This is a genomic window from Cupriavidus sp. USMAHM13 (assembly GCF_001854285.1).
Classification (GTDB): domain Bacteria; phylum Pseudomonadota; class Gammaproteobacteria; order Burkholderiales; family Burkholderiaceae; genus Cupriavidus; species Cupriavidus malaysiensis.
Genome location: NZ_CP017751.1, coordinates 791,398 through 902,138 on the forward strand (window position 1 = coordinate 791,398; position 110,741 = coordinate 902,138).

Here is a 110,741-nt window from a genome sequence, read left to right on the forward strand (position 1 = left end):
CTGCCCGAGCCGGTCTTCTTCCAGGAAGATGGCACGCTGGTCGTATGGCATGCGCGCGACCGCGCCGAGATGTCGCTGTTCACCAGCCGCGTGCGCGCGGTGGCGCCACCGGAACTGGTAGCCGAGCGCATGCGTGCGCTCGACGCGCGCGGCGTGGCCGAACTGGAGCCCGCGCTGGCGGGCCGCTTCCAGCAGGGCCTGCTGCTGGCCGGCGAGGGGCAGCTCGATAATCGCGGTGCCTTGCGCTCACTGCTTCACTGCGCGGTGGCCGAAGGCGTGCATTGCGTGTGGGAGGCTGGCGAAGTGGAGGCCGGAGACCTGCCCGGCCTGGGCATCCGCGCCGATGTGGTGCTCGATTGCCGTGGACTGGGAGCGCGCCGCGACTGGCCGGCCCAGGCCGCCGGTGGCATGCCGGGCCTGCGCGGCCTGCGCGGCGAGGTGGTGCGCGTGCATGCGCCCGAGGTCAAGCTGCACCGCCCGGTGCGCCTGCTGCACCCGCGCTATCCGATCTACATCGCGCCCAAGCCCAACGACCTCTATGTGATCGGCGCCACCGAGCTGGAAAGCGAGGATGATTCGCCGATGAGCGTGCGCTCCGCGCTGGAACTGCTGTCGGCGGCCTACTCGCTCGATCCGGCCTTCGGCGAGGCGCGCGTGCTGGAACTCAATGTGCAGCGGCGTCCCACGCGGCCAGACCACCTGCCGGCCATCCGTGTCGACCAGCAGGCGCGCGTGGTGCGCCTCAACGGCCTGTACCGGCATGGTTTCCTGATCGCCCCGGCGGTGACCGAGGCGGCTTGCGCCGTAGTGCGCGCGCTGCTGGGCGGGGATCCCGCCGCGCACGCCGTGCCGGCGGCGCTGCGCTGGCCCGGCATGATCGAGACCGATGCTTCCAGGCCGCTGGCCACGCTGCACTGACGCCGAATGGAAACCATGGAAATCCTGCTCAACGGCCGTCCCTTCGCCCTCGAAGCGCCGGCCACGCTGGCGGACGCGGCGACGCGCGCCGGCATCGCGCCGCCCTTCGCGGCGGCGCTGAACGGCAACTTCGTGCCGCGTGCCGCCCATGCGGCCACCGCGCTCGCCGCCGGCGACCGCGTCGATCTCGTGCAACCCGTGACGGGAGGCTGAACCGATGACATTGCAAGCAAGCCCCGCCGCGCGCGATCCCTTCGTGCTGTACGGCGAGACCTTCGACTCGCGCCTGCTGCTGGGCACCGCGCGCTATCCCTCGCCGGCCACGCTGCAGGCCGCAGTCGAGGCCTCCCATCCCGCCATGCTGACGGTGGCGCTGCGCCGCCAGGGCGCCGTCGGCGACGGCGAGGGCGGCCATGCCTTCTGGCAGATGCTCAAGTCGCTGGCGGTGCCGGTGCTGCCCAATACCGCCGGCTGCCTGGCGCCGCAGGAAGCGATCACCACCGCCATGATGGCGCGCGAGGTGTTCGAGACCGATTGGATCAAGCTCGAGCTGGTCGGCGACGACTACACGCTGCAGCCCGACACGCTGAACCTGCCGGCGGTGGCCGAGACCTTGATCAAGGAAGGCTTCAAGGTGCTGCCCTATTGCACCGAAGACCTGGTACTGTGCCGCCGCCTGCTCGACGTCGGCTGCCAGGCGCTGATGCCCTGGGCCGCACCCATCGGCACCGGCAAAGGCGCGGTCAACCCGCATGCGATGCGCGTGCTGCGCGAGCGCCTGCCCGATACGCCGCTGATCGTCGATGCCGGCCTGGGCCTGCCTTCGCATGCGGCCCAGGTGCTCGAATGGGGCTATGACGGCGTGCTGCTGAATACGGCGGTCGCGCAGGCGGCCTATCCGGTGGAGATGGCGCGCGCGTTCGCCCTGGCGGTGGCCGCGGGCCGCACTGCCTACCTGGCCGGTCCGATGCCGGAGCGCGAGATCGCGCAGGCCAGCACGCCGGTGGTCGGCATGCCGTTCTGGCATGCCACCGGCACGGGGGGCGCGGCATGAGCGCGCACGGCGTGCAGGCGGCGTGCGACGCCGCATTGCGCCAGCAGCTGCTGGCGCGCCACGGCGCCACCTTCGGCGCCGCCGACCAGGCCTGGCGCGCCTGGCGCCTGCAGGATGCGCCCGCGCTGCTGCAGGACCATGACGTGCTGCTGGCCGATGGCGAGGCCGAGCCGCCGGTGATCGCCCGCGTGGCGGCAGCCGGCGCGGTGCTGATCTGCAGCGAGCGCGAGGGCGGACAGTGGATCGACACCGTGCATTCGCCGATGGGCACCTGGGTGCTGGGCGCTGGCGCGGATAGTGACGCGCCGCATGGCCCCGGCTTCGTCGCCGTGCTGCTGGCCTGCCTGCAGATGCATTTCCCCGCCCATGACGCGCTTTGCCTGGCGCGAGCCTGGCGTACCGGCACGCTGGACTGGCCGGATGCCTTCGCGCGCTTCCCGCAGGTGCGCCATCCCGCGCTGGCCGCGCCCGACCAGTTGCCGCCCGCCTTCCCGCCGTGCCCCGCCCTGGGGCTGTACGCGGTGGTGCCCGACGCCGACTGGATCGAGCGCCTGGTCGCCCTGGCGGTGCCGACCGTGCAGCTGCGCTTCAAGTCGGACGACGCCCAGGCGGTGCAGCGCGAAGTCGAGCGCGCCGCGCTGGCCGCGCGCGGCTCCGCCTCGCGGCTGTTCATCAACGACCACTGGCGCATCGCCGTCGCCTGGCACGCCGCGCACGGCAACGACAGCGCGCGCAGCGGAATCTACGGCATCCACCTCGGCCAGGAAGACCTCGACGAGGCCGACCTCTACGCCCTGCGCGCCAGCGGCCTGCACTTGGGGGTGTCCACCCACGGCTACGCCGAGATGCTGCGCGTAGCGACGCTGCGGCCGAGCTACCTGGCGCTGGGCGCGATCTTCCCCACCACCACCAAGGTCATGCCCACCGCGCCGCAGGGCCTGGGCCGTTTCCAGGCCTATGTGCGCCTGATGCAGCCGGTGGTGCCCTCGCTGGTCGGCATCGGCGGTGTGGATGCCGCGCGCCTGCCGCAGGTGCTGGCGACGGGCGTGGGCAGCGCGGCCGTGGTGCGCGCGATCACCGAGGCGGCCGATGTGCCGGCCGCGGTGGCAAACCTGAAGGGGATGTTCCCGGCGGGGTAGGGCGGGGACTGGCGCTGGCCGGCATGGCTGGCATCGCGGGGGGGGCGGGCCATACCGTTGGCTTTGATTCTGTGCTTGCGTGTTGGGCCACACCGCTGGCTTCGTTTGGGCGTGGCGCCTTGTTAGCCCACCCCTCTCCCCGGCCCTCTCCCCGTGAGGGGAGAGGGGGAACACCTGTTGGTTCTGTCGAGCGGCGCGGGTGCGCGTGTTGGCTCTCCCGATCGGCTTGGGCGCATCCGGATGGCTTCGCCCGGCGCGACGAGATTCGCTTCGCGCCGGTTCGCTCCCCTCTCCCGCTTGCGGGAGAGGGGCCGGGGGTGAGGGCAGGCGCCGGCAGGCCGTGGCGGCCTGGCTCACGCCATCGGTTTCGACCCGGCCTCATCCTGGCCTCATCCCGGCCTCATCCCTGTCTTCCCATGCCCTACCAGGTCCGCCTCGCCGCCATCGACGACCTCGCCGCCTTGCCGTCCATCGAGCGTGCCGCCGCTGCGCTGTTTCCTGCCGATGACCTGCCGCCCGCGCTGCGCGCGCAGACCTTGCCCGCGCAGGACCTGTGCGATGCCCAGCGGCAGGGCCGCTTGTGGGTGGCGCAGGCCGGCGACGGCACGGTGGCCGGTTTCGCGCTGGCGAGCCGGTCCGGCGCGCAGGCCTTCCTCGACGAGATGGACGTCCATCCGGCGCACGCCCGCCGCGGCATCGGCCGCGCGCTGGTGGCGGCGGTGGTGCAGTGGGCGCGCGCGCAGGGGCTGGTGTCGCTTGGGCTGACCACGTTCTCGCACCTGCCCTGGAACGCGCCGTTCTATGCGAGGCTGGGCTTCGTCGCGCTGGCACCGGCGGCGCTGTGCCCGCACTTGTCGGCGGCGCTCGCGGGCGAGGCCGCACTCGGTCTGCGCCGGCGCGTGGCGATGCGGCTGCCGCTGGACGCGGTCGCGGACTGACGGGGCGGGCCGCGGCGCCGCGCGGCAGCCGCTTCAGGCGCGCTCGCCGCGCGCCAGGATCTGGTACAGGTGGGAGCGCGGGATGCCGAGTGCGTGGGCGGCCTGCTTCTTGTTGCCGCCATGCCGCGTGATGGCCTGCAGCACGGCTTCGTGGGCCAGCGCGCGCAGCGGCGCGTCGGCCTGCGGCGTGGGCGGGGCGTCCACGGGCGCCGGTGCGTCCAGGGCGGTGGCGTCTAGGGCGGTGGCGACCAGGGCGGTGGCGGGCAGGTCGGTGACGGGCGCCAGGCCGGCCGGCGGTGTTTCGGCCAGTACGGCGGCCAGGCTTCCCTCGCCGCGCGCGAAATCCGCCACGCGCAGCCGGTGGCCGTCGCAGAACACCAGCGCCTCCTCGATCTTCTGGCGCAGCTGGCGCAAGTTGCCGGGCCAGCGCCGCGTCGCCAGGTGGCGCGCCACGTCGGGCGCGATTTCCGGCACCGGCATCTGGTTGCGCTCGCATCAGGCACGCACGAAGTGCTGCAGCAGGGCGGGGATGTCCTCCAGCCGCTGGCCCAGCGCAGGCACGCGCAGCACGACGCCGCTCAGCCTCCCCAATTCCACCAAGAGAGGCCTGATGTCCCGAGTGTCCCAGTTCGAAGCCGCCGTCAGCGGCCATGTTTCCTCCATCGCCATCGCCGCAGGCGCTACCATTGCGGCCGGCGACGTCCTGATGGTCATCGAGTCCATGAAGATGGAAATCCCGCTCGAGGCCGAGTCCGGGGGCGTCGTCAAGGCCACCCTGGTGCAGCCCGGCGACGCCGTCGCCGAGGGCCAGCCGGTGGTGGAGATCGAGTAAGGCGCCAGGCGCGCTGCGACGCCGTCCCGCGCGGGACGGCGCGCCCGTGTCCCAGGCAAGCCAAGCCAGCCATGCAGATGAGTTCCTACACCCTCCCCGAGATCGTGCCGGCAGCGCCGGGCACCTCCGACAAGCCCTACTTCGGCATCGACGTTCCGCTGATGCGCTATTTCGGCCTGCAGCCGGTCCGCATGGAGGAGGGCCTGTGCCATACGCGCCTGCCGGCGCATCCAGCGCTGGTGAACAGCCGTGGCGACGTGCATGGCGGCACGCTGATGGCCACGCTCGACTTCACGCTCAGCGGTGCCGCGCGCTCCCACGCGCCGCTGGAGACCGGTGTCATCACCATCGACATGTCCACCCATTTCCTTGCGGCGGCGCGTGGTGAGCTGACGCTGGAGGCACGCTGCATCCGCCGCGGCGCGCGCATCGCTTTCTGTGAGGGCGAGGTGAAGGACGCCGCCGGCAATGTGGTGTGCGTGGCGCGGGCAGCGTTCAAGCTGGTGCCGCTGTCCAGCGGCGGGGATTGAACGGGGGCAGGCTTGGTTCTCGTGCCCGCGTGCTCGATCACACCGTTGGTTCCGGTGTTGGGCTCGTGTGCTGGATCACACCGAGGGCTTCGCTGGATGTGGCGCCTTGCTAGACCACCCCTCACCCCCGCTTCCCCCCATGCGGGGAGAGGGAGCCAAGACCGTGTGCTTGGCGATTGGTGTTGGCGCATCTCGTCGGCTTCGTCCAGCGCGATGGCATTCGCGCCGCGCCGGTTGGCCCCCCTCTCCCACTTGCGGGAGAGGGGCCGGGGGTGGGGGCTGGCGCCGGCCACCCGTGGCGGGTCGCATAGCCAGCACAGGCCTCGCCGATCCTGTCTGCGGGCGAGGCCGGCAGATCCCTCTTCCCCGCCGCTTCAGCCGGCCTTGACGTACCGTCGGTACACCTGCTCGAAACGCACCCGCTCCGTGATGCCGTAGTCTCCCGGCGCGTACTGCATCAGCCAGTCGCCGGCCTTGCCCGTCAGCACGTCGCCGCCGGCGCTGCGCGCGATGGCGAAGGGGGCGTTCATGGCCTTGGCCAGCACCGGGATCGGTTGGTTGCGGTAGGCGCCGTCCTCGCCGTGCGCCAGCGGCGGCACGGCCTCATAGCGGGCGTCGAAGCGTTCGCGCGAGACGCACCAGCGGTCGCCGCCGGCACTGGCGACGATGGCGTCGCCCGGGCGGTAGCGGTTGGGGCCTTCGCGGCTGATCAGTTCTCCGGGCGCGGTGGCGAAGGCCACCGTCACCACTTCGTGCTTGACGTAGTGCGCGGCCTCGGGGTCATGGCGCAGGTCGATGTCGGTCAGGGTCTGCATGCGATGTTCCGTGCAAAAAAGATAGGGCTCAGCCGAGCGTGCGCGGGGCGAAGCCGTGGTTGAGCGGGCCGTTGCCGGCGCCGAGCCGCAGCCCGGCGCCGGCGGCGATGGCCTGGGCGACGAAGTCCAGGCCGCCGGCCACGGCGTCTTCCAGTACCTGGCCGCGCGCGAGCTGCGCCGTCACCGCGGCAGCCAGCGTGCAGCCGGTGCCGTGCAGGTTGCGGGTGGCGATGCGCGGGTGGGTGAAGACGCGCACACGGCCGTCGGCATGCATCAGCAGGTCGTCCAGTCCTTGGTTCTCGGCGCCGTCCTCGAGGTGACCGCCCTTGAGCAGCACGGCGCGGCAGCCCATCGCCAGCAGTTCGCGCGCGGCGGCTTCCATCTCGGCGCGATGCGCGATGCGCCGGCCCAGCAGGTGGGAGGCTTCGGGCAGGTTCGGGGTGACCAGCATGGCGCGCGGGAACAGCTCGCGCACCATGGCCTCGGCGGTGGCGTCGTCGGACAGCGTGGCGCCCGAGGTGGCGATCATCACCGGGTCCACCACCAGCTTGCCGATACCGTGCCGGTCCACCGCCGCGGCCACGGCCTCCACGATGCCCGCGCTGCCCAGCATGCCTGTCTTGGCCGCATCGACGCCGATATCTCCAGCCACCGCATCGATCTGCGCGGCCACCATGGCCGGCGGGATGGCATGCACGCCGCTTACGCCGAGCGTGTTCTGCGCGGTGATCGCGGTGATCGCGCTCATGCCGTAGCAGCCGAGCGCGGCGAAGGTCTTGAGGTCGGCCTGGATGCCGGCGCCGCCGCCGGAGTCGGAGCCGGCGATGGTCAGGGCGCGGGGTGGCGAGAGGGGGCGAGGTGGCGTCGGATTCATGTCGGGCGTGCGTGCGGCGGCAGGCAAGGGCTGGCGGATGCCAGCAAAGAAATCGGATCCCGGCGGTGCGCACGGCCGCCGGGCACGCTACAATAGCGCCACTCCGAGGAGCGTTGCAACGGATCCGCCTCCTTTCCCCGGTGCCGGCCTGATACTTCCCTTTCAGGCCCGCCGCCAGGATTGGGCGCTTCCGCCAGGCTCGGACTGTCTTCAACGGCGCTCGCTGATCCGTGGTCTGCACGGAGGCGAGTCGACCCATGCGCACGCGCTGCATTCCGCGCCGTGCCGCCTTTCCCGCACTCGTCACCGTCGCCACTCTTCACCGGAGTGATACATGAACGCTGTGACCGAACTCAAGCAAGATTACGTGGTGGCCGACCTTGGCCTGGCCGGCTGGGGCCGCAAGGAAATCGCCATCGCCGAGACCGAAATGCCGGGCCTGATGGCCATCCGCGATGAATTCGCCGCCAGCCAGCCGCTCAAGGGCGCGCGCATCGCCGGTTCGCTGCACATGACCATCCAGACCGCGGTGCTGATCGAGACGCTGAAGGCACTCGGCGCCGATGTGCGCTGGGCTTCCTGCAACATCTTCTCGACCCAGGACCACGCCGCCGCCGCGATCGCCGCGGGCGGCACGCCGGTGTTCGCCTTCAAGGGCGAGTCGCTGAAAGAGTACTGGGACTTCACCCACCGCATCTTCGACTGGGCCGACGGCGGCACCCCGAACATGATCCTGGACGACGGCGGCGATGCCACGCTGCTGCTGCACCTGGGCGCGCGCGCCGAGCAGGACGCTTCGCTGATCGCCAAGCCGGGCAGCGAGGAAGAGACCTTCCTGTTCGCCGCGATCAAGGAAAAGCTGGCCCAGGACCCGTCGTGGTACAGCCGCAACCTGGCCGCCATCCGCGGCGTGACCGAGGAAACCACCACCGGTGTGCACCGCCTGTACCAGATGGCGCAGAAGGGTGAACTGCGCTTCCCGGCCATCAACGTCAACGACTCGGTGACCAAGAGCAAGTTCGACAACCTGTATGGCTGCCGCGAATCGCTGGTGGACGGCATCAAGCGCGCCACCGACGTGATGATCGCCGGCAAGGTCGCGGTGGTGGCCGGCTACGGCGACGTGGGCAAGGGCAGCGCACAGGCGCTGCGCGCGCTCTCGGCCCAGGTCTGGGTGACCGAGATCGACCCGATCTGCGCGCTGCAGGCGGCGATGGAAGGCTATCGCGTGGTGACCATGGACTACGCGGCCGAGCATGGCGATATCTTCGTCACCTGCACCGGCAACTACCACGTGATCACGCATGAGCACATGGCCAAGATGAAGGACCAGGCCATCGTCTGCAATATCGGCCACTTCGACAACGAGATCGACATCGCCTCGATCGAGAAGTACCAGTGGGACGAGATCAAGCCCCAGGTCGACCACGTGGTGTTCCCCGCGGTCGGTGACAAGCCGAGCAAGAAGCTGATCATCCTGGCCAAGGGCCGCCTGGTGAACCTGGGCTGCGCCACCGGCCACCCGTCCTACGTGATGAGCAGCTCCTTCGCCAACCAGACCATCGCCCAGATCGAACTGTGGCTGGAGCGCGACAGCGGCAAGTACCCGGTCGGTGTCTACACGCTGCCCAAGCACCTGGACGAGAAGGTGGCGCGCCTGCAGCTGAAGAAGCTGAACGCGCAGCTGACCGAGCTGACCGAGCAGCAGGCGGCCTACATCGGCGTCAAGAAGGAAGGCCCGTACAAGGCCGACCACTACCGCTACTGATCGACTGATCCGCCACGGATCCGCCATGGATCCGTGCCAGCCGCACGCCCCGCTGCCGCGCCTGCGGCAGCGGGCGGGGGAGCGGGCAGGTGCTGCCGCGCGGCGGATGCGTCCGCCCTGCAGCGCCCGCCGTCTCCCCGATGCCCTCTCCGCTGCCGCGCCCGGCCGCGGAGGGACTGGGAAACCCGAATCAAGGAGCCGCCATGAGATTGCTTGTCGTCTGGGTCATCAACGCCGTCGCGCTGTTCGTCCTGCCCTACCTGGTGCCGTCGATCTATATCCGCAGCTTCGGCTCGGCGATGCTGGCGGCGCTGGTGCTGGGCCTGGTCAATGCGCTGATCCGGCCGGTGCTGGTGATCCTGACGCTGCCGGTCACGCTGCTGACGCTGGGACTGTTCATCTTCGTCATCAACGCGCTGCTGTTCCTGTTCGTCGGCCGGCTGCTGTCGGGCTTCGTGGTCGAGGGCTTCGGCTCGGCGCTGCTCGGCTCGATCCTCTACAGCGTGATCTCCTGGCTGCTCGCCAGCCTGCTGCTGGGCGAACGCCGCGGCTACTGAAGCCACGCGCCCCGGTCCGGAACCTATCCGCGCGCCGCGCCAAAGGCGGCGCGCCACCATCATGCAAGACCGCTACTACAGCTTCGAATTCTTCCCGCCCAAGACGGCGGAAGGGCTGGAGAAACTGCGCAATACGCGCGCGCAGCTCGCGCCGCTCCAGCCCAAGTACATCTCCGTGACCTTCGGTGCCGGCGGCACCACGCAGCAGGGCACGCTCGATACCGTGCTGGAGATCCAGCGCGAGGGCACCGAGGCCGCGCCCCACCTGTCGTGCGTGGGCTCGTCGCGCGAGAGCATCCGCGCCATCCTGGAGGCCTACCGTGCCGGCGGCATCCGCCATATCGTCGCCCTGCGCGGCGACATGCCCTCGGGCATGGGCGAGATCGGCGAATTCCGCTATGCCAACGAGCTGGTGGAGTTCATCCGCGCCGAGACCGGCGACTGGTTCCACATCGAGGTGGCGGCCTACCCGGAATATCATCCGCAGGCGAAGTCGCCGCGCCACGACCTGGACAACTTCGTGCGCAAGGTCAAGGCTGGCGCCGATTCGGCCATCACCCAGTACTTCTACAACGCGGACGCCTATTTCCGCTTCGTCGACGACGCGCGTGCGCAGGGCGTGGAGGTGCCGATCGTGCCGGGCATCATGCCGATCACCAACTACTCGCAGCTGATGCGCTTCTCGGAGATGTGCGGTGCCGAAGTGCCGCGCTGGGTGGCCAAGCGCCTCGAGAGCTTCGGCGACGACCGCGAGTCGATCCGTGCCTTCGGCCTCGACGTGGTCACCGCGCTGTGCGAGCGCCTGCTCGCCGCCGGCGTGCCGGGCCTGCACTTCTACACCCTCAACGCGGCCGGCGCCACCAAGGCGATCTGGCAGCGCCTGAAGCTCTGAACGCGAAGCCGCCGCCATGGCCGCCGGCAAGGGCATGCGCCGACCGGACCCGTTCGTCGAGCACCTGCTCGACCTGATGGCGCCGCTGGCGGCGCGCGTCGGCCCGCTCAGCGCGCGCCGCATGTTCGGCGGGCACGGGCTGTTCTACGATGGCCTGATGTTCGCGCTGGTGGCCGGCGGGCGTTGCTACCTGAAGGCCGACGACGAGACCGCGCCGCGCTTCGCCGCGGCCGGCAGCGAACCCTTCCGCTACCAGACCGCCGCGCGCGAGGTCGCGCTGCGCCACTACCTGAGCCTGCCGCCGGCCTGCCTCGATTCGGCCGCCGAGATGACGCCGTGGGCGCGCATGGCGGTGGAGGCGGCGCTGCGCATGGAGAATGCCAAACGGCGCTGAGCGGCGCTGAGCGGCGCCCGGCGGGATTCGGCCCGCGTGCTCCGGCTCAGTCCAGCAGGTCGGCGTACTCGCCCTGCGCGTAGCCCTGGGCCTTGTTCCACGGCACGGTCCTGGGCAGTGCCAGCGCGCTCACGCGCGTGACCTTCTTCTGCGTGCCGCTGGCATTGCGCGTCTGCACCAGGCGCGGGTACTGGCCGGCCACGTCCCACTGCACCGTCACCTGTTCGTCGCCGCGCCGGGCGCGGTATTCCTGCACGCCGTCGCGCACCGGACCGCTGGCCTTCATGGTCTTCAGCGCGGCCGGATCGAGCAGGTGGCTGGCGGTGGCCCAGGAGCCGTCGAAGCCGATATTGCCGTATTCGGCGCTGCCCACGGCCAAGGTCTTGCGCTGGTGGTCGTTGACCAGGCGCACCAGCAGCTTGCCGTCCGGCTTGCGCTCGATCCAGCGCGCCGCGGCGGACACGTCCATATGCTTGTGGCCCTTGTCGCCCTTGGCATGCTCGGCCTCGTCGTGCGCGCCGTGCGGCAGCTCGCGCTCGATCCACACCGTGTCGGCGGTGCGGTAGACGCGCTCGCTGAAGGAGACGTCGCGCTGTACGCCGTCGCTGCCCAGCGAGGACAGTTCGTGCTGCACGCGCAGCGCGAGCGGCTTGGATTGGTCGGCGGGCGCCGCCACGGCGCCGGCGGCGGCCAGCGCCAGCGTCGCGTGCGGGGCCAGGCGGGCCAGGGAGCGGATCGCTTGCTTCATCATCATCAATTCCGTGCAACTGGGGTGAGGCAGTGAAAAGGCGCGCGCCGGCTGGGCCGGCGCGCGCAAGCCCGGCCGGGCACGAGCCGCCCGGCCGGCATCGAGGACGGGATCAGAGGCCCAGGGCTGACTTGACCACGCCGAACACCTTGGTGTTGTCCAGCGTGCCCTTCAGCGGGGCGCTGCCCGGGCCGGAGGAGAACAGCATCACGTCGCCGCCGCCGTGCGTTTCCGAGCCGGGCGAGCCCATGTTCACGCCGACTTCCTGCAGGTAGTCGTTGGCGGTGGTGTCCACCAGCGCGGGATTGTCTCGCGTGGGCTTGCGCGGCGTGCCGCCGTTGCCGAATACCAGGGTGGTGTAGGGCATACCGTCCGCTGCCAGCGCGGTCTGCTTGGTCTTGATGTCGGTGACCGTGCCCAGGATCGGGTTGCCGCGGTGCGAGTAGCCGTTGATGGTCATGGTGTGGTCGTGGTCGGCGGTGACCACGACCAGCGTGTTCGACAGGTCCACCATGGACAGCGCGCGCTTGATGGCGTCGTCGAAGGCGATGGTGTCTTCCAGCGCGCGCTTGGCATTGGTGCCGTGCAGCGCGTGGTCGATGCGGCCGCCCTCGACCATCAGGAAGTAGCCGTTGCCGTTCTTCGACAGCGTCTCGATCGCCTTGGCGGTCATGTCGGCCAGGCTGGGCTGGGTCGCGCCTTCGCCCTTGCCGGCCACGCGGTCGATCTCGTACTCGAGGTGGCTGTTCGAGCTGAACAGGCCGACCAGCTTGCCGCCGCTGGCCTGCATCATCTCGTTGCGGGTCGACAGCACGGTGTAACCCTTGGCCTGCAGTTCGGTCAGCAGGTTGCGCCCGTCGGCGCGGCCGCGCTTGTTGGTGGTGGCGTCGTACGGCGTCCAGTGGTTGCGGCCGCCGCCCATCAGCACGTCGACGCCGTCGAGCAGCGCCGCGTTGAAGCCGGCGCCGCCCGGCACCGCCTGTGCGGCGATGTCATATTGCGCGTCGCGGTGGCAGATGTGCGAGTAGGTCGCCGCCGGGGTGGCATGCGTCAGCTCGGTGGTGGTGATGGCGCCGACCGCCTTGCCGCGCGCCTTGGCCAGTTCCAGCAGCGTGGGCACCGACTTGCCGTTGGAGGGCAGGCAGTTGTTGATGGTCTTGTTGTTGTTGGCATCAAGGCCGGGTGCCACCGCCTTGGTATCGGACGACATCGACAGCACTTCGTTGTTCATCTTGACGCCGGTCATGTAGGCCGCCATCGAGGGCGCGCTGTCGGTGGTCTGCGCGTCGTTCGAGAACGTCTTGATGCGCGCGGTGCGCTTGAGCGACTCCATGTTGAGCCTGCCGGTCTCGCCGTACTTGTAGATGCGCGAGGCGGTGACGGTGGTCGGGCCCATGCCGTCGCCCAGGAAGAAGATGACGTTCTTGGCCTCGCCGGCCGCTTGCGCGGGCAGGCTCAGGCAGGCGCCGGCGGCAGCCGCCAGCAGGCTGGTACGGATCGTGGTGTTCATGGTGTTATTCCGTGTGCAATGGTGGCGGGTTGGCTTAGAGTCCGATCGTTTTCTTGATCAGGCCGAACACATCGGTGTTGTCCATCACACCGGAGAAGCTGGCCGCGCCATTGCCCATGGCGCCGATGAAGACATCGGTGCCGCCGTGGGTCTCGCCGCCCGTCGCCATCGGGATCACGGCCTCCTGGTGGTAGGCCTTGTCGAACACAGCGGCGTCGGTCAGCGCGGTGCGCGTCGCCGGGCGGTTCTCGCCGTTGCCGAAGCCGATGATGGAGAAGGGATTGCCGCTGCTGTCGGGGTTCGCGATGCCGGTGACGTAGTTCTTCACCAGGCCGAGCACGCCCGGGTTGCTGTCGGTGGTCGGGCCGGTGCGCTTGGCGTAGCCGTTCAGGACCAGGGTGTGGTCATGGTCGGCGGTGACCACGATCAGGGTGTTCTTCAGGCCCGGGTCGATCACGTTGAGCTTGTCGATGGCCGCCTTGATCGCGTTGTCGAAGGCGACGGTGTCCTGCAGCGCCTTGCGCGCGGTGGTCTCGTGCAGCGCATGGTCGATGCGGCCGCCTTCCACCATCAGGAAGAAGCCCTTCTTCTTGGCGGCCAGCACGTCGATGGCCTTGCCGGTCATCTCGGCCAGGCTCGGCTCGGCAGCCGGGTCGCGGTCCAGGTCGTAAGCCATGTGGCTCGAGTTGAACAGGCCCACCACCTTGGCGGCGCTGCTGCCGATCTTGTCGAAGTCCGACTTGTTGGCCGCATAGGTGTAGCCGGCGGCCTTGAACTCGGCGACGAGGTCACGATTGTCGGTGCGGGCACCACCCGCGGCCTTGTTCTGGAAGTGCTTGCGGCCGCCGCCGAAGACTACGTCGACGCCGTCGCCCAGCGCGCCGTTGAAGCCCGCGCCCTTCGGCACCAGCTGGGCGGCGATGGTGTTCTCGCCGTCGCGGTGGCAGATGTGGGCGTAGGTGGCCGCCGGCGTAGCGTGCGTGATACGGGTGGTGGTGACCACGCCGGTGCCGTAGCCGGCTGCCTTCATTTGTTCAAGAAGAGTCGGTACGCTCTTGCCGTTGCCGCTCGACGGGCAGGTGCTGTCGGCGCCGGACAGGTAGTCCTTGCCGTTGGCGTCGAAGGCGCTCGTCTCCGGCGTCATCGAGATGACTTCGTTGTTCATCTTGACGCCGGTCATGTAGGCCGCCATCGACGGCGCGCTGTCGGTGACCTGGGCGTTGTTGGAGTAGGTCCGCACGAAGCCGCTCTCGGGCAGCGTGTCCATGGTCAGGTCACCGTCCTCGCCCACCTTGTAGATGCGCGCGGCGGTCATGGTGGTCATGCCCATGCCGTCGCCGAGGAAGAAGACGACGTTCTTGGTCGGTGGCGTGCTGGCCTGGGGCTTCTCGGTCGACCCCTGCGTGGTCGGGTTGTTGTTGTCGTCGCCGCCGCACGATGCGAGCGCGACCGACATCACTGCCGCCGCGATGACGGAAATCCTTCTCATGGTTGTGTTCTCCCTGTTTGAGACAGACCGGGAGGGTGCCGGAGAAATATGGCAGCGTCGTGAACGGATGTCTGGTCGATGCAGACATTGTGTTGCGGCGGTGCCATACTGCGCGAACGGCCGTGACGAGACGGAAAGCACGATGGCGTACGCCACCTTCCGCTTCTACGAAGAACTGAACGACTTCCTGCCGCCGGACCAGCGCGGCCGGGAGATCGGCTGCGCCTGCGCGCGCGCCGCCACCGTCAAGCACATGATCGAGGCGCTGGGCGTGCCCCATACCGAGGTCGAGCTGGTGCTGGTGAACGGTGTGTCGTCCGACTTTTCGCGCCGGCTGGCCGACGGCGACCGCGTGTCGGTCTATCCGACCTTCGAACGCCTCGATATCACGCCGCTGCTGCGCGTGCGTGAGCGCCCGCTGCGGGTGCTGCGCTTCGTCGCCGATGCCCACCTCGGCGGGCTGGCCCACCTGCTGCGCATGACCGGCTTCGACACGCTGTACGACAACCACTTCGAGGACCGCGAGATCGCCCGCCTGGCCGCCAGCGAGAACCGCGTGGTGCTGACGCGCGACCGCGAACTGCTCAAGCGCCGCGGCATCGACCATGGCTGCTACGTGCGCACACTCAAGCCGGCACAGCAGGTGCGCGAGATCTTCGCGCGGCTCGACCTCGCGCGCAGCGCGCGCCCCTTCGCGCTATGCCTGGACTGCAACGTGCCGCTGGCGCCGCTGCCGCGCGCCGAGGCGGACGGGCGCGTGCCGTCGGCGGTGCTGGCGCGCCATGAGCGCTTCGTGACCTGTCCGCATTGCCGGCGCGTCTTCTGGGAGGGCTCGCACTGGCGCCACATGCGGGCGCTGGTCGACGAACTGCTGGCGGGCGCGGGCGACGGCGAGGCCGCCTTGAACGTCCCGAACGCCTAGAACGCCCCGCTCTCGCTGACGATCCAGTCCATCGGCAGGTCGTGCGCCTGTGGTGGCAGCACCACGCGGCAGGCATCGAAGCCGATGCCGATGGCGAGCGGCCGTGGCGCGGCCGCCGCCAGCGTGCGGTCGTAGAAGCCGCCGCCATAGCCGAGGCGGAACTTTCCGTCGCTGAAGCCGACACACGGTATCAGCAGCGCGTCGGGCGTCGCCGGCGCGCTGCCGTCGGGCACGGGGATGCCGTAGCGCCCGCTGCGCATCGGCGTGGCGGGTTCCCACAGGTGGAAGTCGAGCGGCGCGCCCGGCGCGCTGACCACCGGCAGCGCGGCCTCGCGGCCGGGAGCCTCCGCCAGCCAGCGCGCCAGCAGCGCGCGCGCGTCGAACTCGTGCTGGATGGGCCAGTAGAAGCCGAGGCAGCGCACCGGCAGGCGCGCCAGCAGGGCCGCCAGGGCGGCCTCGATGCGCGCATCGGCTTGCGCACGCTGCGGCAGGGTCTCGCGCAGCGCCAGCAGGCGGCGGCGCAGGGCGGCGCGGTCGGTGCCGGAGGGTGCGGAGGATTCGGCCGGCGCGGCGGAAATCGCGTCGTGTTGCGCGGGCATGGCGTGGGATAATGTCTGCAATCTACCGAACATGGGCGCGACGGCCGCAAGTGCTATGTGCCGTCGCGCCGTCAACCACATCAACAAGGATGTCAAGAATGCTCAAGGGAGTATATCTGCAGCGTGCCGGACGGGTCGCCTGCGTGGCGCTGTCTTGCATGCTGCTTGCCGGCTCGGCATTCGCCCAGAAGCGGCCGCAGCCCCAGGCGGCGGTCATCCCCGGCAATCCGGACGATGCCTTCACCGCGCTGCGCGAGGCCGCGCGCAAGAATGACGCCGACCGCGCCAATGCCTTGTCGGCCACCCTGGTCGACTACCCCATTCCCTCCTACGTCGAGTATTTCCGCATCAAGCCGCAGCTGTTCGATGCCAGCGGCCTGGCGCGCGTGGACGCGCCCGACGACCAGGTGCGGGCCTTTCTGCAGCGCTACCAGGGCGATGCCATCGCCGACCGCATGCGCAACGACTGGCTGCTGGTGCTGGGCAAGCGCCACGACTGGAACGGTTTCGATGCCGAGTACCCGAAGTTCGTGCTGAAGGACGACACCCAGGTCGAGTGCTACGCGCTGCTCTCGCGCGTGCTCAAGGGCCAGGACGTGTCGGCCCAGGCACGCAGCACGCTGACCGACCCGCGCTACTACGGCGAGGGTTGCGTCGACCTGATCGGCACCCTGGCCCAGGGCCGGCAGATGTCGGCCGCGGACGTGGCCTACCAGGCGCGCCTGGCGCTCGAGCAGAACTACGTGACCCTGGCCGGCAAGATCGCCGCCACGCTGCCCGCGCCGGGTGCCGATGGCGATACGCTGGCCATGGTGGTCAAGATGGCGCGCAACGATCCGCGCCAGGCGGCGGCCTATCTCGCCGCCAGCGGCGCGGGACTGTCGCCCGAGCAGCTGGGCGCGGCCTGGGGCGTGGTCGGCCAGTTCGCCGCCAAGAAGCTGATGCCCGAGGCGGTCGACTACTACCGCCGCCAGCTGTCGCTGGGCGGCAACCAGTGGCTGTCGGACGATACCCAGGAATGGCGCGTGCGCGCTGCGCTGCGCCAGGGCGACTGGAGCATGGTGCGCCAGGCGATCGAGCAGATGCGCCCCGAACTGCGCGCCAAGGACCCGGCCTGGACCTATTGGTACGGCCGCGCGCTGAAGGCGGCCGGGCGCAACGATGAAGCGCAGCAGCAGTTCCAGTCGATCGCCGGGCAATTCAACTTCTACGGCCAGCTGGCCAACGAGGAACTGGGCAACCGCACCGTGGTGCCGCCCCGTGCCACCGTCAGCGACGCCGACGTCGACAGCATGCGGGCCCGGCCCGGCTTCCTGCGCGCGCAGAAGTTCTACGACCTGAACCTGCGCTTCGAAGGCAACCGCGAATGGAACTGGGAGCTGCGCGGCATGACCGACCGCCAGCTGCTGGCCGCCGCCGAGTACGCGCGCCGCATCGAGCTGCTCGACCGTGCCGTCAATACCGCCGACCGCACCCAGGCGGAGCATGACTTCTCGCTGCGTTTCCTGATGCCTTACCGCGACCTGATGCAGCGCGCCACCGATGACGTCGGCCTGGACCTGGCCTGGGCCTATGGCCTGATCCGGCAGGAGTCCCGCTTCATCATGAACGCACGCTCGTCGGCCGGTGCCCACGGCCTGATGCAGGTGATGCCGGCCACGGCGCGCTACGTCGCGCGCAAGATCGGCATGGCGGACTTCTCGCCGTCGATGATGGGCGACCCCAACATCAACATCGTGCTCGGCACCAACTACCTGAACATGGTCTTCACCGACCTGGACAGCTCGTACACGCTGGCCTCGGCCGGCTACAACGCCGGTCCGGGACGGCCCAAGAACTGGCGCTCCAGCCTGCCGCGGGCGGTGGAGGGCGCGATCTTCGCCGAAACCATCCCGTTCAGCGAGACCCGGGGCTATGTCAAGAATGTGCTTTCGAATGCGACGTACTATGCTGCATTGATGAGCGGTCGGCCTCAGTCGCTCAAGGCCAGGCTGGGCACGATCGCGCCGTCGACGGTCACCGCCACCAACCTGCCCTGAGCGGCCGGCGGGCGGCGTGGACCGGCGGGGCGGGGCGACGGCGCCCCCCCGGTTTCTGCGTCATGGAGGGAGCCTGCCATGCAGACCAGCGCTGTACTCGTCATCGGCGGGGCCGGATTCATCGGCACCCATCTCGTCTCGCGGCTGGCGGGTGTCGCCTGCGCCTCCAGCGCGCCGCTCGAGCCCGGCACACTGACTTCCCCGCCGATCGCGCCGGAACGTATCGTGGTCGCCACCCGCGACGTCGAACATGCCCAGCACCTGCTGCTGCTGCCGCGGGTCGAGGTGGTCGAGCTGGGGCTGGACGATGACGCCGCGCTCGACGCGGCGATCGGCGGGCTCGGTGTCGACGGCATCGTCATCAATCTCGCCGGCGTGCTGCATGGAGAGCGCGCCGATCCCTACGGCCCGGCCTTCGCCGCCGCCCACGTCCAGTTGCCCGAACGCATCCTGGCGTCGTGCGGGCGCACCGGCGTCCGCCGCCTGCTGCACACGAGCGCACTCGGCGCCGACAGCGCCGGCCCTTCGATGTACCTGCGCAGCAAGGGCGACGGCGAGCTGGCGGTGCGCGACAGCGATCTCGACTGGACCATCTTCCGGCCCTCGGTGGTGTTCGGCCCCGACGACCACTTCCTCAATATGTTCGCGCAGATGCAGGAAGTCGTGCCGCTGGTGCCGCTGGCCTGCGCGCAGGCCAGGTTCCAGCCCATCTACGTGCAGGACCTGGCCCAGGCCATGGTCAACGCCGTGGCGAGCAAGGCGACCATCCGCCGCATCTTCGAACTGGGCGGGCCGCAGGTCTACACACTGGAGGAACTGGTGCGTTTCGCCGGCCGCGCCTCGGGCCATCCGCGGCCCGTGCTGGCCCTGCCCGATGCCCTCGCGCGGGTGGAAGCCGCGATGCTCGAGCACATGCCGGGCCAGCCGCTGGTCACGCGCGACAACCTCGACTCGATGCGCCTGGACAATGTGCTGAGCGCACCGATGGCGGCGGAGCTGGGCATCCATCCCGCCAGCCTGGAATCGGTGATGACCGAAGTGCTGGCAGGGCGCACGCGCGATGCCGAACTGCAGGGATGGCGGGGCAGCGTGCACCGTTGAGGCGCGGGCCGGGCGCGGCGATGCGGCGCGGCGATGCGGCCGGCGATGTGACCGGCATTCACAGCCCTTGCCAATGCAATTCATTTGGCGCGGCCGGCGTGGCTGGCTAGAATGACAGGTCCACGCCACTTGGCGTCGGCCGTCTCCCCCGCCTGCAAGGAAATCCACGATGAAGCTCGTCATCGGCAACAAGAATTATTCGTCCTGGTCGCTGCGTCCCTGGCTGCTGCTGCGCCAGGCCGGCGTCGACTTCGAGGAGATTCCCGTCTCGCTGTTCGCGCCGGGCTCGGCCGAGCAGATCGCACGCTATTCGCCGGCCGCCAAGGTGCCGGTGCTGATCGACGGCAGCGTGGTGGTGTGGGACTCGCTGGCCATTTCTGAGTACGTGGCCGAGCGCCTGCCCGAGAAGCGGCTGTGGCCGGCCGATCCGGCCGAGCGCGCCCATGCGCGCGCCATCTGCGCCGAGATGCATGCCGGTTTCGCCAACCTGCGCAGCCAGCTGCCGATGAACGCCACCGCGGTGCTGCCCGGGCGCGGCTGGAACGTCGCCGTGCAGCGCGACGTGGAGCGCGTCGCGCGCATCTGGGGCGAGCTGCGCGAGCGCAATGCGGCGCGCGGCCCGTTCCTGTTCGGCGACTTCACCGTGGCCGACGCCTACTATGCGCCGGTGGTGAGCCGCTTCGCCACCTATGGCATCCACCTGCCAGACGCGGCCAAGGCCTACGCCGATTTCATCCTGGCGCTGCCGTCGATGCAGCAATGGATCGCCGGCGCGCGCGCGGAGCGCGAGTTCGTGGTGGCCGACGAGCCCTATCGTCTGGCGCCCGAGCGGGCCGACGCCATCATCATCGGCTGAGCGGCGCGGGAAGGATTGGCGATGCAGGTCTACGCCGTGGGCGGAGCCATCCGCGACAGCCTGCTGGGACGCCCCAGCCAGGACCGCGACTACGTGGTGGTCGGCGCCACGCCGGCCGAGATGGAAACGGCCGGCTACAAGCCGGTCGGCAAGGATTTCCCGGTCTTCCTCCACCCGCGCACGCGCGAGGAGTATGCGCTGGCGCGTACCGAGCGCAAGACCGCGGCCGGCTACAAGGGTTTCGATTTCTACTGCGCGCCCGACGTCACGCTGGAGGAAGACCTGGTCCGGCGCGACCTGACCATCAATGCGATGGCGCGCGAGGTGGGCCCGGACGGCGCGCTCACCGGTCCTGTCATCGACCCGTTCGGCGGCCGGCGCGACCTGGAGGCGCGGCTGTTCCGCCACGTGTCCGAGGCCTTCGTCGAGGATCCCGTGCGCATCCTGCGCGTCGGCCGCTTCGCCGCGCGTTTCGCCGATTTCCAGGTGGCGCCGGAGACCGCGCTGCTGATGCGCGCGATGGTCGACGGCGGCGAGGTGGACGCCCTGGTGGCGGAGCGCGTCTGGCAGGAGCTGGCGCGGGGGCTGATGGAGACGCGTCCCTCGCGCATGTTCGAGGTGCTGCGCGCTTGCGGCGCGCTGGCCCGGCTGCTGCCCGAGCTCGACCGCCTGTGGGGCGTGCCGCAGCGTGCCGACCACCATCCCGAGGTGGACACCGGCGTGCATGTGATGATGGTCATCGACACCGCCGCCGCCATGGGCGCACCGCTGCCGGTGCGTTTCGCGGCACTGGCGCATGACCTGGGCAAGGGCACCACGCCCGAGGATGTGCTGCCGCGCCATCTGGGCCACGAGCAGCGCGGCGTCGAACTGCTGACGGCGGTGTGCCAGCGCCTGCGCGTGCCCAACGACTGCCGCGACCTGGCGCTGCTGGTAGCGCGCGAACATGGCAACATCCATCGCTCGGACACCTTCGGCGCTGCCGCGCTGGTGCGGCTGCTGGAGCGCTGCGATGCGCTGCGCAAGCCGGAGCGCTTCGCCCAGGCACTGCAGGCCTGCGAGGCCGACGTGCGCGGCCGCCTCGGCTTCGAGACGCGCGCCTACCCGCAGGCCGCGCGGCTGTCGGCCGCACGCGAAGCCGCGGCCGGCGTCGATGCCGGGGCCATCGCGCGTGCCTGCGGCAACGACGTGGAGCGCATCCGCGAGCGCGTGCATGAAGCGCGCGTGGCCGCCGTGCAGGCGCGCCTGGAGCCTTAGGGCGCGGTCAGGAAGGGAAGGGCGGGAAGCCGGGTCGGTCGCCGGCCTAGAGCAGCCGGCCGAGCATCAGCGCCAGCAGCGACAGCAGGATGGTGGAGGCGAAGGGCAGCACGTACTCGCGGCCGAACAGGCGGAAGCGCACGTCGCCCGGCAGGCGGCCGATGCCCAGCTTCTGCAGCCACGGCAGCGCCGCCGACAGCACGACCACGCTGAGGAAGATGGTGAAGGTCCAGCGCAGCATGGCTCGTCGCCCCCCTGTCCGTGGCCGTTCAGAGCGCGTGGCTGCGGTCGCCGCGCGCGAAGCCTGCCAGCGGCTGCGCCGCCGGCAGGTCCTGCAGCCCGCGCGTCAGCGCGATCACCTTGAACAGCTCGCCCATCTCGGCCTCGGACAGCAGCTTCTGCACGCCGTTGGCCGCCGGCAGGAAGCGGTTCACGTCGGACGGGTCCAGCGCCATCAGCAACTCGGTGATGCCGGCGTTCATCAGGAAGCGCGCCTGCGAGGCGAAGCCGGCCACTTCCAGTCCGGCATCGACGCCCGCGTGGGCGATGCCGCTGAAATTCACGTGCGCGGTGATGTCCTGCAGGCCGGGATAGAGGAAGGGGTCGGGGTGGGCGTGGTGGCGATAGTGGCACATCAGCGTGCCTTCGGCGCGCTGCGGGTGGTAGTACTCGGCCGCCGGGAAGCCATAGTCGACGAAGAAGGCGGCGCCGCGCGACAGCATGGCGCCGATCGCACGCACGAAGCCCTCGGCCTCGGCGTGGGTCTCGGTCACCACATCGTGCGTGCCGGCCAGCGCCAGCAGTTGCGGGGCCACCTCGTCCGGCGCCAGCATGCGGTCGGAGAAGGCGAAGCCGGGCACGTCGGGGTCGGCGTGACGTGCCACGCCACGCTCGTGCCAGCGCCCGTCCAGGCGCGCGAACAGGCGCACCGGCATCGCATCCAGCACCTCGTTGCCGACCACCACGCCGTCGAAATGCGCCGGCAGGGTGTCCAGCCAGTGCACGCGCGCGGCCAGCTGCGGCGCGCGCTCGGCCAGCGTGGCCTGCTGGCGCGCGCGCAGCTCGCCGGACAGCTCGACGATGTCATAGCGTTCCGGCAGCGCGCCTTCCGCCTCCAGCCCCAGCAGCAGGTCGGCCGCCAGCCGGCCCGTGCCGGCGCCGAATTCCATCAGCGCGGGCAGCCCGCCGGCCAGCAGCGGAGCGAACTGGCGCGCCAGCGTGCGGGCGAAGAAGGGGCTCAGTTCCGGGGCGGTGATGAAGTCACTGCCGTCGCGCGCGTCGCGGCCGAACTTGGCGGTGCCGCCGCTGTAATAGCCCAGGCCGGGCTCGTACAGCGCCATCGACATATAGCGGTCGAAGCCGAGCCAGCCGCCGGCGGCATCGATGGCATCGCCGATGCGCACGGACAGCGCCGCCGACGCGGCCAGCGCATCGTCCGGGGGAAGGGGTAAACTAAGGCCTTTCTGCATATCGCGATTGTAGCAATGCCAGATTCAACTTCCCGTTCCGCCGTGAGCGGCAGCGGCGCCGCCGCCGGCACCACCCTGGGCGTGGCCCTCGTCACCGGCGGCGCCCGCCGGCTCGGGCGCGCGATCGCGCTGGAACTGGCCGCGCGCGGCTGGGACGTCGCGGTGCACTGCCACCGCTCGCGCGAGGAGGCCGAAGAGGTGGCCGGGCTGATCCGCGCCGCCGGCCGCCGCGCCGCCGTGCTGCAGGCCGACCTCGCCGACGAGGCCGCCACCGCCGGCCTGATCGCCGCCTGTACCGCCGCGCTGGGCGTGCCGACCTGCCTGGTCAACAATGCCTCGCTGTTCCAGTATGACGTGGCGACCAGCTTTTCCTACGGCTCGCTCGATACGCATATGCGCACCAACGTGGCCGCGCCGCTGCTGCTGGCGCGCGAGCTGCACAAGGCGCTCGGCAGCAACAAGCGCGGCGTGGTGATCAACCTGCTCGACCAGAAGCTGAACAACCTGAACCCGGACTTCCTGTCCTATACGCTGTCCAAGGCGGCCCTGCAGACGGCCACCATGCAGCTGGCGCAGGCGCTGGCGCCCAAGCTGCGCGTGGTCGGCGTGGCGCCGGGCATCACGCTGGTGTCGGGCGAGCAGAGCGGACCGGGTTTCAAGCGCGCCCACCGCATGACACCGCTCGGCCAGTCGTCCACGCCGGAGGACATCGCCGATGCGGTGGCCTACCTGGCGCAGGCACGTGCCGTCACCGGCACCACCTTGTTCGTCGACGGCGGCCAGCACCTGATGCCGCTGGCCCGCGACGTGATGTTCCTGACCGAATGACCCGCCGGGCGGCCGTCGTGCCGCCCGTCTCTCCTGTTACCCTGGCGTCCGCGCGCGTGCAGCGCCGGCCGCGCTTCCCCCAGCACTCCCCAAGGCTTTCCATCGCATCATGACCATGCCCGCCGCCCTTTCCCATCCCAGCCTGCAGGACTGCCGCCGCCTGTTCCTGCGCAACTACGAGGTCCAGATCAATATCGGCGTGCATGAGTTCGAGAAGAAAGGCGAACAGCGCGTGCTGATCAATATCGACCTCTACGTGCCGCTGGCCCAGAGCACCCCGCAGGACGACAAGCTGCACGAGGTGGTCGACTACGATTTCATGCGCAGCACGGTGTCCGAGCGCATGGCCCAGGGCCATGTGCACCTGCAGGAAACCCTGTGCGACGACGTGGCGCGTGCCATGCTCAAGCATCCCAAAGTGCGCGCCGTGCGGGTGTCGACCGAGAAGCCGGACGTCTATCCGGACTGCGACTCGGTCGGCGTGGAAGTCTTCCATATCAAGAGCGCAGGCGCCTGAAGCGCCATTGCGCTTGCGCAGCCGCGGCCCCGCCGGCGCCATCCGCGCCGGCAGGCTAAAATACGCGGTTCGGCGGCGATCCCTGCTGCCGGGTGCCGTATCGGGCGCTTTTGGCGCCCCGGCCCAGCTCGTCGAGTTCCTACCGCCATGACCACCGCCACCCATTCGAAGAACTTCTACCGCCTGGAGACCTTCCTGCAGTCGCAGACCGGCCGCGCCATCGGCGACTTCAAGATGATCGAGGATGGCGACACGGTGATGGTGTGCCTGTCGGGCGGCAAGGATTCCTACACCCTGTTGTCGGTCCTGATGGCGCTGCAGAAGCGCGCGCCGATCCGCTTCAAGCTGATCGCGATGAACCTGGACCAGAAGCAGCCGGGCTTTCCCGAGCATGTGCTGCCCGAGTACCTGAAGTCGACCGGCGTCGAGTACGTGATCGTCGAAGCCGACACCTATTCCATCGTCAAGGAGAAGGTGCCGGAGGGCAAGACCACCTGCTCGCTGTGCTCGCGCCTGCGCCGCGGCGTGATCTACCGCACGGCCAAGGAACTGGGGGCCAACAAGATCGCGCTGGGCCACCACCGCGACGACATCGTCCAGACCTTCTTCCTGAACATGTTCTTCGGCGGCAAGATGAAGTCCATGCCGCCCAAGCTGGCGACCGACGACGGCCAGCACATCGTGATCCGTCCGCTGGCCTATTGCCCGGAGAAGGATATCGCGGCCTATGCGCGCGCGATGGAATTCCCCATCATCCCTTGCAACCTGTGCGGCTCGCAGGAAAACCTGCAGCGCAAGAAGGTGGCGGAGATGCTGCAGGACTGGGAGCGGCAGAACCCCGGCCGCATCGACAATATCTTCGCGGCGCTGCGCAACGTGGTGCCGTCCCACCTGGCCGATACGGAGCTGTTCGATTTCAATGGCCTGGCCACCGGCCTGGCCAAGGTCGACGAGGCGTCGCTGTTCGGCGACAGCACCTTCAGCCAGCAGCCGCTGGTCTTCACCGGCAACGTCGAGTCCAACCGCATGGAGTTCGTGCGCTTCGAGCGCCCGGCGGCCCCGGCGCCGCAGGCAGCGGAGCCGCCGGCGGCGGAAGCCGGCATGGACCGCGTCGCCGGCTAGCGGCGCACGGTCCCTTTCCTGGCCCCTTTCGCGGCCCCTTTCGCGGTTCCCTCTTCCGCTTCCTTCTCCTTTTCTCCCCCTCGGCCGGGGTCGCTCCGCTTGCCTCGGCCGGCCGCGTTTGCGGCTCAGTTGGCGGCCTGGCGCGGCACCACGCGCGCGCCCTCGCGCTGCAGCGCCTGCGCGTCGTCGATCCATCCCTGCAGGCGTTCCACCGCATGCCGGCGCTGCTCTGGCGTGGCCAGGCCGGCGATGGTGGCCGCCAGCGCCAGGCCGGCATCGTTGTAGGCCTGCCGGCGGCTCTCGCGTTCAGCGTCCGGGGCGGTCTGCCAGTGCTCGCCGTAGCGCTTCAGCCACGCGATCAGCTGGGCGCGCGGCGGATGTTCAGCCTGCGCGCGCCGCACCAGCGCCAGCCATTCCTGCTGCCGTGCCAGGCGCTCGGCGTAGCGCGCCTGCGCGCCGGCCACCAGCGGTGCCATGGCCCCGCGGATGGCCGCTTCCTGCGTGTCCGAGAAGCGCCCGTAGATCAGCTTGGCGTACTCCATCACCTTGTCGAAGCGGGCGTCCTCGCGATCGTCGGCGCTGCCACCGAGGAACTTCTTGCGGTACTTTTCATTGCCCTCGGCGAGCTTGGCCTGCATGCGCGCGATCTGTCGCGTGTCCAGCGACAGCACCAGGTCGGCCACGTCCGGCAGCGCCCGCTCATAGGCTTCGCGCGCCAGCCGCTGGCTGTCCTGCTGCAGCCGCGCGAGGCCGGCCACATCGACGTTCTGCTGCACCTGCGCCTTGGCCTGCGCCAGCAGGCTGACGATCTCGGGCAATTGTTCCTTGCGGTGCCAGGCGAAGAAGCGCGCGATGGCCTCGCGCGTGGGCGCTGCCTGCGCATCGTTGACGTCCACGTAGTGGTCGACCCACCAGTAGGCGAGCCGGTCCCCTTGCTGGTAGCCGAGCTTGAGCGCGCTGCAGCCCGACAGCGCGAACATTGCAAGAAATGTGATTATCGTGAAAATCAGCGATCGATTCCGATGTGCGCGAGTGTAAATTTCAGCAATACCCGAGGGTCTTCCCGAATGCCCCATGCTAAAATCGCCGCGCACCAAACGCATGTATCCGGGATGCCCGCCAGCCCAAGCCTGGCAAGGCTTTCCGGGAGATGAAAAAGATATTCCCTGTCCCTTCTGGCGGGGGGTATTGCGATAAGTGCACAGAACAGAATTCCAATTCGTCTCGGACTCACTCACTTAGGAATCTCCTTGTGAATATCGTCATTCTCGCCGCGGGCAAAGGCAAGCGGATGCACTCCGATCTGCCCAAGGTACTGCACCCGCTGGCCGGCCGGCCCCTGCTGGCCCATGTGATCGATACCGCGCGCTCCCTGTCGCCCTCGCGCCTGGTCGTGGTAGTCGGCCATGGCGCGCAGCAAGTGCGCACGGCGGTGGCGGCGGACGATGTCGCATTTGCCGAGCAGACCGAGCAGCTCGGTACCGGCCACGCCGTGATGCAGGCGCTGCCGCTGCTCGACCCGGCCCAGCCCACCCTGGTGCTGTATGGCGACGTGCCGCTGACCACGCCCGCGGCGCTGGCCGGGCTGGTCGCCGCAGCCGGCGCGGAGCGCTTCGGCATCCTCACGGTGGAGATGTCCGATCCTACCGGATACGGGCGCATCGTGCGCGATGCCGCCGGCAGCATCGTGCGCATCGTCGAGCAGAAGGACGCCAGCGAGGCCGAGCGCGCCATCGGCGAGATCAACACCGGCATCATCGTCTGCCCGACCGGCCATCTGCAGCGCTGGCTGGCCACCCTGGGCAACGACAATGCCCAGGGCGAGTACTACCTGACCGATACGGTCGCGCGCGCGGCCGCCGATGGTGTAGAGATCGTGTCGGCGCAGCCGGCCGCGCTGTGGGAGACGCTGGGCGTCAACAGCAAGGTGCAGCTCGCCGAGCTGGAGCGCATCCACCAGCGTAACCTGGCGCAGCGCCTGCTGGAGGCCGGCGTCACGCTGCTCGACCCGGCCCGCATCGATGTGCGGGGCGAACTGAGTTGCGGACGCGACGTGGTGATCGACGTCGGCTGCGTGTTCGAGGGGCGCGTGCACCTGGGCGACGGTGTGCAGGTGGGCGCGCACTGTGTGATCCGCGACAGCGTGGTCGATGCCGGGGCCAGGCTGCAGCCGTTCTGCCACCTGGAAGGGGCGCATGTCGGCCCGGCCGGGCGCATCGGCCCCTACGCGCGCCTGCGTCCGGGCGCGGAACTGGGCGAGGACGTGCACATCGGCAACTTCGTCGAGGTGAAGAACAGCCGCATCGCCGCCCATAGCAAGGCCAACCACCTGGCCTACGTGGGCGACGCCACGGTGGGTTCGCGCGTCAACATCGGCGCCGGCACCATCACCTGCAACTACGATGGCGTCAACAAGCATCGCACCGTGATCGAGGACGATGTCTTCATCGGTTCCGATACCCAGCTGGTGGCCCCGGTCACGATCCGGCGCGGCGCCACCATCGGTGCCGGCACCACGCTGACCAAGGAGGCGCCCGCCGACAAGCTGACCCTGTCGCGCGCCAAGCAGATGACCCTGGACGCCTGGCAGCGTCCGGTCAAGCTGCCCAAGCCCTAAGGTCCAATACCGAAGCCTGGCGGCGGCGCCCCGGGGGCGCCGCCGCCAGGCATCCTTACCAAGATCGTGCGCCGTGACGTGGCGCACCGCAGGGAGTTTCTGACATGTGTGGCATCGTCGGCGCGATCTCGTCGCGCAACATCGTTCCGGTCCTGATCGAGGGGCTGCGCCGCCTGGAGTACCGCGGCTATGATTCCTGCGGCGTGGCCGTGGTGCGCGAAGGCGCGCTCGAGCGCGCGCGCACCGTGTCGCGGGTGGCCGAGCTGGACGCCCAGACGCAGGCCTCGGGCCTGGCCGGCACCGTTGGCGTGGCGCACACGCGCTGGGCCACGCACGGCAAGCCGGATACGGCCAACGCGCACCCGCACTTCTCCGGCGAGACCATCGCGCTGGTGCACAACGGCATCATCGAGAACTATGAGCCGCTGCGCGAAGAGCTGCGCGCGGTCGGCTACGGCTTCGAGTCGCAGACGGACACCGAAGTGGTGGCCCACCTGATCCACCAGGCCTACAGCTATCCCAGCAGCGCCACGCGCGGCGACCTGTTCGCCTCGGTGCGCGCGGTCACCAAGCGCCTGCACGGCGCCTACGCCATCGCCGTGGTGTCCAAGGACCAGCCCGACCGCGTGGTCGGCGCGCGCGCCGGCTCGCCGCTGGTGGTGGCGCTGGGCGAGCACGAGGCCTTCCTTGCCTCGGACGCGCTGGCGGTGGCCGGTACCGCCAATCGCGCGATCTACCTCGAAGAGGGCGACGTGGTGGAGCTGACGCGCGACAGCGTGAAGATCCACGACGTGCATGACCGCGCCGTGGTGCGCGAGGCGCGCGAGGTGCAGGCGCATGCAGCCGCGGTCGAGCTCGGGCCCTACCGCCACTTCATGCAGAAGGAGATCTTCGAGCAGCCGCGCGCGCTGGGCGATACCCTGGAGGGCATCGACGCCATCGGGCCCGAGCTGTTCGGCGAACGCGCCGCCGAGATCTTCGCGCAGGTCGACAGCGTGCTGATCCTGGCCTGCGGTACCAGCTACTACTCGGGCTGCACCGCCAAGTACTGGCTGGAATCCATCGCCCGCATCCCGACCCAGGTCGAGGTGGCCAGCGAGTACCGCTACCGCGAGACGGTGCCGAATCCGCGCGCCCTGGTGATCGTGATCTCGCAGTCCGGCGAGACGGCCGACACGCTGGCCGCGCTGCGTCACGCCAAGGCGCTCGGCCACGAGCACACGCTGGCGGTCTGCAACGTGGGCACCAGCGCCATGGTGCGCGAGACCGAGCTGCGCTTCCTGACACGCGCGGGCACCGAAATCGGGGTGGCCTCGACCAAGGCCTTCACCACCCAACTGGCCGCGCTGTACATGCTGACGCTGGCGCTGGCCAAGGTGCGTGGCCTGCTGGGCGAGCCGGCCGAGGCCGCCGCGCTGGCCAACCTGCGCCACCTGCCGGTGGCGCTGCACGGCGTGCTGGCGCTGGAGCCGCAGATCATGGCCTGGGCCGAGGAATTCGCGCGCCGCGAGAACGCGCTGTTCCTGGGCCGCGGCCTGCATTACCCGATCGCCCTGGAAGGCGCGCTCAAGCTCAAGGAGATCTCCTACATCCACGCCGAGGCCTACCCGGCCGGCGAACTGAAGCACGGTCCGCTGGCGCTGGTCACGGAGGCGATGCCGGTGGTGACGGTGGCGCCCAATGACGCGCTGCTGGAGAAGCTGAAGTCGAACATCCAGGAGGTGCGCGCACGCGGCGGCCGCCTCTATGTGTTTGCCGACAGCGACACCCATATCCAGTCGAGCGATGGCATCCAGGTGATCCGCATGCCCGAGCACTACGGCGCGCTGTCGCCCATCCTGCACGTGGTGCCGCTGCAGTTGCTGGCCTACCATACCGCCTGCGCGCGCGGCACCGACGTCGACAAGCCGCGCAACCTGGCCAAGTCGGTCACGGTGGAATAAGCGCGGCGGGCGCCGGGAGGCGCCCTGGCAACTTGATCAGTTGTTGCGACACACACGGTGGAGCTGTTGCGACGCTTGCGAAAAGCCTTATCGGTCAGGGGTTTGCAGCGTCGCAACAACCAGTCGGTGTTCCAGTCGGTGTTGCAGCAACTCGAGTTCCGCGTCAGGGACCGCATCAAGGAAGGCTACCCTGCAGTGCGGCCAAGCAGCCTACGTCGCTTCGCTATAAGTTGGCTGGTCCGCCAAGAGCGCAACAGAGTGCCGTCAGGTCGCGAATCGTGACATATCGGGCATATTCGCCGGGCGCAGTTTCCTTCGGATGATCCCGGACCAGCCACGCTGCCTGCAGGCCGGCGTTCAGCGCGCCGAGATAGTCGAGATGGAAGTCGTCCCCCACGTGGAGCAGTTCGGACGCTGGGACGCCAGCTGCTAGCGCGGCCGCGTGGAAGATGCCGGCCTGCGGCTTCGCAATTCCCACCGCGCGTGCGCTGAGCGTTTCGCGAAAGAACGCTCCACCACCGGTCAGCCGGAGGTCCGCATTGCCGTTAGTCAGGGCCACGAGAGGAAAGCGAGCGCTCAGCCACGTCAATGCCGGCCAGACATCCTCGAAGAATTCAACTTTCTGCCGGGCGGAGTAGAAGACACCATATGCCTCCTCAGCCAGGCCCATGTCTTCACCCGCGAGCGCTAAAGCCAGTTCGATGGAACCGATACGCAACGCTCGGTAGTTGCCGGCCAGGTCCGGCCTGGAATGCTCATAGTCGCTGCGCAGCTTCCCGAGCATCCCCCGCGCTGGCAATATGCGCGCGGTTCCGGGCGCATGCTTGACCAGCCATGCGTGAAGAGTCGCCTCGGCTCGCTCGACCGCAGGTTGAAACGGCCACAACGTGTCGTCAAGGTCGAGCGAAATGGCTGCTACGCCTGCGAAGCGCATAGGGGATGCAGAAGTGGCTGCGCTATGCGCAGGTAATCTACCGAGTCCAGGACGATAGACCGATCAAGCCGGCCGGCGTTGAAGGCGATTTCGTCAACGCTCTCAACCAGGGCTGGGTCGACAACCAGCTTGATGGCTGACGAGAACGAGAAAGGAGGAATGGCTCCGATGACGCAGCCTGTTTCTCGCTGTGCGTCGTCGGGGGAGGCAAGCGTGGCCTTCTTGATGCCGGCCGCCAGAGCGACCTTCTTGAAGTCCAGCTTCCTGTCCCCTGGAAGGATGGCGAGAATCCAGGCCTGGCTATCGTCTTTGCTCTGGCAGAGCATCGCCTTCGCGCCTTGGCCGGGCGATGTCCCACGAATCGCCGCAACCAGGTCCGACCGTCCTTCGGCGAGATGCTCGATGACGCGATACCTGGCTTGCTCTCGCTCTAGTAATTCGACCAGCTTTTCGTACATCGTCGACATGTTCTTCGTTTGTCCCCGGAGTCTCGCGGTTGCGTTCCAATGGCTGGCTGCCCTGGGCCCGTTCAGCCTTGACGACGGCGAGCCGACGCTAGCCTGCCACCAGTGAGCAGAAGCGTTCAAGGTCGATATTGCCGCCGCTGATGATGATGCCGACACGCTTGCCCTTGAGGGAGTCCTTCAAGTTCAGTGCCGCAGCCAGTCCAAGGCAGCCGGTGGGCTCGACAATCATCTTCATGCGCGAAGCGTAGAACTTCATGGCGTTCACCAGTTCTGCGTCGGGTGCGGTGAGGATGTCGTCCACGTCCCGCTTGATGATGCCGAACGTATAGTTGCCGAGATGCTGTGTTTGCGCTCCGTCGGCGATGGTCTTTGGCGCATCGATGTGAACGATCTGGCCACTGCGAAACGACTGCTGGCCATCGTTGCCGGCTTCCGGTTCGACGCCATACAGTACGCATTGCGGTGCCAGTGCGCGAGTCGAAAGTGCCGAGCCCGATAGAAGGCCTCCACCGCCCAAGGGTACGAACAGGTAGTCCAGCTTGCCGACATGCTCGAACAGTTCTTTCGCTGCAGTCCCCTGGCCGGCGAGCACGTCCGGGTGGTCATACGGTGGAATCAGCGTAAGCCCCTGTTCCTGGGCCAGGCGACGCCCGATTGCTTCGCGGTCTTCGCTGTAGCGGTCGTAGATGACCACGTTGGCGCCATAGCCTTTCGTCGCGGCAACCTTGGCTGCGGGGGCGTCATGCGGCATCACGATGGTTGCCGGAATGCCCAGAATCCGGGCCGAGAGAGCAATGCCCTGAGCGTGATTGCCCGACGAGAATGCCACGACGCCGCTCTTGCGCTGTTCCGGAGAGAACTTCGACAGGGCGTTGAACGCTCCTCGGAACTTGAAGGCTCCCATTCGCTGGAAGTTCTCGCACTTGAGGAATACCTCGGCCCCGACCATCTGGTCCAGGGTGCGCGAGGTCTGTACCGGGGTGCGATGCGCAACGCCGGCGATGCGGTCCGCGGCGGCCACCACATCGGCATAAGTGGGGAGGTCAAAATCAGTCATGAAATGCTCGGATGTGTGATGTCGCTTACCATGGCCAAGCGACCTGGGTTCCCGTGCCCTTCGCAAGAGCGTGCTCATAGAGGAAGCGCGCGACGGTCAGGTCTTGCAGCGCCAGGCCGGTCATGTCAAAGACAGTGATGTCGCTGGCGGAGCGCTCGAAGGGCGCCGTACCGGCCAGGAGGCCGCCGATTTCCGTACAGGGCAACTCCGGCGCCCACTGACACTCCCCGATGGTGCGGGCCTGCTCTTGGTCGTCGACGAAGATACGGGCACGTTGCAGCACGCCTTGCGGAAGCTCCCGCTTTCCTGCGGTGTCGGTACCCACGCAAGTGAGATGCGTGCCAGGCTGGACAGCTGCTGCGTCGAACAGCGCGCCACCACCGGGTGTGGCGGTAATGACCACGTCGCTATCGGCGACAGCTTCATTGCGGTCATGGGCAACGCTGATGGCGCAATGGTCACGAAATGCCATCTCGAATCGAGGTTCGGGCTCCCCCGAAATGCTCACGTAGCGGACGGTGCATCGCCGGGGCAGCATGCTCAGCGCATACTTGAGCTGCACGGTCGCCTGTACCCCAGTGCCAAAGACGCAGATCCTGGTGCTGTCGGGCCGAGCCAGCTGTTGCAGGCCCAGCGCACCCGCCGCCCCGGTTCGGGCCGTGGTGATCGCATTGCCGTCCATGATGCAGAGCGGCCGGCCGGTGTACGGGTCGAACAATGCGATTGTCGCTTGGTGCGGCTCTCCCCCCTTGGCCCGGTTGTTCGGCCAGAAGCCTGCGGCTTTGAAACCAAGCAAGTCCTGGCTCGCGACATCGCCAGACTTGATTCCAAAAACCCCCCCGGTGTGCAGTGTTTCGCGGACAACAGGGAAGACTCGCCCAGCACGCTGGCTGTGCAGGACAAAGGCTTCACGAACGGCGGCCAGGACTTGGTCCCCTTGAAGGGCGGGCTCGACGAAATCGCGGTCGAGGAGAAGGAGTTGGGCGTCTGCGGGCATTGGATTGGACGAGCGGGTGGGCAACAGGGCGTTGGCATGCCTCAATGCAGGTCCGACCTGGGCGACTTGCCGGCGCCGGGAGTGCTGCGCCTGATGTGTAAATTATGTCTATAGTTGGATAAAACGTCAAATATCAAGGTCATCACGCGCATGTGCGCGCGATGACGCATTCGCATGCGGGTCGCGTGCGCTGCCTTAGCTGGAAACCGCGACCGTATCGGTGTGCTCCCCAACCGATGCCATCGTCAGTTCTTCTTCCTCCGGCGCTCCGGCAACTGAGAGTTCGCCTTCCCACTTCGCCACCACGGCGGTGGCGATGCTGTTGCCCAACACGTTGGTCGCGGTGCGCCCCATATCGAGGATCTGGTCGATACCCATCACCAGCAGCAGGCCCGCCTCCGGCAGACCGAACATCGGCAGAATGGCAGCAACCACGACGAGCGAGCCACGCGGAACCGCTGCCATCCCCTTGCTGCTGATCATCAGGATCAGCAGCATCGTGATCTGGGTACCGATGGGCATATGAACGCCAAACGCCTGGGCGATAAAGACGGCGGCGAAGGCCTGGTAGACCATTGACCCATCGAGGTTGAACGAGTAGCCCAGCGGCAGCACGAAACCAACCAGGCGCTTACGCACGCCAAAGCGCTGGAGCACTTCCGTGAGCTTCGGATAGGCAGCCTCACTACTGGCCGTCGAGAACGCAATCATCATCGGATCGCGAATGCTCTTGAGCAGCTCGTTCATACGGGAGCGCAAGACCGCACGACCAGCGCAGTACAGCGCAGTCCAGAGAGCGAACAGCGCGACGTAGAACCAACCGATCAGCTTTCCATACGTGAAGATGATGCCCGGGCCCTGCACGGTAACCGCGCCTGCAATGGCGGAGAAGATTCCGAAAGGCGCGAAAGCCATCACTGCATTGGTAGCGCGCAGCATGACTTCCATGACGCCATCAATCGTGCGCTTCAGGAATTCTCCGGTCGGGCCAGGCACTTTGCCCAATGCAATGCCGAAGAACAGCGAGAAGATCAGAATCTGCATGATCTGATTTGTCGCCATCGCCTCAGCAATGCTGCTCGGGAACAAATGGATCAAGAAGTCCTTGACGTTCAGCGCGCTCGTCTTGAGGTGGGTCGCCGCGTCAGCCGCTGGCAGCGGCATGTTCAGATGAGCGCCTGGCTGCGCCAGGTTGACGAATACCAGGCCGATGCCAAGAGACATCAGCGACGCGACGATGAACCAAGCGAGCGCCTTCGTGCCGATGCGGCCGATGGATCTGCTTCCATCCATGCTCGAAATGCCGGAGACGAGCGTGGCAAAGACCAAGGGTGCAATGATCATCTTGACCATCTTCAGGAAGATGGTTGTCACCACACCGAAGTGAGAGGCGATGGCCTGGGCGGCTGCCTCGTCGACTGCGTATCGGTTGCAGGCAAAGCCAACGGCTACACCCAGGACCATGCTGAGGAGAATCCAGTGGGCAAGCTTCCACTTCTTCATGATGTCACTTCCTTTTCGATAAGGTCACGCAGCAGGTGCCAGGGCAACGGCCTCGATTGCTACGGCGCAGCCGCAGAGATCGAGGCCGTCTGCGCTATTCGTGCCGCCCGGGCGCATCGAGCCCACCGGGATCCTCGGCTTTTGCCGGGTCCTGGGCTGCTGCGCATCAGCGGCCACTGCGCAGTGGCCGACGGGCAGCGCAAGGAGCGCCGCGCATTGGCCCTGCAGCAACATCGACTGGCGCCTGTTCTCCACTTTCATCCTGTGTCTCCTCATTGGGGTGTCTTCGCATCACACGCCACACGGTCGCGTCCCGCAGTGGGCCCTGCTTGAATCGGACTAATTATCTATTATTAGATTTTTTGTAAAATAAGGGATTGCACGAGGAGACACGAAGGGGGCGAATGCCCTATACAATGCGACTAAACTTAGATAGAGAGTCCAGAATGACCAGAGGACGACTTACCAGCGAACAGCAGGCGATTCTTGAGCAGGTCAAGCAGATCGCAGCGGCACTCGGCGAGACGCTGGCACCATTCACAGAGGTTGTGGTCCACGACCTTCGCTCGCCGAAGCACGCGATTCTCGCCATCCATAACAACCTCTCCGGACGCAATGTGGGCGACCCCGCGACGGAGCTCGGCCTGGCTCGGATTGCCGACGACGACTACCCGCAGGTTCTGGCGAACTATGCGAACCGCTTCAGTGATGGGCGCCAGGCAAAGAGCACCTCGATCGGCATCAAAGACTCGGATGGCCACTACTTTGCCGCTCTTTGCTTGAATGTCGACGTGACGCTGTTCCGCAGCATCTCGACCATGCTGGACCAGTTCTCGGTCTCCAAGGGCAGCGCGGTGAAGGAGTCGTTGGATCCATCCACAGCCGACTCGCTTCGCGAGCGAATCGACCGGTTTGCGGTCGGCTTGGCAACTACGCCGCAGGCGCTCCGTACTGACCAGCGGAAGGCCCTGATGCAAGCGCTCAAGGAAGAGGGATACCTCGATCTGCGGCGGTCGATGGAGACGGTCGCGCAACACCTGGGGGTATCGCGCGCCACCGTCTACAACGACGCCCGATAGCGGCGGATGCGGCGGATGCGGCGGATGCGGCGGATGCGGCGGATGCCGCGCGAGGCGGCGTCCGCTCTACAGACTTGTCCGTCGCCAGAAGCCTTGGCCCGGCGTTGCGTTCCGCGGTCCCGGACCATGGCCATCCGGCCCGCGTCCACGATCCCACGCATTGACGTACAGGGCGCAGCAGCGTCGCCGGGCAGGTTTGGGCCGGGCGGCAACTGATCTGGTTTCACGATTTGGCCTGCATCCGCCAGTTCCCGGCGATGTCGCGACAACAAGGAGCATGTCGCAATAGGCAATTGAGGTTGCCGGCGCCGCCCCGGCGCGGCTTCCCCGACCCCCGCATCCTGCCGGATGCGGGGGTTTGTTTTTTTGCGGGCCGGATCATGGTGGCATCCTGCCGCCCCCCTTGAACCACTGTGCCGATATGTCGACTTTGTAAGTTCTTGTACATGAGAATGTTAACCATTATCATTTGCATTCTTATTTGTGATCAGGAACTGGCATCGTGCCGCAGGACCCGCTCTTCCTTCCCCGCCGTACGCTTCCCCTTGTCGTGGGTGCGCTCTTCAGCGCATGGGGTGTCCCGGGCGCCGCGCTGGCGCAGGAGGGCGAGGCGCTACCCACCATCGTGGTGACCGGCACGCGCTCGGAAAAACCGGTGGACGAGACGCCGGTGCGCACCGAGGTGGTGACCCGGCAGGAAATCGAGCGCACCCATGCGCGCACGCTCAAGGATGCGCTGGAGAACGTGCCCGGCCTGCAATTGCGCGAGATCCATGGCAAGTCGGGCTACGAGGTCAGCCTGCAGGGCATGACCAGCGACCAGGTGCTGGTGCTGATCGACGGTTTGCCGATCACCGCCAGCACCGGCTCCACCGTGGACGTCTCGCAGTACCTGCTGACCGAAGTCGACCGCATCGAGGTGGTCAAGGGCGCCAGCTCCGCCCAGTACGGCAGTTCGGCCATGGGCGGTGTGATCAACGTCATCACCCGGCCGATCGCGCGCGGCTTCTCCGGCGCGGCGTCGGCCGATGCGGGCAGCTACGGCGCGCAGAACGCCAGCGGCACGCCGGGAGCGCTGCACGGCAATGCCCGCGTCGAGGGCGGCGGCGCACGCTGGCGCGCGCGCCTCGCCGCCGATGCCCTCGACAACAAAGGCTTTGCGGTCGACCCGGACGGCTGGACCCGGCACGGCGACGCGGTGCGCCGCCAGCAGTACGCCGGCCGCCTGGAATGGCTGCCGGGCGCGGCGGGCAGCCTGTGGCTCGACGCCAGCGCCTATCGCGAGAACGACGAGCAGCGCTACCGTTACTACGCGCCGCCGCGCTACGTACCGCAGAGCAAGAGCGAGGATATCTCGCGCAAGCGCTTCGCCGCCGGCGCGCAGTGGCGTTTCGGCAACGGCGTGCAGGCGCGCGCGGCCGGCATGACCGAGGGCTACGACAGCACCACGCAGGAATACTCGAACGACTACCGCACCGCGACCCGTGCCTCGTCGCAGCGCACCGATCACCTGTCCCTGCAGTTCGACATGCCGGCATGGCGTTCGCAGCTCTGGCAGTTCGGCGGCGACCTGCACCGCGAGCGCCTGGAACAGACCGCCAACAACATCTCCGAGCTGCGCGGCAAGGCCGAGCGCAGCAGCGCCGAGCTGTACGCGCAGAACGACATCTTCTTCAACGACACCTGGGAGATGGTGGTGGGCCTGCGCGGCCAGCGCGACTCGGACTTTGGCAGCCACTTCGCGCCCAAGGTGGGCGTGCGCGCCAACCTGCTTGACGGCCCGGCCTGGAAGGGCGTGCTGCGCGCCAACTTCGGCCAGGGCTACCGCGTGCCCAACCTGAAGGAGCGCCACTACCTGTTCGACCACAGCTCGCTCGGCTACATCGTGCTCGGCAACCCGGACCTGAAGCCGGAATCGTCCAACAGCTTCCAGTTCGGCGGCGCGCTGAGCTGGCAGGACCGCCTGACCCTCGACGCGAACCTCTTCTACAACCGCGTGACCGATCTGATCCAGACCGACATGAGCCACTTCACGGTCGTCAACGGGATCGCCGTCTACACCTACCGCAACGTGGCGCGGGCCAGGACACAGGGCCTGGAGACCTCGCTGCGCTGGCGCGCTACCAGCCGGCTCGACCTGACCGGGGCCTATACCTTCACCGATGCCGAGGACCTCGATACCGGCACCGAGCTGACCCGCCGCGCGCGCCACATGGCACGCCTCGGCGCCAACTGGCGCTTGCTGGCGGGCACCGAGCTGTCCTTGCGCGGCCGCTACCAGAGCAGCGAGCTGGTCGACTCGGGCTCGGGCGCCCGCTCGCCGGGCTGGACCACCGTCGACGTGGCGCTGAACCAGAAACTCGGCCGCGGCGTCACCGCCTTCGTCGGCGTCAACAACCTGTTCAACCGGCAGCGCGACTTCTCCAACGCCAACGACTTCGGGCCGGTCGCGGGCCGCTTCGTCTATCTCGGCGCGCGCTTCAGCGTCGACGCCGCGAAGTAGGCGCGCCGCGCGGCGCGCAGCCTATCCCAAACCACAACACAGGGGAGCATCAAGTGGAAGGAAAGAAGGGATTCACATCGGCACTCGGCGTGTCCATGCTGGCACTGGTGCTGGCGGCCTGCGGCGGTGGCGGAGATGGTGCCGATGGTGGCGGCAGCGCCATCGGCGGAGCGTCCGGCGGCAGCGGACAGTCGGGTGGCAGCGCCGCCACCAACGGCTTCACCCAGTCGGCCACGTGGACGTTCACGCTGCCTGCCTCGGGCAGCGCGGTCTGCTATGACTTCAACGCCAAGGCCGAGGTCGCCGGCTGCACCGGCAGCGCCTGGGACCTGAAGGTCAAGTCGGCCAACCGCTCGGCCACGCTGTGGACCAACAGCGGCAGCAGCGGCAGCGGCGCCGGCGGTGCTTTCGGCGGTCCGTTCGACCATGGCTGGGCCGAACTGCTGGCCTGGAAGAACGCCACTACCGACCCCGTCAGCGGCACCATCCCGGCCACGCTGTTCTTCAAGGACGCGGCCAGCGGCGTGTTCGCCGGCACCAACGACATCGGCTCGGCGGTCTTCGAGTACGGCGTGGGCGGCAGCAGCGACCACCTGCTGTACCCGAACTACCGCACCATCCTGATCACCGCCGACAGCAGCAAGGCCGACCCGGTCGGCACCGCCGCGGCCCCGGTGTTCGCGCTGCAGGTCACCGGCTACTACGGCGGCGCCGGCGGTACCACCTCGGGCAACCCGTCGTTCCGCTGGGTCGACCGCAGCGCGCCCGCCACGGTGCGCACCGCCACCGTCAACGCCGCCGCCGACTGGGTCTACTACGACCTGTCGGCCGGCGCCGTCACCACCGCCAGCGGCAACTGGCACATCGCCTTCAACCGCTACAACATCAAGCTCAACGGCGGCGAATCCGGCAGCGGCAAGGTGGCCGGCTTCCTCGCCAAGACCCCGGCCGGCTTCTACGACGGCAGCGGCAAGCCGGTGGCGGCCAGGTTCACCGATGCGTCCAACCTCGCCGCCACGCAGTCGGACCTGAGCGCGGCCGACCTGGCGCTGCCCGCCGACCAGACCAAGTGGGTCAAGGACGGCACCGCGTCGCGGCTGAACCCGGCCTACACCGGCACCTATCCGAATCCGATGAACTTCGGCTGGTACACCTACTACCCGAGCGCCACCGCCGCCGCAGCCGCCGGCTTGCCCGCCGTGGCGCACCTGCTCAAGGCCAATCCCGGGAACGCCAGCCTGCTGCGCGGCGGCGAGGGTTCGACCTATGCGCGCTTCCACGTGACCAGGATCGCGTACGCGGACCCGAACGACTACAACAGCGCCCAGACCTGGACCATCGAATTCGACATCCAGCCCTGACGCGGCCTTCCGTTCCTCCCGGCCGCGGCGCCACCGTCGGGGGCGGGACCTTGAGCAGACAGATATGGAAAACCGACACGCACCCGATTCACTCGACTCAATCTACTCAATCGACAGCCTGCGCGCGCGCCACCAGCAGCTGGCCGCGCAGGAACCCAGGCTGCGCATCCGCGAGCGTGCGCTGCGCCTCGGCGTGCCGGAGGCGGCGCTGGTCGCCGCCGGCTGCGGCGTGCACGCGCGCCCGCTGGCCGGCACCGCGCAAGCGCTGTTCCGCGAACTCGGCACGCTCGGTCCGCTCATGGCGCTGTCGCGCAACGACGCGGCGGTGCACGAGCGCCACGGCCGCTACCTCGACATCCAGGCCGACGGACCGGTCGGCCTGGTGCTGGGGCCGGACATCGACCTGCGCCTGTTCTTCAACAGCTGGAAGCACTTCTATGCCGTCAGCGAGAACGGGCGCCACAGCCTGCAGTTCTTCGACCGGGGCGGCGAGGCCGTGCACAAGGTCTACCGCACCGAGCACACCGACGGCGCGGCCTGGGACGCCTACGTGGAGCGCTTTGCCACCGAGGCCGGCCTGCCCGTGGTGGCGGAGCCGCCGGGCGCGCCGGAGCAGGCCGAGGCGCCGGACGACGCCGGCGCGCTGCGCTCACACTGGCTGGGCCTGACCGATACCCATGACTTCTTCGCCATGCTGCGCCACTTCAAGGTGTCGCGCCTGGGCGCCTTGCGCGCGGCCGGGGCCGACCTGGCCCAGCCGGTCGCCGGCGACGCCGTGGAGGCCATGCTGGGCGCGGCGGCCGCCAGCGGCCTGCCCATCATGTGCTTCGTCGCCAATCGCGGCATCGTGCAGATCCATACCGGCCCGGTCAAGCGCCTGCTGCGCACGGGGCCGTGGTTCAACGTGCTCGACGACACCTTCAACCTGCACCTGAATACCGAGGCGGTGGCTTCGAGCTGGGTGGTCAACAAGCCCACCAGCGATGGCTGGGTCACCTCGCTGGAGCTGTACGGCGCCGACGGCGAACTGATCGTGCAGTTCTTCGGCGAGCGCAAGCCCGGCAAGCCGGAACTGCCGGCCTGGCGCAGCCTGATGGCATCGCTGTGCGCGCAGCCGCTGGCGGCGTGACGCGCGCTTCCGGGGGAGATCCGATGAAGATCCTGCAGAGATGGCGCCGGGCGGCGCTGCTTGGGATGCCGGGGCTGCTGTGCGCGGCCGGCCTGGCGCATGCGGCGGCGCCGGCGCGCGTGGTGGGCCTGGGCGGCCCCGTCACCGAGATCGTCTACGCGCTCGATGCCGGCGCCAGCATGGTCGGCGCCGACGCGTCCAGCCTCTACCCGCCGGCGGCGCTCAAGCTGCCCAAGGTGGGCTACTACCGCGCCTTTTCCGTCGAGGGCGTGGCCAGCCTGAAGCCGGACCTGGTGCTGGCTTCCGACCAGAGCGGCCCGCCGCAGGCCCTGGAACAGCTGCAGCGGCTGGGCAGCAAGGTGGTGGTGGTGCCGTCGGCGCCGACGCTCGCCGCGCTCGACCAGCGCATCCTCGGCGTGGCCGCGGCGCTCGGGGTGGAGGCGCGCGGCAGCGCGCTGGTCGGCCGCATCCATGCCGCCCTGCGCGACATCAGGCCGGTGCCGGCGCCGCTGCGGGTGCTGCTGGTCAGCAGCCATACCGGCAAGCTCGAGGCCGCCGGCGACGACACCGCGGCGGCGGCGATGCTGCGGCTGGTGGGCGCCACCAACGTGCTGCCGGCACAGTCGGGCTACAAGCCGTTCTCCGCCGAGGCGGCGGTGGCGCTGCGGCCCGATGTCATCGTGACCACCACCTTGTCGGTCCAGGCCAGCGGCAGCCTCGATGCCTTTCTCGCCCAGCCCGGCCTGAGCGCGACGCCGGCGGCCAAGGCGCGGCGCGTGGTGGTGATGGACGACCTGCTGCTGCTCGGCTTCGGCCCGCGCCTGCCCGAGGCGCTGCGCCAACTGGAGGCGGGGCTGGCCGCCAGGTCCTCACCGCGCTGAAGCCCGCGCTTCGACGTCCATACCTCGCCGGATCGACCCGTGAACGCTCTCCGCCTCTTGCTGCCGCGCCGGCCGTTGCGCCCGTCGCCACGGCGCGTCCTGGCCGTCCTGTGCGCACTGCTGGCCGTGGTCGCCATCTGCGCCGCCGCCAGCGGCGCGCTGGCCATTCCGCGCAGCCAGGTGCTGCCGCTGCTGTTCGACCCGGCCGCCGCGGGTGAAGCGGCCATGTGGCGCAGCGTGCTGCTGGAGGTGCGCCTGCCGCGCATCGTGCTGGCACTGACCGTCGGCGCCGGGCTGGCGCTGTCCGGCGCCGTCATGCAGGCGCTGTTCCGCAATCCGCTCGCCGAGCCGGGACTGATCGGCATTTCGCCGGGCGGTGCGATGGGCGCGGTGGCGGCCATCGTGCTGGGCGCGCAGGGCCTGGCGGGCATCGCCCCGGCCGCCTTCGCCGGCAGCCTGGCCGCCACGGCCCTGGCCTACCGCCTCGGCAGCCGGCGTCCCGGCGTGGCCAACCTGCTGCTGGCGGGGGTCGCCATCAACGCGATCTGTGCCAGCGTGGTGGGCTTCTTCACCTTCCAGGCCAGCGAGGTGCAGCTGCGCAACCTGACCTTCTGGAACCTGGGCAGCCTGGCCGGCGCGAGCTGGGCGCAGCTGGCCTGGCTGGTGCCGCTGGTGGCCGTGCTGTGCGCGCTGCTGATGCGCGACTGGCGCGCCATGAATGCGCTGCTGCTGGGCGAGCGCGAGGCCCAGCACCTGGGCTTCGACCTGGCGCGCCTGCGCCGCCGCCTGATCGTGCTGACGGCGTTGCTGGTCGGGCCGCTGGTGGCGGTGACCGGCACCATCGGCTTCGTCGGGCTGGTGGTGCCGCACCTGGTGCGCCTGCCGCTCGGCGCCGACCACCGCTGGCTGCTGCCCAATACACTGGCGGGCGGCGCCATCGCCCTGACGCTGGCCGACTGGCTGGCGCGCATGGTGGTGATCCCGGCCGAACTGCCGATCGGCATCGTCACCAGCCTGGTGGGCGGTCCCTTCCTGCTGTGGATGCTGGCGCGGAGGACGGCCTGAGATGCTGGTGCTGCGTGAACTCTGCTGCAGCCGCGGCGGCCGCGCCGTGCTGGCCGGCATCGACCTCGACGTGCGTGCGGGCGAGGTGCTGGGCGTGCTCGGCGCCAATGGCGCCGGCAAGACGACCTTGCTGAGCGTGGTGGCGGGCGAACTGCCCGCCGACCGTGGCGTGCTGGCGCTGGATGGCCGCGCCCTGCGGCAATGGCCGGCGGCGGCCCTCGCGCGCCGCCGCGCGGTGGTGCCGCAGTCGTCCAGCCTGGGCTTCGACCTCTCCGTGGCCGAGGTGGTGGCGATGGGCGCCTATCCGTTCCCCGAACTGGATGCCGGTGCGCTGGCGGCGCTGACGGCACGCGCGCTCGGCCTGGCCGATCTCGCCCGCATGGGCGGGCGCCGCTACCCGGACCTGTCCGGCGGCGAACAACAGCGTGTGCACTTCGCCCGCGCGCTGGTGCAGGCGCTGGCCGCGCGGCAACCGGGCGAATACCGCGCGCTGCTGCTCGACGAACCGATCTCCAGCCTCGATCCGCGCCACCAGTTGCAGCTGCTGCAGGCGGTGCGCGCCCTCAGCCGCGCGGAAGGGCTGGCGGTGCTGGTGGTCCTGCACGACGTCAACCTGGCCGCGCAATGGTGCGACCGGCTGTTGTTGCTGGCCGGCGGCCGCGCCGTGGCCGAGGGCAGACCGGCCGAAGTGCTGACGCCGGCGGTATTGGAGACGGTGTACGGCCTGCCGGCGCGGGTCCTGCCGGACCCGCAGAGGGAAGGGGAGGACGGCTTGCTGGTGCGCTTTGCGCTGCCGTCGCCCTGAGTGATGACCTGGCGGTGCCTGGGCGATGACTGGGTGGGCTCGCAGGCCGCCGCTCAGGTCGACGACCGCCGCGGCGCACCCGAAACGCCTTCGCCGGCGTCGGCCGGCAGCGCCGCGAACATCGGCCACGACGCCAGCACGAGCACGGCGATGGCGAGGAAGGCGCAGGCGAAGTCGAAGTGCTCGGCATGCGTGCGGCCGGATAGCAGCATGGTCAGCTGCATCGAGCCGGCGGCAATGGCCACGCCGACCGCCTTGGTCATCTGCTGCGCCGTGCCCTGGAAAGACGTGGCAGCCGACAGCCGCGCCGGCGGCACGTCGGCGAAGGCGAGCGCGCCCATCGAGGCGAAGCTGAGCGAGCGGCTCAGGCCGCCGCACAGCAGCAGCGCGAAGACGGCGGTCTCGGGCCAGGCCGGCGACAGCGTCGTGCAGACCGCCAGCATCAGCGCGAAGGAGATGCTGCCTGCGATCAACACCGTGCGCATCGGCAGCCAGTGCAGCGCGAAGCGCGTCATCGGCCGCATGCAGAACGAACCCAGCGCGCTGGCCAGCGAGATCAGGCCGCTCACCGACGCGCTCAGGCCGAAGCCGACCTGCAAGGTCAGCGGTACCAGGAAGGGCAGGGCGCCGGCACCGGCGCGGAACAGGCTGCCGGCCACGGTGGCGGCATGGAAGGTGGGAATGCGCAGCAGCGAGAAGTCGATGGCCGGATGCGCGGTGCGGCGGCAGTGGCGCACGCTCAGCCAGGACAGCAGCAGGCCGGCGGCGATGCACAGCGGTGGCACGTAGCCGGGCAGCAGGCCGCGGCCGATCATCTCCACGCCGACCATCAGCGTGGTCAGCGCGAGCCCGACCAGCGCCATGCCGGTGAGGTCGGGCGCCGGCGGGCGCTCGCCCTGCGCGGGCGGAATCAGCCAGGCACTCAGCAGCAGGCCGGCCAGCCCGAAGGGGACATTGATCCAGAACACGCTGCGCCAGGACATGGCGTCGGTGAGGAAGCCGCCCAGCGGCGGGCCCAGCACGGGGCCCACCAGCGCGGGCATGGTCAGCCAGGTGGTGGCCGACAGCATCTCTTCACGGCGCACCTGGCGGAACAGGATCAGGCGGCCGACCGGCACCATCATGGCGCCGCCGATGCCCTGCAGCACGCGCGCGGCGATCAGGGCGGGCAGGCCGCTTGCCAGGGCGCACAGCACCGAGGCCAGCGTGAAGGTGGCGATGGCCGCCATGAACACGCGCTTGGCGCCGAAGCGGTCGGCGATCCAGCCGCTGATGGGAATGAATACCGTGAGCGCGATCAGGTAGGAGGTGATCGCGCTGCTCAGGTGGACCGGATTGACGCCGAGGTCGCGCGCCATGCTGGGCAGCGCCGTGGCCACCACGGTGGCGTCGATGTTCTGCATGAACAGCGCGCTGGCGACGACGGCCGCGATGATGCGGAAATTGTGCTTGCCTGGCATGGAGGGGGGAGCGGGAGCGGCTTCCCGGCCGATTATAAGATGGCCGTGCCGCGGCTTGCCGCGCTCCCCGCGGCCGTCCGGGGCGGCCGCGTGCGGGGCTCAGGCGCGGGCTGCCCGGGGCGCCTGCGGCTCGCCCGCCGCGCCCTCCTTGCGCAGGCGTGCGCCCAGTGCCAGCACCGCCGCCAGCAGGCAGGCACCGCCGGCGACGTAGAGCGCCGGGGTATAGGTCAGCAGCAGTGTGCGGCTCAGGCCGGCGCCGTAGGCCGCGGTGGCCGCGCCGATCTGGTGGGCGGCGAAGATCCAGCCGAACACCATCGGCGCGCGCTCTTTGCCGAAGGCCACGCCGGCCAGCTTGACCGTGGGCGGTACGGTGGCGATCCAGTCCAGGCCATAGAACATGGCGAACAGTGACAGCCCGTACAGCGTGAAGGTGGAGTGTGGCAGCCAGAACAGCGACAGGCCGCGCAGGCCGTAGTACCAGAACAGCAGCTTGCGGCTGTCATAGCGGTCCGACAGCCAGCCCGAGCTGATGGTGCCGACGAAGTCGAACGCGCCCATCATGGCCAGCACCGAGGCGGCGGGCACGGCGCTCAGGCCGAAGTCGCCGCACAGCGTGATGAAGTGGGTCTGGATCAGCCCGTTGGTGCTGAGGCCGCAGATGAAGAAGGTGCCGGCCAGCACCCAGAACGTCTGCGTGCCCATGGCCTCGCGCAGGACCACGAAGGGGGTGCGCAGGTTGACCGCCGCGGGCGCAGGTTCCGGGGCGGCCGCCACGCTGGCCGGCACCTCGCCGAAGGCGGCCAGGCCGAGGTCGCGCGGACGGCTGCGCATCAGCAGCATCACCAGCACCGCCAGCACCGAGCAGGCGAGCAGCACCGGCACCACCGCCGAGCGCCAGCCCAGGTGCTCGATCAGCCAGGCGGCCAGGGGCAGGAAGGCGAGCTGGCCGGTGGCGGCGCTGGCCGTCAGGATGCCGACCACCAGGCCGCGCCGCGCGGTGAACCAGCGGTTGGCCACCAGCGCGGCCAGTACCAGCGCCGTCATGCCCGAACCGATGCCCAGCATCAGGCCCCAGGCGATGAAAAGCTGCCACAGTTCGCGCACCACGGTGGCCAGGGCCATGCCGCCCGCGATCAGCGCCAGCGCGGTGGCCACGACCCGGCGCACGCCGAAGCGCTCCATCAGCATGGCCGAGAATGGCGCCATCAGCCCATACAAGGCGAAGCGCACGGCCAGCACCGAGGAGATCTGCTCGGTGCTCCAGCCATGCTCGCGCGAGAGCGGGAGCAGGAAGGCGCCCGGCAGGCCGAGCGCCGCCGAGGTGGTGAGCATGACCAGGAAGGTCAGGGCGGCGATGAGCCACGCGTAGTGGATGCCGCGCCGGTCGAGCCGGCGGTTGAGTCGTGTCGAGAGCATGGGCGGTGTGCGGGGACTTGCCGCGCGAGGCGTGGTGCCTGCCGCGGCCGGGTTTGCCGGTTTGCCGGGTTTGCGTTATGGGGGACCGCTATGGGGGACGGGAGGCGTGGCCTGCGCCGGGGCGCCTGAGCGCCTAGCCGCCTTCGGCGGCCTCGGCGCTGCCCGCGCCGAGGATCAGTTCGCGCATGCCGGCGAGGAAGTCGTCGGCGTCCGGGCTGTCCACGGTGGCACGCGCCAGCATCACGGCTCCGGTCATCGCCGCCAGCTCGGCCATGGCGCGGCGCCGGCGCACGGCCGGGTCGGCCTCGTCGATAGTGCGCTCCCATTGGGCCACCAGCTGCTGCAGCCCGTCGCGGAAGGCCTGGCGCACCGGCTTGTCGGCGGCCTCGCGCGCGACGTCGACGCACATCGCCACCGCCGGGCAGCCGCCGCCGGGGTCGTCGCGATGGCGCGCGGAAAGATAGGGGCCGGCGATGCGCTCGCGCATGGCGTGGCGGTCGTCCCCCGCCTCCGCGAGACGACGGTCCCAGCGCTGCGCCGACTCGGCGAAGGCGCGCCCGCAGGCGATCGCGGCGAGTGCGTCCTTCGAATCGAAATGGCTGTAGAAGCCGCCGTGCGTCAGGCCGGCCGAGCCCATCAGTTCCGCTACGCTGATGCCGTTCAGGCCGCGTTCGCGGAACAAGCGCGATGACGCGGCCTCGATGGCTTCGCGATGCTTCTCTGCCTGTTCGCGGGATGATCTTGCCATGGGAGGGCTCCTTCCTTGGGGTTGCCGGGATATTAGATGATGGCTGTCATCTAATCAAGCCGGATCTGCGGTGGGCCTGCAAGGTGGCGGAAGAGGAGGCGGAAGAGGAGGCGGAAGAGGAGGCGGAAGAGGAGGCGGCAGGCGAGGGAAGGCGCGAGGCTCGGCCCAGGCCGCGCCGTGCAGACTTTCCGAATTCCGGCTACACTGCGCCCGCAATGACGCATGTGGCGCTTCGGGATCCCGGCAGCGCACGCTATCCAGCAAAGTCCATCCAAGGCGGGGTGGCAGAGTGGTGATGCGACGGCCTGCAAAGCCGTTCACGACGGTTCGATTCCGTATCCCCGCCTCCAGTTTTCCTTTGGTTTCCCCGTTTCCTGCCGTTATCCCGCTCTTTGCAGTGCCGGGTATGCCGCACGCACGCCGTCGTCTATGGAACAATGGCGCGAAGCGCATCCATGCGGCCGCTCCCGGGCCGTTCGAACGGTAGTTCGAGCCGTGGTTCGAGCCATCGTTGGCGCGATCCGGGAACCCAGAGACAAGAAGCAGATCTCCATCGCGGAGCCCCGCCGGCACGGCGGGTCAAGGAGATGATCCATGACTAGAGACTTGCAGCTCCGCGGGGCGCAGGCGACCGACCTGCACGCCATCGCGGCCTTGCTGGAACGCTGCGGCTTGCACGCGGCGGATATCGAACCGCTGCTGCCGTGGTTCCACGTGGCCGTGATGGATGGCCGCGTGGTCGGTTGCGCCGGCGCCGAGCGCTATGGCAAGAGCGTGGTGGTGCGCTCGGTGGCGGTTCTGCCCGAATACCGCGACCGTGGCATCGCCTCCCATCTCGTGCAGAGCGTGCTGACCCGCGCCCGCGCCGACGGCTGCCGCCATGCGGTGCTGCTGTCGGCCAGCTGCCCCAGCTACTTCGCGCGCTACGGCTTCTCGCTGGTGACGGCTTCGCGTCTGCCGCCCGAGGTGCTGGCCTCGGCGGAATTCCACCGCGACGCCGGGGTGCCGGCGCTGTGCATGCAGTGCGTGCTGTAGCGGCGGCGTGCCCGGCGGTGCCTGCCGGCGTCTAGCGTGCGGCCGCGGCCAGGCGCCCGCGCTTGGGCTCGCAACGGCTGATTTCCACCGTCACGTGTACCAGCTCGGTGTGCACGGACAGGGCCTGGCGCACGCGCTGCGGCGTCAGGGCCCGATCGTGAGTGACCAGGCCGACGATGCAGGCGAAGCGCTCCTTGCCGACACGCCACACATGCAGGTCGGTCACGCGCGTGCCTTCCTCGCCCTCGCCGAAGGCGGCCAGGGCGTCACGCACCTCTTCCACCACCGGGTGGTCCATCTCGCGGTCGAGCAGCACCACGCCGCTCTGCTTCAGCAGGCCCCAGGCCCAGCGCCCGACCAGCACGGCACCCAGCAGGCCCATCGCCGGGTCGAGCCAGCGCCAGCCCAGCCACCAGCCGCCGGCCAGCGCCAGCACCGCGAGCACGGAGGTGGCGGCGTCGGCGATCACGTGCAGATAGGCCGAGCGCAGGTTGATGTCGTGGCCGTGGTGATGGGCATGACCGTGCGCATGTCCGTGGCCGTTCCCATGGTCGGGATCGTGATCGTGCCCATGATCATGGCCATGACCGTGGTGGGCATGGCCCAGGATCCTCGCGCAGGCGAGGTTGACCAGCAGGCCCAGCACGGTCACCGTCAGCGCTTCGCGGTAATGGATGGCCTGCGGGCTGAACAGGCGCTCGACCGAACCGAAGGCCATCAGCGCCGCCACCCCGAGCAGGAACACGGCGCTGGCGAAGGCGGCCAGGACTTCGATCTTCCAGGTGCCGAAGGCGAAGCGCGCGTCGCCCGCGTGGCGGCGTGCGGCGCCATAGGCGAAGGCCGACAGGCCGATGGCGAGCGCGTGCGAACTCATGTGCCAGCCGTCGGCCAGCAGCGCCATCGAGTTGAACCACAGGCCGGCAGCGATTTCCACCACCATGGTGGCGAGCGTGATCCACATCACCAGCCGCGTGCCGCGCTCGGCCATGCGGTTGCCGGTATCGAAGACGTGGCTGTGGGTCCACGCGGAGAGGTCCTGGGTATGCATGGAGTGGCTCCGGCGAACGGGCAGCAGGTGCCCCGCATGGAACAGCGTAGCAGTATCCCACGCGCAGTAGCGGGCTTCCTGCGGGCCTGCTACCAGCCGGCGTAGCGCTCGCGCGCGTCGTGCCCGGAGAAGTGCTCGGCGAGGAAGTCGACGAAGGCACGCACCTTGGCCGACAACTGGTCGCGGCTCAGGTAGACCGCGTGGATATCGGCCGGTGGCGCGGCCCAGTCCGGCAGCACCTGGCGCAGGCGGCCCGAGCGCAGCAGGGGCGCCACGTCCCATTCCGAGCGCAGCAGGATGCCGTGTCCCTGCAGGGCCCAGCCGACCGCCACCTCGCCGTCGTTGGTGGCGGCCGGCCCACGCACCTTGACGGTTTCCTGCCGGTTGGCCGACTGCAGCTGCCAGTTGCCGTAGGCGCTGTCGCTCTCGCGGATCACGATGCAGCGGTGGCGTTGCAGTTCACGCGGCGAGGCGGGCGCGCCATGGCGTTCCAGGTAGGCCGGCGCGGCGCACAGCAGGCGCCGGTTCGGCGCCAGCCGGCGTGCGCTCAGGCGCGCGTCCGGCAGGTCGCCGACGCGGATGCCTACGTCGAAGCCTTCCTCCGCCAGGCTGAGCGGGCGGTCGCTGAGCTGCAGCTGCACTTCGACCTCGGGGCAGGCCAGCAGGAAGGTGCCCACGGCCGGAGCCAGGTGGCGGCGCCCGAAGCCCAGCGTGGCGTTGACGCGCAGCAGGCCGCGCGGGGCCACGCGGCTGCCGGCGAGTCCTTGTTCGAGCTCGTCGAGATCCGCCAGGATGCGGCTGCCCTGGGCGAGATAGGCCTCGCCCTCCGGCGTCACGCTGAGGCTGCGCGTGGTGCGATGCAGCAGGCGCACGCCCAGGCGCGCCTCCAGCGCGGCCAGCCGCTTGCTGGCGGCCGACGGCGTCAGGCCGAGCTGCTGGGCGGCACCGGCGAGGCTGCCGCGCTTGACCAGCAGCACGAAGAAGGCGAGATCGGAGAAGCCATCCATGAGATCGAGCTGATTCGTGAATTCAAGGAACGAATGAAAGTCCGTCGCCGAAATTATATCGGTGGATTCCACGCCTACACTGCGGAGCATGCCGCTGGCGCCGGACCCCGTCCCGGCGCTGCCGGCGGGCCGAGGCCGCGCCGCTGTCCTGCTTGTGCCGGCCTGCGCCGGCTTCGCTTCCACGATCTTCTCTTGCACGACCATTCCATGCCAGGCCGCACGCTCTATCGCAAGCTGGTCGATTCGCACACGGTGTCCGTCCTCGACGCGGACAACGTCCTGCTGTACGCGGATCTGCACATCATGAACGAATACACCAGTCCCCAGGCCTTCGCCGGACTGGCCGCCCGGGCGCGCGCCGTGGCGCGGCCGGGGCAGCAGGTGGCGGTGGTGGACCACATCATTCCCACCCACGCCGAATCGCCGCGGCGCATCGCCGACCCGGCCTCGGCGCTGCAGGCGCGCAACCTCAAGCGCAACTGCGCACGGCACGGCATCGCGCTGTTCGACAGCGACGATCCGCTGCAGGGCATCGAGCACGTGATCGTGCCGGAGCACGGCATGATCCGGCCGGGCATGGTGGTGCTGTGCGGCGACAGCCATACCACCACCTACGGCGCCTTCGGCGCGCTCGGTTTCGGCATCGGGACCTCCGAAGTCGAGCATGTGCTGGCGACGCAGACGCTGGTCTATCGCGTGGCACGCGACATGCGCATCCGTATCGACGGCCGCCTGCCGGCGGGTACCACCGCGAAGGACCTGATCCTGCACGTGATCGGCCGCATCGGCGCCCAGGGCGCGCGTGGCTACGTGGTGGAATTCTGCGGCCAGGCCATCGGCGCGCTGTCGATGGCGGGGCGCATGACCCTGTGCAATATGGCGGTCGAGGCCGGCGCGCGCGGCGCGCTGATCGCTCCCGACGCGGTGGCGACCGACTATGTGCTGGCGCGCGCTTCCGACATCGGCGCGGCGCAGCGGGCCGCCGCGCTGGCTGCCTGGCAGGCGCTGGCATCGGACCCGCAGGCGCGCTTCGCTGCCGAGCTGGCCTTCGATGCCGCCGAGGTGGTCCCCAACGTGACCTGGGGCACCAGCCCCGACCAGGTGATGGCGGTCGATGCCTGCGTGCCGCATCCGGAAGACTTCGCCGATCCCGCCGCGCGCGCCTCCGCCGCACGCGCGCTGGACTACCAGGGCCTGCGCGGCGGCGATGCGCTCGAGGGCCTGCCGGTGCAGCGGGTCTTCATCGGCTCCTGCACCAACGGCCGCATCGAGGACCTGCGCGCGGCCGCCGCCATCGCGCGCGGCCGCAAGGTCGCCGCGGGCGTGCGGGCGATGGTGGTGCCCGGCTCCGGCGCGGTGCGCGAGCAGGCCGAGCGCGAGGGCATCGCCGCCGTGCTGGCCGCGGCCGGCTTCGAGTGGCGCAAGCCGGGCTGCTCGATGTGCCTGGCGATGAACGACGACGTGCTCGCCCCGGGCGAGCGCTGTGCCTCGACCACCAACCGCAATTTCGAGGGACGGCAGGGCCGCGCCGGGCGCACCCACCTGATGAGTCCCGCCATGGCCGCCGCCGCGGCCGTCACCGGGCGCATCACCGACGTGCGCCGCCTGGAGCCCGTCCATGCCTGAGCACACCGTATCCCCGCATCACGCTTGCGCCGGCGGCGCGGCGCTGACCGTCATCGAAGGCGTGGCCGCGCCCTTGCCGCTGCCCAATCTCGACACCGACCAGATCATGCCCAAGCAGTTCCTGCGCATCATCGACAAGTCGGGGCTGGACCGCGGCCTGTTCCACGATATGCGCTTCGACGAGCACGGCGCGCCGCGCGCGGACTTCGTGCTGAACCAGCCGCGCTATCGCCAGGCCAGCGTGCTGGTGGCCGGCCCCAACTTCGGCTGCGGCTCGAGCCGCGAGCACGCTGTGTGGGGCCTGCAGCAGGCCGGCATCGCCGCCGTGATCGCCTCCGGCTTCGGCGAGATCTTCTATTCGAACGCCTTCAACAACCGCCTGCTGCTGGTGATGCTGCCGCAGGCCGAAGTCGAGCAGCTGCTGCAGGCGCTGCAGTCGGCCGAGTCGCCGCGCGTGCGCATCGACCTGGACGACCTGAGCGTGCGCGCGCCCGGCTTCGCGGCGGGCTTCACGCTTGCCGCGCGCCAGCGCGAGATGTTCCGCCGCGGACTGGACATGATCGGCCTGACGCTGACCCAGGCCGAGGCCATCGCCGCCTTCGCGCGCCGCCATCACGCGCACAGCCCTTGGCTGTACGATGTGGCCGCCGCGACCATGGCGCGCCTGCGGGCCCAGGCGGACGGCCAAGGGCGGCACACAGGGGAGGGGACCGATGTTTGAAGGATTCGAAACGCACCGTATCGTGGTCGGACAGCCGGCGGCGGACGGCGAGCAAGGCGTCGCCATCCACACGCTGGTCGGCGGACAGGGGCCGGCGCTTCTGCTGCTGCACGGGCATCCGCAGACGCATGTGATCTGGCACAAGGTGGCGGGCGAACTGGCCCGGCACTTCACCGTGGTCGCCACCGACCTGCGCGGCTACGGCGACAGCGGCAAGCCGCGCGGCCTGCCCGACCACGGCAACTACAGCAAGCGCGTGATGGCGCAGGACCAGGTCGAGGTGATGCGCACGCTCGGCTTCACGCGCTTCCGCGTGCTGGCGCACGACCGCGGCGCGCGCGTGGCGCACCGCATGGCGCTGGATCACCCGCAGGCGGTGCTCCGCCTGGTCACCCTCGATATCGCGCCCACGCTGGCCATGTACGAGCAGACCAGCGAAGCCTTCGCGCGGGCCTACTGGCACTGGTTCTTCCTGATCCGCCCGGCGCCGTTTCCCGAGACGCTGATCGAGGCCGATCCGGCGCTCTACCTGCGCCAGACCATGGGCGCGCGCAGCGCCGGGCTGGCGCCCTTCACCGAGGCGGCACTGGCCGAGTACCTGCGCTGCCTGCGCTTGCCCGGCGCCGCGCACGGCCTGTGCGAGGACTACCGGGCCAGCGCCGGCATCGACCTGGAGCACGATCGCGCCGACCTCGCCGCCGGCCGCCAGGTCGAGTGCGAGATGCTGGCGCTGTGGGGCGAGCAAGGCGCGGTGGGACAGTGCTTCGCGCCGCTGGAGGCGTGGCGGCGGGTCGCGCGGCGCGTGCAGGGCCGCGCGCTGCCGTGCGGGCACTACATCGCCGAGGAGGCGCCGGAGCGGCTGCTCGCGGAGGCCTTGCCCTTCCTGCTGGCGGACTGAGCACGCCGGGCCGGGCACCGCTGCGGCGCTGCCTTACACTTGCGGTCTTGCTCACCAGACTGCTTGTCCATGCCGCCCAGGAAGACCACCGCGAAGTCCGCGGCGAACACCGCCGACACCTCTGCCCCGGCTGCCCCGGCCGCGGCCGAAGGGCGTGCCGCCAGCGAGCAGGCCGTGCAACTGCTGGACGCGGCCACCGCCCATGTGCTCGCGCACGGGCTGGGCGACCTGTCGCTGCGCGCCATGGCCGAGGTCCTCGGCACCAGCCACCGCATGCTGATCTACTACTTCGGCTCGGCCGACGGCTTCTGGGAGGCGCTGCTGCGCCGCATCCGCCACGCCGAGCAGCGCGTGCGCCCGGCGCTGGCGGAGGAGGCCGCCGATCCCGCGCGGGTGCTGGAGCTGGCGTGGGAACGCTATTCGGCCGACAGCTACCTGCCCATCATCCAGCTGCTGTTCGAGATCTATGGCCGCGCCATCCGCGACCGCGAGCGCTTCCAGGCCTTCCTCGACGATGTGGTCGGCAGCTGGATGGGCGCCATGGCCGACCGCCTGCACCGCCAGCTCGGCCTGCCGCCCGCCGAGGCCCGGCTGCGCGCGCGGGTGGAACTGGCCACCATGCGCGGCCTGCTGCTCGACCTCGTCACCACCGGCGACCGCAAGGGCACCACGGCCGCATTGAAGTACTTCGCCGAGCGGCTGGCACCGGCACCACGCTGAGCCGGCGCCGCCAGGCCGGCGGCGCGACACGCCCCCCGGTTCCGGCGTCGAAGCCGCCTTCCCGCCAGCCGCTCTCCGCTTCCCTCGCATCCCGCCCCGCCGCTACTTGCCCGGCCGCGCGCCGGCTCCCGGCACCGGCATGACTTCTGTTTTCGTTGCGTGTACCATCTGGTACAGTGCGTATGTACCAAGTGGTACGTGATTCGGTCGGCGGTGCCTGGCGCGCCGCGAATGCGCCGCAAGAGGAGAAGAGGAGAAGAGGAAATGAGGATGAAGAGACGCCAATGGATGTTGGGCGCGGTGCTGGCCGCCGCGCTGGCTGGCCAGGGCCAGGCGTGGGCCGAGACCTGGCCCGCGCGCCCGGTGCGGCTGGTGGTGCCGCAGGCGGGCGGCTCGGGCAACGACGTGCTGGCGCGCGCGCTGGCCGAGCAGCTCGGGCAGCGCTGGGGGCAGGCTGTGGTGGTGGAGAACCGGCCCGGCGCCAACGGCGTGGTGGCGGTCCAGTACGTCAAGGGCCAGCCGGCCGACGGCTATACCTTGTTCTTTGCCGGGGTGTCCAACCTGGCTTTCAATCCGCTGCTGTACCGCAAGCTGTCCTACGATCCCCAGCGCGACCTGGCCGGCGTGGCGATGCTGGCCAACTCGCCCTTCGTGCTGGTGGCCTCGCCCCGGCTCGGGGTGCATAGCTTCGCCGACTTCCTCAAGCTGGCGCGCGCCCAGCCGGGCGCGCTCAGCTATGCCTCGGGCGGCATCGGCAATTCCACCCATCTGGCCATGGCGCTGGTGGCCGAGCGCACCGGCCTGCGCATGCTGCACGTGCCCTTCAACGGCGGCGGCGGCTCCACCAGCCTGATGGCGGGCGATACGCCGGTGATGATGAACGTGGTAGCCGGCGTGCAGCCCTATATCGCGGGCGGCAAGCTGGTGCCGCTGGCGGTCACCGGCGCGCATCGCCTCGGCGCGCTGCCCGGCGTGCCCACCTTCGGCGAGCTGGGCTATGACGTGGCCGTGCCCGGCTGGTATGCCATCGTCGCACGCGCCGGCACGCCGGCCGCGCTGGTCGAGCGCATCAACGCCGACATCAACGCCGTGATCGGCAGCGCCGCCTTCCGCGACAAGCTCGCCAACCAGTTCCTCGAGCCCATCCAGGGCCCGCCGGCCCTGGTGTTCCAGACCATGCAGCGCGATGCCGCGGCCTGGGCCCCGCTGATCCGCGGGCTCGACATTTCGCTGTAAGCCCGCCCCCTCGGAAACCCCTGTACAGGAGACACCCATGCCGAAGATCACCACCGCCGTACGCGATTACCGCGTCGCCATGATGCGCGAACTGATGGACCGCTGCCGGCTCGACGCCCTCGTCTTCACCACGCCGGACTTCTTCCAGTTCGCCACCAATTTCCAGCTCGACGTGTGGCCCTGGGAACGGCCCGTCTTCGCCGTAGTGCCGCGCGACGGCGAGCCGTTCGCGGTGATGAACGAACTGTCGACCAACCATATGCGTTTCGCCACCGAGCAGCAGACCGTCTGGCTGCGCGACGTCACCTACTACGCCGAGCATCCGCGCGTCTCCCAGCGGCTCGCGCTCGCCCCGCAGCTGCCGGAGCTGCTGGCGTCGAGCTTGGCCGCGCGCGGCCTCGGTGCCAGCCGCATCGGCGTCGACGTCGCCCACCCGCTGCTGGCGGCCGCGCAGCGCTACCTGCCGGAACTGGTGCTGCGCCCGGCACTGGCCGAGATGCGCGCGATGCGCTGGGTCAAGCATGCGGAGGAACTCGCGGTGATGCGCGCACTGGGCGCGCTGACCGACTGGGTGCAGGACCGCTACCGCGAGAACATCCGCCCGGGCCGGCTGACGCAGGAGCTCGACCACGCCATGTCGGCGCTGATGGTCGAGGAGGCCGCGCGCCGCTTCCCGGGCGAGGACTTCGACATCCTCAAGTGCTGGACGCTGGCCGGCCCGGCCTCGGCCTCGCCGCACGGCGACGGTGCCGCCTGCGGCGCGCGCATCGCCGAGGGCGACACCGTCGTCAACCTGATCCTGCCGCGCCTCAACGGCTACTACGTCGAGAACGAGCGCACCTGGTTCTGCGGACGCCCGGATGATCGGCAGGCGCGCCTGTACCAGGTGGCGGCGCAGGCGACCGATGCCGCCGTGCAGGCGGCGGTCACCGGGCAGCGCGTGTGCGACATGGACGCGGCGGCGCAGGCGGTGATCGAGCGCGCGGGCTTCGGCGACTATGTGTTCCACCGCACCGGTCATGCGGTGGGCCTGATGCTGCACGAATACCCCGAGGACATGGCGTTCAACACGCGCGCCCTGCGGGCGGGCGAGGTGTATTCGGCCGAGCCGGGCCTCTACGTCTACGGGCTGGGCGGCTTCCGCCTCGACGACACCGTGGTGGTGGGCAGCGAGCCGGAAGTGATCGTGAAGACGCCGAAGACGCTGGAATACGCCACGGTCGGCTGAGCCGGCCCGCCATCGCGGCCGCTCCGTCCCCGGGCGGGGCGGCCGCGGCCGGGGGCGCGATGGCGCGCAGGCCGCACCGCGCTTCCCGGCCTGCCTCCTGCTGCCAACTGCCACCATCGCCACCCGGCTCCCGCCGGCCCTGGCGCGATGTGTCGGCGAGCCGACAGGGTCCCTTGTTGGCAATTCCCCACGTGATCTATGCTTGCCAGACGGGTGTCATCTTCCTGTGGGCGCGGCGAATTACATACATTCATGGCTGGATGTATAATCGCGGAAGAATTTCCCGAGAGTAGTTTCGTTTGTTGTTGTTTCTGATATGACTTATCGTTTTATCGCCGGCTGCCTGGCTGTCTGGATCGCGGTCTGCACGACCGCCAGCTGGGTGGTCGAGCGCCTCTGGAGCTGACGACCGCAGCCACGAGCCCCTGCGGGCAAGCCGGCGCGATCCGCAACCTGGTTTCGATCATGACGCGAAAAGAAGAAGGTCATCCCCCCGTTTCGCAACGTTCCCGCGTGGGCCTGCTGCGTCCGCGCCTCTTCGCCGCGGCGGCCCTGGCCGCCGGCCTTGCCGGCGCCGCCCACGCCGATCCCACCGTGCAGGCGGCATTCGGCCGCGACCCGAGCCACGGCATCAACAAATACGAAGTCGCCCTGAACTGGGATTCCGGCTTCAACTGGGGCAACCCGGACAGCTGGTTGCTGCGCCTGCAGTGGGAAGTCGAGCTGGCCGAGTGGTTTCCCCAGAGCGGCACCAATCGCCACAACGTGACCGAGTTCGGTTTCACGCCGCTGCTGCGGCTGGAAAAGCATGGTTTCGCTGGCTTCGTGCCCTTTCTGGAGGTCGGCGCGGGTGCGCGCCTGCTGAGCAGTACCTATACATCGGACGAGCATCGCTCCGGCACCGCGTTCCAGTTCGGCGACATTTTCGGCCTGGGTGCGATGTTCGGGGCGCGCAACCAGTTCGAGGCCGGCTTCCGCTTCCAGCACGTGTCCAATGCCGGCATCAAGGAGCCGAACCCGGGCACGAACTTCTATACCGGCTACGTCCGCTACCGCTTCTGACGCGGCTCGCCGCGGCGGTGCCGCGGCCGCTCAGGCGGCTCGCGTCGCCGGCTCCGCGGCGCGCATCGCATCGAAGAAGCGCCACAGCCCGGGCGCATCGCTGGTGGCCACATTGAAGCGGATCCATGGCGAGTCGGCCTCGTCGGGCTCGAAGTAGGAGCCCGGCGCCAGCCATACCCCGTGTTCCAGCGCCAGCCTGGCGAGGCGGTTGCCCGACAGCGCCGGCGCGGCGCGCGGGCCGTCCTGGGGCCGCAGCCTGGCCCAGGCGAACATGCCCCCCTCCGGCCGCAGCAGCAGTTCCAGCCCATGCCGTTCCATGGTTTCCGCGATGCGGTCCTGCTGGGCCCGCAGCCGTTCGGCCAGCGCGGCGACGTGGCGTCCGTAGTGGCCGCTGGTCAGCACCGAGTAGACGAGCCGCTCGGTCACTTCCGACGAGGTCAGCCCGACGGCCATCTTGGTGCGGGCCAGCGCCTTGGCCAGCTCCGGGCTGGCCGCCAGGTAGCCCACCCGCAGCGAGGGCGCGATGGTCTTGGAGAAGCCGTTGATGTAGATCACGTGCGACAGCCCGTCCATGGCCGCCAGCATGGGCGAGCCGGCCGGCGCCAGTTCGCGGTAGATGTCGTCCTCCACTACCAGCAACCGGTGGCGCTCGGCCAGTTGCAGCACGCGGTGCGCGTTCATGCTGGTCAGCGAGGCACCGGTCGGGTTCTGCAGCACGGTGTTGACGAACAGCATGCGCGGCGCGTGCGCGCGGATGGCATCGTCCAGCGCATCGGTGTCGAGCCCGGCCGCGCCGCGCGGTACGCCGACCACGCGCAGGCCGGCCAGGCGCAGGATCTGCAGCAGGTTGCAGTAGCACGGCGCCTCCACCAGCACGGTGTCGCCCGGGCGCAGCAGCGTGCGCACCACCAGGTCGAGCGCCTGGGTGGCGCCCTGGGTCAGTACCACCTGGCGGGCCTGCACCGGCATGCCGTACTGGCCCAGGCCGGCGGCCACGTGTTCACGCAGGGCGCCGAAACCGAAGGGATGGCCGTAGCCGGACACCTGGGCGGCCGGTACGCGCGATGCTGCGCGCATGGCCTGATGCAGCCCCTCCTCGTTGAGCCAGTCGCCCGGCAGCCAGCCGGCGCCGGCCTTGATCGGCACGGAATGGTCGGCGAAGACATCCGACAGCAGCCAGGCGGCATTCAGTTCCGGGGTCTGCCAGTGCGGTGCCGGCGCCAGTCCCGCCGGCGCGTGCCGGTGCGCCACCGTGTAGCCGGAGCCGGCACGCGCGCTCAGGTAGCCGAGCGCGGTCAGGCGGGCGTAGGCCTCGGCCACCGTGAAGGTGCTGACGCCGTGCTGCATCGCGAAGCGGCGCACCGAGGGCAGGGCGGCGCCGGCACGCAGCGCGCGGCGCTCGATCAGGGCGGCCACGCCGTTGACGATCTGTTCGGTCAGGGTCTCGCCGCCGCGGCGGCTGCGGTGCAGTTGCAGGGGGATCATGGGACGCTGGTCGCGGTGGATGGCGGCGGATTGGCGGGGGACATCGGTGGCACGAGGGGGCAGCGTGCGGCGGCCCGCGGCGGCTTGTGGCGCAAGCGGCCTGTACAGTCTACGCTGAGGGGGCGGTCGCCGTGAAGCCCCGGCACATGGCCCGGCATGGCCATCGGTGTTGATGCGGCGCAGCGTGCAATCTCCCGGCCCGCGGGCTTTCCAGGCAGTGCCGGGGCGCCGGGGCCGCTGCGGCGCAGGCGGCCGGCGGCGCCATTGGGGCGAGTCGGGCCTGTACGCTTCGTGGTGCCTAAACTGTACGGTAAGGTGGAGATTTGCCAACCGTATATTCTGCCGGCCGGCGCCCGTCGGTACAGTGGCCGCATCCGGCATTTTCTGCCCCATTCAACGCGCGCCCGCGCATGCAATCGCTCCGAGGAGGACGTATGGACGCTGCCAAGACCGTGATTCCCGATCTCGACGCCCTGTGGATGCCCTTTACCGCCAACCGCCAGTACAAGGCCGCGCCGCGCCTGCTGGCTTCGGCCAGCGGCATGTACTACAGCACCCACGATGGCCGCAAGGTGCTGGACGCCTGTGCCGGGCTGTGGTGCGTGGCGGCCGGCCACTGCCGCACGGAGATCACCGAGGCGGTGGCCCGCCAGGTGCAGACCCTGGACTATGCGCCGCCCTTCCAGATGGGTCACCCGCTCGCCTTCGAGGCGGCCACCAAGGTGGCCGGCATCATGCCGGCGGGCCTGGACCGCATCTTCTTCACCAACTCGGGTTCGGAGTCGGTCGACACGGCGCTGAAGATCGCGCTCGCCTACCACCGCGCGCGCGGCGAAGGCCAGCGCACGCGCATCATCGGCCGCGAGCGCGGCTACCACGGCGTGGGCTTCGGCGGCATGGCGGTGGGCGGCATCGGTCCCAACCGCAAGATGTTCTCGGCCAACCTGATGCCCGGCACCGACCACCTGCCGGCCACCCTCAACATCGCCGAGGCGGGCTTCTCCAAGGGGCAGCCGCAGTGGGGCGCCCACCTGGCCGATGACCTCGAGCGCATCCTGGCGCTGCACGACCCGTCCAACGTCGCCGCGGTGATCGTCGAGCCGCTGGCCGGCTCGGCCGGCGTGCTGGTGCCGCCGGTGGGCTACCTGGAGCGCCTGCGCGAGATCACCAGCAAGCACGGCATCCTGCTGATCTTCGACGAGGTCATCACCGCCTTCGGGCGCCTGGGCGCGGCTACCGCGGCCGAGCGCTTCCAGGTGACCCCGGACCTGATCACCATGGCCAAGGCCATCAACAATGCCGCGGTGCCGATGGGCGCGGTGGCGGTCAAGCGCGAGGTGCATGACGCCGTCGTCAACGCCGCCGCCGCCGGTGCCATCGAACTGCCGCACGGCTATACCTACTCGGCCCATCCGCTGGCCTGCGCGGCCGCCATCGCGGCGCTGGACATCTATGCGCGCGAAAACCTGTTCGGCCGCGCGGCCGCGCTGGCGCCGGCCTTCGAGGCGGCAGTGCATGGCGTGCGCGGTGCGCCGCACGTGAAGGACATCCGCAACCTGGGCATGGTCGCCGGCATCGAGCTGGAACCGCGCGCCGGCCAGCCCGGCGCACGCGGTTACGAGGCCTTCCTCAAGTGCCTGGAGCGCGGCGTGCTGGTGCGCTATACCGGAGACATCCTCGCCTTCTCGCCGCCGCTGATCATCGACGAGGCCCAGATCGGCGAGATCTTCGACACGGTGCGCAAGGTCCTGCAAGAGTTGGCGTAACGGCAGCGCGGCCTCCGCGCCGTGGCGCGCGCCGCCGCTGGGGCCGCGCCGCCGACCGATGTGCCTGACACCGCCACGGCGAGTCCGCCGCGCCGTGGCGATCGTCCCTGCAGCGGGGCGCTTCCTCCTGCCGCCCTCCGCCAGCGCGGCACCGTTTGTCTCCCTTTGTTCCTCCTTCGCGCCCCCTTCCCGCCACCCTTCCTCCTGCCGCCGCGATGCCGCACGGCTGCGATCGGTTGCCATTCCCCGCTTACCCCGCCAATGTGATGCCCGCGCGTCCCGCGCAGGAGTAAACTAGCGCGTTTTTGCCGCCGGCCCGGTTTCCAGGCCGGTGGCGCCGCCGCATCACGTAGCGCATCCGCCGCGATCCGGCCGGGCGCGCCGCGCGCATGCGGCACCAGCCGCCCGGGCCGCTGCGCCGGCCAGGGCGATTTCATTAGATAACCGGGGCCGGCATGCCAACAGCGTGCCGGCGCGACGGACGGTCGACCAGGCTGCCGCGGACCCGGATGCCAATGCGCCCGCCGGACGTGCCGCCTTCACCGGGGCCGTCCCATGCGAACGCGGCGGCGGATGCAGGAGACCCTTTTCATGAGTTTGTTTCGTACCAAGGATATCGACGCCATGCTGGCCGAAAGCCGCGTGGGTGGACTGAAGAAAGTACTGGGTCCGCTGGACCTGGTGCTGATGGGCATCGGCGCCATCGTCGGCACCGGCATCTTCGTGCTGACCGGTACCGGCGCCCTGACCGCCGGCCCGGCGCTGACGGTGTCCTTCGTCATCGCCGCCATGGCCTGCGGCTTCGCCGCGCTGTGCTACGCCGAGTTCGCCTCGGCGATTCCCGTGTCCGGCTCGATCTACACCTATAGCTATGCCACCCTGGGCGAAATCATCGCCTGGATGATCGGCTGGGACCTGCTGCTCGAGTACGGGCTGGCCACCTCGGCGGTATCGGTGGGCTGGTCGGGCTACTTCCAGTCGCTCGCATCCGGCTTCGGCCTGCACCTGCCGGCGGCGCTCACCGCGGCCCCGGGCGCGGTGCCCGGCGTGCACACGGTGTTCAACCTGCCGGCCTTCCTCATCATGCTGGCCATCACCTGGGTGGTGTCCTACGGCGTGCGCGAGTCGGCGCGCATCAACAACCTGATGGTGGCCATCAAGATCGGCGTGGTGCTGCTGTTCATCGCCGTAGGCGTGTGGCACGTCAAGCCGGCCAACTGGCATCCGTTCGCGCCGTTCGGCTTCACTGGCATCTTCAATGCGGCGGCGCTGGTGTTCTTCGCCTTCATCGGCTTCGACGCCGTGACCTCGGCCGCCGAGGAAGTGCGCAACCCGCGCCGCGACCTGCCGATCGGCATCGTCGGCTCGCTCGCGGTCTGCACCGTGCTGTACGTGGTGGTGGCCGCCATCATGACCGGCATCGTGCCCTATGCCCGCTTCGCCGGCATCGACCACCCGGTCTCGCTGGCCTTGCAGGTCGCCGGCGAGAACTGGGTGGCGGGCTTCGTCGACCTCGGCGCCATCGTCGGCATGACCACGGTGATCCTGGTGATGACCTATGGCCAGACCCGCATCATCTTCGCCATGTCGCGCGACGGACTGCTGCCGGCCAGGCTGTCGTCGGTGCATCCGGTCCACGCCACGCCCTTTTTCGCCACCTGGACCGTGGGCATCGTCTTCGCGCTGATCGCAGCCTTCGTGCCGCTGGCGGTGCTGGCCGAACTGATCAATATCGGCACGCTGTCGGCCTTCTCGCTGATCTCGATCGCGGTGCTGGTGCTGCGGCGCACGCGCCCGGACCTGCCGCGCGCCTTCCGCTGCCCCGGCGTGCCGGTGGTGCCGCTGCTGTCGGTCGCTTTCTGCGTGTTCCTGATGGCGCACCTCGAGCCGCTGACCTGGGTGGCTTTCCTGGTCTGGCTGGCGCTCGGCCTGGCCATCTACTTCCTCTACGCGCGCCGTAACGCCGTCCTGCACGGCAAGGCGCCGGCGCGCTCCGCCGGCTGACGGGCCCGCCCCGCCGCGTCAGCCGCGGGACCCGGCCTCGCGCAGGAAGGCCTGGGCCCGCGGCTCCTCCACATAGGCCGCGTTGATGCGCACCCAGGGCGTGGTCTCGCCGCCCGGGCGGAAGAAGTTGCCCGGCGCCAGCGCGATATCGTAGCGTTCGCCCAGGCGGGTCAGCTCGCGCGAGTCCGCCATGCCAGGCGGTCGCGCCCACAGGAAGTTGCCGCCCGCCGGTTCGCAGAACACCTCCCAGCCGCAGCCGTGCAGCCGCTGTACCGCGCCCGCCAGGGTCTGGCGCACGCGCAGGCGCAGGCGTTCGACATACTTGCGGTAGGCGCCGCGCTCCAGCAGTGCCGCCGTCACCGCCTCGGCGAACTGCGAGCCCGCCACGCTGGTCAGCACCTTGACGTCCACCAGGTCCTTGACCAGGCGCTTGTCCGCCACCACGTAGCCCACCCGCAGCGAAGCTGACACGGTCTTGGAGAAGCCGCCCACGTAGATCACGTGCTCGAGCTGGTCGAGCGTGGCCAGGCGGTCGGTGAAATGGGTCTGGAAGTCCGAGAAGATGTCGTCCTCGACGAAGCGGAAGCCATGGCGCCGCGCCAGTTCCAGCAACCGGAACGCGACCGGCGGCGCCAGCGTGGAGCCGGTCGGGTTCTGCAGCACGCTGTTGGTGAAGAACAGCTTGGGCCGGTGCTCGCGCAGCAGTGCCTCGGCGGCATCCGGGTCGGGGCCGTCCGGCGTCTGCGGCACGCCGACCAGCCGCACGCCGTGCAGCCGCAGCAGGCCGAACAGGTTGTAGTAGCCGGGGTCCTCGACGAAGACGGTGTCGCCAGGCTTGAGCAGGTGGCGCACGATCAGGTCCAGCGCCTGGCTGGCGCCGGTGGTGATCAGCACCTGCGGCAGTTCTGCGCCGATGCCGAGCTGGCGTACCCGCGTCAGGACCTGCTGGCGCAGTTCGGCATGGCCGAGCGGGGTGGCGTAGTGGATCACGCTGTCGATGTCGGTGCGCGACACCTGGCGGATCGCCTGGGTCAGTCCTTCCACGTCGCGCCAGCTCTCGGGGACGAAGCCGCCGGCTAGCTTGAGCGTGCCGCTGGGGTGGTGGAACTGCTCGATGATGTGATCGGAGAGATCCTCGGCCAGGCTGGGATCCGACCAGCCGCGCCCGGCGCGCCGCGTCAGCGGGCTGTCGGCGACGAAGAAGCCGGAGCCCTGGCGCGAGTCGAGCAGGCCCTGCGAGACCAGGCGATCGTAGGCCTCGATCACCGGGAAGCGGCTGATGCCGTGTTCGGACGCCATCTGCCGGATCGAAGGCAGGCGCGTGCCGGGGCGGGCGTCGTGCGAGCCGAGCCAGTTCTTGACGGCGAGGATGATCTGCTCGGTCAGCGGCACGCCGCCGGCGGGGTCGAGGCTCAGTTTCAGCATGGAGGGCGGTGCGCAAGGCCCCGGCAGCGGCCGGCGGCGGAAAGTGTCAGCAGAAACCACTGAACAGTTCATGGAAAACTGTTCGCAACTGTGCATGGGATTGTAGTGCGCCGTATGAATAATGGAAGGCCGGTGAATCAGCAGGCAAGGCGAACGGCAAGGAGGCGATCATGCGCGAACTACGGACCTACGAACTCGACGGAGCGGGGATACCCGTGAGCTGGCGCGTGCGCCACGGCGAGCGCGTCACCGCGCTGGCCGGCCGCCTCTGGCTGACCCTGGAGGGGGGCAGCGCCGACATCTGGCTGCGCCCTGGCGAAAGCTTCGACCCGCCCGAGGGCGACCGCGTGTGGCTGTCGGCCGAGCGCGGCGGCGCCCGCTTCGAGCTGGCCTATACGCCGGCCGCGCTGTCGTGGCGCCGCCTGCTGTTCGCGGCGCTGCTGCTCGCGCGCCGGCTGCGCGCGCCGCGCACGGCCGCTTTCGGCGACTGCCCGCAAAGCGGGCGCTGAAGGGCGAAACGAGGCGCGAACGGAAGCGAGGCGCGAACGGCAGCGCGTACCGGCCCGCTCCCGGCCCCCTCCCGGCCCCCTGTGACGCTGGCGCCAGCGTCATATAATCGACCGCACAGTCCCACCACGACGAGCCCCGAGCCGCCGCAGAGCGGCGCATCCCGCGCGGATGCGCCCGCCGTGCGCGCGGACCGGCACACCGCACAGGGGTGGAGACATGACCGATCTTTCCAACGCCCACCCGGCGGGCCGTGGATCACAGGCATCCGGCGCGCCCGCCGCGCCCGCCAACAAGGTCCGCTTCGTCACCGCGGCCGCCCTGTTCGACGGCCACGACGCCTCGATCAACATCATGCGGCGCATCCTGCAGGCGCATGGTTGCGAGGTCATCCACCTCGGCCACAACCGTGCCGTCGACGAGGTGGTCGCCGCCGCCCTGCAGGAAGATGTGCAGGGCATCGCCATCTCCAGCTACCAGGGCGGCCACGTCGAGTACTTCCGCTACATGATCGACCTGCTGCGCCAGCACGGCGGTGAGCACATCCAGGTGTTCGGCGGCGGCGGCGGCGTCATCGTGGCGGAGGAGATCCGCGCGCTGCAGTCCTATGGCGTGGCCCGCATCTACAGTCCCGAAGATGGCCAGCGCATGGGGCTGGACGGCATGATCGCCGACATGGTGCAGCGCTGCGACATCGACCTGGCGCGCTACGCGCCGGCCACGCTGGACGGTGTGCGCGGCGGCGACCGGCGCGCGCTGGCGCAGCTCATCACCGCGCTCGAGAACGGTGCCGCCGATGCCGCCTTGGTGCAGTCCCTGCGCGCGCAGGCGGCCACCGTGGCCACGCCCGTGCTCGGCATCACCGGTACCGGCGGTGCCGGCAAGTCCTCGCTGACCGACGAGCTGGTGCGCCGCATCCGCCTGGACCAGCGCGACGCGCTGTCGATCGCGCTGATCTCGATCGATCCGTCGCGCCGCAAGTCGGGCGGCGCCCTGCTGGGCGACCGCATCCGCATGAACGCGATCCACCATCCGCGCATCTTCATGCGCTCGCTGGCCACGCGCGCCGCCGGCGGCGAGATCTCGCCGGCCCTGCCGGAGGTGATCGCGGCCTGCAAGGTGGCCGGCTTCGACCTGATCCTGGTCGAGACTTCCGGCATCGGCCAGGGCGATGCGGCCATCGTGCCGCATGCCGACCTGACGCTCTATGTGATGACGCCCGAGTTCGGCGCCGCCAGCCAGCTCGAAAAGATCGACATGCTGGACTTCGCCGATTTCGTCGCCATCAACAAGTTCGACCGCAAGGGCGCGCAGGACGCCTGGCGCGACGTCGCCAAGCAGGTTCAGCGCAACCGCGCGCAGTGGCATGCCAGGCCGGAAGAGATGCCGGTCTACGGCACGCAGGCCTCGCGTTTCAACGACGATGGCGTGACCATGCTCTACCAGGGCCTGCGTGAGGCGCTGGCCGCGCGCGGCGTGCGCTTTGCGCCCGGTGCGCTGCCGCAGGTGGCAGGCCGCATCTCCAGCGGGCGCAATGTGATCGTGCCGCCGGCGCGCAGCCGCTACCTGGCCGAACTGGCCGACACCGTGCGCGCCTACCATCGCCGCGTGGCCGCGCAGAGCGTGCTGGCGCGCGAGCGCCAGCAGCTGCGCGAGGCGCGCCGCATGCTGGGTGAGGGCGGTGAGGGCGGTGAGGGCGGCGTGGCTGGCGTGGCTGGCGACGCCGAGGCGGCGGCCGCGCGGCTCGCCGCGCTGGAAGCCGCGCGCGATGCCGCGCTGGGCGACGCCGAGCGTGCGCTGCTGGCGCAGTGGCCGGCGCTGCGGCAGGCCTATGCCGGTGACGAATACGTGGTGCGTATCCGCGGGCGCGAGATCCGTACCGGCCTGGTGAGCACCACACTGTCGGGCACCAAGGTGCGCAAGGTGGTGCTGCCGCGCTTCGAGGACGAGGGCGAGGTGCTGCGCTGGCTGATGCGCGAGAACGTGCCCGGCAGCTTCCCCTATACCGCCGGCGTGTTCGCCTTCAAGCGCGAGAACGAGGATCCCACCCGCATGTTCGCCGGCGAGGGCGATGCCTTCCGTACCAACCGCCGCTTCAAGCTGGTGTCCGCGGGCATGGAGGCCAAGCGCCTGTCGACCGCCTTCGACTCGGTCACCCTGTATGGCGAGGATCCCGGACTGCGGCCGGACATCTACGGCAAGATCGGCAATTCCGGCGTGTCCATCGCCACGCTCGACGACATGCGGGCGCTGTACGACGGCTTCGACCTGTGCAGCCCGTCGACCTCGGTGTCGATGACCATCAACGGCCCGGCACCGACCCTGCTGGCGATGTTCATGAATACCGCCATCGAGCAGCAGCTCGACAAGTTCCGCGCCGACAACGGCCGCGTGCCGGCCGCCGAGGAAGCGGCCAAGATCCGCGACTGGGTGCTGCAGAACGTGCGCGGCACGGTGCAGGCCGACATCCTCAAGGAAGACCAGGGCCAGAACACCTGCATCTTCTCCACCGAGTTCTCGCTCAAGGTCATGGGCGACATCCAGGAGTACTTCGTGCACCACCAGGTGCGCAATTTCTACTCGGTGTCGATCTCCGGCTACCACATCGCCGAAGCCGGCGCGAACCCGATCTCCCAGCTCGCCTTCACGCTCGCCAACGGCTTCACCTATGTCGAGGCCTACCTGGCGCGCGGCATGCAGGTCGACGACTTCGCGCCCAACCTGTCCTTCTTCTTCTCCAACGGCATGGACCCCGAGTACAGCGTGCTCGGCCGCGTGGCGCGGCGCATCTGGGCGGTGACGATGCGCGACAAGTACGGCGCCAACGAGCGCAGCCAGAAGCTCAAGTACCACATCCAGACCTCGGGCCGCTCGCTGCACGCGCAGGAAGTCGATTTCAACGACATCCGCACCACGCTGCAGGCGCTGATCGCCATCTACGACCACTGCAACTCGCTGCACACCAATGCCTTCGACGAAGCCATCACCACGCCCACGGCGGAGTCGGTGCGGCGCGCGCTGGCCATCCAGCTCATCATCAACCGCGAATGGGGCGTGGCGAAGTGCGAGAATCCCAACCAAGGCAGCTTCCTCATCGAGGAGCTGACCGACCTGGTCGAGGAAGCCGTGCTGCAGGAATTCGAGCGCATCGCCGAGCGCGGCGGCGTGCTGGGGGCGATGGAGACCGGCTACCAGCGCGGCAAGATCCAGGAAGAGTCGCTCTACTACGAGCAGAAGAAGCACGATGGCACGCTGCCCCTGATCGGCGTCAACACATTCCGCAATCCGGAAGGTGATCCCATCCCGCAAAAACTGGAGCTGGCGCGCTCCAGCGAAGACGAGAAGCAGAGCCAGCTGGCGCGCCTGGCGGCCTTCCATGCCGCCCATGCCGAAGCGGCGCCGGCCATGCTGGAACGGCTGCGCGAGGCCGTGGTGGCCGACCGCAATGTCTTTACCGTCCTGATGGACGCGGTACGTGTGTGCTCGCTCGGGCAGATCACCCATGCCCTGTTCGAGGTGGGCGGACAGTACCGCCGCAATATGTAGCTTGCGCCGCCGCGCCCGTGCTGCACTGCGTTAAACTCAGGGTTTGCGCGTGGCGCCGGCACGGGTCTCCTGCCTGCTTGCCTGCCTGTCCGCGCGCCGGCCCGCCAGCGGGCGCATCGAGAACCCAACGCATCCAGGAGTGCCGTGTACGATCCGAACAATGTCTTCGCCAAAATCCTGCGCGGAGAACTGCCCTGCTTCAAGGTGTACGAGGACGACCAGACGTTCGCCTTCATGGACATCATGCCGCAGGCCGACGGTCACCTGCTGGTGCTGCCAAAGGAAGCCGCCGCCGAGATCTTCGAGCTGTCCGAGCCGGCGGCGCAGGCCGCCATGCGCACCACCCAGCGCCTGGCGCGCGCGGTGCGTGCCGCCTTCCAGCCGGACGGCCTGTTCATCGGCCAGTTCAACGGTCCAGCCGCCGGCCAGACCGTGCCGCACGTACATTTCCACGTGATCCCGCGCGCCGAGGGCCAGCCGCTGCGCCGCCACGCCAATGAAAAGCAGGACCCGGCCGTGCTCAAGGCGCACGCCGAGCGCGTCATCGCGGCACTGGCCGAACTGGCCTGACATAGCGCCCGCGCGCGCCGCGCCATCGGCGCGATCGCATCGCAAGCAGAATCCAGCAGAATCCAGCAGGACCAACCAGAAGAGAAGGAAGACAACATGGGTATCAGGACAGTAGGCATCGTCGGCGCGGGCACCATGGGCAACGGTATCGCCCAGGCATGCGCGGTGGCGGGCCTCGACGTGGTGATGGTCGACATCAGCGAAGCCGCGGTGCAGAAGGGTGTGGCCACCGTGGCCGGCAGCCTCGACCGTCTGATCAAGAAGGACAAGATCAGCGAGGCCGACAAGGCCGCCGCGCTGGCGCGCATCAAGGGCTCGACCGCTTATGATGACCTGAAGGCCACCGACATCGTGATCGAGGCCGCCACCGAGAACTACGAGCTCAAGCTCAAGATCCTCAAGCAGATCGATGCGCTGGTCGGCCCGGAGGTGATCATCGCTTCCAACACCTCGTCGATCTCGATCACCAAGCTGGCTGCCGCCACCAGCCGCGCCGACCGCTTCATCGGCATGCACTTCTTCAACCCGGTGCCGGTGATGGCCCTGGTCGAGCTGATCCGCGGCCTGGCGACCAGCGACGAGACCCACGCCAAGGTGGAGGCGCTGGCCAAGGAACTGGGCAAGTATCCGATCACCGTGAAGAACAGCCCGGGCTTCGTCGTCAACCGCATCCTGTGCCCGATGATCAACGAGGCCTTCTGCGTGCTGGGCGAAGGCCTGGCCTCGCCGGAGGAGATCGACGAAGGCATGAAGCTGGGCTGCAACCACCCGATCGGGCCCCTGGCACTGGCCGACATGATCGGCCTGGACACCATGCTGGCCGTGATGGAAGTGCTGTACACCGAGTTCGCCGATCCGAAGTACCGTCCCGCCATGCTGATGCGCGAGATGGTGGCGGCCGGCTACCTGGGCCGCAAGACCGGCCGCGGTGTCTACGTCTACAGCAAGTAAGCCTCAGCGCGGGCCATGGGCCCGCCGCACCATGCAGAACGGCCGCGGGAGCGATCCCGCGGCCGTTTGTCTTTCGGATGGACTGCTGTCGTGCGCGGCGCGCCCGCGGCCACGCGATTGCTATTGCGCCGCGGCCCAGGCCACTTCGTTCGACGCGCGCCACAGGCGGTAGCGCACCTCGAAGCCGTCCGGCACATAGACCACCAGCGGCAGGCGGCTGTTGTAGCGCAGCAGCTGGGTGTCGCCGCGCACCTGTACGAAGGCGTCGCGGTCTTCCTGGCCGGGGCAGGCACGCATGGTGGCCGCCGGCCCCTTGGCCTCGTCCAGCCGGTAGTAGGTGTAGCCCCAGCCCTGCACGGTTTCCTCGCGCAGGCTGCCGCCGAACCAGTGCTGGTTGCAGTCCACGCGCAGCGTCTTGCCGATCATCAGCTCGACGCGCAGGTCCGCCTCGGACGGGTCGGCCGGCAGAGCGATCACGAAGCGCTTCTGCCCTGCCTGCGCGGCCGGGAACATCTTGATGCTGTCGGCCGTCACCTGATGCGCGGGCGCCGGCGGGGCGGCCGGCTGCGAGGCGGCATCCGCGGCGGCAGCGGCGCCGCTCGCCATGGCCAGCACGGCGCAGGCGGTCCATGCCTGCCAGCGCGGGAGTCGGATAGCGTGGTTCGATTTCATGCCTTGGCTCCATTCATGGTCTATGGGTTCGATGTGGCGGGCGGCTTCCGGTTCCGATGCCGTTGCGATCGTTGACGATTCGGCGCAGGCGCGTCCGCGCCGTCGGTGCCGACGCCCGCGACGCCCGCTATTTATTCGCCGTACTGCCGCAGGCCGTCCAGATCGATGACCTCCACCATGCCGTAATCCACGCGCACCAGGCCCTGCTGTTCCAGCACCTTCAGGGCCTGGTTGGCGCGCTGGCGCGAGATGCCTGCCAGCAGGCCGATCTCCTCCTGCGAAATCTCGATGCGCGTGCCGATGCCCGGATAAAGCTGCTCGTTCAACAGCGAGGACACGGCACGCGCCACGCGCGAGTCGATGTCGAGCAGGCGCTCGTACTCCACCGCGGCAATGAACTGCCCCAGCCGCTCATTGAGCTGGGTCAGCAGGAAACGCGAGAAGGGCAGGCTGGTGTCGAGCAGCCACTGGAAGGTCTCCTGCGGCATGAAGGCGATGCGCGACGCGCGCAGTGCCATCACGTCGTACTTGCGGATCTCCGACTTGAGCACCGCGCCTTCGCCGAACCAGCCGCCGGTGGGCACGCCGGTGAAGGTGACGGACTTGCCCGAGGGCGACACGGTGGTGATCTTGACGATGCCGTCCAGCACGCCGAGCCAGTGCTCGGCGACGTCGCCCTTATGGCAGACGTAGTCGCCCTGGCTGTATTCATTGACGAAGACGGCGCGCCGCACGCGTTCGCGCTGCGCATCGCTGAGTCCGGCTGCCCACACGCAGCGGTCTACGAAATCGTTGAGCATGGCCTGCAAGCACTCCCGTAGGGATTAACCCGGAATTGTCACCGGCGTGACAACCGGTCGAATCGGCATCGACTATCTTACGACCACAACGGAACCGCACAGGCCGCCGCCAGCACAAGGCGCGGCAGGGCAAGCGGGGCGTGATGCGCTGCGGCAACACAGCGCCGCAGCCAAACCGCCCAAGTATAACGATCGGTCAGGGACATGACAGCCGTGGCGGCATCCCGCCCCGGAGGGACAGGAGACAGCGATGCAGGAATCGTCGGCGACGACCTTTCCGCGCCTGCTGCTGGCGCACGCCCAGCAGCGGCCGGCACACCCGGCTTACCGCGAAAAGGACCTCGGCATCTGGCAGACCTTCAGCTGGGAGCAGGCGGCGCAGCAGGTGCGCGCGCTGGCCTGCGGGCTGGCCGCGCTCGGCTTTGCGCGCGGCATGAATCTCGCGGTGGTGGGCGACAACCGCCCGCGCCTGTACTGGGCCATGACCGCCGCGCAGGCGCTCGGCGGCGTGCCGGTGCCGCTCTACCAGGACGCCGTGGCCGCCGAGATGGCCTACGTGCTCGAGGATGCCGAAATCACCTTCGCCGTGGTGGAGGACCAGGAGCAGGTCGACAAGCTGCTGGAGCTCGAGGAACAGCTCGCGCAGAAGGGCGGCGCGGTGCGCCACGTGATCTACGAGGACCCGCGCGGCCTGCGTGACTACGACCATCCCTCGCTGCTGTCCTATGAGCGGCTGCTGGAGATCGGCCGCGACTACGACCGCGCCCATCCGGGCTTCTTCGAGGGCGCCGTGCAGGCCGGCTCGCCTGAGGATACGGCGATCATCCTCTATACGTCCGGTACCACCGGCAAGCCCAAGGGCGTCTGCCATGCGCACCGGGGCCTGATCGGCGCGGCGCGCAACGGCTGCGGCTTCGACGGCCTGAGCGCCGCCGACGACGTGCTGTCCTACCTGCCCATGGCCTGGGTCGGCGACAACCTGTTCTCCTACGCGCAGGCCCTGGTGGCCGGCTTCACGGTCAACTGCCCGGAGTCGCGCGAGACGGTGATGACCGACCTGCGCGAGATCGGCCCGACCTACTACTTCGCGCCGCCGCGTATCTACGAGGGGTTGCTGACCCAGGTGATGATCCGCATGGAGGACGCCGGCTGGATCAAGCGCAAGCTCTTCCACTGGGCGATGGGGGTGGCGCGCCGCTGCGGCACCGATATCCTCGACGGACGGCCCGTGCCGCTGGCCGAGCGCGCGCGCTATGCGCTGGGCGAACTGCTGATCTACGGACCGTTGCGCAATGTGCTCGGCATGAGCCGCATCCGCGTCGGCTATACCGCGGGCGAGGCGATCGGTCCCGACCTGTTCCGCTTCTACCGCTCGATCGGCGTCAACCTGAAGCAGTTCTACGGCCAGACCGAGACCTGCGCCTACGTCTGCCTGCAGCCGGACGGCGAGGTCAAGTTCGATTCGGTAGGCCGCGCCGCGCCCGGCATGGAGATCCGCATTGCCGACAACGGCGAGGTGCTGGTGCGCGGCGTGGGGCTGCTCAAGGAGTACTACAAGCGCCCCGAGGCCACGCGCGAGGCCATCAACGACGAGGGCTACTTCCTCACCGGCGATGCGGGCGTGATCGACGCCGACGGCCACCTGAAGATCATCGACCGCGCCAAGGACGTCGGCAAGCTGGCGGACGGCGCCATGTTCGCGCCCAAGTACATCGAGAACAAGCTGAAGTTCTTCCCCTACATCAAGGAAGCGGTGGCCTTCGGCGGCGGGCGCGACCGCGTCTGCGCTTTCCTCAACATCGACTTCGAAGCGGTCGGCAACTGGGCCGAGCGCCGCCACCTGCCGTATGCCGGCTACATCGACCTGGCGGGCCAGCCGGAGGTGATCGCCATGCTCGCCGAGTGCGTGGCGCAGGTGAACGCAGACCTGGCCGGCGATCCCATGCTGGCCGGCTCGCAGATCGCGCGCTTCCTGGTCCTGCACAAGGAACTGGATCCGGACGATGACGAGCTGACGCGCACGCGCAAGGTACGGCGCGGCTTCATCGCCGAGAAATACGCGGTGCTGATCGAGGCGCTGTACGCAGGGCACGGCGAGCAGTTCATCGAGACGCGCGTCAAGTTCGAGGACGGGCGCGAGGGCAGCGTGTCGGCCACGCTGAAGCTGGTGGATGTGCAGCGCTTCCCGGCCGGTGCCGGGCGGGCGGCGGCACGGGCGGCATGAACGCCATGAATGGCATCAATCGCATCAATGGCATGGACGGCACGAGCGGGAGCGCGAGCATGGACCGGATGGCTTGGCAGGGCCAAGGGATGACACGGCAGGCCGACGGCCCGCCCGAATGGCGCGGTGCGGCGCGCGGCGCGCTCGGCGCCGGCGGCGGTGCGGCCGGTGGCGCGGATGCCGCCGGCGACGCGCCGGCCGCGGACGCCGCCGCGGGGCTGGCAGGCGGTGCGGCCGGACACGGCGAGGCACGCCCGCACGGCGCGGCACAGGTGCTGCTGGACCTGCAGCACATCTCGCTGTCGTTCGGCGGCGTCAAGGCGCTGACCGACATTTCCTTCGATGTACGCGAGCACGAGATCCGCGCCATCATCGGCCCCAACGGTGCCGGCAAGAGTTCGATGCTCAACGTCATCAACGGTGTCTACCACCCGCAGCAGGGCCGCATCGTGTTCCGCGGCGAAGAGCGCCGCCGCATGCACCCGACCGCGGCGGCGCGCCAGGGCATCGCGCGCACCTTCCAGAACATCGCGCTGTTCAAGGGCATGACGGTGCTGGACAACATCATGACCGGGCGCAACACGCGCGTGCGCAGCGGCCTGCTGGCCAATGCGCTGTGGTGGGGGCCGGCGCGGCGCGAGGAGATGGAGCACCGGCACAAGGTCGAGGAGGTGATCGACTTCCTCGAGATCCAGGCCATCCGCAAGACGCCGGTGGGGCGGCTGCCCTACGGCCTGCAGAAGCGCGTGGAACTGGCACGCGCGCTGGCGGCCGAGCCTTCGCTGCTGCTGCTCGACGAGCCGATGGCGGGCATGAACGTGGAGGAGAAGCAGGACATGTGCCGCTTCATTCTCGACGTGAACCGGCAGTTCGGCACCACCATCGTGCTGATCGAGCACGACATGGGTGTGGTGATGGACATCTCCGACCGCGTGGTGGTGCTCGACTACGGCAAGAAGATCGGCGACGGCACGCCCGGCGAGGTCAAGTCCAGCCCCGAGGTGATCCGCGCCTACCTGGGCGCGGCGCACTAGGAGCCGGCTTCCCGCGGCGCCGTGCGCCGCAGGCGTGGGGATGCAGGCAATACAGGGAATGCAGGGAATACAGGGAATTCAGGAAGCACAGGGAACCCATGAACTTCTTTTTCGAGATCCTGATCGGCGGCCTGCTGTCCGGCCTGATGTACTCGCTGGTGGCGCTGGGCTTCGTGCTGATCTACAAGGCGTCTGGCGTGTTCAATTTCGCCCAGGGCGCGATGGTCTACTTCGCCGCGCTGGCGGTGGTCGGACTGATGGACAAGGGGCTGCCGATGTGGGCGGCCGTGATCGGCGCCTTCGCGGTGATGATCGTGGTGGGCATCAGCACCGAACGCCTGGTGCTGCGCAAGCTGGTCAACCAGCCGCCCATCACGCTGTTCATGGCCACCATCGGCCTGTCCTTCTTCCTCGAGGGACTGGGGCCGCTGCTGTTCGGCAACGAGGTGCGCCCGATCAACCTGGGCATCGTCGACGAGCCCATCGAGGCCATCCTGACCCGCTTCAATATCGTCGTCTCCAAGTTCGACCTGGCGGCGGCGGCCATCGCCGGCGTGCTGGTCGGGGCGCTGGCGCTGTTCTTCCAGGTCACCAAGGTCGGCCGTGCGCTGCGCGCGGTGGCGGACGACCACCAGGCGGCCTTGTCGCTGGGCATCCCGCTGCAGCATATCTGGGCCGTGGTGTGGGGCGTGGCCGGCTTTGTCGCCCTGGTGGCGGGCATGCTGTGGGGCTCGCGCAACGGCGTGCAGTTCGCGCTGACGCTGACCGCGCTCAAGGCCCTGCCGGTGCTGATCCTCGGTGGCTTCACCTCGGTGCCGGGCGCCATCGTCGGCGGGCTGATCATCGGCGCCTCGGAGAAGCTGGCGGAGATCTACATCCCGCCGCTGTTCCAGTCGGTGTTCGGCGGCAACTTCGGCGGCATCGAGGGATGGTTTCCCTATGTGTTCGCGCTGCTGTTCCTGCTGGTGCGGCCCGAGGGGCTGTTCGGCGAAAAGCATATCGACCGCGTGTGACGCCGGCGTTCACCGCCAGGCCTTACCACGCACCGCATCGCAGTCGAGGAGACATCCATGTTCTACCGTGAAGCCGGCCAGTTCAAGACCAGCTATATCGCCGACAGCCAGATCTTCCCCATCCGCCAGGACCGCATCGGCTTCGCGCTGCTGATGGCGCTGGCATGCGTGGCGGTGCCGCTGACGGCCACCGAGTACTGGCTCTCGGCCATCCTGATCCCTTTCCTGATCTTCGGCCTGGCCGCGCTCGGCCTCAATATCCTGACCGGCTATGCCGGCCAGCTGTCGCTCGGCACGGCCGCCTTCATGGCAGTCGGGGCCTACGCCGCCTACAACTTCCAGCTGCGCGTGGAAGGCATGCCGGTGCTGCTGACCTTCCTGATGGCCGGCCTCTCGGCCGCCATGGTGGGCGTGCTGTTCGGCCTGCCCTCGCTGCGCATCAAGGGCTTCTACCTGGCGGTGGCGACGCTGGCCGCGCAGTTCTTCGTGGTGTGGGCGCTGACCAAGTTCCCCTGGTTCTCCAACAACAGCTCCTCGGGCGTGATCACCGCCCAGCGCCTCGACCTGTTCGGCCTGCCGATCGACACGCCGGTGCGCAAGTACCTGTTCGTGCTGGGCATCGTCGCGGTGCTGGCGCTGGCCGCCAAGAACCTGGTGCGCTCGGCCACCGGGCGGGCCTGGATGTCGGTGCGCGACATGGACGTGGCGGCCGAGGTGATCGGCATCCCGCTGATGCGCACCAAGCTGCTGGCCTTCGCCGTCAGCTCCTTTTACTGCGGCGTGGCGGGGGCGCTCTATGCCTTCTGCTACCTCGGCTCGGTCGAGCCCGACGGCTTTTCGCTGGACCTGTCCTTCCGCATCCTGTTCATGATCATCATCGGCGGCGTGGGGAGCATCCTAGGTTCCTTCCTCGGCGCCGCCTTCATCCTGCTGCTGCCGATCCTGCTCGACAACGTGCTGCCGGCGCTGGCCGCGCTGCTGCACCTGCCCTTCACCAATGCCGCGGTGTCGCACGTGCAGCTGATGGTGTTCGGCGGACTGATCATCTTCTTCCTGATCGTCGAGCCGCACGGGCTGGCGCGCCTGTGGCAGATCGGCAAGGAGAAGCTGAGGCTGTGGCCGTTCCCGCATTGAAACCGGGCGCCGCCGCCGCGCGGGCGGACGGCGGCGCGCTCGAGACAACAACTAGCAGTGCCTACAAGGTCAAGGAGACAGTCATGACATCACCGATCCTCAATGCGCGGTCCCAGGCGCGGTCCCTGGCGCTGGCGCTCGGCGCCGCCGCCGCCCTGCTGCTGCCGGCCATGCCGGCCGCCGCGCAGGGCAGCGAGCAGTTCGTCGCGCTGCCGAGCTACCGCGTGGGCCCCTATGGCGCCAACGGCCAGTCCTGGTATGGCGGCTTCATCGACTATCTCAACTATGTCAACCTGAAGGAGGGCGGCGTCAACGGCGTCAAGCTGAGCTGGGAGGAGTGCGAGACCGAGTACAACAACGCCAAGGGCGTCGAGTGCTACGAGCGCCTGAAGTCCAAGAGCACGGTCAGCCGCGGCACCGCCTACCACACCATGTCGACCGGCATCTCCTACGCGCTGGTGGACAAGACCGCCGCCGACAAGGTGCCGCTGGTGATGATGGGCTACGGCCGCACCGATGCGGTGGACGGCTCGGTGTTCCCCTATGCCTTCCCGCTGGTGACCACGTACCAGATGCAGGTATCGGCCATCGTCAAGTTCCTGACCGCCAAGAACGGCGGCTCGCTGGCCGGCAAGAAGATCGTCTACCTGTACCACGATTCTGCCTACGGCAAGGAGCCGATCGTGGCGCTGCAGGCGGAGGCCAAGCTGGGCAAGTTCAACCTGGTGGAGATCCCGGTCGCGCATCCGGGCAACGAGCAGGGCGCGCAGTGGCTGAAGATCCGCCAGGAGAATCCCGATTACGTGATCTTCTGGGGCTGGGGCGTGATGAACCAGACCGCGCTGAAGGCGGCGCAGAAGGTCGGCTTCCCGCGCGACAAGATGATCGGCTCGTGGTGGGCCGGCTCCGAGGAGGACACGGTGCCCGCGGGCGAGGCCGCCAAGGGCTATATGAGCGCGACCTGGAACGTCGCCGGCAAGCACGTGCCGCTGATCGCCGACATCGAGAAGGTGCTGTACGGTGCGGGCAAGGGCAATATGCAGGACAAGGCCAAGGTGGGGTCCGTGCTCTATAACCGCGGTGTGTCCGCCGCGGTGGTGACCGTGGAAGCGATCCGCGTGGCGCAGGGCAAGTTCGGCAAGGGCAAGGTGATGAGCGGCGAGGACATGCGCTGGGCCTTCGAGAACCTCGACCTGAGCAATGCCCGGCTGCAGCAGCTCGGTGCCACCGGCCTGCTGCCGGAGCTGAAGACCAGCTGCGAGAACCACGAGGGCTCGGGCAAGGTGAAGATCCAGCAGTGGGACGGCAGCAAGTGGGTAGTCGTGTCCGACTGGGTCGAGGGCAACAAGAACCTGATCCACCCGCTGTTCAAGGCCACCGCGGCGCAGTACGCCAAGGAGAAGGGCATGAAGCCGGCCTGTCTCAAGTCCTGAGCCGGGCCCCGGGGCGTGGCGCCGCTGCGGCGTCGCATCGCCGTCGCGCCCCGGCTTGGCATTGTCCTGGCCGCTTCTTTCCGCACCTTCCGAGCCGCATCATGAGCCTGCTGTCCGTCAACAATATCGAAGTCATCTACGACCACGTGATCCTGGTGCTCAAGGGCGTCTCGCTCGCGGTGCCGGAAGGCAAGATCGTCGCCTTGCTGGGTGCCAACGGCGCCGGCAAGACCACCACGCTCAAGGCCATCTCCAACCTGTTGCGCGCCGAGCGCGGCGACGTCACCAAGGGCACGATCGAGTTCCGCGGCCAGCGCGTCGACCAGCTCACGCCCAACGAACTGGTGCGGCGCGGCGTGATCCAGGTGATGGAGGGGCGCCACTGCTTCGCCCACCTGAGCATCGAGGAGAACCTGCTCACCGGCGCCTATACGCGCGGGCTGTCACGCGCGCAGACGCGCGAGGCGCTGGAACGCATCTATGCCTACTTCCCGCGCCTGAAGACCCGGCGCAAGTCGCAGGCGGGCTATACCTCGGGCGGCGAGCAGCAGATGTGCGCGATCGGGCGGGCCATGATGGCCAATCCCAACATGATCCTGCTCGACGAACCGTCGATGGGGCTGGCGCCGCAGATCGTCGAGGAGATCTTCGAGATCGTGCGCGACCTCAACACGCGCGAGGGCGTGAGCTTCCTGCTGGCCGAGCAGAACACCATGGTGGCGCTGCGCCACGCAGACTACGGCTACATCCTGGAGAACGGCCGCGTGGTGATGGACGGCGCGGCCGAGGCGTTGCGCGACAACGAGGACGTCAAGGAGTTCTACCTGGGCGTGGCGGCCAACGACGCCGACGGCGGGCAGCGGACGTCGTTCCGGGATGTGAAGAGTTACCGCCGCCGCAAACGCTGGCTCGCCTGAGACGGGGGCATGGATCTGCTGCGCGGGCCGTGGCGGGTCCTGCGATGCTTGCCGTACCGATGTACGGCTGCGCTTCTCGGACCCGCCACGACCCGCTCGCTACGATCCCCGCCCCCGTCTCGCGAGCGCTATCCGGTTTTCCCAATGCCGCCCGGCTGCGCCGGCGGACGGGCTTTCTTTCTGCACCGACCTATCGATCATGGCTGAACATTTCGATTCGCTGGAGACGCGCGCTCCCGAGCTGCGCGAGCGGGAGCTGCTGGCGGCCTTGGCGCGCCAGGTGGCGCATGCGCAGGCGCATGCGCCGTATTTCGCCGAGGCGCTGCGCGGCGTGGATGCGCGTGCGCTGGTGTCGCGCGAAGCGCTGGCGGCATTGCCGGTGACACGCAAGGCGGACCTGGCCGCGCGCCAGGCGGCGCTGTCACCGCTTGGCGGCCTCAACGCGACGCCGCTGGGCCGGCTGCGCCATGTCTACCGCTCGCCGGGACCGATTCATGAGCCGGACGGCCATGGCGAGGACTGGTGGCGCGTGGGCCGGGCCATGTTCGCCGCCGGCTTCCGCGCGGGTGACCTGGTCTACAACACCTTCTCCTATCACTTCACGCCGGCCGGCATGATGATGGAGTCGGGCGCGCACCGGCTCGGCTGCTGCGTGTTCCCGGCCGGCGTGGGCCAGACCGAGTCGCAGGTGCAGGCACTGGCGGAGCTGCAGCCGCAGGCCTACGCCGGCACGCCGTCCTTCCTGAAGATCCTGCTGGAGCGCGCCGACGAACTGGGGCAGCCGTGCGCCGGCCTGCGCAAGGCGCTGGTCTCGGGCGAGGCGCTGCCGCCGTCGCTGCGCGGCTGGTTCACGGCGCGCGGCATCCAGGTGCGGCAGATGTACGGCACCGCCGACGTCGGCCTGATCGCCTACGAGAGCGAAGGTGCCGACGGCTGGGTGGTCGACGAGGGCGTGCTGGTGGAGATCGTCGAGCCGGGCGGCACGCGGCCGATGGCCGAGGGCGAGACCGGCGAGGTGGTGGTGACGGTGCTGGCCAACGGCGACTATCCGCTGGTGCGCTTCGGCACCGGCGACCTGTCGGCGGTGGTGCCCGATTCAGCGCGGCGGCCGAGTGCCTGCGGCCGTACCAACATCCGCCTCAAGGGCTGGCTCGGACGGGCCGACCAGGCGGCCAAGGTCAAGGGCATGTTTGTGCATCCCGGCCAGGTGGCCGAGATCGTGCGGCGCCATCCGGAGGTGCGTGCCGCGCGGCTGGTGGTGACGGGCGCGGTCGGCGACGACGCCATGACGCTGCACTGCGAAGGCGAGGCCGGCGCGGCGCTGGCCGAGGCGGTCGCGGCTTCGCTGCGGGACATCACGCGCCTGCGTGGCGAAGTCCGTTTCGTTGCCGCCGGCAGCCTGCCGCAGGACGGCAAGCTGATCGAGGATGCGCGCCGCTACGACTGATCGGCGCGGCTGCCGCCGGCCGGCCGGGTCGGCAGCCGCAGCATCCATACGCTGACCGCGGCGGCGCAGGCGATCAGGGTCAGCGAGGCGGCAGGGCGCGCCCGCATCAGCCAGGCGGTGGTGCCCATCGACAGCCACATCATGCTCAGCGCCAGGCACTTGGCGCGGCGCGGGATGCTGCGGTGGACCTGCCAGTCGTACACCAGCGGGCCGAAGCGCGGGTGCGCCAGCAGCCAGCGGTGGAAGCGCGCCGAACCGCGCGCGAAGCAGCCGGCGGCCAGCAGCACGAAAGGTGTGGTCGGCAGCAGCGGCAGGAAGATACCGATCACGCCGAGCGCGAGGCTGAGCAGGCCGAGCGTCACCCATAGCGCGCGCACGGCGCGGGACGCCCCCGATGGATGTCCGGCCGCCGCGGGCAGGCCCGCGGCGCCGTCCAGGCTGCGATCGCCGTCCGTCATGTGCTCCTCGTGTGCCCCCGTGGTGTGCTCCTGGTGCTCCTGGCGCGCCCGCTGTCAGCGCACGATGCCCAGGCGCGCCTTGGCCGCATCGTATTCGCGCTTCATGCGTGCCACGATCTCGCCGACGGCGGGGATGTCGGCGATCTGTCCCACGCCCTGGCCGGCGCCCCAGATGTGCTTCCACGCCTTCGCCTTCGAGCTGCCGCTGGAGAAATCCATCTTCGACTTGTCGGCCACCGGCAGGTCCTCCGGGTCCAGCCCGGCGTTCTCGATGCTCTCGCGGATGTAGTTGCCGTGCACGCCGGTGAAGAGGTTGGTGTAGACGATGTCGGCGGCGGCCGACTCGGTGATCGAGCGCTTGTACTGCTCGCTCGCATGCGCCTCCTGCGAAGCGATGAAGCGCGTGCCCACGTAGGCGAAGTCGGCACCCATGGCCTGCGCGGCCAGCACCGCGTCCCCGCTGGCGATGGAGCCGGACAGTGCGATCACGCCATCGAAGATGCGGCGCACCTCGCCGACCAGCGCGAACGGCGACAGCGTGCCGGCATGGCCGCCGGCACCCGCCGCCACCAGGATCAGGCCGTCCACGCCGGCCTCGATGGCCTTCTCGGCGTGGCGCAGGCTGATGACGTCGTGCAGCACGATGCCGCCGTAGCTGTGCACGGCGTCGATCATTTCCTTGACCGGCGCGCGCAGCGAGGTGATGAAGATGGGTACCTTGTGCTCCACGCAGACGCGCACATCCTGCTCCAGGCGCGCGTTGGAAGCATGCACGATCTGGTTGACCGCGATCGGGCCCACCGGCGCGCCGGGGTTGGCGGCGCGGAAGGCGGAAAGGTCCTCCTGCATCTGCGTCAGCCACTCGTCGAGCAACTCGGCCGGACGCGCATTCAGCGCGGGAAAGGAGCCGACGATGCCGGCCTTGCACTGCGCCAGCACCAGCTCGGGATAGCTGACGATGAACATCGGCGAAGCGATGACCGGCAAGGCAAGGTTCTGCAGGGCCGGCGGGATTTGCTTGGCGGCGGGCATGGGGTCTCCTGGACTACGTGGCGCACGCATCGCGTACGCAGATGAACGGTCGTTCGATTATAGGGAGTTTTGGCCGCGCGGCGCGAACCCCCGCCGCGCTGGATGAAGCCACCAGGAGACGCCAACCCCATCGGCCAAGCATAGTGTCTTGGCTTCCTCTTCCCCGGCCCCTCTCCCGCAAGCGGGAGAGGGGAGACAACCGGCGCGGCGCGGACCTTGCCGCACCGGAAGAAGGACAAAAAAAATGCCCCGCGATACCGCGGGGCAATGACCACGAAGACTGATAGGAAGAGAAGGAGGGACACCTGCCAATGCCGCACTCCCCGATGCGCAATATAGCGGCGCAATGTGACATCCAGGCGACAGGATGGGCGCGGCACCCGGCAGGCGCGGCACGGCCCTGGTGCGGGCCGTGCGCATTGCCGCCTACATCTTCTCCAGCAGCAGTCCCTTCAGGTATTCGCCTTCCGGGAAGGCGGCCAGCATCGGATGGTCGGTGCCGGCGGACAGGCGGCGCAGGATGCGGGCGTCGGCGCGCGCATCGGTGGCGGCGCCGGCCACGATCTTCTGGAACAGCTCCATGCTGATCGCGCCGGAGCAGGAGTAGGTGAACAGCAGGCCGCCCGGGCGCAGCAGCTGCATGCCGACCAGGTTGATTTCCTTGTAGGCGCGCGCGGCGCGGTCGATGTGCTGGGACGACGGGGCGAACTTGGGCGGGTCCAGCACGATCAGGTCGAACTGGCGGCCCTCGGCACGGAACTGGCGCAGGGACTTGAAGACGTCGGCATCCATCCAGGTGGCGCGCGCCGGGTCGAAGCCGTTCAGCGCGACATTGCCCGCGGCGATCTTGAGCGCGTCGCCCGAGGAGTCGATCGAGGTCACGGCGGTCGCGCCGCCGCGCAGCGCGGCCAGCGAGAAGCCGCCGGTGTAGCAGAAGCAGTTCAGCACTTCACGGCCCTGCGCGAGGTCGCCGACCAGGCGGCGGTTGTCGCGCTGGTCGACGTAGAAGCCGGTCTTGTGGCCATTGCGCACGTCGACGTAGTAGCGCACGCCGTGCTCGGTGACGGCGAGCTCGGGATCGGGCTCGGCGCCGGCCAGTACGCCGGTCACCAGCGGCAGTCCTTCGCGCTCGCGCACGGCGGCGTCGGAGCGCTCGTAGACGTTGGGGCAGCCGGTCTCCTTGACCAGCGCCTGCACCAGCGCGTCCTTCCATTGTTCGACGCCGGCGGCGTTGAACTGGCAGACGAGCTGGCCGCGCTCGCCGCTGCCGTAGTAGTCGACGATCAGTCCCGGCAGGCGGTCGGCCTCGCCGAACACCAGGCGCACGGCGTCGGTATCGCTGACCCACTGCCGGCGATGGGCGACGGCGGCGGCGATGCGGCGCTTGAACATGGCGTGGTCGACCGGCTCGTTCTCGTCGAAGGTCCAGACACGCACGCGGATCTGCGACGAGGGGCTGTAGGCACCCTTGGCCAGGAAGCGGCCGTCGGCCGCGCGGATGATGACGGTGGTGCCAGCTTCGCAGCGGCCTTCGGTGGAGGCGATGCCGGTGGCGTAGACCCACGGATGGCGTCGCAGCAGGGACTTTTCCTTGCCTGGCTTGAGGGTGACGATGTTCATCGGAACGGGAAGGGGGCTGGCGCCGCGGCGGATGCGGGCCCAGCGCGAGGGTTGGTGATTATCAGAGGGGGGCGGGCCGGTGGCCGGGCGCGCCCCGCGGTGCCGTCAGGCCGGCCGCGCGGCGGCCGGCCCGGCGCCTTACAGCACGATCTTCACCATCGGGTGCGAGGTCAGCGCGCGGTACAGGTCGTCGAGCTGTTCGCGGCTGGTCACCCAGACGGTGGCGGTCAGGCCGAGGTAGTTGCCGTTGCGCGAGGGCCGCATTTCCATCTTGCCGGCATGGAAGTCGGGATCGAACCCCTGCACCACGGCCACGATGGTCTCGGCGAAATCCTCCTGCATCGTGCCCATGATCTTGATCGGGAAGTGGCAGGGGTATTCGATCAGCGATTCCTGCTGCGCCGGGGCTCCCGGCTTGCCGCCACCGGTTTGGTCGGACGTCATGGCTATATCTCCAGCTTGCTTGCGCTTACTTGCGCTCTTACTTGCGCTTGAACCACAGGCGGATGGTGTCCCACAGGCGGCCGAAGAAGCCGGCCTCGGGCACGTCTTCCAGTGCCACCACGGGGAATTCCGCCACCTTGTTGGCGCCGTCCATCAGCTTGACCGTGCCGACCTGCTGGCCGGCGGCGATCGGCGCCACCAGCAGCTCCTGGCGTTCCAGCACCGGCTTGAGGCGGCCGCCGATGCCCTTGGGCACGGTCACGAAGGTCTCGTTCTGCACGCCGATCTTGACCGTGCCGCTCTTGCCCTTGTAGATCTCGGGCGTGGCCAGCACCTGCCCCTTGTCGTACAGCCGCAGCGTGTCGAAGAACTGGAAGCCGTAGTTCAGGACCTTCAGGCTTTCCTGCGTGCGGATCTGGTCGGTCGCGGTGCCAATCACGATCGAGATCAGGCGGCGCGATCCGTTGGGCACATTGGCCAGCGGCCGCTTGGCCGACGAGATCAGGCAGTAGCCGGCGGATTTGGTGTGGCCGGTCTTGACGCCGTCGACGGTCGGATCGATGTACAGCAGGCGGTTGCGGTTCGGCTGCCTGATCTTGTTATAGGTGAACTCCTTCTGCGAGTACATGGTGTAGTACTCGGGGAAGTCCTTGATCAGGCGCGCGGTCAGCGTGGCCAGGTCGGCCGCGGTGGTGTAGTGGTTCGGGTCGGGGATGCCGTCGGTGTTGGCGAAGTGGGTGTTCTTCATGCCCAGCCGCTGGGCCTCGCGGTTCATCATCGCCACGAAGCCCTCTTCGGAGCCGCCGGTGGCCTCGGCCAGCGCCAGCGAGGCGTCGTTGCCCGATTGCACGATCAGGCCGAGCAGCAGGTCGCGCACGCTGACCGGCTTGTTCGGCTCGATGAACATGCGCGATTCGTCGCTCTTGACCTTGAGCACGATATTGGTCGGCACCACGGTCTGGTCCAGGGTGAGGCGCTTTTCGTGCAGTGCCTCGAACACCAGGTAGGCCGTCATCAGCTTGGTCAGCGAGGCCGGCTCGATGCGCGCGTCGGCGTTCTGCGAGGCCAGGGGCTGGCCGCTGGTGGCGTCGTACAGCATCCATGCCTTGGCGGCCACCTGCGGCACGGGCACGCCCTGGGCGCGCACCGCGACCGGCGCGGCGGCAAGGACGGCGCCGGCCACGAGGGCGGCGGGGGCGATGGCGGACGCGAAAAGCGGCGTGGCTCGATTCAGCATAGTTGAGTTTCCGACAGAGAAAGGTCGCAGGGGAGAACGATCCGCGGGGCTGGCTGCCGCCGTGGCGTCACCGCTCCCATGCGTTGACGACGAGCTGCTTGATCAGGTGCAGCTTGCGGTGAAAGAAGTGATCCGCGCCGGGGATCACGATGACGGGCAGCTCCTGCGGGCGGGCCCAGTCGAACACGCTGCCCAGCGGCACCGTGTCGTCCTGTTCGCCGTGGATGACGATGGTGTCGGCGGGCACCGCGGCGACCTGCCAGCGGCTGGCCGCCGTGCCCACCATCACCAGCCGCTGCGCGGCCGTGCCGGCTTCGGCCAGGCGGCGGGCGACGTGGCTGGCCACGTAGCTGCCGAAGGAGAAGCCGCCCAGCGCCAGCGGCAGCGTGGCCGCCTGCGGCGACCAGGCGGCCTGCGTGCGCATCCACGCGATCACGGCCAGCAGGTCGTCCTGCTCGCCGACGCCGTTGTCATGCTCGCCGGCGCTGCCGCCGACGCCGCGGAAGTTCGGGCGCACGGTGGCGTAGCCGAGCTGCACGAAGCTGCGTGCCAGCGTCTGCGCCACCTTGTTGTCCTTGGTGCCGCCGAACAAGGGATGCGGATGGGCCACCAGCGCGAGTCCGCGCGGCGCTTCGCCCTGCGGCAGGTCGACCGACAGGTCGATGGCGCCGACGGGACCGGCAATGGAGAGAACCTGGGTGTGCGCGTTCATAGAGGCAGGATCTGGCGATGCGAAGGCAAGGTGGAAGGAGGCCGGCGCCGGGCGGGGCTGCGGTCCGGCGCGCGGCGCGGCGGCGGGCTGCCCGGCCGCCGGGCTCAGCGATCGACCATCAGGCGCTCGACCGGCTTGCCGTGCACCAGATGGCTGTCGATGATTTCGTCGATGTCCTGCTCGTCGACGAAGGTGTACCAGACGGCCTCGGGGTAGACCACCAGCACCGGTCCGAGTTCACAGCGGTTCAGGCAGCCGGCCTTGTTGATGCGCACGCGTCCTTCGCCACCGGCGATGCCGAGTTCCTTGCAGCGCTTCTTGGCGTATTCCTGCATGGCCTTGGCATTGTGCGTGGCGCAGCAGGCTTCGCCCGGCGCGCGTTCGTTCAGGCAGAAGAAGACGTGGTGTTGGTAGTAGCTGCTCATGCGTGCTGTGGCGCGTGCGGCGGCACGCGGGCCGCCCGTGCCGCGCGGGACGGTGGTGAGTGTGGAAGGTCGGAATTATACGGCTTGGCGGACGCGGAACCTGCCACTCGCGGCCGCGTCAGGCACGCCGTCCGGTCCCGTGTGGGACCCGCGGCGGGCCGCTGTGATGTATCCAGCGCGCATCCGCCGGGCTCCCCGCCGCCATAAGTGGATGATCGGACGCCCGGATCGGGGCCGTCTCTCCGAAAACCCGGATTGGCGCTTTCCGGATTTCCGGAAAGCCGGAGCCGGCGGCACCTCGCCTGAGTAACATTTCCTTGCAAATCAAAGGCTTGATGCGGCTCCTGGCGCTGGCATGCACGTTGCAAAGAGTCCTGTGGCAGCGCCGCGACCGGAACGGCGCGCGGCCGCGGCGGCTCTCCCGCCGGGCCTAAAGAACCGAGGACGACATCATGAGGAAACCCTTCTACAAGATCCTGTACGTACAGGTGCTGTTCGCCATCCTGGTCGGCATCGTGCTGGGACACTTCTGGCCGGATACCGGCATCTCGATGAAGCCGCTCGGGGATGGCTTCATCAAGCTGATCAAGATGATCATCGGGCCGATCATCTTCTGTACCGTGGTGTCGGGCATCGCCGGCATGCGCGACATGAAGAAGGTCGGCCGGGTCGGCGGCAAGGCGCTGCTGTACTTCGAGGTCATCTCCACCTTCGCGCTGCTGATCGGCCTGGGCGCGGCCCACCTGCTGCAGCCGGGCGCGGGCTTCAACATCGATCCGGCCACGCTGGATACCAAGTCGATTTCGCAGTACGTGTCCAAGGCGCATGGCCAGAGCACGGTCGAGTTCCTGATGCACATCATCCCGGACACGATCTTCAGCGCCTTCTCCAACGGCGACATCCTGCAGATCCTGCTGGTCTCGCTGTTCTTCGGCTCCGCGCTGGCCGCCATGGGCGACCGCTCGCGCATCGTCTTCGACCTGGTCGAGCAGGTCTCCAAGGTCTTCTTCCACATCGTCCACGTGATCACCAAGGTCGCCCCGCTGGGCGCCTTCGGCGCGATGGCCTTCACCATCGGCAAGTACGGTCTCGGCTCGCTGGTGCCGCTGCTCAAGCTGATCGGCACCTTCTACTTCACGGCGATCGTGTTCGTGCTGGTGGTGCTCGGCACGGTGGCGCGCCTGACCGGCTTCTCCATCATCCGCTTCGTCGCCTACATCAAGGAAGAACTGCTGATCGTGCTGGGCACCAGCTCGTCGGAAGCGGCGCTGCCCCACCTGATGGAAAAGCTGGAACGGCTCGGCTGCTCCAAGTCGGTGGTCGGCCTGGTGGTGCCCACCGGCTATTCGTTCAACCTGGACGGCACCAATATCTACATGACGATGGCGGTGCTGTTCATCGCGCAGGCCACCGGCATCGAGCTGACGCTGATGCAGCAGCTCACCATCCTGGCCGTGGCCATGATCACCTCCAAGGGCGCCAGCGGCGTGACCGGTTCCGGCTTCATCACGCTGGCGGCAACGCTGGCCGTGGTGCCTGACATCCCGGTGGCCGGCATGGTGCTGATCCTGGGCATCGACCGCTTCATGAGCGAATGCCGCGCGCTGACCAATATCATCGGCAACGGCGTGGCGACGGTGGTGGTGTCGGCCTGGGAGCGCGAGCTCGACCGCACCCAACTGGCCCGCGCGCTGCGCCACGGCGGCGAACTGGCCGACGATCTTGGCGACGCAGGACAGAGCGCCCGCTGAGAGGGCGCAGGGCGGCCGCGCCGACGGGCGCGGCCAGCGGGTATCATCGGCGCGAGATCCTTCGCCCGCGCCGATGCCGCATTCCGACGATTTCCTCGCCGTGCATGACCCCGCTGCCGCACGCCAGGCTTCGGCGCCCGGCGGCGACGGGCGCTGGTGGGGGTTTATCGCCGCGCTCGCCGGCGGCCTGCTGCTGCTGTGCTGCGCCACCTGGCTGCTCTCCGTGCAGCGCGGCATCGGCGCGCTGGAGCGCGACACCGCCACCCGCGCGGACCGCTACGCAGCGACCCTGGAGGCCACGCTGGACCGCTACGAGTTCCTGCCGGCGCTGGTTTCCTTCCATCCCTTCGTCCACCAGCTGCTGGCCGCGCCCGACGACCCCGCGCGCGTGGCGGCGGCCAACCGCTACCTGGACGACGTCAACCGCAATGCCCATGCCTCGGCCACCTATGTGATCGCCGCCAACGGCCGGGCGCTGGCCGCCAGCAACTATGCCGACCCGGGCAGCTTCGTCGGCACCGACTACCGCTTCCGCCCCTATTTCCAGATCGCCTCGCGCGGCCGGGTCGCGCGCTACTACGCCATCGGCGTGACCAGCGACGAGCCAGGCTACTACATCGCCCAGCCGGTCGAGTCCGGCGGGCGCGTGATCGGCGTGACGGTGGTCAAGCTCAACCTCGAATGGTTCCAGCGCGCCGGCGGCGACCGCGCCGAGCCGCTGATGGTCAGCGACGAGCACGGCGTGGTCTTCCTGTCCTCGGTGCCGGCCTGGCAGTACCGTACGCTGCAGCCGCTGTCGCAGGGACTGGAGGCCGAACTGGCGGCCACGCGCCAGTACCACGACCGCGAGGTCTCGCCGCTGGCGCTGCATGCGCTCAGTTCGCCCGTGACCCGCTGGCTCAACAGCACCGTGCTGGGGCCGGGCTCGCGGCTGGTCGGCGTGGCGCGCCAGGCGGCCCCGGGGCATGCGGCAGGCAGCACCGCCGATGCGGTGCGCGTCGGCAGCGAGCGCGCCGACCGCTACCTGGAGGTCAGCCGCAAGGTGGGGCCGGCCGACTGGACCATGCACGTGATGGCCTCGGTCGACCCGGTGCTGGCCGGTGCGCGCAATGCCACCATCGGCGCCGCGCTGGCCTACGCCTGCGCCTGCCTGCTGCTGGTCAACTGGCGCCAGCGCCGCCAGCGCGCGCGCGACATGCAATACAGCCGGCGGCTGCTGGAGGCCGCCTACGACGAGCTGGAGCGCCGCGTCGAGGCGCGGACGGCCGACCTGATGGCCATCAACGAGCAGCTCGAGGGCGAGGTGGTCGAGCGCACGCGTGCCGAAAACGAGTTGCGCGCGACCCAGGACGAGCTGGTGCAGGCCAGCAAGCTGGCCGCGCTCGGCCAGATGGCGGCCGGTATCACCCATGAACTGAACCAGCCGCTGGCCGCGCTGCGCACCTTCTCCGACAACACGCGCGTGCTGCTCGAACGCGGCCAGCTCGATGCCGCGGCCGGCAACCTGGTCGCCATCGCCGACCTTACCGAGCGCATGGGGAAGATCACCGGCCAGCTCAAGCTGTTCGCCGGCAAGGCGCGGCAGCGCCGCCACGCGGTCGCGCTGCAAGGCGCGCTGGACCACGTGCTGGCGCTGCTGGCACCGCGCCTGGCGGGTGTGGGCCTGAGCTGCAGCGGGCTGGAGGCGGAGCCCGGCCTGGCCGTCTGGGCCGATGAACTCAAGCTCGAGCAGGTGCTGCTCAATCTGGTCGCCAATGCGCTCGACGCAGTGGCGGCCGCGGCGCCGGACCAGCCGCGCATCGCGCTGACGGTCAGCGCCGGCGCGGAGACGGTGACGGTGGCGGTGCGCGACAATGGCACTGGCATTGCGCCCGAGGCGCTGCCCCATCTGTTCGAGCCCTTCTTCACCACCAAGGAGATCGGCCAGGGGCTGGGCCTCGGCCTGGCCATCTCCTCGTCCATCGTGCGTGAGTTCGGCGGCCAGCTCAGCGCGGCCGGCGCCGAGGGCGGCGGTGCCGAATTCCTGCTGGTGCTGCGCCGAGCGCCCGGCCAGCAGGTCGCCGCCGTTGGCCGCGATGCCGGGGTCCATCCATGAGAACTGCCATGCAAGAAGGTCTGCGAGTCCTGTTTGTCGAAGACGAGCCCCTGGTGCGCCAGGCCACGGCCCAGAGCCTGGAACTGGCCGGCTTCTCCGTGCTGGCGCTGCCCTCGGCGGAAGCCGCCATGCCGCACCTGGCGGCGGACTTTCCCGGCGTGCTGGTGACGGACGTGCGCCTGTCGGGCGCCAGCGGCCTCGACCTGCTGCATCACTGCCGCAACGCGGCGCCCGGCGTGCCGGTGATCCTGGTCACCGGCCACGGCGATATCACCATGGCGGTGCAGGCCATGCGCGAAGGCGCCTACGATTTCATCGAGAAGCCCTTCGGCGCCGACCGCCTGACCGACACCGTGCGGCGCGCGCTGGAACGGCGCGCGCTGGAGCTGGAGAACCGTGCGTTGCGGCGCGAGCTGGCAGGGCCGGCCGGGAGCACCCGCATCATCGGCCGCTCGCCCGCCATCGAACAGGTACGTGCGCTGGTGGCCAACGTCGCGCCCACCGACGTGCCGGTGATGATCAACGGCGAGACCGGCACCGGCAAGGAACTGGTGGCACGCAGCCTGCACGCGCTCTCGACACGGCACGACGGGCCTTTCATCGCCCTGAACTGCGGCGCGGTGCCGGAGGCCATCTTCGAGAGCGAGATGTTCGGCCACGAGGCCGGAGCCTTCACCGGTGCCGGCAAGCGCCGCATCGGCAAGCTCGAACATGCCTCGGGCGGCACGCTCTTCCTCGACGAGATCGAAAGCATGCCGCTGGCACTGCAGGTCAAGCTGCTGCGGGTGCTGCAGGAAGGCATGCTGGAACGGCTCGGCTCCAATACCTCGATTCCCATCGACGTGCGCATCGTCGCCGCGGCCAAGGGCGATATGGAAGCCCTGGTGGCGCAGGGCGCCTTCCGCCAGGACCTTTACTACCGGCTCAACGTGGTCACCATCCCGCTGCCGCCACTGCGCGAGCGGCGCGAGGACATCGTGTCCCTGTTCGAGCATTTCATGCTGGTCGCCGCGGTGCGCTACCAGCGCCCGGTGCCGCTGCTGGCCGAAGCGCAGCGCCAGGCGCTGATGCAGCGTCCCTGGCCCGGCAACGTGCGTGAACTGCGCAATGCCGCCGACCGCCTGGTGCTGGGCGTGCCCGAAGGCGGCGCAGCGGCCGCCGCCGCCGACGACGGCATGCCGCTCAAGGAGCGCATGGAGCGCTACGAGCGCGCGCTGATCGCCGACACGCTGGCCCGCACCGGCGGCGCCGTCAGCCAGGCCGCCGACCTGCTGCAGGTGGGCAAGGCGACGCTGTACGAGAAGATCAAGCGCTACGGGTTGTAGCGGTGAGGGTGTGTGCGGGTGAGGTGCGGGTGAGGGTGCACCAACACCAATCGCCAAGCACACTGTCTTGGCTCCCTCTCCCCGCATGGAGAGAGGGCGGGGGAGAGGGGTGGTCTAGCAAGGCGCCACACCCAGCGAAGCCAACGGTGTAACCCAGCACGCCAGCGCTAGCGCCACATCTTGCGCATCTTCGCCGCCAGGTCCACCGCCGGCAGCGCGCTGCGTGCCGGTGCGGCATCCACCGGGGGGGGCGGTGGCCAGGCGCGGCTGTGGAAGTTGCCCATCACGCGATTGGGCAGGAAGCGCGTACGCGAGGCGTAGACGTGGCGGTCGCCGTAGCCTGGCTGCTGGTGCACGTAGAAGCGCTGCGGTACCACCACGTCGAGGTGGTCGCGCGCGCGCGTCATCGCCACGTAGAGCAGGCGGCGCTCTTCCTCGATTTCCTCGGTGGTGCCGGTGGCCAGGTCCGAGGGCAGGCAGCCGTCCACGGCATTGAGCAGGTAGACCGCCTTCCATTCCTGTCCCTTGGCCGAGTGGATGGTGGACAGGATCAGGTAGTCCTCGTCGCGCAGCGGCACGCCGGATTCGTCGCTGGAGGCGTCGGGCGGATCGAGCGTCAGTTCGGTGAGGAAGCGTTCGCGCGAGGCGTAGGTCGCGGCGATGCGTTCGAGTTGCTGCAGGTCGGCCTGGCGCGCCGCGGCATCGTCGTGCATGCGTTCCAGGTGCGGCAGGTACCAGGCCACCACCTGCTCGAACCCGGCAGGCCAGGACGAGGCTGGTGCCAGCAGCGCGCGTGCCAGCGCCAGCAGGTCGGCCCAGGCCGGTTCCGCGGCCGCGGGGGGCGTGAAGGATTCCAGCGCGAACAGCGGTTGGGTGGCCACGGCGATGGCGTCGAGCATGCGCCCGGCGGTCTTGGGGCCGAAGCCCGGCAGCAGCTGCAGCGCGCGGAAGCCGGCGATGCGGTCGCGCGGGTTCTGCAGCCAGCGCAGCATGGCCAGCACATCCTTGACGTGGCCGGACTCGAGGAACTTGAGCCCGCCGAACTTCACGAAGGGGATGTTGCGCCGGGTCAGTTCGATCTCGAGCTGGGCGCTGTGGTCGGCCGCACGGAACAGCACCGCCTGCGACAGCAGCGCCAGCCCGGCCTCGCGCCGCTCCAGGATGCGCTCGACCACATAGCGTGCCTGCTCGGCCTCGTCGGCCACCACCACCACGCCGGGCTTCTCGGCCGAGGCGCGCTCGCTCCACAGCTCCTTGCTGTAGCGTTCCGCGGCCTGGGCGATGACGGCGTTGGCGGCGGCGAGGATGGGCTGGGTGGAACGGTAGTTGCGCTCCAGCGTGACGCGCGCCGCGGGGGGCGAGAAGTGCTCGGGGAAGTCGAGGATGTTGCGCACCGTGGCACCGCGGAAGGCGTAGATCGACTGAGCGTCGTCGCCGACCACGGTCAGGCCGCGCCCGTCGGGCTTGAGCGCGAGCAGGATGGAGGCCTGCAGCGCGTTGGTGTCCTGGTACTCGTCGACCAGCACATGGTCGAAGCGTGCGCCCATGTCCGCCGCCAGCGCGGGCTCGCCCAGCGCCTGCGCCCAGTAGAGCAACAGGTCGTCGTAGTCGAGCACCTGCTGGTCCTGCTTGGCCTCGACGTAGGCGGCGAACAGGGTGCGCAGCGCCTCTTCCCACATCGCATAGCGCGGGAAATGGCGCCGCAGCACCTCGTCCAGCGGCGCCTGGGTATTCACCGCGCGCGAATAGATGGCCAGGCAGGTTTCCTTGCGTGGAAAGCGCGCGGTCTGCTCGGACAGGCCGAGATCGTGGCGCACCATGTGCATCAGGTCGGCGGCGTCGCCGCGGTCGCTGATGGTGAAGGCGGGCGACAGTCCGATCGTCTCCGCGTATTCGCGCAGCAGGCGGGCGCCGATCGCGTGGAAGGTGCCCGACCATTGCAGTGCCGCCCGTCCGGCGCCGCTGCCGCCGACGGCACGGTCGACGATGCGTTCGACGCGCCGGCCCATCTCGGCGGCGGCGCGGCGCGAGAAGGTCAGCAGCAGGATGCGGCGCGGGTCGGTTCCCGACAGCACCAGGTGGGCGACACGGTGCGCGAGCGTGTTGGTCTTGCCGGAGCCGGCGCCGGCGATGATCAGCAGCGGGCGCTCGCCATCGTGTTCGGCGGCGGCGCGCTGCTCCGGATTGAGGCCGGCAAGGTGCGCGGCCGGCGCGGGCTCAGGGAGCACGGTCGCGGTGGCGGCGTCCGTGCCGGCGTCGGCAGGAAGTAGATCGAGGTCGAGGTCGGGAGAGGCTGGCATGGCGGCGGCGGGCTGGCGCCAACTGTATATCCATACAGCGGTTCTGCGCAAGCCGGCAGCGTCCGGTGCGGCGTGGCGGCCGCCCGCGGCCGGCCTTCGCATGGCGCCGGCGTCTCACCGGCGGGCGCGTGCCAAAAACAAAGCCGCCCGGGAGGGGCGGCTGGTATGCGCCTGGCGGTCCGGGCCGCCGGGAACCGCTCAGGCCGACTTGGCCAGGGCCCCGTCCAGCAGCTTGTGCAGCGCATCCCACTCGGGCTCGCCCACGTAGCGCTTCAAGATGCGGCCATCCTTGTCGACCACGAAGGTGGTCGGCGTCAGCTGCACGTCGCCGAAGGCCTTGGCGGCCGTGCCGCCGGCGTCCATCGCCACCTTGAAGGGCAGCTGGCGCGTCTGGGCGTAATTCATCACATACATCGGCGGGTCATAGTTCATCGCCACCGCGACGAATTCCAGTCCCTTGTCCTTGTACTGCTGATAGGTGCGCACCATCTCGGGCATCTCCTTGACGCAGGTGGCGCAGCTGGTGGCCCAGAAGTTGACCAGGTAGACCTTGCCCTTCAGGTCGGCGGTGCTGATCTTCTGGCCGGAAAGCAGGGTGAACTCGGCCGCCGGCACGGTTGCGGCGGGCGTGATGGCGCGATAGCCGAACCAGCCGAACAGGGCCACCACGAACAGGGTGGCGATCAGCGGCCAGCGCTTGCGCGTGGCGGGGGAAGCAGGGGTCGTCATATTCCGTCGTGCAAGGCGTCGGTGGCGGGCAGGCGCGGGCTGTGGCAGCGCCGGTTCAGCGGACATTCTAATGCCTCGCGCGCAGGCCTGCCGGCGCGCATCCGGGGGGTGGCGATCCTGCGGCAATCTGCCGCAGCGATGCGCCGCGGACGCGCTGCTTCCGTGTTGCCTAAGCGTTGCCTAAGTGTTGCCTCAGCGCGGCCCGGCGAGGGCGGCGCGCGCGGCTTCCAGGCGCTGTTCGAGGTAGGCGCCGTAGAAGTCCGGCTGCAGGCCGCGTAGCGGGGGCGCCGCCTCGCGGCCGTGGGCGTCGAGGAAGAGCACGGTAGGTGCGAACGCCAGCCCGCGCGCGCGGGCCCAGGCACGTGCGCCGGTCATGGTGCCGTCAGCGTCGCGCAGCGGCGCATCGGTGCCGATGTCCAGTTCGCGCGCCGTGATCTCGCCGGCGGCAGCCATCGGGCCCAGATAGTTGCGCCGCACGGTTTCGCAGTAGCCGCAGCCGGGCAGGGACAGCAGCAGCACCAGCGGCCCGCCGCGGCGCGTGGCCTCGCGCCCCTGGGCGCCGAGATCGGTCGCGCCCGGCAGCGTGCTCGCCGCCAAGGCCGGCAGCGCGGCACCGGCCAGGGCCAGCCCGGCCAGCCAGCGCCGCGCGCGGCCTGCCGGCGCGGCGGGGCGGACAGGGGGCGGGGTGGTAGACAGGGTGGTGGGCAAGGCGGTGGACAAGATGAGGGGCGGCATGATCTGGGCGGAGAAGCGCACGATCCCGGATAATAGCCCTTCGTGCCCTCCGGCCTCGTGCCGCGGGGCTCCCGACCGACCAGGATGTCCCCGTCCGCCGCCATGTCCCGTTCCCGCCGAACCGTCTACCTGCTGGCCGCGCTGGCGCTCGCTGCCGCGGCCTGCTCGCCGCGCTACGACTGGCGCACGGTATTGTCCAATGAGGGCGCCTATGCGGCCCTCTATCCGGGCAAGCCGTCCAGCGCGGCACGCGAAGTGGCCATCGGCGGCCGCCACCTGCCGATGACGATGGAGGCGGCGCGCGTCGACGAGACGCTGTTCGCCGTGGGTGTGGTGACGCTGCCCGATGACGATGCCGTCCGCCGTGGCGAGGCCCTGGCGGCCATGCAGTCCGGCCTGCTGGCCAACCTGGGCGCGCATCCCGTCGAGCCGCCGCACACGCGGGCAATCAAGGTGATGTCGGCGGCACAACCGCCGGTGGCGCTCGATGGGTTGGAGCTGGAGGTGGTGGCAGTCTCGCCGCAGGACCAGTCGCCGCGCCGCTTGACGGCGCGCCTGGTGGGCTCCGGCAGGCACGTCTACCAGGCCGTGGTGCTGGAGGCGGGCGAGGCGGCGCGCGACCGCCGCCAGTCCGAGCAGGTAGGGCAGTTTCTCGACGGCTTCCATCCCTTCTGACGGGAGCCGTTGCTGCCGCGGCCGTGCCGGCATTGCCGGGCGGAGGCGCGCAGCGATCGAATCTTGAATGGCATAAACCAGGAGCAAAGCAATGCGTTGGGAAGTCTGGCTGGCCTATTTCGCCGCCTGTTGGCTGATCGCCCTGTCACCCGGATCGGGTGCCGTGCTGTCGATGAGTCATGGCCTGTCCTATGGCCTGAGGAAGGCCAGCACCACCATCTTCGGCCTGCAGGCCGGGCTGGTGATCATCCTGCTGGTGGCGGGCGGCGGCCTGGGCGCGCTGCTGATCGCCTCCGAGCACGCCTTCGCGGTGGTCAAGACGGTCGGGGCGCTTTACCTGATCTACCTGGGCATCCAGCAATGGCGCGCCAAGGTGGACGCCGCCCCGCAGGCCGAAGGCGGGGCGGTGCGCACCACCGTGATGAGCCCGCGCCGACGCTTCGCCACCGGGTTGCTGACCAATGTCACCAACCCGAAGGGCATCATCTTCATGGTCGCGGTGCTGCCGCAGTTCATCGACCCGACCCATGCGCTGGCGCCGCAGTTGGCGCTGCTGGCCGTCACCATGTGCGGTGTCGACCTGATCGTGATGCACGGCTATGCCTTGCTGGCGTCGCGCATGCAGGGCTTGTTCCGCAATGCCCGCGCCGTACGCTGGCAGAACCGCGTCTTCGGCAGCGTGCTGATGGCGGTGGGCGCCGCGCTGTTCTTCGTGCGTCGCCATCCGGCCGGCTGACGGCCTGCCGCGCGGGCACCGGGGCGCGCGCGCGGCGCGGCCGAGTATTTCCTGTATGGTCTTCTCTGGCGGGGCGTGGCCGGGTTTGCTTCAATGAATGGCATAGGGTCCAACCGGAGAAGCCCGATGCCTCGCTTCACGCTGCCGCGCTCCAGGCCGGCCCATTCCGCACCGCCGATCGAGGAGCCGACGCCACCAGGCATTCCGCCCGACCTGCCTCCGATCGAGGAACCGCCGCCGCCTCCAGTCGAACCGCCCGTCGCCGGGCCGGCGGCCGCCCGCTAGCGGTGGAGGCGCCGGCGACGGCTCATGGCGTGCGCAGTACGCGGCGGTATTGGATGGCTTCCGCCGCGTGCGGCGCGTCCACCTGGCCGGCATCGGCGAGGTCGGCGATGGTGCGGGCGATCTTCAGCGCCCGGAAGTAGGCGCGCGCCGACCAGCCGAAGCCGGCCATCGCCTCACGCAACAGGGATTGCGCCGCGGGCGTCAGCGGGCAATGTGCCTCGGTCTCACCCGGCGCGAGATCGGCGTTGGGCTTGCCCTGGCGCGCCAGCTGGCGCGCGCGCGCCTGCAGCACGCGAGCGCGCACGGCTTCGCTGGCCTCGCCCGGCGGCCCGTCCAACACCTCCTGCTGGCTCTGTGCCGGCACCTCCACCTGCAGGTCGATGCGGTCCAGCAGCGGGCCGGACAGGCGCGACTGGTAGCGCAGCACCTGGTCCGGCGTGCAGCGGCACGGCCGCGTGGGGTGGCCCAGGTAGCCGCAGGGACAGGGGTTCATGGCGGCGATGAAGTGAAAGCGGGCGGGAAAATCGGCCTGGTGGGCGGCACGCGAGATGGTGATGTGGCCGGATTCCAGGGGTTCACGCAGGACTTCCAGCACCCTGCGCTCGAACTCCGGCAGCTCGTCGAGGAACAGCACGCCATGGTGGGCCAGCGAGATCTCTCCGGGGCGCGGTGCGGTGCCGCCGCCGACCAGCGCCGCGGCCGAGGCGGTGTGGTGCGGTGCGCGGAACGGCCGCCGGCCCCAGCGCGCGGCCTGGAAGCCACCCGCGGTGAGGCTCAGCACGGCGGCCGATTCGAGCGCTTCGTCCAGCGTCATCGGTGGCAGCAGCGCGGGGAAGCGCTGCGCCAGCATCGACTTGCCCGTGCCCGGCGGGCCGACCAGCAGCGCGGAGTGTTGGCCGGCCGCCGCCACCTCCAGCGCGCGGCGGGCCTGCACCTGGCCGCGCACTTCGGCCAGGTCGGCCTGGACGGCCGGCTGCGCAGGCAGGGCGAGCGGCATGGCCGGCACCAGCCGCTCGCCGCCGCCGGGCCGCAGGTGGGCGCAGACGGCGAGCAGCGTCGGTGCCGGCAGCACAGCCAGCCCGGCGATCAGGGCCGCTTCCGGCCCGTTCCCCGCAGCGACCACGAAGGCGCGCGGTGCGGCGCCCTGCGCTGCGCGCGCCTGGTTGTCGCGCGCCAGCCCCATCGCCATGGCCAGCGCACCGCGCACCGGACGCAGTTCGCCCGACAGCGACAGTTCGCCGGCGAACTCCAGCCCGTCCAGGCCATTGAGCGGCAGTTGCCCGCTGGCGGCCAGGATGCCCAGGGCGATCGGCAGGTCGAAGCGGCCGGACTCCTTGGGCAGGTCGGCCGGGGCCAGGTTGACCGTGATGCGCCGGTTGGGGAATTCGAAGCCGCTGTTGAGGATGGCGGCGCGCACGCGCTCGCGGCTTTCACGCACCTCGGTCTCGGCCAGCCCCACGATATTGAAGGCCGGCAGGCCGTTGGCCAGGTGGGTCTCGACCGATACCGAGCGGGCTTCGATGCCGGTCAGCGCCCGGCTGTGCAGCAGTGCCAGTCCCATATTGCGGATTCGTTAACGAAAAAGGCCGCCGGCTAGCGGCGGCCTTTGCGAGGGCCGGGGGCGGCGCAAAGGCCGTGGCCTTTCGCTCGCGCGCATCGATCAGGTCCCGCTGGCGTTGCCGGCGCGGCGCTCCAGCTCGGCCACGCGCGCTTCCAGTTCTTCCAGCCGGGCACGCGTGCGCGCCAGCACCTGCGACTGCACGTCGAATTCCTCGCGTGTGACCAGGTCAAGCTTGGCGAAGCCCTGGGTCATCATGCTGCGCACGTTTTTCTCGATGTCCCTGGCGGGGGAATTGCGCAGCGCCTCACTGACCTTGCTCTGCAGGTCGGAGAAGAGATCGGTCGGTTTCATGGTGGTACTCCTTTTCGCACATGCGCACCGCGGTGGTGCGCGCTTACCGGTGGTGCATCGGGTGCCTATGCTGTCCTTTACACCTTTGCACCGCCCTGGGGCGGATGCGGCTAGGACGAACACATGGCGCCGGAAGCCGGCCTGCCCGGATTATGACGCCTGCGAGGTCGCTGTGAAAGCGCCGGCGTGGTGGCGGACACACCTTTTCACCCGTTTTCGGCCCTCGGAGGCCCACCAGAGGCCGCCGGCGGTGTGCATTGCACCATCGGCACCCTCCCGCGGCCCCGGTCGCGATCGCTTGGTTCCTCTCCTGGCACGGCTGTTGCAGTGGTACTGGCGCAGGTATCGCGCAATAAAGAAAAGACACCCATCCACGAGTCTGAGCCAAAGGAGAAGAAATCGATGAAGAAGTTGGCCTTTGCAGTTAGCGCAGCCATTCTTTGCGGTTGTGCCACGGGCGCTTTTGCGCAGAGCAGCGGCGACGCGGCAGCCACGCCCGCACCGGCGGCGGCCGCGCCGGCAGCGGACGCGGCACCGGCGTCGCCGCACACGTTCACGGCCAATGTGACGCTGGCCACCGAGTACCGCTACCGCGGGCTGATGCAGACCAACCGCCATCCGGCGATCCAGGGGGGCTTCGACTACGCGCACGAGAGCGGTTTCTACGTGGGCAACTGGAACTCGAACATCAGCTGGCTCTCGGACAGCAGCTCGCAGGTGTCGGCGCCGATCGAGATGGACTTCTACGGCGGCTTCAAGAACACCTTCGCGCTGGCGGGGCTGGACTGGAACTATGACGTGGGGGTGCTGCAGTACTACTACCCGGGCGACTACCCGACGGGCTTCACGCGGCCGCACACGACGGAGCTGTACGGCGGGATCGGCAGCGGCCCGGTGTTCCTGAAGTACTCGCACGCGCTGACCAACCTGTTCGGTTTCAACGACAGCAAGAACAGTTTCTACATCGACCTGTCGGCGAACGTGCCGCTGAATTTCTGGGACCTGACGTTCAACGCGCACGTGGGCTACCAGAAGGTGCAGCACGTGACGGACGCGTCGTATACGGACTGGAAGGTGGGGCTGACCAAGGACCTGGGCAAGGGCTTCTCGCTGGCGGTGGCGTACATCGACACCAACGCGAACCGCTCGGTGTACACCAATACCAGCGGGCGCTACGTGGGCCGCGCCACCGCCTGGGCCTCGCTCACCAAGACTTTCTGATCCACCGCCTGCTGGCCGGAGCGCCTTGCGGGGACGCTCCAAGGAGAAAACCAATGAAACTCATCATAGCCGTCATCAAGCCGTTCAAGCTCGACGAGGTACGCGAGGCGCTCTCGGACGTGGGCGTGTCCGGCATCACCGTCACCGAGGTCAAGGGCTTCGGCCGCCAGAAGGGACACACCGAGCTGTACCGGGGTGCGGAGTACATTGTCGACTTCCTGCCCAAGGTGAAGATCGAGGTGGCCGTACCGGACGACGTCGTCGAGCGCGCCATCGAGGCCATCGAGAAGGCCGCGCGCACCGGCAAGATCGGCGACGGCAAGATCTTCGTCGCACCCATCGAGCAGGTGATCCGCATCCGCACCGGCGAGACCGGCAGCGATGCCCTGTGATGAACCAACAGACAAGAGACTAGAGGATACGTCAATGAAATCCTGGTTCAAGCGAATCCTGACGGCCGGCGCCTTGTCGCTCGCCGTTGGCGCGGCAAGTTTCAGCCTATCGACCCACGCGGTGGCGCAGGACAAGCCGGCGGCGGAAGCCTCCGCTCCGGCCGCCGCCACGGCCCCGGCTCCGGCCGCGGCTGCAGCGCCTGCCGCTGCGCCGGCCGCCGCGGCAGCGCCTGCGGCCGCACCGGCCGCCGCGGCACCCGCCGCGCCGACGCCCAACAAGGGTGACACCGCCTGGCTGCTGGTCTGCACCGCCTTCGTCATCCTGATGACGCTGCCCGGCCTGGCCCTGTTCTACGGTGGCCTGGTGCGCTCGAAGAACATGCTGTCGGTGCTGATGCAGTGCCTGGTGATCTTCTCGCTGGTGTCGCTGCTGTGGGCAATCTACGGCTACAGCTTCGCCTTCACCGAAGGAAACGCCTTCTTCGGCGGCACGGACCGGCTGTTCATGAAGGGCCTGACCGTCGACGCGGTGGCGGCGACCTTCAGCAAGGGCGTGGTCGTGCCGGAACTGGCCTACTTCGCCTTCCAGCTGGCGTTCGCGGCGATCACCTGCGCGCTGATCATCGGTGCCTTCGCCGAGCGTGCGAAGTTCTCGGCAGTGCTGCTCTTCGTCGTGCTGTGGTTCACCTTCTCCTACCTGCCGATCGCGCACATGGTCTGGTTCTGGCCCGGTCCTGACGCGTACACCGACGCGGCGGCCGGCGCGGCGGCCACGGCCAAGGGCGGCTGGCTGTTCCAGAAGGGTGCGCTCGACTACGCCGGCGGCACGGTGGTGCACATCAACGCCGCGGTCGCGGGCCTGGTCGGTGCCTTCCTGTTCGGCAAGCGTATCGGCTTTGGCCGTGAGGCGATCCGCCCGCACAGCCTGACCTTCACCATGGTCGGTGCCTCGCTGCTGTGGTTCGGCTGGTTCGGCTTCAACGCCGGCTCCGGCCTGGAAGCCAACGGCGCCGCCGGCCTGGCCTTCGTCAACACGCTGCTGGCCACCGCTGCCGCCGTGCTGTCGTGGACCTTCGGCGAGTGGATCGGCAAGGGCAAGCCCTCGATGCTGGGCGGTGCTTCGGGTGCCGTGGCAGGCCTGGTCGCCATCACCCCGGCCGCCGGCTTCGTCGGTCCGATGGGCTCGATCGCGCTCGGCCTGATCGCCGGCCTGTTGTGCCTGTGGGGCGTGACCGGCCTGAAGCGCATGCTGGGCATGGACGACTCGCTGGACGTGTTCGGCGTGCACGGCGTAGGCGGCATCCTGGGTGCCCTGCTGACCGGCGTGTTCGCCGCGCCGAGCCTGGGCGGCACCGGCGTCTACGACTACGTGGCCAACAAGGTCGCCGACGACTACTCGATCGCCGGCCAGGTCTGGATCCAGCTGCAAGGCGTGCTGACCACCATCATCTGGTCCGGCGTGGTGGCCTTCATCGCCTACAAGCTGGTGGATATGCTGATCGGCCTGCGGGTGCCGGAAGAAGAGGAGCGCGAGGGTCTGGACATCACCTCGCACGGCGAAACCGCATATGAGGCCTGATCCGAAAGGTGTTGTGCTGGAGAGCTGATTGGGAATCGTCTCTCAGGAGTTTCGCCCGGCTTCGGCCGGGCTTTTTTGCTTCCAGGGGGATCGTCCCGTCCTGGTGCGGACGGTACTCGCAAGCCGCTTAATTCCGATCTTAAAAAGCTTCAATTGTATTTAGAGGTGCATACAATTACATTGCCATTGAGGCAGTTTCCTCCACCTGCAGAACGCTCCCCGTATCTGTCAGGCTATTCGAAGCGCGGCAGTTGCCGCGCTTTTTTTTTCGTTCCGGCCGTCATCCGGCCGTCATCCGGCAGTCGCGGACCGCAGCCCGCCCGCGCTCCACGCCGGGCCGCCCCGGCGCGTGCCAAGGAAGGCCTTCGAAACGAAGGCCTTTACTTCTGCCGGACCGTCCCCATCTGGGTTCCCCTGATGCCCGCCGATGCATATCCTTATTAGGAGCGCTCCTGCAGGCTATTGGCCGTTCCTCTACAATCGGGGCGAACGATAAAGATGATCAATAGGATGGATATGGTCCCGCATCTCATTACCGCGCTGAACGGTCCGCTGCTCGAACTGGAGAAGAAGATCCTGGACGCCACGCCGTCCATCGAGCGCTGGTTCAGGCTGGAGTGGCAGGAGCATACGCCGCCGTTCTACTGTTCGGTGGACCTGCGCAATGCCGGCTTCAAGCTGGCGCCAGTGGACACCAACCTGTTCCCCGGTGGTTTCAACAACCTCGCGCCGGAAATGCTGCCCCTGGCGGTGCAGGCGGCGATGGCGGCGATCGAGAAGATCTGCCCGGACGCCAAGAACCTGCTGTTGATCCCGGAACGCCACACCCGCAACATGTTCTATCTGCAGAACGTCGCGCGGCTGTCGCTGATCATGCGCCAGGCAGGCCTGAACGTGCGCCTGGGCTCCCTTTCCGAGGAAATCACCGAGCCGACCCCGATCGAACTGCCGGACGGCCAGACCCTGGTGGTGGAGCCGCTGGCGCGCCTGGGTGCCAAGGGCCGCCGGCTGGGGCTGAAGGACTTCGATCCGTGTTCGATCCTGCTCAACAACGACCTGTCCGCCGGCATTCCGCCGATCCTGGAGAACATCAACGAGCAGTACCTGCTGCCGCCGCTGCATGCAGGCTGGTCGACGCGGCGCAAGACCAGCCACTTCGCCGCCTATGATGAAGTGGCCAAGAAGTTCGCCAAGCTGATCGATGTCGACCAGTGGATGGTGAATCCCTACTTCGCGCGCTGCTCCGGCATCAATTTCCACGAGCGCGTCGGCGAGGAAGAACTGGCCGACACCGTCGAGGCCGTGCTGAAGAAGATCGCCAAGAAGTATCGCGAGTACGGCATCAAGGAGACGCCCTACGTGGTGGTCAAGGCCGATGCCGGCACCTATGGCATGGGCATCATGACGGTGCGCGACCCGTCCGAGGTCAAGGGGCTGAACCGCAAGGAACGCAACAAGATGAGCGTCGTCAAGGAAGGCCTCGAGGTCAACGACGTCATCGTGCAGGAGGGGGTGCACACCTTCGAGAAGATCAACGAGGCGGTGGCGGAGCCGGTCGTCTACATGATCGACCGCTATGTGGTGGGCGGCTTCTACCGCGTGCACACGGGCCGCGGCAATGACGAGAACCTGAACGCGCCCGGCATGCATTTCGTGCCGCTCGCCTTTGCCGCCAACGGTATCCCGGACACGCACGCCAAGCCGGGCGCCGCCGTGCCGAACCGCTTCTATATGTATGGCGTGGTGGCCCGGCTGGCCCTGCTGGCTGCGTCGGTGGAACTGGAAAAGACCGATCCGAACCCGATCCTCTGACATCCGCCGCGTCCGCAGCGCCGACCCGGCGCGGCGGACGGCACCTCAACCCAGCAACCGGGCAGCACCATGCGTATTCTCTTCATCACCGATCCGCTCGAGACGTTCAAGACGTACAAGGACTCCACCTACGCCATGATGACCGAGGCGGCGGCGCGCGGGCACGAACTGTTCTTCTGCCTGCAGTCGCAGTTGTCGCTGGTGAACCAGCGGGTCGAGGCGCTGGTGCGCCCGCTGTCGCTGCGCGGCGACGGCCACGACTGGTACGAGGTGGGCGAGCCGGCGGCGCAGGCGCTGGCCGCCTTCGACGCCGTGCTGATGCGCAAGGATCCGCCCTTCGACATGGAGTACGTGACCAGCACCTGGCTGCTGGAGCTGGCCGAGGCGCAGGGCGCGCGAGTGTTCAACAAGCCGCGCGCGATCCGCGACCACTCCGAGAAGGTGTCGATCGGCGAATTCCCGCAGTTCACCGCGCCCACACTGGTGTCGCGCGACATGGGCCGCATCCGCGCCTTCCACGCAGAGCACCGTGACATCGTCATCAAGCCGCTGGACGGCATGGGCGGCATGGGCGTGTTCCGCGTCGGCGCCGACGGCATGAACCTGGGTGCCATCGTCGAGACCTTGGGCGACAACGGCGCGCGCACGCTGATGGCGCAACGCTACATCCCCGAGATCAAGGACGGCGACAAGCGCATCCTGCTGATCGGCGGCGAACCGGTCCCCTACGCGCTGGCGCGCGTGCCGATGGCCGGCGAAGTGCGCGGCAACCTGGCGGTCGGCGGCATGGGCCGTGCCCAACCCCTGTCGGCGCGCGACCGCGCCATCGCCGAGGCACTGGCGCCGCGGCTGTGGGAGCGTGGATTGTTGTTGGTCGGTCTGGATGTGATCGGTGATTACCTTACCGAGATCAATGTGACGAGTCCGACCTGCTTCCAGGAAATCACCCAGCAGACCGGCTTCCACGTGGCGTCCATGTTTGTCGACGCGCTCGAGCGTGCCGTGGCGTCGATGCCGCGCTGAGCACTGGCGGTCCCGGGGTGCCTGATACAATCTTAGGCAGTCCAACGGATCCACCATCATGGCAGGCATTCTGATCATCGCGCACGCGCCGCTCGCATCCGCGCTGCGCGATTGCGCGGCCCACGTCTATTGCGGCACGCCGCAACGGCTCGAGGCGATCGACGTCCTGCCGGACGCCGACCCTGCCACGGTGCTGGCCGACGCACGGCGGCGCCTGGCGGCGATCTGCGAAGACAACGGCGCACTGGTGCTGACCGATATCTTCGGCGCCACCCCTGCCAATATCGCCGCCCGCCTGGCCGACCCGGGCCGCGTCAAGGTGCTGGCCGGCGTCAATCTTCCCATGCTGGTGCGCGCCATCTGCTACCGCAGCGAAAAGCTGGACCAGCTCGCCGCCAAGGCGCTGGCCGGCGGCTCGCAAGGCGTGCTGCAGGTCGGCAGCACCTCCGTCCAGAACCAAACCGCCAATCATCCCGACAAATATGCTGCAGAGGGACGTCACCATCATCAATAAGCTCGGGCTGCATGCCCGCGCCTCCGCCAAGCTGACGCAACTGGCCGGCAGCTACGTCAGCCAGATCAAGATGTCGCGAAATGGCCGCCAGGTCGACGCCAAGAGCATCATGGGCGTGATGATGCTGGCCGCCGGCATCGGCTCCACGGTCACCATCGAGATCGAGGGACCCGACGAGCAGGACGCCATGGAAGCGCTGGTGGCCCTGATCGGCAACCGCTTCGGCGAAGGCGAATAAGGCAGGCCAGGCAGCCGGGACCCCGGTTCCACGGTATCCACTTCAACGTTCCACGACGGAGCGGCACATGTCCTTTGCCCTGCACGGCATCCCGGTATCGCGCGGAATCGCCATCGGCCGCGCGCACCTGCTTGCGCCGGCGGCGCTCGACGTGTCGCACTACCTGATCGACGAAGACAAGCTCGAGGCCGAGGTCGAGCGCCTGCGCGCGGCACGCGCCGCGGTGCGCAACGAACTGGCGGCGCTCAAGCGCGACCTGCCGCGCGACGCGCCCGAGGAGATGGGCGCCTTCCTCGATGTGCACGCGATGATCCTCGACGACGCGATGCTGGCGCAGGAGCCCGAGACCCTGATCCGCACGCGCCGCTACAACGCGGAGTGGGCGCTGACCACACGGCTCGAGGAACTGCTGCGCCAGTTCGACGAGATCGAGGACGAATACCTGCGTGAGCGCAAGGCCGACCTGCAGCAGGTGGTCGAGCGCATCCTCAAGGTGCTGGCGGGTGCGCCGATTCTGACGCCGGCCCCGGCTCCGGCCCCGGCGCTCGGCGCGGACGGCGTGGCGACACCCGGTGTCATCGTGGTGGCGCACGATATCTCGCCGGCCGACATGCTGCAGTTCCGCAATACGGCTTTCCATGGCTTCGTCACCGACCTGGGCGGGCGCACCTCGCATACCGCCATCGTGGCACGCAGCCTGGACATCCCCGCAGCTGTCGGCGTGGCCAGCGCCAGCGAGCTGATCCGGCAGGAAGACTGGATCATCATCGACGGCGATGCGGGGCTGGTGATCGTCGATCCGTCCGCCATCATCCTGGAGGAGTACCGGCATCGGCAGAGCGAGCGCATGCTCGAGAAGAAGCGCCTGCAGCGCCTGCGCCACACGCCGGCGGTGACCCTGGACGGGCAGGAAGTCGACCTGCTGGCCAATATCGAGATGGCCGAGGACGCGGGCGCTGCGCTGTCCGCCGGCGCGGTCGGCGTCGGCTTGTTCCGATCCGAGTTCCTGTTCATGAACCGGCGTGGCGAACTGCCCGGCGAGGATGAGCAGTTCGAGGCCTACCGGGCCGCAGTGGAGGCCATGCACGGCCTGCCTGTCACCATCCGCACCATCGATATCGGCGCCGACAAGCCGCTGGAAGGGCGCGAGGAGTTCGAGACCGCGCTCAATCCTGCGCTTGGCCTGCGCGCCATCCGCTGGTCGCTGTCCGAGCCGGCCATGTTCCTGACACAGTTGCGCGCCCTGCTGCGCGCCTCCGCCTTCGGCCCGGTGCGGATCCTGATCCCGATGCTGTCGCACGCGCGCGAGATCGACCAGACCCTGGAACTGCTGGCGCAGGCCAAGCGCCAGCTGGACGAGCGCGGCCAGCCCTTCGATGCCAACCTCAAGGTCGGGGCGATGATCGAGATCCCGGCGGCGGTGCTGATGCTGCCGCTGTTCCTCAAGCGCATGGACTTCCTGTCGATCGGCACCAACGACCTGATCCAGTACACCCTGGCCATCGACCGTGCCGACAACGCCGTGGCCCATCTCTACGATCCGCTGCATCCGGCGGTGCTGCAGCTGATCGCCCGTACCATCTGCGAGGCCAACGAGGCTGGCGTGCCGGTGGCCGTGTGCGGCGAGATGGCCGGCGACCCGGCCATGACCCGCTTGCTGCTGGGCATGGGACTGCGCGAGTTCTCCATGCATCCCACCCAGCTGCTGCGCGTCAAGCAGGAAGTGCTGCACGCCGACTGCGGCAGGCTGACGGGCCAGGTCGACCAGCTGCTGGAAGCCTATGACCCGGAGGAGCAGGCGGCCGTGCTGTGCCAGCTCAATCAACCCTGATCGCTCTGCGGGTATTGCGCTGAATCGAGGCCGCCGTGTGCGGCCTTTTCTTCGCTTTTTTGTTCGGGATGTGCGTGCGGGAGCCCGTGGTTTTGTGGGCTGTCATCGACATTCAAAGACGTCGGGCAGGGGTCGTCACATGAGGCTTAATGGGAATTGTTATCATTTTCGATCTCTGTTAAGCTGACGTTCATTGGCGGTGACATGCCGGTGTGACCGCGGACCCAAGGAGGGATTTGTGTACGTCTGCATCTGCAACCAGGTCACGGATCGCGAGATCCACGGTGCTGTCCATCTGGGCGTATCCACGCTCGACGAACTGGCGGAAACGCTGGGTGTCGGCACCTGCTGCGGCCGCTGCCGCGAATGCGCGCAGCAGGTCCTGTGCGAAGGCGTGGCGGCAGCCAGCGCCATGAAGGCCACCACCACCGCCGTGATCCAGATTACGGAAATTTCTTCCTGTTCGCAGCCAGGGTCGCGTGCCATAATGGACACTCGGGACCCGGCAGTCGCGAACGACCAGCGCACCGCGCTGGTTGCCTGAACTCGCGCGCGATCATCGCTTCATCGCGCGTCCGTACGTCCCCTGGCGTACGTTCCTCCGGTTCGGCACGTTCACCTTGGATGACTGCATGCGGCGCGTCGGCGCCGCATCGCGTTTCAGCGGGCCCCGATGCAACAGGAGCCGCTAATGAAAGGTGACAAGAAGGTCATCCAGTATCTCAACGCTCAGCTGAAGAACGAGCTGACCGCGATCAACCAGTATTTCCTCCACGCGCGCATGTATCGCCACTGGGGCCTGAAGAAGCTCGGCGACGTGGAATACAAGGAATCGATCGGTGAGATGAAGCACGCCGATCGGCTGATCGACCGCATCCTGATGCTGGATGGGCTGCCCAACCTGCAGGACCTGCACAAGCTGCTGCTGGGCGAGAACACGCCCGAGATGCTCAAGTGCGACCTGAAGCTGGAGCAAGGCGCGCACGCCACCGTCAAGGAAGCCATCGCCTATTGCGAGTCGGTGGGGGACTATGTGAGCCGCGAGATCCTCGTCGATATCCAGACCGATACCGAAGAGCATATCGATTACCTGGAGACGCAGCTCGACCTGATCGACAAGGTCGGCCTGCAGAACTATCTGCAGTCGCAGATGGAGCCGGGCGAGCACTGATCCGCCCCAGGCGGGCCGCCCGGCCCGCTGCTACGCCGCCCGCCAGCGGCAGCGCCCGCCGCGGCGCATCCGCGCCGTCGAACGGGCGCTCGGCCTCCCGCCGTAAGGGTTCTCGTTCCCGCTTCGATTCCCATCCACAGCCGAATTCCCACGCCAGAATTCCGTATCGCCGACAGGAGTCCGTCCATGGCCGATGCCATCCGTCTGACGCAGTACAGCCACGGCGCCGGCTGTGGCTGCAAGATTTCCCCGAAAGTGCTCGATGTCATTCTCGCGGGCAGCGGGGCGCAGCATGCCGATCCGCGCCTGTGGGTGGGCAATGCCTCGCGCGATGATGCCGCGGTCTACGCCCTGGGCGCCCCCGACAGCGAACGCGGCGTGGTTTCGACCACCGACTTCTTCATGCCCATCGTCGACGACCCGTTCGACTTCGGCCGTATCGCCGCCACCAACGCGATCAGCGATATCTACGCGATGGGCGCCGATCCGCTGATGGCCATCGCCATCCTCGGCTGGCCGGTCAACGTGCTGCCGCCGGAGGTGGCGCGCGAAGTGGTCGCCGGTGGACGCAAGGCCTGCGACGAGGCCGGCATTCCGCTCGCGGGCGGACACTCGATCGACGCACCGGAGCCGATCTTCGGCCTCGCCGTGACCGGCGTGGTCGAGCGCGCCCACCTGAAGCGCAACGACACTGCGGTGGCCGGCTGTCGGCTGTACCTGACCAAGCCGCTGGGCATCGGCGTGCTGACCACCGCCGAGAAGAAGGGCGCGCTGCGGCCCGAGGATATCCACCTCGCGCGTGACTGGATGTGCGTGCTCAACCGCGCCGGCAGCCGCTTCGGCCGGCTGTCCGGCGTGCGTGCGATGACCGACGTGACCGGCTTCGGCCTGCTCGGGCACCTGGTCGAGATGGCCGATGGCAGCGGGCTGAGCGCACGCCTGGACTACGCTGCCGTGCCGGTGCTGCCCGAGGTGGCGCGCTATGTCGCGGCAGGCTGCGTGCCCGGCGGCACCCAGCGCAATTTCGACAGCTACGGTCATCGCATCGGCGCGCTCGATGCCGCGCGCCGCGCCGTGCTGTGCGATCCGCAGACCAGCGGCGGTCTGCTGGTGGCGGTGGAGCCGGAGGGCGAGCCGGCCTTCCTGGCGGCGTGCGCGGAGTTCGGCCTGTCGCTGGCACCGATCGGCGAACTGGTGGCACGCGGCGAGCATGCGGTCGAGGTGGTTTGATGCGGGCGGATAGCACCGATTATCGCGGAGTCTTGCTGGCCGGCGTGCCGCTGCTCGACGTCCGTGCCCCGGCCGAATTCGCGCGTGGCGCGTTTCCCGGCACGGTGAACCTGCCGCTGATGGACGACGAGGAGCGCCACCAGGTCGGCTTGTCCTACCACCTGCACGGGCCGGCGGCAGCCGTCGCACTCGGCCATCACCTGGTATCGGGCGAGCGCAAGGCCGCGCGCATGGCCGCGTGGGCCGGCTTCGCCAATGCCCATCCGGACGGTTTCCTCTACTGCTTCCGCGGCGGCATGCGGTCGCAGATCGTGCAGCAGTGGCTGCGCGCGGAAGCCGGCATCGACTACCCGCGCATCACCGGCGGCTACAAGGCCATGCGCGGCTACCTGATCGGTGTGACCGACCAGGCCGCGCGTGGGAACCTGCTGGTGCTGGGCGGGCTGACCGGCAGCGGCAAGACCGAGATCCTGAGCGACCTCGGTGCCGCGGTCGACCTGGAAGGGCTGGCCCGGCACCGTGGGTCGAGCTTCGGGCGGCGCGCGCAGGCGCAGCCCAGCCAGATCGATTTCGAGAATGCCCTGGCCATCGACCTGCTCCGGCGCCGCGAGGACGGC

At 69.1% G+C, this 110,741-nt stretch carries 103 protein-coding genes, 1 tRNA gene and 1 riboswitch (2 of these 105 only partly in view); of the genes, 67 read left to right on the forward strand and 37 right to left on the reverse strand.

What is annotated here, in order from left to right; genetic code table 11:
- From BKK81_RS03535 to BKK81_RS03555, 5 genes are all read left to right on the forward strand, one after another.
- Positions 1–918, forward strand: the 3' portion of a protein-coding gene (locus BKK81_RS03535) for an FAD-dependent oxidoreductase (protein WP_071010788.1). It extends 249 nt beyond the left edge of the window; only the last 918 of its 1,167 coding nucleotides appear in the window; the start codon falls outside the window, past its left edge; the stop codon is at positions 916–918.
- Positions 919–933: 15 nt separating this feature from the next.
- Positions 934–1,131, forward strand: coding sequence for a sulfur carrier protein ThiS (gene thiS / locus BKK81_RS03540; protein ID WP_071010789.1), 198 nt, complete (start codon positions 934–936; stop codon positions 1,129–1,131).
- A 4-nt stretch (positions 1,132–1,135) separates the two neighbouring features.
- Positions 1,136–1,972, forward strand: a complete 837-nt coding sequence (locus BKK81_RS03545) for a thiazole synthase (protein ID WP_071010790.1) — start codon at positions 1,136–1,138, stop codon at positions 1,970–1,972.
- Positions 1,969–3,111, forward strand: coding sequence for a thiamine phosphate synthase (locus tag BKK81_RS03550; RefSeq protein WP_071010791.1), 1,143 nt, complete (start codon positions 1,969–1,971; stop codon positions 3,109–3,111). The genes BKK81_RS03545 and BKK81_RS03550 overlap by 4 nt, the downstream gene beginning before the upstream one ends.
- 416 nt (positions 3,112–3,527) lie before the next feature.
- Entirely contained in the window at positions 3,528–4,049 is a 522-nt protein-coding gene (locus BKK81_RS03555; protein WP_071010792.1) for a GNAT family N-acetyltransferase, read from the forward strand.
- Between the two features lie 33 nt (positions 4,050–4,082).
- Here BKK81_RS03555 and BKK81_RS36260 read toward each other — a convergent pair whose 3' ends face one another.
- On the reverse strand, positions 4,083–4,529 hold the full coding sequence (locus tag BKK81_RS36260; protein WP_071010793.1) for a helix-turn-helix domain-containing protein: 447 nt from the start codon (positions 4,527–4,529) through the stop codon (positions 4,083–4,085).
- 130 nt (positions 4,530–4,659) lie between these two features.
- Between BKK81_RS36260 and BKK81_RS03565 the strand changes: the two genes are divergently transcribed.
- Together BKK81_RS03565 and BKK81_RS03570 are read left to right on the forward strand one after the other, a co-directional pair.
- Entirely contained in the window at positions 4,660–4,881 is a 222-nt protein-coding gene (locus tag BKK81_RS03565) for an acetyl-CoA carboxylase biotin carboxyl carrier protein subunit (RefSeq protein WP_071010794.1), read from the forward strand.
- A gap of 77 nt (positions 4,882–4,958) precedes the next feature.
- A complete protein-coding gene (locus tag BKK81_RS03570; protein WP_071016002.1) occupies positions 4,959–5,411 on the forward strand; it encodes a PaaI family thioesterase in 453 nt (150 codons plus the stop codon).
- Between the two features lie 374 nt (positions 5,412–5,785).
- Here BKK81_RS03570 and BKK81_RS03575 read toward each other — a convergent pair whose 3' ends face one another.
- Both BKK81_RS03575 and thiD read right to left on the reverse strand, forming a co-directional pair.
- The gene (locus BKK81_RS03575; protein ID WP_071010795.1) at positions 5,786–6,226 is read right to left on the reverse strand and encodes a PGDYG domain-containing protein; all 441 of its coding nucleotides are present in this window, start codon (positions 6,224–6,226) and stop codon (positions 5,786–5,788) included.
- A gap of 28 nt (positions 6,227–6,254) precedes the next feature.
- Positions 6,255–7,100 carry a bifunctional hydroxymethylpyrimidine kinase/phosphomethylpyrimidine kinase gene (gene thiD, locus BKK81_RS03580; protein ID WP_071010796.1) on the reverse strand — a complete coding sequence of 282 codons (846 nt, stop codon included), beginning with the start codon at positions 7,098–7,100 and terminating at the stop codon, positions 6,255–6,257.
- Positions 7,101–7,199: 99 nt separating this feature from the next.
- Positions 7,200–7,329: riboswitch (S-adenosyl-L-homocysteine riboswitch) on the forward strand.
- A 105-nt stretch (positions 7,330–7,434) separates the two neighbouring features.
- On the opposite strand from thiD, the gene ahcY reads away from it, so the two are divergent.
- From ahcY to BKK81_RS03600, 4 genes are all read left to right on the forward strand, one after another.
- Complete coding sequence (ahcY, locus tag BKK81_RS03585; RefSeq protein ID WP_071010797.1) at positions 7,435–8,868, forward strand: adenosylhomocysteinase; 1,434 nt, start codon at positions 7,435–7,437, stop codon at positions 8,866–8,868.
- A gap of 203 nt (positions 8,869–9,071) precedes the next feature.
- Positions 9,072–9,425 (forward strand): phage holin family protein, encoded by a 354-nt coding sequence (locus tag BKK81_RS03590; RefSeq protein WP_071010798.1) that lies wholly within the window; start codon positions 9,072–9,074, stop codon positions 9,423–9,425.
- Between the two features lie 61 nt (positions 9,426–9,486).
- Positions 9,487–10,317: a methylenetetrahydrofolate reductase [NAD(P)H] gene (metF, locus tag BKK81_RS03595; RefSeq protein WP_071010799.1), complete on the forward strand. Its 831-nt coding sequence runs from the start codon at positions 9,487–9,489 to the stop codon at positions 10,315–10,317.
- Between the two features lie 34 nt (positions 10,318–10,351).
- Positions 10,352–10,711, forward strand: coding sequence for a TfoX/Sxy family protein (locus BKK81_RS03600; protein WP_071016004.1), 360 nt, complete (start codon positions 10,352–10,354; stop codon positions 10,709–10,711).
- 46 nt (positions 10,712–10,757) lie between these two features.
- Here BKK81_RS03600 and BKK81_RS03605 read toward each other — a convergent pair whose 3' ends face one another.
- The 3 genes from BKK81_RS03605 to BKK81_RS03615 form a co-directional block, all read right to left on the reverse strand.
- A complete protein-coding gene (locus BKK81_RS03605) occupies positions 10,758–11,465 on the reverse strand; it encodes a hypothetical protein (protein ID WP_083383919.1) in 708 nt (235 codons plus the stop codon).
- 106 nt (positions 11,466–11,571) lie between these two features.
- Positions 11,572–12,969, reverse strand: coding sequence for an alkaline phosphatase (locus BKK81_RS03610; protein ID WP_071010800.1), 1,398 nt, complete (start codon positions 12,967–12,969; stop codon positions 11,572–11,574).
- Positions 12,970–13,003: 34 nt separating this feature from the next.
- Positions 13,004–14,458: an alkaline phosphatase gene (locus BKK81_RS03615; protein ID WP_071010801.1), complete on the reverse strand. Its 1,455-nt coding sequence runs from the start codon at positions 14,456–14,458 to the stop codon at positions 13,004–13,006.
- Between the two features lie 142 nt (positions 14,459–14,600).
- Here BKK81_RS03615 and BKK81_RS03620 point away from each other — a divergent pair, with 142 nt between their 5' ends.
- Positions 14,601–15,380, forward strand: a complete 780-nt coding sequence (locus BKK81_RS03620; RefSeq protein WP_071010802.1) for a Mut7-C RNAse domain-containing protein — start codon at positions 14,601–14,603, stop codon at positions 15,378–15,380.
- Here BKK81_RS03620 and BKK81_RS03625 read toward each other — a convergent pair.
- Positions 15,377–15,979, reverse strand: a complete 603-nt coding sequence (locus BKK81_RS03625; protein WP_071010803.1) for a 5-formyltetrahydrofolate cyclo-ligase — start codon at positions 15,977–15,979, stop codon at positions 15,377–15,379. The two genes, BKK81_RS03620 and BKK81_RS03625, sit on opposite strands and share 4 nt — an antisense overlap.
- Positions 15,980–16,077: 98 nt before the next feature.
- On the opposite strand from BKK81_RS03625, the gene BKK81_RS03630 reads away from it, so the two are divergent.
- The 4 genes from BKK81_RS03630 to BKK81_RS03645 all read left to right on the forward strand — a co-directional run bounded on the left by BKK81_RS03630 (position 16,078) and on the right by BKK81_RS03645 (position 21,232).
- Positions 16,078–18,018 (forward strand): lytic transglycosylase domain-containing protein, encoded by a 1,941-nt coding sequence (locus tag BKK81_RS03630; protein WP_071010804.1) that lies wholly within the window; start codon positions 16,078–16,080, stop codon positions 18,016–18,018.
- Positions 18,019–18,096: 78 nt separating this feature from the next.
- A complete protein-coding gene (locus BKK81_RS03635; protein ID WP_071010805.1) occupies positions 18,097–19,119 on the forward strand; it encodes a complex I NDUFA9 subunit family protein in 1,023 nt (340 codons plus the stop codon).
- A gap of 169 nt (positions 19,120–19,288) precedes the next feature.
- Positions 19,289–19,975, forward strand: a complete 687-nt coding sequence (locus BKK81_RS03640; RefSeq protein WP_071010806.1) for a glutathione S-transferase family protein — start codon at positions 19,289–19,291, stop codon at positions 19,973–19,975.
- A 21-nt stretch (positions 19,976–19,996) separates the two neighbouring features.
- A complete protein-coding gene (locus tag BKK81_RS03645) occupies positions 19,997–21,232 on the forward strand; it encodes a multifunctional CCA addition/repair protein (RefSeq protein ID WP_071010807.1) in 1,236 nt (411 codons plus the stop codon).
- Between the two features lie 46 nt (positions 21,233–21,278).
- Here the strand turns inward: BKK81_RS03645 and BKK81_RS03650 are convergent, their stop codons facing one another.
- Both BKK81_RS03650 and BKK81_RS03655 read right to left on the reverse strand, forming a co-directional pair.
- Positions 21,279–21,473: a DUF2905 domain-containing protein gene (locus BKK81_RS03650; protein ID WP_071010808.1), complete on the reverse strand. Its 195-nt coding sequence runs from the start codon at positions 21,471–21,473 to the stop codon at positions 21,279–21,281.
- A 28-nt stretch (positions 21,474–21,501) separates the two neighbouring features.
- On the reverse strand, positions 21,502–22,701 hold the full coding sequence (locus BKK81_RS03655; RefSeq protein WP_071010809.1) for a class I SAM-dependent methyltransferase: 1,200 nt from the start codon (positions 22,699–22,701) through the stop codon (positions 21,502–21,504).
- 15 nt (positions 22,702–22,716) lie between these two features.
- Here BKK81_RS03655 and BKK81_RS03660 point away from each other — a divergent pair, with 15 nt between their 5' ends.
- From BKK81_RS03660 to ttcA, 3 genes are all read left to right on the forward strand, one after another.
- Complete coding sequence (locus BKK81_RS03660; RefSeq protein ID WP_083383920.1) at positions 22,717–23,529, forward strand: SDR family oxidoreductase; 813 nt, start codon at positions 22,717–22,719, stop codon at positions 23,527–23,529.
- Between the two features lie 109 nt (positions 23,530–23,638).
- A complete protein-coding gene (locus tag BKK81_RS03665; protein WP_071010810.1) occupies positions 23,639–24,046 on the forward strand; it encodes a dihydroneopterin aldolase in 408 nt (135 codons plus the stop codon).
- 147 nt (positions 24,047–24,193) lie between these two features.
- The gene (gene ttcA, locus BKK81_RS03670; RefSeq protein ID WP_071010811.1) at positions 24,194–25,168 is read left to right on the forward strand and encodes a tRNA 2-thiocytidine(32) synthetase TtcA; all 975 of its coding nucleotides are present in this window, start codon (positions 24,194–24,196) and stop codon (positions 25,166–25,168) included.
- A 125-nt stretch (positions 25,169–25,293) separates the two neighbouring features.
- On the opposite strand, the gene BKK81_RS03675 is transcribed toward ttcA, so the two are convergent.
- Positions 25,294–26,148, reverse strand: coding sequence for a DUF6279 family lipoprotein (locus BKK81_RS03675; protein ID WP_071010812.1), 855 nt, complete (start codon positions 26,146–26,148; stop codon positions 25,294–25,296).
- Positions 26,149–26,420: 272 nt separating this feature from the next.
- Between BKK81_RS03675 and glmU the strand changes: the two genes are divergently transcribed.
- Both glmU and glmS read left to right on the forward strand, forming a co-directional pair.
- Positions 26,421–27,785 carry a bifunctional UDP-N-acetylglucosamine diphosphorylase/glucosamine-1-phosphate N-acetyltransferase GlmU gene (gene glmU / locus BKK81_RS03680; RefSeq protein ID WP_071010813.1) on the forward strand — a complete coding sequence of 455 codons (1,365 nt, stop codon included), beginning with the start codon at positions 26,421–26,423 and terminating at the stop codon, positions 27,783–27,785.
- Between the two features lie 104 nt (positions 27,786–27,889).
- On the forward strand, positions 27,890–29,728 hold the full coding sequence (glmS, locus tag BKK81_RS03685; protein ID WP_071010814.1) for a glutamine--fructose-6-phosphate transaminase (isomerizing): 1,839 nt from the start codon (positions 27,890–27,892) through the stop codon (positions 29,726–29,728).
- A 223-nt stretch (positions 29,729–29,951) separates the two neighbouring features.
- Here glmS and BKK81_RS03690 read toward each other — a convergent pair whose 3' ends face one another.
- The 6 genes from BKK81_RS03690 to BKK81_RS03715 form a co-directional block, all read right to left on the reverse strand.
- Entirely contained in the window at positions 29,952–30,662 is a 711-nt protein-coding gene (locus tag BKK81_RS03690; protein ID WP_071010815.1) for an HAD family hydrolase, read from the reverse strand.
- Positions 30,644–31,120, reverse strand: a complete 477-nt coding sequence (locus tag BKK81_RS03695) for a YbaK/prolyl-tRNA synthetase associated domain-containing protein (protein ID WP_071016009.1) — start codon at positions 31,118–31,120, stop codon at positions 30,644–30,646. Before BKK81_RS03695 ends, BKK81_RS03690 begins: the two co-directional genes overlap by 19 nt.
- A 97-nt stretch (positions 31,121–31,217) precedes the next feature.
- A complete protein-coding gene (locus tag BKK81_RS03700; RefSeq protein WP_071010816.1) occupies positions 31,218–32,186 on the reverse strand; it encodes a threo-3-hydroxy-L-aspartate ammonia-lyase in 969 nt (322 codons plus the stop codon).
- A 25-nt stretch (positions 32,187–32,211) separates the two neighbouring features.
- On the reverse strand, positions 32,212–33,183 hold the full coding sequence (locus BKK81_RS03705) for an ornithine cyclodeaminase family protein (protein WP_071010817.1): 972 nt from the start codon (positions 33,181–33,183) through the stop codon (positions 32,212–32,214).
- A gap of 195 nt (positions 33,184–33,378) precedes the next feature.
- On the reverse strand, positions 33,379–34,686 hold the full coding sequence (locus tag BKK81_RS03710) for a dicarboxylate/amino acid:cation symporter (RefSeq protein WP_071010818.1): 1,308 nt from the start codon (positions 34,684–34,686) through the stop codon (positions 33,379–33,381).
- 24 nt (positions 34,687–34,710) lie between these two features.
- Entirely contained in the window at positions 34,711–34,947 is a 237-nt protein-coding gene (locus tag BKK81_RS03715; RefSeq protein ID WP_071010819.1) for a hypothetical protein, read from the reverse strand.
- Positions 34,948–35,132: 185 nt separating this feature from the next.
- Here BKK81_RS03715 and BKK81_RS03720 point away from each other — a divergent pair, with 185 nt between their 5' ends.
- From BKK81_RS03720 to BKK81_RS03750, 7 genes are all read left to right on the forward strand, one after another.
- Positions 35,133–35,765: a helix-turn-helix transcriptional regulator gene (locus BKK81_RS03720; RefSeq protein WP_071010820.1), complete on the forward strand. Its 633-nt coding sequence runs from the start codon at positions 35,133–35,135 to the stop codon at positions 35,763–35,765.
- Positions 35,766–36,315: 550 nt separating this feature from the next.
- Positions 36,316–38,268 (forward strand): TonB-dependent receptor plug domain-containing protein, encoded by a 1,953-nt coding sequence (locus BKK81_RS03725; protein ID WP_071016011.1) that lies wholly within the window; start codon positions 36,316–36,318, stop codon positions 38,266–38,268.
- Between the two features lie 53 nt (positions 38,269–38,321).
- Complete coding sequence (locus BKK81_RS03730; RefSeq protein ID WP_231907970.1) at positions 38,322–39,629, forward strand: HmuY family protein; 1,308 nt, start codon at positions 38,322–38,324, stop codon at positions 39,627–39,629.
- A gap of 64 nt (positions 39,630–39,693) precedes the next feature.
- Positions 39,694–40,758, forward strand: coding sequence for a hemin-degrading factor (locus BKK81_RS03735; protein WP_071010822.1), 1,065 nt, complete (start codon positions 39,694–39,696; stop codon positions 40,756–40,758).
- 23 nt (positions 40,759–40,781) lie between these two features.
- Entirely contained in the window at positions 40,782–41,639 is an 858-nt protein-coding gene (locus BKK81_RS03740; RefSeq protein WP_071010823.1) for a heme/hemin ABC transporter substrate-binding protein, read from the forward strand.
- A gap of 120 nt (positions 41,640–41,759) precedes the next feature.
- Positions 41,760–42,704: a FecCD family ABC transporter permease gene (locus BKK81_RS03745; protein WP_156811340.1), complete on the forward strand. Its 945-nt coding sequence runs from the start codon at positions 41,760–41,762 to the stop codon at positions 42,702–42,704.
- 1 nt (position 42,705) lies between these two features.
- Complete coding sequence (locus tag BKK81_RS03750; protein ID WP_071010824.1) at positions 42,706–43,509, forward strand: heme ABC transporter ATP-binding protein; 804 nt, start codon at positions 42,706–42,708, stop codon at positions 43,507–43,509.
- A 53-nt stretch (positions 43,510–43,562) separates the two neighbouring features.
- On the opposite strand, the gene BKK81_RS03755 is transcribed toward BKK81_RS03750, so the two are convergent.
- The 3 genes from BKK81_RS03755 to BKK81_RS03765 all read right to left on the reverse strand — a co-directional run bounded on the left by BKK81_RS03755 (position 43,563) and on the right by BKK81_RS03765 (position 47,133).
- Positions 43,563–44,969, reverse strand: a complete 1,407-nt coding sequence (locus BKK81_RS03755; protein WP_071010825.1) for an MDR family MFS transporter — start codon at positions 44,967–44,969, stop codon at positions 43,563–43,565.
- Positions 44,970–45,068: 99 nt separating this feature from the next.
- Positions 45,069–46,385: an MFS transporter gene (locus BKK81_RS03760; RefSeq protein ID WP_071010826.1), complete on the reverse strand. Its 1,317-nt coding sequence runs from the start codon at positions 46,383–46,385 to the stop codon at positions 45,069–45,071.
- A gap of 133 nt (positions 46,386–46,518) precedes the next feature.
- Positions 46,519–47,133 (reverse strand): TetR/AcrR family transcriptional regulator, encoded by a 615-nt coding sequence (locus BKK81_RS03765; RefSeq protein ID WP_071010827.1) that lies wholly within the window; start codon positions 47,131–47,133, stop codon positions 46,519–46,521.
- A gap of 275 nt (positions 47,134–47,408) precedes the next feature.
- On the opposite strand from BKK81_RS03765, the gene BKK81_RS03770 reads away from it, so the two are divergent.
- Positions 47,409–47,483 (forward strand) — tRNA-Cys (locus tag BKK81_RS03770).
- Positions 47,484–47,727: 244 nt separating this feature from the next.
- Positions 47,728–48,168, forward strand: coding sequence for a GNAT family N-acetyltransferase (locus BKK81_RS03775; protein ID WP_071010828.1), 441 nt, complete (start codon positions 47,728–47,730; stop codon positions 48,166–48,168).
- A gap of 31 nt (positions 48,169–48,199) precedes the next feature.
- On the opposite strand, the gene dmeF is transcribed toward BKK81_RS03775, so the two are convergent.
- Both dmeF and BKK81_RS03785 read right to left on the reverse strand, forming a co-directional pair.
- Positions 48,200–49,216 carry a CDF family Co(II)/Ni(II) efflux transporter DmeF gene (gene dmeF, locus BKK81_RS03780; protein ID WP_071010829.1) on the reverse strand — a complete coding sequence of 339 codons (1,017 nt, stop codon included), beginning with the start codon at positions 49,214–49,216 and terminating at the stop codon, positions 48,200–48,202.
- Positions 49,217–49,305: 89 nt separating this feature from the next.
- The gene (locus BKK81_RS03785) at positions 49,306–50,223 is read right to left on the reverse strand and encodes a LysR family transcriptional regulator (RefSeq protein WP_071010830.1); all 918 of its coding nucleotides are present in this window, start codon (positions 50,221–50,223) and stop codon (positions 49,306–49,308) included.
- Between the two features lie 207 nt (positions 50,224–50,430).
- Between BKK81_RS03785 and leuC the strand changes: the two genes are divergently transcribed.
- The 7 genes from leuC (at position 50,431) to BKK81_RS03820 (ending at position 57,714) form a co-directional block, all read left to right on the forward strand.
- Positions 50,431–51,849: a 3-isopropylmalate dehydratase large subunit gene (gene leuC, locus BKK81_RS03790; protein WP_071016014.1), complete on the forward strand. Its 1,419-nt coding sequence runs from the start codon at positions 50,431–50,433 to the stop codon at positions 51,847–51,849.
- Positions 51,842–52,570 (forward strand): 3-isopropylmalate dehydratase small subunit, encoded by a 729-nt coding sequence (leuD, locus tag BKK81_RS03795; protein WP_071010831.1) that lies wholly within the window; start codon positions 51,842–51,844, stop codon positions 52,568–52,570. Before leuC ends, leuD begins: the two co-directional genes overlap by 8 nt.
- Complete coding sequence (locus BKK81_RS03800; RefSeq protein ID WP_071010832.1) at positions 52,563–53,468, forward strand: alpha/beta fold hydrolase; 906 nt, start codon at positions 52,563–52,565, stop codon at positions 53,466–53,468. The genes leuD and BKK81_RS03800 overlap by 8 nt, the downstream gene beginning before the upstream one ends.
- Before the next feature lie 69 nt (positions 53,469–53,537).
- Positions 53,538–54,188, forward strand: coding sequence for a TetR/AcrR family transcriptional regulator (locus BKK81_RS03805; protein WP_071010833.1), 651 nt, complete (start codon positions 53,538–53,540; stop codon positions 54,186–54,188).
- Between the two features lie 270 nt (positions 54,189–54,458).
- Positions 54,459–55,424: a Bug family tripartite tricarboxylate transporter substrate binding protein gene (locus BKK81_RS03810; RefSeq protein ID WP_071010834.1), complete on the forward strand. Its 966-nt coding sequence runs from the start codon at positions 54,459–54,461 to the stop codon at positions 55,422–55,424.
- Between the two features lie 37 nt (positions 55,425–55,461).
- Positions 55,462–56,652 (forward strand): M24 family metallopeptidase, encoded by a 1,191-nt coding sequence (locus BKK81_RS03815; RefSeq protein WP_071010835.1) that lies wholly within the window; start codon positions 55,462–55,464, stop codon positions 56,650–56,652.
- 465 nt (positions 56,653–57,117) lie between these two features.
- Entirely contained in the window at positions 57,118–57,714 is a 597-nt protein-coding gene (locus tag BKK81_RS03820; protein ID WP_083383921.1) for an acyloxyacyl hydrolase, read from the forward strand.
- Positions 57,715–57,744: 30 nt separating this feature from the next.
- Here the strand turns inward: BKK81_RS03820 and BKK81_RS03825 are convergent, their stop codons facing one another.
- Positions 57,745–59,199 (reverse strand): aminotransferase-like domain-containing protein, encoded by a 1,455-nt coding sequence (locus BKK81_RS03825; protein WP_071010837.1) that lies wholly within the window; start codon positions 59,197–59,199, stop codon positions 57,745–57,747.
- Between the two features lie 434 nt (positions 59,200–59,633).
- Here BKK81_RS03825 and BKK81_RS03830 point away from each other — a divergent pair, with 434 nt between their 5' ends.
- Positions 59,634–60,965 carry an aspartate aminotransferase family protein gene (locus BKK81_RS03830; RefSeq protein ID WP_071010838.1) on the forward strand — a complete coding sequence of 444 codons (1,332 nt, stop codon included), beginning with the start codon at positions 59,634–59,636 and terminating at the stop codon, positions 60,963–60,965.
- 591 nt (positions 60,966–61,556) lie between these two features.
- Positions 61,557–62,969: an amino acid permease gene (locus BKK81_RS03835; RefSeq protein WP_071010839.1), complete on the forward strand. Its 1,413-nt coding sequence runs from the start codon at positions 61,557–61,559 to the stop codon at positions 62,967–62,969.
- Between the two features lie 18 nt (positions 62,970–62,987).
- Here the strand turns inward: BKK81_RS03835 and BKK81_RS03840 are convergent, their stop codons facing one another.
- A complete protein-coding gene (locus BKK81_RS03840; RefSeq protein ID WP_071016015.1) occupies positions 62,988–64,391 on the reverse strand; it encodes an aminotransferase-like domain-containing protein in 1,404 nt (467 codons plus the stop codon).
- Positions 64,392–64,564: 173 nt separating this feature from the next.
- Between BKK81_RS03840 and BKK81_RS03845 the strand changes: the two genes are divergently transcribed.
- The 4 genes from BKK81_RS03845 to BKK81_RS03860 all read left to right on the forward strand — a co-directional run bounded on the left by BKK81_RS03845 (position 64,565) and on the right by BKK81_RS03860 (position 69,968).
- Positions 64,565–64,903: a DUF2917 domain-containing protein gene (locus BKK81_RS03845; RefSeq protein WP_071010840.1), complete on the forward strand. Its 339-nt coding sequence runs from the start codon at positions 64,565–64,567 to the stop codon at positions 64,901–64,903.
- A 217-nt stretch (positions 64,904–65,120) separates the two neighbouring features.
- Positions 65,121–68,447 (forward strand): fused isobutyryl-CoA mutase/GTPase IcmF, encoded by a 3,327-nt coding sequence (gene icmF / locus BKK81_RS03850; RefSeq protein ID WP_071010841.1) that lies wholly within the window; start codon positions 65,121–65,123, stop codon positions 68,445–68,447.
- 144 nt (positions 68,448–68,591) lie between these two features.
- A complete protein-coding gene (locus tag BKK81_RS03855; protein WP_071010842.1) occupies positions 68,592–69,017 on the forward strand; it encodes an HIT family protein in 426 nt (141 codons plus the stop codon).
- 60 nt (positions 69,018–69,077) lie between these two features.
- On the forward strand, positions 69,078–69,968 hold the full coding sequence (locus tag BKK81_RS03860; protein ID WP_335582957.1) for a 3-hydroxybutyryl-CoA dehydrogenase: 891 nt from the start codon (positions 69,078–69,080) through the stop codon (positions 69,966–69,968).
- 120 nt (positions 69,969–70,088) lie between these two features.
- Here BKK81_RS03860 and eco read toward each other — a convergent pair whose 3' ends face one another.
- On the reverse strand, positions 70,089–70,640 hold the full coding sequence (eco, locus tag BKK81_RS03865) for a serine protease inhibitor ecotin (protein ID WP_071010844.1): 552 nt from the start codon (positions 70,638–70,640) through the stop codon (positions 70,089–70,091).
- Between the two features lie 131 nt (positions 70,641–70,771).
- Positions 70,772–71,440, reverse strand: coding sequence for a Crp/Fnr family transcriptional regulator (locus BKK81_RS03870; protein ID WP_071010845.1), 669 nt, complete (start codon positions 71,438–71,440; stop codon positions 70,772–70,774).
- 250 nt (positions 71,441–71,690) lie between these two features.
- Between BKK81_RS03870 and BKK81_RS03875 the strand changes: the two genes are divergently transcribed.
- The 7 genes from BKK81_RS03875 to BKK81_RS03905 all read left to right on the forward strand — a co-directional run bounded on the left by BKK81_RS03875 (position 71,691) and on the right by BKK81_RS03905 (position 80,642).
- On the forward strand, positions 71,691–73,664 hold the full coding sequence (locus tag BKK81_RS03875; RefSeq protein ID WP_071010846.1) for an AMP-dependent synthetase/ligase: 1,974 nt from the start codon (positions 71,691–71,693) through the stop codon (positions 73,662–73,664).
- 59 nt (positions 73,665–73,723) lie between these two features.
- Complete coding sequence (locus tag BKK81_RS03880; RefSeq protein ID WP_071016016.1) at positions 73,724–74,698, forward strand: ABC transporter ATP-binding protein; 975 nt, start codon at positions 73,724–73,726, stop codon at positions 74,696–74,698.
- A 98-nt stretch (positions 74,699–74,796) separates the two neighbouring features.
- Complete coding sequence (locus BKK81_RS03885; RefSeq protein WP_071010847.1) at positions 74,797–75,711, forward strand: branched-chain amino acid ABC transporter permease; 915 nt, start codon at positions 74,797–74,799, stop codon at positions 75,709–75,711.
- Positions 75,712–75,768: 57 nt separating this feature from the next.
- Positions 75,769–76,845: a branched-chain amino acid ABC transporter permease gene (locus BKK81_RS03890; protein ID WP_071010848.1), complete on the forward strand. Its 1,077-nt coding sequence runs from the start codon at positions 75,769–75,771 to the stop codon at positions 76,843–76,845.
- Between the two features lie 83 nt (positions 76,846–76,928).
- Complete coding sequence (locus BKK81_RS03895; protein WP_071010849.1) at positions 76,929–78,278, forward strand: ABC transporter substrate-binding protein; 1,350 nt, start codon at positions 76,929–76,931, stop codon at positions 78,276–78,278.
- Between the two features lie 101 nt (positions 78,279–78,379).
- Positions 78,380–79,195: an ABC transporter ATP-binding protein gene (locus BKK81_RS03900; protein WP_071010850.1), complete on the forward strand. Its 816-nt coding sequence runs from the start codon at positions 78,380–78,382 to the stop codon at positions 79,193–79,195.
- A 199-nt stretch (positions 79,196–79,394) separates the two neighbouring features.
- The gene (locus BKK81_RS03905; protein ID WP_071010851.1) at positions 79,395–80,642 is read left to right on the forward strand and encodes a phenylacetate--CoA ligase family protein; all 1,248 of its coding nucleotides are present in this window, start codon (positions 79,395–79,397) and stop codon (positions 80,640–80,642) included.
- Here BKK81_RS03905 and BKK81_RS03910 read toward each other — a convergent pair.
- From BKK81_RS03910 to BKK81_RS03940, 7 genes are all read right to left on the reverse strand, one after another.
- The gene (locus tag BKK81_RS03910; protein WP_083383922.1) at positions 80,633–81,100 is read right to left on the reverse strand and encodes a YbaN family protein; all 468 of its coding nucleotides are present in this window, start codon (positions 81,098–81,100) and stop codon (positions 80,633–80,635) included. The two genes, BKK81_RS03905 and BKK81_RS03910, sit on opposite strands and share 10 nt — an antisense overlap.
- Before the next feature lie 54 nt (positions 81,101–81,154).
- On the reverse strand, positions 81,155–82,132 hold the full coding sequence (locus tag BKK81_RS03915; RefSeq protein WP_071010852.1) for an NAD(P)H-dependent flavin oxidoreductase: 978 nt from the start codon (positions 82,130–82,132) through the stop codon (positions 81,155–81,157).
- Positions 82,133–82,558: 426 nt separating this feature from the next.
- Positions 82,559–83,752 (reverse strand): class I SAM-dependent rRNA methyltransferase, encoded by a 1,194-nt coding sequence (locus tag BKK81_RS03920; protein WP_071010853.1) that lies wholly within the window; start codon positions 83,750–83,752, stop codon positions 82,559–82,561.
- 138 nt (positions 83,753–83,890) lie between these two features.
- Positions 83,891–84,196, reverse strand: coding sequence for an HP0495 family protein (locus BKK81_RS03925; protein WP_071010854.1), 306 nt, complete (start codon positions 84,194–84,196; stop codon positions 83,891–83,893).
- Positions 84,197–84,233: 37 nt separating this feature from the next.
- A complete protein-coding gene (locus BKK81_RS03930) occupies positions 84,234–85,433 on the reverse strand; it encodes a D-alanyl-D-alanine carboxypeptidase family protein (protein WP_071010855.1) in 1,200 nt (399 codons plus the stop codon).
- 67 nt (positions 85,434–85,500) lie between these two features.
- The gene (locus tag BKK81_RS03935; protein ID WP_071010856.1) at positions 85,501–86,145 is read right to left on the reverse strand and encodes an alpha/beta hydrolase; all 645 of its coding nucleotides are present in this window, start codon (positions 86,143–86,145) and stop codon (positions 85,501–85,503) included.
- A 104-nt stretch (positions 86,146–86,249) separates the two neighbouring features.
- A complete protein-coding gene (locus tag BKK81_RS03940; protein ID WP_071010857.1) occupies positions 86,250–86,570 on the reverse strand; it encodes a (2Fe-2S) ferredoxin domain-containing protein in 321 nt (106 codons plus the stop codon).
- 452 nt (positions 86,571–87,022) lie between these two features.
- Here BKK81_RS03940 and BKK81_RS03945 point away from each other — a divergent pair, with 452 nt between their 5' ends.
- The 3 genes from BKK81_RS03945 to BKK81_RS03955 all read left to right on the forward strand — a co-directional run bounded on the left by BKK81_RS03945 (position 87,023) and on the right by BKK81_RS03955 (position 91,741).
- The gene (locus BKK81_RS03945; RefSeq protein ID WP_071010858.1) at positions 87,023–88,321 is read left to right on the forward strand and encodes a dicarboxylate/amino acid:cation symporter; all 1,299 of its coding nucleotides are present in this window, start codon (positions 87,023–87,025) and stop codon (positions 88,319–88,321) included.
- 73 nt (positions 88,322–88,394) lie between these two features.
- The gene (locus tag BKK81_RS03950) at positions 88,395–90,416 is read left to right on the forward strand and encodes a sensor histidine kinase (RefSeq protein WP_071010859.1); all 2,022 of its coding nucleotides are present in this window, start codon (positions 88,395–88,397) and stop codon (positions 90,414–90,416) included.
- A gap of 8 nt (positions 90,417–90,424) precedes the next feature.
- The gene (locus BKK81_RS03955; RefSeq protein ID WP_071010860.1) at positions 90,425–91,741 is read left to right on the forward strand and encodes a sigma-54-dependent transcriptional regulator; all 1,317 of its coding nucleotides are present in this window, start codon (positions 90,425–90,427) and stop codon (positions 91,739–91,741) included.
- Between the two features lie 167 nt (positions 91,742–91,908).
- On the opposite strand, the gene BKK81_RS03960 is transcribed toward BKK81_RS03955, so the two are convergent.
- The 3 genes from BKK81_RS03960 to BKK81_RS03970 all read right to left on the reverse strand — a co-directional run bounded on the left by BKK81_RS03960 (position 91,909) and on the right by BKK81_RS03970 (position 95,505).
- The gene (locus BKK81_RS03960; protein WP_071010861.1) at positions 91,909–94,041 is read right to left on the reverse strand and encodes an ATP-dependent helicase; all 2,133 of its coding nucleotides are present in this window, start codon (positions 94,039–94,041) and stop codon (positions 91,909–91,911) included.
- Positions 94,042–94,239: 198 nt separating this feature from the next.
- Complete coding sequence (locus tag BKK81_RS03965) at positions 94,240–94,770, reverse strand: TlpA disulfide reductase family protein (protein WP_071010862.1); 531 nt, start codon at positions 94,768–94,770, stop codon at positions 94,240–94,242.
- Positions 94,771–94,962: 192 nt separating this feature from the next.
- Positions 94,963–95,505, reverse strand: a complete 543-nt coding sequence (locus BKK81_RS03970) for a thioredoxin (RefSeq protein WP_231907971.1) — start codon at positions 95,503–95,505, stop codon at positions 94,963–94,965.
- 102 nt (positions 95,506–95,607) lie between these two features.
- Here BKK81_RS03970 and BKK81_RS03975 point away from each other — a divergent pair, with 102 nt between their 5' ends.
- Both BKK81_RS03975 and BKK81_RS03980 read left to right on the forward strand, forming a co-directional pair.
- Complete coding sequence (locus BKK81_RS03975) at positions 95,608–96,180, forward strand: hypothetical protein (RefSeq protein WP_071010863.1); 573 nt, start codon at positions 95,608–95,610, stop codon at positions 96,178–96,180.
- A gap of 91 nt (positions 96,181–96,271) precedes the next feature.
- Positions 96,272–96,916 carry a LysE family transporter gene (locus BKK81_RS03980; RefSeq protein ID WP_071010864.1) on the forward strand — a complete coding sequence of 215 codons (645 nt, stop codon included), beginning with the start codon at positions 96,272–96,274 and terminating at the stop codon, positions 96,914–96,916.
- A gap of 307 nt (positions 96,917–97,223) precedes the next feature.
- On the opposite strand, the gene BKK81_RS03985 is transcribed toward BKK81_RS03980, so the two are convergent.
- Positions 97,224–98,762: a YifB family Mg chelatase-like AAA ATPase gene (locus tag BKK81_RS03985; RefSeq protein WP_071010865.1), complete on the reverse strand. Its 1,539-nt coding sequence runs from the start codon at positions 98,760–98,762 to the stop codon at positions 97,224–97,226.
- 99 nt (positions 98,763–98,861) lie between these two features.
- The gene (locus BKK81_RS03990; protein ID WP_071010866.1) at positions 98,862–99,113 is read right to left on the reverse strand and encodes an accessory factor UbiK family protein; all 252 of its coding nucleotides are present in this window, start codon (positions 99,111–99,113) and stop codon (positions 98,862–98,864) included.
- Between the two features lie 402 nt (positions 99,114–99,515).
- On the opposite strand from BKK81_RS03990, the gene BKK81_RS03995 reads away from it, so the two are divergent.
- From BKK81_RS03995 to mnmH, 12 genes are all read left to right on the forward strand, one after another.
- Complete coding sequence (locus tag BKK81_RS03995) at positions 99,516–100,334, forward strand: TorF family putative porin (protein ID WP_071010867.1); 819 nt, start codon at positions 99,516–99,518, stop codon at positions 100,332–100,334.
- 53 nt (positions 100,335–100,387) lie between these two features.
- Entirely contained in the window at positions 100,388–100,726 is a 339-nt protein-coding gene (locus BKK81_RS04000) for a P-II family nitrogen regulator (RefSeq protein ID WP_071010868.1), read from the forward strand.
- A gap of 34 nt (positions 100,727–100,760) precedes the next feature.
- Positions 100,761–102,305, forward strand: coding sequence for an ammonium transporter (locus BKK81_RS04005; RefSeq protein WP_071010869.1), 1,545 nt, complete (start codon positions 100,761–100,763; stop codon positions 102,303–102,305).
- Positions 102,306–102,821: 516 nt separating this feature from the next.
- Positions 102,822–104,117: a glutamate--cysteine ligase gene (gene gshA / locus BKK81_RS04010; RefSeq protein WP_071016019.1), complete on the forward strand. Its 1,296-nt coding sequence runs from the start codon at positions 102,822–102,824 to the stop codon at positions 104,115–104,117.
- Between the two features lie 69 nt (positions 104,118–104,186).
- Entirely contained in the window at positions 104,187–105,140 is a 954-nt protein-coding gene (gshB, locus tag BKK81_RS04015; RefSeq protein WP_071010870.1) for a glutathione synthase, read from the forward strand.
- Positions 105,141–105,198: 58 nt separating this feature from the next.
- Positions 105,199–105,654: a PTS sugar transporter subunit IIA gene (locus BKK81_RS04020; protein ID WP_071010871.1), complete on the forward strand. Its 456-nt coding sequence runs from the start codon at positions 105,199–105,201 to the stop codon at positions 105,652–105,654.
- On the forward strand, positions 105,623–105,892 hold the full coding sequence (locus BKK81_RS04025; protein ID WP_071010872.1) for an HPr family phosphocarrier protein: 270 nt from the start codon (positions 105,623–105,625) through the stop codon (positions 105,890–105,892). The genes BKK81_RS04020 and BKK81_RS04025 overlap by 32 nt, the downstream gene beginning before the upstream one ends.
- Before the next feature lie 67 nt (positions 105,893–105,959).
- Positions 105,960–107,723, forward strand: a complete 1,764-nt coding sequence (gene ptsP, locus BKK81_RS04030; RefSeq protein ID WP_071010873.1) for a phosphoenolpyruvate--protein phosphotransferase — start codon at positions 105,960–105,962, stop codon at positions 107,721–107,723.
- A 238-nt stretch (positions 107,724–107,961) separates the two neighbouring features.
- Entirely contained in the window at positions 107,962–108,267 is a 306-nt protein-coding gene (locus BKK81_RS04035) for a (2Fe-2S)-binding protein (RefSeq protein WP_071010874.1), read from the forward strand.
- A 147-nt stretch (positions 108,268–108,414) separates the two neighbouring features.
- Positions 108,415–108,894, forward strand: a complete 480-nt coding sequence (gene bfr, locus BKK81_RS04040) for a bacterioferritin (protein WP_071010875.1) — start codon at positions 108,415–108,417, stop codon at positions 108,892–108,894.
- 186 nt (positions 108,895–109,080) lie between these two features.
- Complete coding sequence (gene selD / locus BKK81_RS04045) at positions 109,081–110,124, forward strand: selenide, water dikinase SelD (protein WP_071010876.1); 1,044 nt, start codon at positions 109,081–109,083, stop codon at positions 110,122–110,124.
- Positions 110,124–110,741, forward strand: the 5' portion of a protein-coding gene (gene mnmH, locus BKK81_RS04050; RefSeq protein WP_071010877.1) for a tRNA 2-selenouridine(34) synthase MnmH. It continues 486 nt past the right edge of the window; 618 of the gene's 1,104 nt are visible here — the first part of the coding sequence; it begins with the start codon at positions 110,124–110,126; its stop codon lies off the right edge, out of view. Before selD ends, mnmH begins: the two co-directional genes overlap by 1 nt.

Excerpts from the sequence above, each read along its gene's own strand:
- thiS (WP_071010789.1), top strand. The coding sequence starts at position 934 with ATGGAAATCCTGCTCAACGGCCGTCCCTTCGCCCTCGAAGCGCCGGCC.
- BKK81_RS03545 (WP_071010790.1), top strand. The coding sequence starts at position 1,136 with ATGACATTGCAAGCAAGCCCCGCCGCGCGCGATCCCTTCGTGCTGTAC.
- BKK81_RS03550 (WP_071010791.1), top strand. The coding sequence starts at position 1,969 with ATGAGCGCGCACGGCGTGCAGGCGGCGTGCGACGCCGCATTGCGCCAG.
- BKK81_RS03555 (WP_071010792.1), top strand. The coding sequence starts at position 3,528 with ATGCCCTACCAGGTCCGCCTCGCCGCCATCGACGACCTCGCCGCCTTG.
- BKK81_RS36260 (WP_071010793.1), bottom strand. The coding sequence starts at position 4,529 with ATGCCGGTGCCGGAAATCGCGCCCGACGTGGCGCGCCACCTGGCGACG.
- BKK81_RS03565 (WP_071010794.1), top strand. The coding sequence starts at position 4,660 with ATGTCCCGAGTGTCCCAGTTCGAAGCCGCCGTCAGCGGCCATGTTTCC.
- BKK81_RS03570 (WP_071016002.1), top strand. The coding sequence starts at position 4,959 with ATGAGTTCCTACACCCTCCCCGAGATCGTGCCGGCAGCGCCGGGCACC.
- BKK81_RS03575 (WP_071010795.1), bottom strand. The coding sequence starts at position 6,226 with ATGCAGACCCTGACCGACATCGACCTGCGCCATGACCCCGAGGCCGCG.
- thiD (WP_071010796.1), bottom strand. The coding sequence starts at position 7,100 with ATGAATCCGACGCCACCTCGCCCCCTCTCGCCACCCCGCGCCCTGACC.
- ahcY (WP_071010797.1), top strand. The coding sequence starts at position 7,435 with ATGAACGCTGTGACCGAACTCAAGCAAGATTACGTGGTGGCCGACCTT.
- BKK81_RS03590 (WP_071010798.1), top strand. The coding sequence starts at position 9,072 with ATGAGATTGCTTGTCGTCTGGGTCATCAACGCCGTCGCGCTGTTCGTC.
- metF (WP_071010799.1), top strand. The coding sequence starts at position 9,487 with ATGCAAGACCGCTACTACAGCTTCGAATTCTTCCCGCCCAAGACGGCG.
- BKK81_RS03600 (WP_071016004.1), top strand. The coding sequence starts at position 10,352 with ATGCGCCGACCGGACCCGTTCGTCGAGCACCTGCTCGACCTGATGGCG.
- BKK81_RS03605 (WP_083383919.1), bottom strand. The coding sequence starts at position 11,465 with ATGATGATGAAGCAAGCGATCCGCTCCCTGGCCCGCCTGGCCCCGCAC.
- BKK81_RS03610 (WP_071010800.1), bottom strand. The coding sequence starts at position 12,969 with ATGAACACCACGATCCGTACCAGCCTGCTGGCGGCTGCCGCCGGCGCC.
- BKK81_RS03615 (WP_071010801.1), bottom strand. The coding sequence starts at position 14,458 with ATGAGAAGGATTTCCGTCATCGCGGCGGCAGTGATGTCGGTCGCGCTC.
- BKK81_RS03620 (WP_071010802.1), top strand. The coding sequence starts at position 14,601 with ATGGCGTACGCCACCTTCCGCTTCTACGAAGAACTGAACGACTTCCTG.
- BKK81_RS03625 (WP_071010803.1), bottom strand. The coding sequence starts at position 15,979 with ATGCCCGCGCAACACGACGCGATTTCCGCCGCGCCGGCCGAATCCTCC.
- BKK81_RS03630 (WP_071010804.1), top strand. The coding sequence starts at position 16,078 with ATGCTCAAGGGAGTATATCTGCAGCGTGCCGGACGGGTCGCCTGCGTG.
- BKK81_RS03635 (WP_071010805.1), top strand. The coding sequence starts at position 18,097 with ATGCAGACCAGCGCTGTACTCGTCATCGGCGGGGCCGGATTCATCGGC.
- BKK81_RS03640 (WP_071010806.1), top strand. The coding sequence starts at position 19,289 with ATGAAGCTCGTCATCGGCAACAAGAATTATTCGTCCTGGTCGCTGCGT.
- BKK81_RS03645 (WP_071010807.1), top strand. The coding sequence starts at position 19,997 with ATGCAGGTCTACGCCGTGGGCGGAGCCATCCGCGACAGCCTGCTGGGA.
- BKK81_RS03650 (WP_071010808.1), bottom strand. The coding sequence starts at position 21,473 with ATGCTGCGCTGGACCTTCACCATCTTCCTCAGCGTGGTCGTGCTGTCG.
- BKK81_RS03655 (WP_071010809.1), bottom strand. The coding sequence starts at position 22,701 with ATGCAGAAAGGCCTTAGTTTACCCCTTCCCCCGGACGATGCGCTGGCC.
- BKK81_RS03660 (WP_083383920.1), top strand. The coding sequence starts at position 22,717 with ATGCCAGATTCAACTTCCCGTTCCGCCGTGAGCGGCAGCGGCGCCGCC.
- BKK81_RS03665 (WP_071010810.1), top strand. The coding sequence starts at position 23,639 with ATGACCATGCCCGCCGCCCTTTCCCATCCCAGCCTGCAGGACTGCCGC.
- ttcA (WP_071010811.1), top strand. The coding sequence starts at position 24,194 with ATGACCACCGCCACCCATTCGAAGAACTTCTACCGCCTGGAGACCTTC.
- BKK81_RS03675 (WP_071010812.1), bottom strand. The coding sequence starts at position 26,148 with ATGTTCGCGCTGTCGGGCTGCAGCGCGCTCAAGCTCGGCTACCAGCAA.
- glmS (WP_071010814.1), top strand. The coding sequence starts at position 27,890 with ATGTGTGGCATCGTCGGCGCGATCTCGTCGCGCAACATCGTTCCGGTC.
- BKK81_RS03690 (WP_071010815.1), bottom strand. The coding sequence starts at position 30,662 with ATGCGCTTCGCAGGCGTAGCAGCCATTTCGCTCGACCTTGACGACACG.
- BKK81_RS03695 (WP_071016009.1), bottom strand. The coding sequence starts at position 31,120 with ATGTACGAAAAGCTGGTCGAATTACTAGAGCGAGAGCAAGCCAGGTAT.
- BKK81_RS03700 (WP_071010816.1), bottom strand. The coding sequence starts at position 32,186 with ATGACTGATTTTGACCTCCCCACTTATGCCGATGTGGTGGCCGCCGCG.
- BKK81_RS03705 (WP_071010817.1), bottom strand. The coding sequence starts at position 33,183 with ATGCCCGCAGACGCCCAACTCCTTCTCCTCGACCGCGATTTCGTCGAG.
- BKK81_RS03710 (WP_071010818.1), bottom strand. The coding sequence starts at position 34,686 with ATGAAGAAGTGGAAGCTTGCCCACTGGATTCTCCTCAGCATGGTCCTG.
- BKK81_RS03715 (WP_071010819.1), bottom strand. The coding sequence starts at position 34,947 with ATGAAAGTGGAGAACAGGCGCCAGTCGATGTTGCTGCAGGGCCAATGC.
- BKK81_RS03720 (WP_071010820.1), top strand. The coding sequence starts at position 35,133 with ATGACCAGAGGACGACTTACCAGCGAACAGCAGGCGATTCTTGAGCAG.
- BKK81_RS03735 (WP_071010822.1), top strand. The coding sequence starts at position 39,694 with ATGGAAAACCGACACGCACCCGATTCACTCGACTCAATCTACTCAATC.
- BKK81_RS03740 (WP_071010823.1), top strand. The coding sequence starts at position 40,782 with ATGAAGATCCTGCAGAGATGGCGCCGGGCGGCGCTGCTTGGGATGCCG.
- BKK81_RS03750 (WP_071010824.1), top strand. The coding sequence starts at position 42,706 with ATGCTGGTGCTGCGTGAACTCTGCTGCAGCCGCGGCGGCCGCGCCGTG.
- BKK81_RS03755 (WP_071010825.1), bottom strand. The coding sequence starts at position 44,969 with ATGCCAGGCAAGCACAATTTCCGCATCATCGCGGCCGTCGTCGCCAGC.
- BKK81_RS03760 (WP_071010826.1), bottom strand. The coding sequence starts at position 46,385 with ATGCTCTCGACACGACTCAACCGCCGGCTCGACCGGCGCGGCATCCAC.
- BKK81_RS03765 (WP_071010827.1), bottom strand. The coding sequence starts at position 47,133 with ATGGCAAGATCATCCCGCGAACAGGCAGAGAAGCATCGCGAAGCCATC.
- BKK81_RS03775 (WP_071010828.1), top strand. The coding sequence starts at position 47,728 with ATGACTAGAGACTTGCAGCTCCGCGGGGCGCAGGCGACCGACCTGCAC.
- dmeF (WP_071010829.1), bottom strand. The coding sequence starts at position 49,216 with ATGCATACCCAGGACCTCTCCGCGTGGACCCACAGCCACGTCTTCGAT.
- BKK81_RS03785 (WP_071010830.1), bottom strand. The coding sequence starts at position 50,223 with ATGGATGGCTTCTCCGATCTCGCCTTCTTCGTGCTGCTGGTCAAGCGC.
- leuC (WP_071016014.1), top strand. The coding sequence starts at position 50,431 with ATGCCAGGCCGCACGCTCTATCGCAAGCTGGTCGATTCGCACACGGTG.
- leuD (WP_071010831.1), top strand. The coding sequence starts at position 51,842 with ATGCCTGAGCACACCGTATCCCCGCATCACGCTTGCGCCGGCGGCGCG.
- BKK81_RS03800 (WP_071010832.1), top strand. The coding sequence starts at position 52,563 with ATGTTTGAAGGATTCGAAACGCACCGTATCGTGGTCGGACAGCCGGCG.
- BKK81_RS03805 (WP_071010833.1), top strand. The coding sequence starts at position 53,538 with ATGCCGCCCAGGAAGACCACCGCGAAGTCCGCGGCGAACACCGCCGAC.
- BKK81_RS03810 (WP_071010834.1), top strand. The coding sequence starts at position 54,459 with ATGAAGAGACGCCAATGGATGTTGGGCGCGGTGCTGGCCGCCGCGCTG.
- BKK81_RS03815 (WP_071010835.1), top strand. The coding sequence starts at position 55,462 with ATGCCGAAGATCACCACCGCCGTACGCGATTACCGCGTCGCCATGATG.
- BKK81_RS03820 (WP_083383921.1), top strand. The coding sequence starts at position 57,118 with ATGACGCGAAAAGAAGAAGGTCATCCCCCCGTTTCGCAACGTTCCCGC.
- BKK81_RS03825 (WP_071010837.1), bottom strand. The coding sequence starts at position 59,199 with ATGATCCCCCTGCAACTGCACCGCAGCCGCCGCGGCGGCGAGACCCTG.
- BKK81_RS03830 (WP_071010838.1), top strand. The coding sequence starts at position 59,634 with ATGGACGCTGCCAAGACCGTGATTCCCGATCTCGACGCCCTGTGGATG.
- BKK81_RS03835 (WP_071010839.1), top strand. The coding sequence starts at position 61,557 with ATGAGTTTGTTTCGTACCAAGGATATCGACGCCATGCTGGCCGAAAGC.
- BKK81_RS03845 (WP_071010840.1), top strand. The coding sequence starts at position 64,565 with ATGCGCGAACTACGGACCTACGAACTCGACGGAGCGGGGATACCCGTG.
- icmF (WP_071010841.1), top strand. The coding sequence starts at position 65,121 with ATGACCGATCTTTCCAACGCCCACCCGGCGGGCCGTGGATCACAGGCA.
- eco (WP_071010844.1), bottom strand. The coding sequence starts at position 70,640 with ATGAAATCGAACCACGCTATCCGACTCCCGCGCTGGCAGGCATGGACC.
- BKK81_RS03870 (WP_071010845.1), bottom strand. The coding sequence starts at position 71,440 with ATGCTCAACGATTTCGTAGACCGCTGCGTGTGGGCAGCCGGACTCAGC.
- BKK81_RS03875 (WP_071010846.1), top strand. The coding sequence starts at position 71,691 with ATGCAGGAATCGTCGGCGACGACCTTTCCGCGCCTGCTGCTGGCGCAC.
- BKK81_RS03880 (WP_071016016.1), top strand. The coding sequence starts at position 73,724 with ATGGACCGGATGGCTTGGCAGGGCCAAGGGATGACACGGCAGGCCGAC.
- BKK81_RS03885 (WP_071010847.1), top strand. The coding sequence starts at position 74,797 with ATGAACTTCTTTTTCGAGATCCTGATCGGCGGCCTGCTGTCCGGCCTG.
- BKK81_RS03890 (WP_071010848.1), top strand. The coding sequence starts at position 75,769 with ATGTTCTACCGTGAAGCCGGCCAGTTCAAGACCAGCTATATCGCCGAC.
- BKK81_RS03895 (WP_071010849.1), top strand. The coding sequence starts at position 76,929 with ATGACATCACCGATCCTCAATGCGCGGTCCCAGGCGCGGTCCCTGGCG.
- BKK81_RS03900 (WP_071010850.1), top strand. The coding sequence starts at position 78,380 with ATGAGCCTGCTGTCCGTCAACAATATCGAAGTCATCTACGACCACGTG.
- BKK81_RS03905 (WP_071010851.1), top strand. The coding sequence starts at position 79,395 with ATGGCTGAACATTTCGATTCGCTGGAGACGCGCGCTCCCGAGCTGCGC.
- BKK81_RS03910 (WP_083383922.1), bottom strand. The coding sequence starts at position 81,100 with ATGACGGACGGCGATCGCAGCCTGGACGGCGCCGCGGGCCTGCCCGCG.
- BKK81_RS03915 (WP_071010852.1), bottom strand. The coding sequence starts at position 82,132 with ATGCCCGCCGCCAAGCAAATCCCGCCGGCCCTGCAGAACCTTGCCTTG.
- BKK81_RS03920 (WP_071010853.1), bottom strand. The coding sequence starts at position 83,752 with ATGAACATCGTCACCCTCAAGCCAGGCAAGGAAAAGTCCCTGCTGCGA.
- BKK81_RS03925 (WP_071010854.1), bottom strand. The coding sequence starts at position 84,196 with ATGACGTCCGACCAAACCGGTGGCGGCAAGCCGGGAGCCCCGGCGCAG.
- BKK81_RS03930 (WP_071010855.1), bottom strand. The coding sequence starts at position 85,433 with ATGCTGAATCGAGCCACGCCGCTTTTCGCGTCCGCCATCGCCCCCGCC.
- BKK81_RS03935 (WP_071010856.1), bottom strand. The coding sequence starts at position 86,145 with ATGAACGCGCACACCCAGGTTCTCTCCATTGCCGGTCCCGTCGGCGCC.
- BKK81_RS03940 (WP_071010857.1), bottom strand. The coding sequence starts at position 86,570 with ATGAGCAGCTACTACCAACACCACGTCTTCTTCTGCCTGAACGAACGC.
- BKK81_RS03945 (WP_071010858.1), top strand. The coding sequence starts at position 87,023 with ATGAGGAAACCCTTCTACAAGATCCTGTACGTACAGGTGCTGTTCGCC.
- BKK81_RS03950 (WP_071010859.1), top strand. The coding sequence starts at position 88,395 with ATGCCGCATTCCGACGATTTCCTCGCCGTGCATGACCCCGCTGCCGCA.
- BKK81_RS03955 (WP_071010860.1), top strand. The coding sequence starts at position 90,425 with ATGCAAGAAGGTCTGCGAGTCCTGTTTGTCGAAGACGAGCCCCTGGTG.
- BKK81_RS03960 (WP_071010861.1), bottom strand. The coding sequence starts at position 94,041 with ATGCCAGCCTCTCCCGACCTCGACCTCGATCTACTTCCTGCCGACGCC.
- BKK81_RS03965 (WP_071010862.1), bottom strand. The coding sequence starts at position 94,770 with ATGACGACCCCTGCTTCCCCCGCCACGCGCAAGCGCTGGCCGCTGATC.
- BKK81_RS03970 (WP_231907971.1), bottom strand. The coding sequence starts at position 95,505 with ATGCCGCCCCTCATCTTGTCCACCGCCTTGCCCACCACCCTGTCTACC.
- BKK81_RS03975 (WP_071010863.1), top strand. The coding sequence starts at position 95,608 with ATGTCCCGTTCCCGCCGAACCGTCTACCTGCTGGCCGCGCTGGCGCTC.
- BKK81_RS03980 (WP_071010864.1), top strand. The coding sequence starts at position 96,272 with ATGCGTTGGGAAGTCTGGCTGGCCTATTTCGCCGCCTGTTGGCTGATC.
- BKK81_RS03985 (WP_071010865.1), bottom strand. The coding sequence starts at position 98,762 with ATGGGACTGGCACTGCTGCACAGCCGGGCGCTGACCGGCATCGAAGCC.
- BKK81_RS03990 (WP_071010866.1), bottom strand. The coding sequence starts at position 99,113 with ATGAAACCGACCGATCTCTTCTCCGACCTGCAGAGCAAGGTCAGTGAG.
- BKK81_RS03995 (WP_071010867.1), top strand. The coding sequence starts at position 99,516 with ATGAAGAAGTTGGCCTTTGCAGTTAGCGCAGCCATTCTTTGCGGTTGT.
- BKK81_RS04000 (WP_071010868.1), top strand. The coding sequence starts at position 100,388 with ATGAAACTCATCATAGCCGTCATCAAGCCGTTCAAGCTCGACGAGGTA.
- BKK81_RS04005 (WP_071010869.1), top strand. The coding sequence starts at position 100,761 with ATGAAATCCTGGTTCAAGCGAATCCTGACGGCCGGCGCCTTGTCGCTC.
- gshA (WP_071016019.1), top strand. The coding sequence starts at position 102,822 with ATGGTCCCGCATCTCATTACCGCGCTGAACGGTCCGCTGCTCGAACTG.
- gshB (WP_071010870.1), top strand. The coding sequence starts at position 104,187 with ATGCGTATTCTCTTCATCACCGATCCGCTCGAGACGTTCAAGACGTAC.
- BKK81_RS04020 (WP_071010871.1), top strand. The coding sequence starts at position 105,199 with ATGGCAGGCATTCTGATCATCGCGCACGCGCCGCTCGCATCCGCGCTG.
- BKK81_RS04025 (WP_071010872.1), top strand. The coding sequence starts at position 105,623 with ATGCTGCAGAGGGACGTCACCATCATCAATAAGCTCGGGCTGCATGCC.
- ptsP (WP_071010873.1), top strand. The coding sequence starts at position 105,960 with ATGTCCTTTGCCCTGCACGGCATCCCGGTATCGCGCGGAATCGCCATC.
- bfr (WP_071010875.1), top strand. The coding sequence starts at position 108,415 with ATGAAAGGTGACAAGAAGGTCATCCAGTATCTCAACGCTCAGCTGAAG.
- selD (WP_071010876.1), top strand. The coding sequence starts at position 109,081 with ATGGCCGATGCCATCCGTCTGACGCAGTACAGCCACGGCGCCGGCTGT.